The following is an 86,638-nucleotide window of genomic DNA, read 5'->3' on the forward strand; positions in this document are numbered from 1 at the left end:
CCGGACCCCAGCACCGGCCCGTGCCGGGCGACCACGACACCAGCCCCCGCCCGGACCCCAGCACCGGCCCGTGCCGGGCGACCACGACACCAGCCCGTGCCCCAGCACCAGCACCGGCCCGTGCCGGGCGACCACGACACCAGCCCGTGCCCCAGCACCAGCACCGGCCCGGACCCAGCACCCAGCCCGTCCCCCGACCGCCGGGAAGATCCGCGCCCTCGCCGCTGTTGGGGAGGGCGTGGACACCGCACGTGAGGTCGAGGTTGTCGTCATAGGCGCCGGGCAGGCCGGGTTGGCCGGTGCCTTTCACCTGCGTCGGACCGGGTTCGAGCCGGGCCGTGACTTCGTGGTGCTGGACCACTCCCCCGGCCCGGGCGGCGCCTGGCAGTTCCGGTGGCCGTCGCTGACGTACGGCAAGGTGCACGGGATGCACGCGCTGCCGGGCATGGAGCTGACGGGGGCGGATCCGGCGCGGCCGTCGTCGGAGGTCATCGGCGAGTACTTCGCGCGCTACGAGGAGACGTTCGACCTGCGGGTGCGGCGTCCCGTCGATGTGCGGGCCGTCCGCGAGGGCCCGGACGGGCGGCTGCTGGTGGAGACCTCGGCGGGCACGTGGGCGACGCGGGCGCTGATCAACGCGACCGGCACCTGGGACCGCCCGTTCTGGCCGCGCTATCCCGGCCAGGAGGGTTTCCGCGGGCGGCAGTTGCACACCGCGCAGTACCCGGGGCCCGAGGAGTTCGCCGGGCTGCGGGTGATCGTGGTGGGCGGCGGTGCCTCCGGGACGCAGCATCTGCTGGAGATCGCGCCGTACGCGGCGGCCACCACCTGGGTGACCCGCCGGCCGCCGGTCTTTCGGGAGGGCCCGTTCGACGAGGGCGCGGGCCGCGCGGCGGTGGCGCTGGTCGAGGAGCGGGTGCGGCAAGGGCTGCCGCCGAGGAGTGTGGTGTCGGTCACCGGGCTGCCGCTGAACGACGCGATCCGGCGCGGCCTGGCGGACGGGGTGCTGGACCGGCAGCCGATGTTCGACCGGATCACCCCGGACGGGGTGGCGTGGCAGGACGGCAGGCGGGTGGCGGCCGATGTGATCCTGTGGGCGACCGGGTTCCGGGCCGCCCTCGACCATCTGACACCGCTCAGGCTGCGCGAGCCGGGCGGCGGTGTCCGGATCGACGGGACGCGCGCGGTCGCCGATCCGCGGATCCACCTCGTGGGCTACGGCCCGTCGGCGAGCACCATCGGCGCCAACCGGGCGGGGCGCTCGGCCGTGCGGGACATCAGGCGTCTGCTGGCCGGGGAGCCGGTCGCGGCGTGATGTCCCGTCGGCTCACGGCTGAGGGCTCCGGCTCTTCTGCTCGGCGTTGAACTCGGCCACGTTGCGCTCGTGCTCGGCGTAGTCGGCGGTGAAGCGGGTCTCCCCCGGTCTGACCGTGACGAAGTACAGCCAGTCGCCGGGCGTGGGGCTGATGGCGGCGCGCACCGCTTCCTCGCCGGGGTTGTCGATCGGCGTGGGAGGCAGACCCATGCGCTGGTACGAGTTGTAAGGGCTCTCGATGCGGGTGTCGTCCAGCGTGGTCTTCAGCGTGGCCCGGTTCAGCGCGTAGTTGATGGTGGAGTCCATCTGGAGGGGCATGCCGCGCTCCAGCCGGTTGAAGATCACCCGGGCCACCTTGCCCATGTCCTCCTTGGTGGCGGCCTCGGCCTGGACGATGCTGGCGATGGTGACGGCCTGGTAGACGTTCATGGCGTTGCGCTGTGCGCCGGCGGCGATCGGGGCGCCGTTGAACTTCTTGTTCGCGGTGTCGACCATCGAGGTGAGCAGCGCTTCGGGGGTGGTCTGCTCGGTGAGGGGATAGGTCGCCGGGAAGAGGTAGCCCTCAGGGTTGCCCTCGGCGTCGATCGGCAGCTTCAGATCGGCCTTGGTCAACGATTTCTTGGTGGTCCCCGGCGGCAGTTCGAGGATGTCGTCGACGGCTTCGTAGACCTGTCCGGCGCGCCAGCCCTCGGGAATGGTCAGGGACGTGGGCTTCTTCTCCTCCTCGTCCTGCAGGGTCAGCAGCGGCACCGCCACGGCGGTGCCGGCCACGACGGCTCCGGCCGCGATGAGGGCCAGGCGGCCCCGGCGCGTCAGTCGAATCGTGCTCCGTGACGGAGTGTTCATCTGCATGCGGGCACGGTAACCCGCATATCGTCACAATCCCGGCATATCTTCAGCTTGTCGGCTCGAGTTGGGCGTCCTGGCGGACCAGTGCCGCATAGCTGCCCTCCCGCGCCAACAGCTCCTCGTGCGTACCCCGTTCGACCGCGTGGCCGGAGTCGAGGACCACGATCTGGTCGGCGCCGCGGATGGTGGACAGGCGGTGCGCGATGGTGAGCGTGGTGCGGCCCGCCGAGAGCGCGTCGATCGCCTGCTGCACGGCGTGCTCGGTGCCGGTGTCGAGGGCGCTGGTCGCCTCGTCGAGGATCAGCACCGGCGGGTCGCGCAGGATGGTGCGGGCGATGGCCAGGCGCTGCTTCTCACCGCCGGAGAAACGGTGGCCGCGCTCGCCGACCACGGTGTCGTAGCCGTCGGGCAGGCCGGCGATGTGGTCGTGGATCTGTGCCGCGCGGGCCGCCGCGTGCAGCTCCTCGTCGGTGGCGTCCGGCTTGGCGAAGCGCAGGTTGTCGGCGACGCTCGCGTGGAAGAGGTACGTCTCCTGGGAGACGACGCCGACCGCGCGCGCGAGGGTATCGAAGTCCAGGTCGCGTACGTCGACCCCGTCGAGGGTGACCCGGCCGCCGGTCACGTCGTACAGCCGCGGCACCAGATAGCCGAGCGTGGACTTCCCGGCGCCGGTCGGGCCGACGATCGCGAGACTGCCGCCGGCCGGGACGGTCAGGTCGATGCCGTCGAGGACGGGGGCGCCCTTGCCGTCGTAGCGGAACTCCACGTTCTCGAAGCGGACCTCGCCGCGGACCTTGTCGAGGCGGACCGGGCGTTCCCGCTCGGTGATGTCGATCGGCAGGTCCAGATACTCGAAGATCCGCTGGAAGAGCGCGAGCGAGGTCTGGATCTGCACGCCGGTGCCGAGGAGGCTGACGGTCGGGCGGAACAGGCCCTGCTGGAGGGAGACGAACGCGACGATCGTGCCGAGCGAGACGTCCGGGCCGCCCATGGTCAGGGCGAGGCCGGCGGTCCAGTAGATGACCGCGGGCAGGGCGGCCATGACGATGGTGATGACCGCCATCCGCCAGCGGCCCGCCATGTTGGCCCGGACCTCCAGGTCGACCAGGCGCTCCGACTCGTCCCCGAAGGACTTCGTCAGCGACTCGGCGCGACCCATGGTGCGGCCGAGCAGGATCCCGCTGACGGACAGCGACTCGGTGACCGTGGCCGCCATCGTGGCCATCTGCTTCTGGCGCTGGGTGGTGATCTTCCGGCGTTCGTTGCCCACGCGGCGGCTGATCCACACGAAGACCGGCAGCAGGAGCAGCGAGACCACGGTCAGCCGCCAGTCCAGGGCGATCATCGCGACGATCGTGGCGATCACGCCGGTGAGGTTGGAGACCAGCGAGGTCGCGGTGGAGGTGACGGTCGCCTGCATGCCGCCGATGTCGTTGGCGATGCGGGACTGGACCTCGCCGGTGCGGGTGCGGGTGAAGAAGGCGAGCGACATGCGCTGGAGGCGGCCGTAGACCGCGGTGCGCAGGTCGTGCATGACGCGCTGGCCGACGGTGGTGGAGATCAGGGTCTGCAGCACGCCGAAGACGCTCGTCAGGACGGCGCTGAGGATCATGCCGAGGGCGAGCAGGGTGAGCAGGCCGGTGCGCTGCTGGGGCAGTGCGACGTCGAGGATCGCCTTCAGCAGGAACGGGGTGGCGACCGAGACCACCGAGGAGGCGCCGACCAGCAGGCCGACGATGGCGAGGCGGCCGCGGTAGGGGCGGAAGAGCGCGAGGATGCGGCGCACCTGCCGGGGCTGTTCCTTGGCGTCGGCGGGCGGGCTCCAGGCGGGTTCGTTGTCGGGGTGCATGGGCTCCTACGGAGGTGGGCGGCGAGCCGGACGGGGGCGGCCCGCCGGGACGATTGAGGATCGTAGCTCATTGTTACCTATACTCACAATGAACGGCATCCTGATATTGTTCCCGTATGACCACCCCCGATCCGGACGCTCTGCTCGCCGAGCAGCTGCTGCGGCTGACCCGCCGGGTGCACCGCATCCAGAAGCGTCATCTGGAGCAGCGCGGCCTGGGCATCACCCCGGCCCAGTCCCGGCTGCTGCGCACCCTCGCGCACTACGGCTCGCCGCCCCGCATGGCGGATCTGGCCGAGCGCCTGGAGGTCGTGCCGCGGGCCGTGACCACACTGGTCGACGGGCTGGAGGCGCACGGAAAGGTGCGCCGGGTGCCGGATCCGGCGAACCGCCGGGTGATCCGCATAGAGCTGACGGACGACGGCCTCAAGGCGCTGGGCGAACTGCGCGGAGCGCGACTGTCGGCGGCGGACGAGATCCTGGCGCCGCTGACGGGGGATCAACGGGAGGTGCTCGCGAGTCTGCTGGACACCTTGGTGGACGGCGGCGCCGAGCGGACCTGCTGAGAGGCCCGCCGGCCCGCCCATCGCCCATCGCCCATCGCCCATCGCCCATCGCCCATGGGGCCGAGCGGATCTGCTGAGTGGTCCGCCCGCCCGGTGGGCCGCGCCGGGCCCACCGGGTGGGGGCTGTGGCTGTCCGTGCGCCGCCGCCTCTGCCTGCCGCTGCTGCGCTTCAGCAGGCCAGGCGGTCCTCCGTGAGCACACCCTGCTCCGTCCTCAGCGTGCGGTCGTGACAGCCCGCCGAGCCGTACAGCCGGTAGCGCTCGCTCGTGATGCCGACGGCGTGCCGCTGGTCGCGCGGCACGTTCACGGTGTAGGTGGCGTCGCCGGTGTAGGTGTCGTCGAGCCGTGACCACGCGGTGCGCCGGCCGTCCCGCGTGACTACGGCCGTCGCCCGGTCGCCCAGCGTCAGCACCGTGCGCAGCCGGTCCGCCGCGCCGAGGGTGGTGGTGCCGTCCATGGTGTACGTCCGCTGGATGCGCGTCGTCCGGGCCGGTCCGCGTCCGTCGACGGTCACCGTCTCGCCGTCCGTCCACTCGGCGTCGAGCGCGTCCACGCTCTCGCCGTCGGTCCAGCGATGCGCGGAGGTGTGCCCGAGCGCGCGGCGGACGGTGGTGGCGACCCGGCCGTGCGAGGTGTCGACGTACCCGGCGACGGTCAGCCGGTGCGCACCGCGGGTGTCCACCCGGTGCTCCGGCCCCGGGCCCGGTGTGTACGCCGAGGAGTTCGTCCGCTCGCCCGCCTCGTGCACGGTGAGCGCTCCCGGCACATGGGCGCGCCTCTCGTCCTGCCAGACCAGGACGTTGACGGGCGTGCTCCAGCCGGGGCGGCCCTCGGGCACCCCGGCGACGGAGACGTCGACCCGGTGCGGGCGGCCGTCGTTGAGGAGTCCGGCGAAGGGAGTCAGGTCGTAGGTGATCGGCTTGATGTCGAAGGCGCGCGGGCCCGGGACGACGTACCAGAGGAACGGGTTGGACCAGCCGCCGGTCCACACGGTCGGGAACGGCGCGGCAATTCCGGCCAGTTGTCCGTCGACCCGGATCTCCACCTCCCGGTAGGGGCCGCCGTCGGCCTGGCAGGAGTACGGCGCGGCGGGCGGCACCGTCAGATACCAGTACTCCTCGCAGCCGCCTCCGGAGCCGGTGGCGTACACCTCGGCGACCACGCGTTCGCTGTTGCGGGGAGTGGTGAGGGTGGAGGCGCCGGTGAGGGTGAGGACGCGGTCCGGTGTGCCCTGGTCGACGGGTGCGCTGGCGGAGGGGTCGAGCTGTGCGGCGGGTGGGACGGGCCCGGCGGCGTAGAAGGTCAGGGTCACCGTGACGTCGATGACGCCCGTGTAGGTGTCGTCGACGACGTTGCCGATCAGCATCTCGACGTCCTGGGCGCGGCGGAGGGTGTCGCTGTAGCGGGTGACGTCCTTCTCCACCGACCACGCGATGCCGTCGGGCGACGGCTGCGGGGTCGAGGTGCGCAGGATCTCCACGCCGCCGACGCTCAGATGCCCCAGACGGTCGTACTGCCGCCCCTTGACCGTGCCGTCGAGGCGCAGCACGACCTTGCTCCAGCGGTCGCCGCACCCTTTGGGCGGGGTGTAGGTGCCGCGGTACGGCGTGAAGTCGCGGAACCGCGCCTCGGCGAGGGTGATGTCGCAGGACTTCGTGTCCGGCCTGGCGACGGGCGGGGCGGCGGTGACGGGGTCGTGCCAGTCGGTGCCGAACTCGGCCGGGACGTCCGCCGCTTCGGCGGGTGCGGTGCCCAGCAGGGTGCCCGCCAGGAGGGTCGCCCCTGTGAGCATGGACATGATAAAGCGTGGTCTCATGGCGGGAGTTCTACGGCGGTTCGGCCGCGGCGGCAATGAGGCACCCGGCCGCGGGTTGCCGATTCTGTGCGGTCGCGTGGAAAACCGTTTGCTATCGGCCAGGCGGTGACGCGAACCTTTCACGGTTTGCTCTCGCAGTTCACCCCCTGACACGAGCCACTGGGACGTCATGCAGATCCAAGACCTTCCGTATCCCGACCCGGGTGTGCCGGACGCGCGCTCGGGGCCCCGATTCCTCTGGTGGCTCGGCCGGAACCAACTGGGCGGCCAGCTGAAGTCGCTGGCCTGGGGCCTGTTGCACTTCCTCTCCGTCTCCGCGCTGCCCTTCTGCGTCGGCTTCGCCGTCCAGGCCGTCGTCGACCGCTCCGGCTCCCGGCTCGCCCTCGCGGGCGGGCTGCTCGCGCTGTGCGGCATCGGCGTCGCCGTCGGCGACACCTTCCTGCACCGCGCCGCCGTCACCAACTGGATCACCGCCGCCGCCCGCGTCCAGCAACTGCTCGCCCGCAAGGCCGCACAGCTCGGCTCGGCGCTGACCCGGCGGGTCGCGGCCGGCGAGGTCGTGGCCGTCTCCACCGGCGACGTGGAGAAGATCGGCTGGTTCGTGGAGGCCGTGTCCCGGTTCACCGCGGCCGCCGTCACCGTCGTCCTGGTCGCCGTCGGCCTCGTCGTCTACCAGCCCACGCTCGGCGTGGTGGTGGCGGTGGGCCTGCCTGTGCTGGCACTCGCGGTGCTGCCGCTGCTGCCCCGCGCCACCCGCCGGGCCGACGTCCAGCGCGAGAAGGCCGGACGGGCCACCGAGCTGGCCTCCGACACCGTGGCCGGGTTGCGGGTGCTGCGCGGCATCGGCGGCGAGGAACTGTTCCTCGACCGCTACCGCCGCGCCTCCCAGGAGGTCCGCCACGCGGCCGTGCGCAGCGCCCGGATGTGGTCGCTGATCTCGGCGATCCAGGTCCTGCTGCCCGGACTGCTGCTCATCTCGGTGGTCGTGTACGGCGTCCATCTCGCCCGCGACGGCCGGATCACCGTGGGCCGGACGGCTCACCGCCGTGGTGTGCGGCGACCCGGACGCGGCGGGACGGCTGGCCGAGCGGCTGGGCGGGCACGCCTCCGAGGCCGGCACGTCCGTGCTGCTCGGCGACGTACCGCTGGACGAACTGCCGCTGGACACCGCGCGGACGGCCGTCCTCGTCCAGGACAAGGACCCGGTGCTGCTCTCGGGCACCCTGCGCGAACTCCTCGACGTACCCGCCTCGGGTGCGGTCGGCGCCGCCCAGGCGCTGTCGGCCGCGCAGTGCGAGGACGTGCTGGCGGCGCTCGCGCAGGGCTCACTGGCCGCCGAGGACCCGATGGACGCGCGGATCACCGAACGCGGCCGGTCCCTCTCGGGCGGCCAGCGCCAGCGGCTCGCGCTGGCCCGGTCACTCGTCACCGACCCGCAGGTGCTCGTCCTGGACGAGCCGACCTCCGCCGTCGACTCGCACACCGAGGCACGGATCGCGGAGGGCCTGCGAAGCCTGCGCGACGGCCGCACGACCGTCGTGTTCACCTCCTCGCCCCTGTTGCTGGACCGCGCTGACCAGGTGGTCCTGGTGCACGAGGGCCGGGTCGCGGCGGTCGGACCGCACCGCGTGCTGGTGCACGAGGACCCGCGGTACCGCGCGGTGGTGACCCGCGAGACGGACGAGGAGCAGGCCGCCACCGCCGAGCAGCAGGCCGCCACCGCCGACGCCCGGCTGAACCAGCTCGACGACATCAACGACCTGAGCCGGCTGAACCAGCTGAACAAACTGGATGAACTGGACGAACTGGACCGACTCGAAGAGATCGAGGAGACCGCATGATCGGCGTGGCGCCACCGGCGTACGACCCGGCGGCCCCGACGACGGCGGAGACCCTGCCCGTCGGCGCCCCCGCGACCGTCCGCGCCTACGTGACCGAGCTGTTCCGCCGGCACCGGCGTGCCTTCCTGCTCCTCATCGGCGTCAACACCGTCGCCGTGGTGGCCTCCATGGCCGGCCCCTACCTGCTGGGCGGGCTCGTCGAGCGCGTGTCCGACCAGGCCCGCGAGCTGCACCTGGGCCTCACCGCGTCGCTGTTCGTCGCGGCACTGGTCGTCCAGGCCGCGTTCGTACGCGAGGTACGGCTGCGCGGCGCGACGCTCGGTGAACGAATGCTGGCCGATCTGCGCGAGGACTTCCTCGTCCGCTCGGTCGGGCTGCCGCCGGGCGTGCTGGAGCGGGCCGGCACCGGCGATCTGCTCTCCCGCATCACCACCGACATCGACCGGCTCGCCAACGCCATGCGCGAGGCCGTGCCCCAGCTGGCGATCGGCGTGGTCTGGGCCGCGCTGCTGCTCGGCGGACTGGTCGTCACCGCACCGCCGCTGGCCGCCGCGGTGCTGCTCGCCCTGCCGCTGCTGGTGGTCGGCTGCCGCTGGTACTTCCGCCGGGCACCCTCCGCCTACCGGTCCGAAGCCGCCGGGTACGCCGCCGTCGCCGCCGCGCTCGCCGAGACCGTCGACGCCGGACACACCGTCGAGGCGCACCGGCTCGGCCGGCGCCGCGTCGCGCTCTCGGAGCAGCGGATCCGCGAGTGGACGGCCTGGGAGCGCTACACGCTGTGGCTGCGGTCGGTGCTCTTCCCGGTCATCAACCTCACCCATGTGACGGTCCTCGGCTCGGTGCTCATGGTCGGCGGAGTGTTCGTCCTGGAGGGCTGGATCGGGGTGGGGCAGCTGACCACCGGCGCACTGATCGCCCAGATGCTGGTCGACCCGGTCGGACTGATCCTGCGCTGGTACGACGAGCTCCAGGTGGCCCAGGTGTCGCTGGCCCGGCTGGTCGGCGTCCGCGACATCGAGCAGGCCACCGGGGACGACTCCGTGCGACCCGACGGGCGGGACGTCCACGCCGACCGCGTGCACTTCGGCTACCGCGAGGGCGTGGACGTCCTGCGCAAGGTGTCCCTGGAGGTCGCCCCCGGCACCCGGCTGGCCCTGGTGGGCCCCTCGGGCGCGGGCAAGTCCACCCTGGGCCGGCTGCTCGCCGGGATCTACGCGCCCCGGGACGGCCGGATCACCCTGGGCGGCGCCGAGCTTTCCCGGATGCCCGCCGAGCGGGTCCGCTCCCATGTGGCCCTGGTCAACCAGGAACACCACGTCTTCGTGGGCTCCCTGCGCGACAACCTCCTGCTCGCCCGCACCGACGCCGAGGACGCGGAGCTGTGGGCGGCGCTCGGCGCGGTGGACGCGGACGGGTGGGCACGCGCCCTGGACGAGGGCCTGGACACCGAGGTCGGCTCGGGCGGGCTCGCGCTCACCCCGGCGCAGGCCCAGCAGATCGCGCTGGCCCGGCTGGTGCTGGCCGACCCGCACACGCTGGTGCTGGACGAGGCGACCTCCCTGCTCGATCCACGCGCCGCCCGCCATCTGGAACGGTCCCTGGCCCGGGTCCTGGACGGCCGCACCGTCGTCGCCATCGCCCACCGCCTGCACACCGCCCACGACGCCGACGTCATCGCCGTCGTCGAGGACGGCAGGATCAGCGAGATGGGCAGCCACGCGGAGCTGGTCGCCGCGGACGGCGCGTACGCGGCGCTGTGGAGGTCCTGGCACGGCTGAGACACGGGTGCGTGACGACGGCCGGTGTCCGCCGGGCAGCCCTCGGACGGACGTCGGCCTCGGCACGGCACGGCGGCGGATTCGCACTGTGGGGCAGGCCGGTACCGCGAGCGGACACCTGCCTCTGCCGGGGGCAGCGGCGGATCCGGGGTGTGGGGCTGGTGCCGCGTGTAAACACCGGCGAGCCTCGGCCCGACGCAGCGGCGGAATCGCGGTGTGAGGCTGGTGCCGCGAGCGGACACCGGCGAGCCCCGGCCCGACGCAACGACGGAATAGCGGTGTGAGGCTGGTGCCGCGTGTGGACACCGGCGCGCCTCGGCCCTCCGCAGCGGCGGAGCCACCGTGTCGCCTCCGCTAAACGCAAGCTGACACCGGCCCCGCGGCCAGGCCCGGCGCGACTTCACGGCGTCGGGCCGGCGCCGCGAACGGACAGCGGCCTCGGCCCGACGCAGCAGCGGATCCACGGTGCAGGGCCGACACCGCGACGGACACCGGCGAGCCCCGGCCCTCCGCAGCGGCGGAACGACGGAACCGCCGTGTCAGGCCCGCGCCGCAAGCTGACACCGGCCTCTCGGACCGGCACAGCGGCGACTCCACGGTGTCGGGCCGGCCCCGCGAGCGGACGGCCGTGACGGTCACGCCGGCGCCGGCGCGGACGCCTTGGGGCGGCGGTTCCGGCGCCGTCCTCACAGCCGCAGGCGCTCGCCGGCTTCGGCGCGGACGCGTCGGAGTGGCGGTTCCCGCGCCGTCCCCACAGCCGCAGGCACTCGCCGGCTCCGGCGCCGACATCGGCGTTCGGTCCCAGCGCGACCGCAACCTCAAGCGCAGCCACGACCAGAGCCTCATCCGCCACCACCGAGCCGCGACCGGCGCCCGGTGCACCCACCCCGGCCCGTTGCCGTTGCGCGGTGCCGAACAGGGATGGAAGGCTGGATATCGGAGGTACCGGCTCGGGGGCGCGCCCGCAGTCCGTGGCGGGCGGGGCCTGTGCCCCCGGCACGGACGGTCGCGGTCCACCGCCCACCATGGTGGGGCCGACCCCGTCCCCACTCCCTGGAGGTACCTGTGAACAGCGCCGACGGATGGGGAGACGACGTCTATCAGCCCGACGCGTCCGACCAGCGCGAGGACACCGGGCTGCTCGACTCGGAGGACACCCTCGAACGCGACGGTGTCGACGATCCCCTCGACCGGGGCTGGTCCCCTCCTGAGCGGCCGTGGGCCGTGGAGCACACCGGTGTGACGGCGGCCGAGCGCCACGCCGGCGAGACCCTGGACCAGCGGCTGGCCGAGGAGCAGCCCGAGCTGGCCGTGCCGGACGGCGACGACCTCGGCGACTGCTCGGGCACCGACGGCGAACTGCTGGACAACGAGGTCGGCGCCGCCCGCTCGGGCCGTCTCGTCGCCCCCGACGAAGGCGTGCACGAGGACGAGGAGAGCGCGCTCGTCGCCACGGACGTCGGTATCGACGGCGCCGCCGCCTCCGCCGAGGAGGCCGCGATGCACATCGTCGACGAGGACGCCCTGTCCGGCTGACCCGGCCCCCACCGGACCCACTTCCCTGCCCCCGCCCCCGCCCCCTCCCTCGCCCCACCTGGAGCATCCATGCAGCAGGACAAGCACCCCGAGTACCACCCCGTCGTCTTCCGCGACCGGGCCGCCGGTTACGCCTTCCTGACCCGGTCCACCGCGAGCAGCGAGCAGACCATCGAGTGGGACGACGGCGAGACCTACCCAGTCGTGGATGTGGAGATCTCCTCGGAGAGCCACCCCTTCTACACCGGAAAGGCCCGCACCGTGGACACGGAGGGCCGCGTCGCCCGCTTCGAGCGGCGCTACGGCGAGGGGACGCGGGAGAGCTGAACCGGCCGGGCCGGCGCGGCCCACGGAACCGGTCCGCCTCAGATGACGTTGAGCGCGGCCGCGCCGCCCACTCCCCCGAGCAGCATGAACGCCGGCATCAGCACCTTGAGCTCGACCCAGCTGCCCGCGCGGAACCGCATGGCCTTCGGCGGGCCCACCGGGTACCAGCGCTTGCGGCCCACCGGGATCGGCCACAGGATCGGGCAGCCGGACACGGTCAGCGCGTCCCCGATGTCGTGCACCAGTGCGCCGAGCACCACCGGCAGCCCCAGCCACAGGTACTCCTGGCCCGGTGCCGTGAACAGCCAGTCCGAGCCGTTGCCCGGCTTGTCCAGCACTCCGGCGATGATCCACGCGCTGGTCGCGGCGAGCAGCCAGACCAGGACGTCGCTGCTGGAACCACGGGTCGCCCGCCACAGCAGGCCTTCGATCGCCAGCACCATGTGCACGAAGAGGATCGCCAGCACCGCCCAGCGCTCGCCGGTGATCGCCAGCGCCGAGGTGCCGCCGCCGATCAGCGCCGCCCACAGCCAGGTGTGCGTGAGCGTGCGGTGCCCGCCGGAGCGACGCGGGTCGCCCTGCTTCTTGGTGGCCTTGTAGACGGCGTACGACAGCTTGTCGACGATCTCGCACACGCCGCGCGAGACCGGGCCGAAGGCTCGGGAGATGGTCGCGGCCTTGTGGTCGAGGTCCGGGGCGAGTGCGGCGCCGGCGCAGATCAGCGCTCCGGCCAGCAGGACCGGCCAGGGCATGGGGTGGCCGGCGGCGGTGGTGGCCGCTCCGACGCCGAGCCAGGCCGCGGCACCGGAGAGTGAGTGTGCTGGTCCCATCATCGCCGTTGCCCGCCCCGTTCCTCGTGTGCCGCTGTCCAGTTGACCCCGCGCGGCGACGCCGCGTCGGCGACACAGCGTAGCGTTCGTGATCTTCGGGTCGGCATCCGATTCCCGCATCGGGTCGCGGGGCAGGCAAGATGGGGGCGTGACCCTCATCGATCGTCTCCCGCCGACCGCCGACCCCGACGCCCTGTACGAAGCCTTCGAGTCGTGGGCTCAGGAGCGCGGTCTCACGCTCTACCCCCATCAGGAGGAGGCGCTGATCGAGGTGGTCTCGGGGGCGAACGTGATCGTGTCGACGCCCACCGGGTCCGGCAAGAGCATGATCGCCGCCGGTGCCCACTTCGCCGCGCTGGCCCGGGACGAGGTCACCTTCTACACCGCCCCGATCAAGGCGCTGGTCTCGGAGAAGTTCTTCGAGCTGTGCAAGCTCTTCGGCACCGAGAACGTCGGCATGCTGACCGGCGACGCGTCCGTCAACGCCGACGCCCCCGTCATCTGCTGCACGGCCGAGGTGCTGGCCTCCATCGCGCTGCGCGACGGCAAGCACGCGGACGTCGGCCAGGTCGTCATGGACGAGTTCCACTTCTACGCGGAGCAGGACCGCGGTTGGGCCTGGCAGATCCCGCTGCTGGAGCTGCCGCAGGCGCAGTTCGTGCTGATGTCGGCCACGCTCGGCGACGTATCGATGTTCGAGAAGGACCTCGCGCGGCGCACCGGCCGCCCGACCTCGGTGGTCCGCTCGGCGACCCGCCCGGTTCCGCTCTCCTACGAGTACCGCCGCACGCCGCTCACCGAGACGCTGACCGAACTGCTGCAGACCCAGCAGGCGCCCGTGTACATCGTGCACTTCACCCAGGCGCAGGCGGTGGAGCGGGCTCAGGCGTTGATGAGCATCAACATGTGCTCGCGCGAGGAGAAGGAGCGGATCGCCGAGCTGATCGGCAACTTCCGCTTCACCACCAAGTTCGGCCGCAACCTCTCCCGTTACGTGCGGCACGGCATCGGTGTGCACCACGCCGGCATGCTGCCCAAGTACCGGCGTCTGGTGGAGAAGCTGGCGCAGGCCGGTCTGCTGAAGGTCATCTGCGGCACCGACACGCTCGGCGTCGGCGTCAACGTGCCCATCCGCACGGTGATGTTCACGGCGCTCACCAAGTACGACGGCAGCCGGGTGCGCACGCTGCGCGCTCGCGAGTTCCACCAGATCGCGGGCCGCGCCGGTCGGGCCGGCTTCGACACGGCGGGCTTCGTCGTCGCCCAGGCGCCGGAGCACGTCATCGAGAACGAGAAGGCGCTCGCGAAGGCGGGCGACGACCCGAAGAAGCGCCGCAAGGTGGTCCGCAAGAAGGCGCCCGAGGGTTTCGTGGCGTGGTCGGAGGACACCTTCGAAAGGCTGATCGGCTCCGAGCCGGAGCCGCTGACGTCCCGTTTCCGGGTGACGCACACCATGCTGCTGTCGGTGATCGCGCGGCCCGGCAACGCCTTCGAGGCGATGCGGCACCTGCTGGAGGACAACCACGAGCCGCGCAAGCAGCAGCTGCGGCACATCCGGCGCGCGATCGCGATCTACCGCTCGCTGCTGGACGGCGGCATCGTCGAGAAGCTGGACCAGCCGGACGCCGAGGGCCGGATCGTGCGGCTCACCGTGGACCTCCAGCAGGACTTCGCGCTGAACCAGCCGCTGTCCACGTTCGCGCTCGCGGCGTTCGAGCTGCTGGACCCGGAGTCGCCGTCGTACGCACTGGACATGGTGTCCGTGGTGGAGTCCACCTTGGACGACCCGCGGCAGATCCTCGCCGCCCAGCAGAACAAGGCGCGCGGCGAGGCGGTGGCCGCGATGAAGGCGGACGGCGTCGAGTACGAGGAGCGCATGGAGCGGCTCCAGGACGTCACCTACCCCAAGCCGCTGGAGGAGCTGCTCTCCCACGCGTACGACACCTACCGCAAGAGCCACCCCTGGGTCGGTGACCATCCGCTGTCGCCGAAGTCGGTCATCCGGGACATGTACGAGCGGGCGCTGTCCTTCACGGAGCTGGTGTCCCACTACGAGCTGGCCCGCACCGAGGGCATCGTGCTGCGGTACCTGGCGAGCGCCTACAAGGCCCTCGACCACACCGTCCCGGACGATCTGAAGTCCGAGGACCTTCAGGACCTGATCGAATGGCTCGGCGAGATGGTCCGCCAGGTCGACTCCAGCCTGCTCGACGAGTGGGAGCAGCTGGCCAACCCGGAGGAGATGACCGCCGAGGAGGCCCAGGAGAAGGCCGACCAGGTCAAGCCGGTCACCGCCAACGCGCGTGCCTTCCGCGTCCTGGTGCGCAACGCGATGTTCCGGCGGGTCGAGCTGGCCGCGCTCGACCAGGTCGTGGAGCTGGGCGAGTTGGACGCCGAGGCCGGCTGGGACGCCGATGCCTGGGGCGAGGCGATGGACAAGTACTGGGACGAGTACGAGGAGCTGGGCACCGGCCCGGACGCCCGTGGTCCCAAGCTGCTGCTGATCGAGGAGGAGCCGCAGAACGCCCTGTGGCGCGTGCGGCAGATCTTCGACGACCCGAACGGCGACCACGACTGGGGCATCAGCGCGGAGGTCGATCTCACGGCCTCCGACGCGGAGGGCCGTGCCGTGGTCCGTGTCACCGACGTCGGCCAGCTGTGAGCACAGGAGAAAGGCACCCATGACGAACCCGGCCGAGAGACTGGTCGACCTGCTCGACCTGGAGCAGATCGAGGTCAACATCTTCCGTGGCCGCAGCCCCGACGAGTCGCTGCAGCGGGTCTTCGGCGGCCAGGTCGCCGGCCAGGCGCTGGTCGCCGCCGGGCGCACCACGGAGGGCGACCGCCCGGTGCACTCGCTGCACGCGTACTTCCTGCGCCCGGGCCGGCCGGGCGTGCCGATCGTGTACCAGGTGGAACGGGTCCGCGACGGGCGGTCGTTCACGACCCGCCGGGTCACGGCCGTGCAGCAGGGCCGCACGATCTTCAATCTCACCGCCTCCTTTCACCAGCCTGAGGTAGGGAGCTTCGAGCATCAGCTGCCGCCGGCCCGGAAGGTTCCGGACCCGGAGTCCCTGCCGACGGTCACCGACGAGATCCGTGAGCATCTGGGCGCGCTGCCCGAGCAGTGGGAGCGGATGGCGCGTCGCCAGCCCTTCGACATCCGCTATGTGGACCGGTTGCGCTGGACGCCTGAGGAGGTCCAGGGCGCCGAGCCGCGCAGCGCGGTGTGGATGCGGGCGGTCGGGCCGCTGGGCGACGATCCGCTGGTGCACACCTGCGCGCTGACCTACGCCAGCGACATGACCCTGCTGGACGCCGTCCGTATCCCCGTGGAACCGCTGTGGGGGCCGCGGGGCTTCGACATGGCCTCTTTGGACCACGCGATGTGGTTCCACCGGCCGTTCCGCGCCGACGAGTGGTTCCTGTACGACCAGGAGTCGCCGATCGCGACGGGCGGCCGGGGACTGGCGCGCGGGCGGATCTACGACCTGGAGGGGCGCCTGCTGGTGTCCGTCGTCCAGGAAGGGCTGTTCCGAGCGCTGTAGCTGCGCAGCGCGCCCCCTCAGGTGCTTGTGCGGCGCAGCCACGCCATCAGGCCGCGCCGCCGCTCCGTCCGCGACGCCGGTGGCGCCTCCGGCCGACGAGCATCCGGTCGACGTGCATCGGGCCGGCGGCCATCCGGGCGCCGGTGCGGACGCGGCGCGGTGCCTGGTGCCGTCTGCCGGGGTGCCGGGCGCGGGGCGGGTCGCGCGGTGCGGGCTTCTTCGAGGGCGCGGGTGAGGTCGGCCCGCAGCCAGCCGATCTCGTCGGGGTCTTCCGCCGTCGTGATCCGCTCGGCGAGCTGGGCGGCCGGTGAGTCCGGCAGGCCCTGGGCCGGAGGATCGGGTCGGAACCGGTGCAGGTGGGCGCGTTCGTAGGGGTCCTTGACGAGTTCGGCGATCCGCACCGGGTCGAGCAGGGCCGCGACGGCCCCGGCGCGCTCCCAGGGGTCGTCGGCCATGCGGAGCAGGAATCCGAGATGGCGGCCCCGCCAGTTCCGGGGCCGCAGGTCCAGGCCGGCGGTCAGCCGGTCCCGCAGGTTCTCCGGTGTGCGCCCCTTCATCAGCGGGGCGTTCCTCTCGTCCGCGGCGAACTGACGGAGCTCTTCGGCCAGATAGAGCCAGACCACGGTCCGGTAGCGGTTCACGTAGAAGCGCACCGGCACCACCAGCCCCAGGCGGGCGAGGCGGGTGAACCTGGGCTCCGTCACTCCCATGACGGCCGCCGCCTCCCGGGTGCCCACGGTCCGCAGGCCGTCCAGGAACGCTTCGGGGAAGCCTTCCGTCGCACGCAGCCGGTCGATCTCGGCGCGGGTCACCCGGCGGCCTCCACCGCCTTCGTCGGGCACCGTCCGGATGCGGCCCAGGTGGACCGCCAGATCGAACTCGCTGCGCTTCAGGCCGAGTTCGCGGGCGGCCCGGCCCGGCGCCCAGGTGAGGTGGCTCGATGGCGCGCTGGTCTTCCCTGACATGGTCGTCTCCCCCGTGGAGTGCCGAGCTCACGCTGTGTGCGTTCGCGGTCACACCAACGTAGCCGCTCCGGCCGACATCCTGGCGAGCCTGTGGACAACTCCGTGGGAGATGACGAACGTGCAGGTCAGAGGTCGACGGCGGGCGATCGCTCCGGGTGGCGGGCGTCCACGCCGAGGTGCTCGCCGACCCGGTTGACGAGCAGTGTCATCTCGTAGCCGATCTGGCCGATGTCGGCCTCAGCGCCGCTGAGCACGCACAGACAGCTGCCGTTGCCCGCCGCGGTGACGAACAACACCGCGTCGTCGAACTCCACCATCGTCTGGCGGACGCCCCCCGCGCCGAAGTGCCGTCCCGATCCCTTGGCCAGGCTGTGCAGTCCGGACGCGACGGCGGCCAGATGCTCGGCGTCCTCCCGCCGCAGTCCCGTGCTCGCGCCCGTCACCAGTCCGTCGTTGGACAGGACGAGCGCGTGCCGCACATGCTCGACGCGCTGCGTCAGGTCGTCCAGCAGCCAGCCAAGTCCCCGGTTCTGCGCCATGATCCGGTCTCCCCGTGTGATGTCCCTCCCCCCTGGCCGGGGGAGATCTCCCCGTCAGCCTTCCCCAGGACCGCCGTGCGGGCAAGGAGGATGGGAGGCATGGCACAGAAGATGACCGACACGGAATGGCGGGAGTTCGTCACGCACGGCACCCGCACCGGCAAGCTCGCGACCGTGCGGGACGACGGGAGTCCGCATCTGGCGCCCGTCTGGTTCCTGCTGGACGGGGACGAGGTGGTGTTCAACACCGGCAAGGGCACCGTGAAGGGCCGCAACCTGGCCCGCGACGGCCGGGTCGCCCTCTGCGTGGACGACGACCGGGCGCCCTTCGGCTACGTGGTGCTGCGGGGCCGCGCCCGGCTGTCGGAGGACCTGGAGGAGGTGCGCCGCTGGGCGACCCGGATCGCGGCGCGGTACATGGGCGAGGAACACGCCGAGGAGTACGGGGCGCGCAACGGTGTGCCCGGTGAGCTGCTGGTTCGGGTCACGATCGACAAGGTCCTCGCGGAGAAGGGCGTCGCCGACTGACTCCGGCCGCCGTCTCCTCGGCGGGCGGGTCGGCCGCCATCTCATTGGCTGGCGGCCGGCCACCGTCTCCGCGGCCGGCGGGCCGGTCGCCGTCTCCTCGGCGGGCGGCCCGTCCGCCGAGGAGGGCCGGTCAGCCGACTGAGTCCAGCAACCGCGCGGTGTGCATCCGCCCGGCGTACTCGACGAGCCGGATCAGCACCTCCTTGCCCGAGTCGCGGTCGCGGGCGTCGCAGAGGACGACCGGGGTGCCCTGGTCGAGGTCGAGGGCGCGCGAGACGTCGTGGGCGCTGTAGGAGCGGGCGCCCGCGAAGCAGTTGACGGCCACCACGAACGGGATGTGCCGGTGCTCGAAGTAGTCGACCGCGGGAAAGCAGTCCTCCAGGCGGCGGGTGTCGGCGAGGACCACGGCGCCGAGGGCGCCCTGCGACAGTTCGTCCCACAGGAACCAGAAGCGGTCCTGGCCGGGGGTGCCGAACAGGTACAGGGACAGCCCCGAGCGGATGGTGATGCGGCCGAAGTCCATGGCGACGGTCGTCGTGACCTTCTGGTCCACGCCGTCGGTGTCGTCGACCAACTGGCCTGCCTGGCTGAGCAGTTCCTCGGTGCGCAGCGGACGGATCTCGCTGACCGCGCCCACCAGGGTCGTCTTGCCCACGCCGAACCCTCCGGCGACCAGTATCTTCAACGCCAGGGCGGTGCTGTCGTCGCCTTGGGCGTCCCAGTTCTCGGAGACCATCGATCACTTCTCTCGGGTGTGACGGCACCGGTCGACGTTCGCGACCGACCTTCTACAGCGCTCGCAGTCCATCGATCACCTCGCGCAGGATCCGTTCGTCGGGCAATTGCGCGGGCGGTACCGGCCGGCTGACGGTGACGCAGCCGAGTTCCAGCAGATCGCCGAGGAGCACCCGGACCACGCCGACGGGCAGGTCGGCGCCGGCGGCGAGTTCGGCCACCGACTGGGTCTCGGGGCGGCACAGCGCGATCAAGGCCTGGTGTTCAGGTCCGAGCGCGCTGTCGTCGTCGAGTCCGGGCGCGCCCGGGTCGAGGGTGACGAGGGCGATCAGGTCGAAGTGGACCCCGTGGGGTCCGGGTTCGGTGCGTCCGCCCGTCATGGCGTAGGGACGCACCAGGGGCCCGGCCTCGTGGTCGTACCACTGGCTGCCCGGCTCGCGCGGGGCTCCCGTAGTGTCCTCGGTCATCGCGGCGGTCCGCCCTTCCGCGTCAGCCCGCGGCGGGCGGCCGGGCGGCGACGCGCGGTGGCGTGTAGAGGTGCTCACCGACGCGTTTGACCAGTCGCGCCATCTCGTACGCCACCAGGCCGATGTCGGCGGTCACGGCGGTGAGGACGGCGAGGCAGGAGCCGTCGCCGGCGGCGGCGACGAACAGGAAGCCGTCGTCCATCTCCACCATGGTCTGGCGGACCCCGCCGGCGCCGAAGTGCCGGCCGGCGCCCTTGGCGAGGCTGTGGAAACCGGAGGCGACGGCGGCGAGGTGTTCGGCGTCCTCGCGGCCGAGTTCGCTGGAAGCGCCGACGGCGAGTCCGTCGTTGGAGAGCACCACGGCGTGCCGTACCTCGCGCACCCGCAGGACCAGGTCGTCCAGCAGCCAGTCGAGTTCGCCGGATCGCTGCGGGGCTCTCATGCTCGGGTCCTGGATCATGCGGGGTCTCCTTCGCTGCTGTCGCGGCCGGGCGCCGCGGCGGGGGCGGCGCCGCGGCCGGGTCGCCGGCCGCCACCGCGGGCCCATCCGTCGCGGTAGGCCGTCATACGGTCCCGGACGAGTTCGGGGGTGCGCCGGTCGTCGCCGGGCGGCGCGGGTGACCGCGCCGGTTCCTCGGGGCGCCGGTCGCGCAGTTGGGGCGCGAGATGGGTCTGCCGTACGCGGCGTGGGAGGTCGCCGTCGGGCGGGTCGGAGGGGCGGTGCAGGCGCAAGGCGGTGACTCCCGGGGGCGGGGGTTCGGGGGCGGGCTCCGTCGCGGTCGGGGCGGGGCCGCCGGGAGCGGGGGCCACGAGTGCGGGCCGGTCGGCCGGGAAGGGGACGGCGTGCACGGGCGCCTCCTGCGGTCGGGGGCCTCCCTGGAGGGGCGCGTACGCACGTTCCGCGGTCTGCTCGGCGGCGGCGGGCTCGCCGGGGGACCGTTCCGGCGGGGCGCTGTGCAGCAGCGCGGTCGGCAGCAGGACGACGGCCGTGGTGCCGCCGTAGGGGGAGGTGCGCAGGTGCACCTTGATGCCGTGCCGGGCGGCGAGCCTGCTGACCACGAAGAGGCCGAGCCGGTCGCTGTCGAACAGGTCCAGCGCCTCGGACTGCTCGATCCGCCGGTTGGCCTCGGCCAGCGTCTCTGGGCCCATGCCCAGGCCGCGGTCCTCGACCTCCACGGCGTAGCCGTTGCCCACGGGTTCGCCGGTGACCCGCACGCGCGTGTGCGGGGGCGAGAACTGGGCGGCGTTCTCGATGATCTCGGCGAGGAGGTGGGTGAGGTCGGCGACTGCGGCGCCGGCGACGGACGCCGCGGGGAGCTGGCGTACCTCCACGCGCGCGTAGTCCTCGACCTCGGAGACGGCGGCGCGGACCACGTTGGTCAGGGACACCGGCATGCGCCAGGCCCGGCCGGGGGCCGCGCCGGAGAGGATGATCAGGCTCTCGGCGTGCCGCCGCATCCGGGTGGTGAGGTGGTCCAGCCGGAACAGGTCGCTGAGTTCGCCCGGGTCCTCCGAGCGGCGTTCCATGCTGTCCAGGAGGCTCAGCTGGCGGTGGACCAGGACCTGGCTGCGGCGGGCGAGGTTGACGAAGACGCCGGAGATGCCGCTGGCGAGTTCGGCGCGTTCCACGGCGGCCCGCAGTGCCGCGCGGTGCACGGTGTCCAGGGCCTCGGCGACCTGTCCGGTCTCGTCGTCGGCGGCCGGTCCGGGCGGTGCCTCCGCGCGGATGTCGATCTCCTCGCTGGCCCGCAGTCTCCGCATCGCCTCGGGCAGTTTGCGGCGGGCGATCTCCAGGGCGCTGTTGCGCAGGCTGACCAGTTCGACGACGAGTCCGCGGCCGATCCGGACGGAGATGACGAGGGAGGCGGCGACGGCCGCGAGGCCGAAGAGGACCGCGGCTCCGGCAGGGGTGAGCAGACCTCGGGTGAACGGGTCGGCGCGGTCCGCGACACCGCGGGCCGCGTCCCGCTCGATGGCGCGCATACCGTCCCGCACGCGCGCGTGGGCCTGTTGCCAGGTGGTCTCCGGCGCCGCGGCGACGGCCCTGGCGCCCGCGCTGCTGGACAGCACCCGGTCCTCGGCGCCGGCAACGGCCGTGTAGTCGGCGTCCTCGGCGAGGCGCAGCCATGCGGCGCGTTCGGCGCCGCTGAGGTCGGCGACGGCGGTCTCGGTGAGGGTACGACGGGTGTCGACGGCGCCGGTGAACAGCCGCAGCCGCTCGCCCGTGAGGCCACCGGCGAGTCGCGCGGACGTGAGTAGCACGTCCTCCTGGGCCAGTGCCTCACCGGCGCGGGAGAACTCCAGCAGCACGCGCGCGTCGGAGCCCAGTTGGGCGTCCTGGACACCGGTGAGCGCTCCGCCGACGCCGAAGGCGGTGGCGATGGTGGCGGTGTAGCGGCGGTACGTCTCGTTCCAGCCGGTGCGGCGGTCGAGTACGGCGGTGCGCAGCGGCCGCAGTTCCTCGGCGCTGTGGATCAGGGCGACGAGGCGCTGGGCGACCTGGTGGGGCAGTTCCTGGCCGTCGGCGACGGTGCCGTCCTCGCCGAGGCGCAGTTTCGCCACCGCGCGGTCGGTGTGCGCCGCGAGGCGTTCCAGTTCGCCGCTGCCGGCGGCCGACGGTTCGGTCGCGTGGCGCACGGCGGCGACGCGCTCTGCCTGGAGGGCGGCGACGGCGTTCGCGACGGGCGTCCGGACCTCGGCGTCGACGCGCTGCAACTGGCGCAGCCGGGAGACGTCCTGGGCGGTGGTGACGGTGGCGTACGCCCACAGGGCCAGCAGGGACACGACGGGCACCATCAGCAGGCAGACGATCTTGGCGCGGACGGTGCGCGGCCGGATCCGCCAGCGTTCCCGGGGTGCGGGGGCGCGGTCGGCGGGGGTGCCCGGGTCGTCGTCGGGGCGCTCGTCGGCCGGGGGCCCGGCGTGCGCGCGGCGTCCGCGGACGGTGGGCGCCGGCGGCCGCTCGCCGCCTGCTGTCGGGGTCCTACGGGGTGTACGCATGGCCTCCTCGCTCGTCAGGGTGTGGGGCGGGCCGGTTCGGGGGCGGGCCGGGAGGTCAGCGGACGGCGGCGCCGACCGGCCGCTGGGCGGAGGCGGACGCCTCGCGCTCCCCCGCCGTCGGCGACAGGGCGACGAAGGCCGAGGTGAGGAAGAGATAGGACCCGAGGCCGACGGCGAGGGGGAAGACGAACTGCATCGCCGTGGCCCCGGGCAGGAGCTCGCCGGAGGGCGTGACGCGCACGCGCACCGCGAGCATGCCGGTGTAGTGCATGCTGCTCACCGCGGCACCCATGACGAGCGAGGCGACGGTGACCGCGACGGGTGCCTGGATGTTGAGCGCCGCCCACAGGGCCGCCGTCGCCGCGACGACGGCGATCAGCACGGAGAGGGCGACGAGCAACGGGTCGTAGGTGACGTCGCCGTGCAGCCGTACGGCGGCCATGCCCAGGTAGTGCATGCTCGCGACGCCCAGTCCGGTGGTGAGCCCGCCGAGCAGGAGCGCGCCGACGCGGTCACGGCCGTAGCCGACGGCGAAGACGCCGGCGCAGACGACGACCATGGCGACCAGCAGGCTGAGCACGGTCAGCGGCACGTCGTAGCGGATCTCGGTGCCGCTGACGCTGAAGCCGAGCATGGCCACGAAGTGCATGGTCCAGATGCCGGTGCCGATGGCGGAGGCCGCGGTGATCAGCCAGTTGCGGCGCGAGCGGCCGGTGGCGGCGAGGGCCCGCACGGTGCAGCGCAGTCCCAGCGCGGCACCTATGCAGGCCATGGCGTACGACAGCACGGGGGTCAGCCAGCCGAAGGCGGCGTGGTCCAGGTGTCCCATGGCCCCGGGACGCTAGTCGGGGCAGGGGCGCACAAAGGGGGCGCATTTCGAAAGGTGCTGGAATATGACGCACAGATGTTCCTGAACGATCGCGTCCCGCTCGAACATGTGCGGAGAGACGTCATCCGTGTCGGTGAGGGATCATGTGGAACATGAGCGACGACCGCACGCACGTCCAGGAGTTCTTCGGCGCCCGCGCCGCCGACTGGGACCGCCGGTTCCCCGACGACGGCCCCGCCTACTCGGCCGCGGTCGCCGAACTCGGTCTGCGCGCGGGTGACCGTGTCCTGGACGCGGGCTGTGGCACCGGCCGCGCCCTGCCACCGCTGCGGGCGGCCGTCGGGGCCTCGGGAGTGGTGCTCGGTGCCGATCTGACTCCGGCGATGCTGGAGGCCGCCGTGCGGGCCGGCCGGGACCGGGACGGGCGGCTGCTGCTCGCCGACGTGGCCGCGCTGCCGCTGCGGACGGGGTCGCTGGACGCGGTCTTCGCGGCGGGCCTGGTCTCGCACCTGTCCGAGCCGGAGACCGATCTGCGGGAGCTGGCCCGGGTGGTGCGCCCCGGCGGCCTGCTCGCCCTGTTCCATCCGATCGGCCGTGCGGCGCTCGCGGCGCGGCAGGGACGGCAGATCACCCCGGACGACCTCCGCGCGGAGCCCCGCCTGCGCCCGCTGCTGGCCGGTGCGGGGTGGCGGATGACGTCATACGTCGACGAGGACGCCCGCTTCCTGGCCCTGGCCGTGCGGGAGGGCTGAGCCGTCACGGCCGCCCGGCGACCGCGGCCGCGAAGGCGTCGGGACGGTCGAACATCACGTTGTGACCGGCGCCCGGCACGGTCACCACGCGCACTCCGGCGGCCTCCAGGTCGCGCCTGCCGTCGAGTTCTCCGCTGAGCTCGCCCTGCAGATACACGCGCTCGACGGGCAGCTCCGTCAGGAGGGCGCGCATCATCGGTCGTGAGCCCCGGCGCAGGCCCACGGCAGTGCGGTGCAGGGCGCGCGGGTCCGTCAGCCGCATGGTCGCCGCCCACGTGGGCCCCGCCTTCTCCAGCACGCGCGCGAAGCCTCGGGCGACGAAATCGTCCTCCTCGTAGGCGGCGATGCCGCTGCTGCCCGCGGTGGGCGGCGGGAAGGCGTCGAGGTTGGCCTCCGTGAGCACCAGCCGGGAGACGAGATCGGGCCGCCGGTGGGCCAGCACCAGGGCGACGGCTCCGCCCATACTGTGCGCGATCAGCTCCGCACCGGCCACGGCCGCGGCGTCGAGCGCGGCCGCCAGGGCGTCGGCGTGGTCCTCCAGGCGGTACCCGAAGCCGGCGGGCCGGTCGCTGAGGCCGTGCCCCGGAAGATCGACGAAGAGACTGCGCCGGCCCGCGAGTTCCGGCCGGGCGGCGACATGGGCGTGGTAGGCGGCCGAGGCGGCTCCCAGGCCGTGGACGTACACCCGCGCGGGTTCCGCACCGGGCGTCTCCGTCCACCGGATACGACTGCCCTCGCTGTCGAACTCGGCTTCCCGCATGGTGCCCCCTCCGTTTGATCTCTCGCACGCAGCCGTCGTCATCGGCACGCTCCAGGAAGATACATCGAAACCGAGGTATAGAGAAGCAGATGTATTACTGGGCGCGGGTACAGAGATTCGGATGTACAGCGAACGTGCGCGAGAATGCGGGCATGCTGGAGCTCGCCATCCTCGGATTTCTCTACGAAGCGCCGCTGCACGGCTATGAGCTGCGCAAACGCATCGCGGCACTGGCCGGGCACGTGCGGCCGGTCGCGGAGAGCACGCTCTACCCGGCGATCAAGCGCCTGGAGCAGGCGGGCCTGCTGGAGCGCACCACGGAGCCCGGCGCGGTGGCCGCTCCCCGGCACGTGCTGTCCCTGACCGACGCGGGCGGACGGGAGCTGCGCCGTCGGCTCGCCGAACCCACGCAGCGCGACATCACCGACGAGAACCGCTGGTTCACGGTGCTCGCCTTCCTGCGCCACCTGGACGACGCCGACGCCCAGGCGGCCGTCCTGCGACGCCGGCTGGCCTTCCTGGAGGAGCCGGCGAGCTTCTTCTACGACGGTGACCGGCCGCTGTCCGCCGAGGAGTTGGACGACCCGTTCCGGCGCGGCGTGCTGACCATCGCGCGGGCCACGTCCCGCGCGGAACTCAGCTGGCTGCACACCACCTTGGCGTCACTCGGCGGTTGACCCGCCCAGGTGCCGCACGGGGCAGCCGCGGACACCAGGAGTGGGCCAGGTGCCGAGGTCGGCCACCTGATAGCCGTCCGGGTAGCCCTTGATCTCCCAGTTCTGCCGGGCGAAGTGCGGGGCGCGGCGCGGCGGCAGCAGCCGGACGGCGCGCCCACGCAGCCGTACCGCGCGGCGCACCAGCGCGCGGGCGGCGGGACTCGGCGCGGGGTAGCGGAAGGCGCGCAGCAGCGAGTCGTCGAGCAGGGCGAGGGTGGTGGTGCGCAGGAGCGGGGCGAGCGGGCCCGGATACCAGGAGGCCATCAGGTCGAGCGTGGCGTCCGAGACGCGCCGCGCGTCCCGGTCCCAGGCGAAGTGGGCGGCCTCGTAGTCGTCGAGGCAGCTCTCGAACTCCTCGTAGGTCCCGGGGATGTCCTTGATGCCCATGTACCGGCCCAGGGTGCCGTAATGCACGGTGGAGGCGACGATCTCGTGCCGGGAGAGCCGGCGCCACCCGTAGGCGTCGATCCACCGCCGGGGCATCACGACGAAGGTGCACAGCACGTAGCGCATGTCGTCGTCGCTGATGTCGTACGAGCGGTGCATCTGGTTGATGCGGCGGATCGCCGTGCGGCCCGGAGTGCTGTCGAAGCCGTGCTCCACGACCGCGTCGAGCAGCAGTGAGGTGTCGTCGTAACGCTTCTGCGTGCGGTCGGTCAGTTCGGCGGTCTCGGCGAGCAGCCGGCCGATGCTCGGCACGGCGTAGGTGCGGTAGAGGGCCAGTTCCAGGGCCCGGGTGAAGTCCCAGGGGAACTCGTAGGCCGAACTGAGCCGGTAGATGGCCGTCGCTTCCTTGTACGGGTCCATGCGCCGGATCTGCTCCAGCCGGTCGAAGCGCTTCACCGCGCCCTCCCCCTTCTGTCGCCGGAGCTCCAACTCTACGTTGAACGAGAGCGGTTGAACGATCGGCGGCACATACCGAGCAGGGGAAGGTGGTCGGCGTGTTCGGCAAGGTACGCGAGGTGTGGGGCAATGTCCGCGGGGCCGTCCGGGAGGAGTCGAAGACCGGCCGTGAGACACGGACGCACAACCTGTTCGAGGCGGCCGCCGTCTATGTGTCCGCCTGCGCCGAGGACGATCAGGAGCGGATCGACGAGGCGGCGGGCTGGGTGTCGCCGGAGGCGTTGTCCTTCGGGGTGAACGAACTCGCGTGCCGGGCGGTCATCGCTCTCGCGCGGCAGCGCGACGAGTCTCCGCAGACCGTGGCCCGCGACCTCCTGGGGCTGCCGGCGGCCTGACGCCCGCGGTCCCCCACGGGGGCGGTTTCACCCGGTCCCGCCGGATCGCCGCAGCTAGGCGTGGCGGAGGGAGTGGTGGAGGGAGTCGTGACAAGCGGCTCCCGGTCGCACTAGGGTGCGCGCCGTTGGACAAACCCCTGGGGAGGCTGGGATGGCCGGGACGAGCGAGGACGCCGTCGCCGCCGAGGACGATGCGCTGTATGTGCTGACGGCGGTGCTGCTGACACCGGCGAAGTTCCCGAGCGTGCTGGGCGACGACTATCCGGAGGCGTGCGCGGCGCTCGGCCTGGCGCCGCTCGCCGACGGGTACGGCCTGGTCCTGGGCCAGGACGGCGACGGTGCGCGGTGGACGGTGGTCACCGACGACGTGTCGCTGGTCGCCGTCGCGATCGCCTCCTGGGACTGCGGCATGGAGTACGAGCTGTCGCCGGACGACCGCAGCGTCGTCGCGGCCCTGCCCGGGTGGCCTCTCGCGGTGGCCGTGGCGGCGCCCGGCGTGCCCGCGCCGCACGACCCCGCTCCCGAGCCGGGCGACGGCCCTCCGCTGACCCCTCCGGACACCAGCGTCTGGGGGCCCGCCCAGCGCCGGCTCGGGGCCGACGAGATCGCGCTGCAGTGGGCCCAGTGGCGGGAGCAGATCGACGACTCCGAGTTCGCGACGCCCGACGGTGGCGCCGAGGCGGGGAAGGCGGCCGAGCCCGCGCCGGGACGTGGCGGGGTGCGCCGGGTCCTCGCCGAAGCGCGCGCCTATGTGGACACCCCGCCGCCGCTCGGCCGCGTCCGGTCGTCCTTCGCACCGGGTGACGCGCGGACGCTGCGCGCCGACGGGCCGGGCTGGTCGCTGGTGGCCAGGACCGACGACATCGCCTTCGTCCTGCTGGACGAGGCACCCGGGGAGGTCCTGCCGGTGGGGCGGGGTCCGGAGCTGCCCGGCCTGCTGGAGGCGCTGGACAAGATGGCCGTACGGCCGAGCTGAGCGGGCCGGACCGCGCCGTCGCGCTCCGACGGCACGGCCGACGCCGGACGACCGGCCCGGATGCGGCGGACCCGGACACGGCAGACCCGAACGCGGCGGACCCGTACACAGCGGACCCCGGCGCGGCGGACCCGAACGCGGCAGACCCGAACGCGGCGGACCCGGACACGGCGGACCCCGGCGCGGCGGGCCCCGGCGCGGCGGGCCCGGACAGGGCGGACCCCGGCGCGGCGGGCCCCGGCGCGGCCGGCGCGGTCAGCGACCGAGCTCCTTGCGGCTGACCCGGCGCAGTCGGCGCCGCTGGGAGGGGTCGAGCGTGAGGTACGCGGCGGCCGGGACGCCCAGCACGATCAGCAGCACGGCCCACAGGGGCAGCCAGATCCACAGGAACAGCCCGACCGCCACACCTCCCAGGGCGATCTTCGCTTTCATCGACATGTCTGTCGCCTCCTTCGCGGCCACTGCCGCTCTCTGCTGTCAAAAACGGCTTCGCGCTCGCGGCGGTTCCGGACCGCGGCCCTGAGACATCCCTGATGCGCGTCCCCTAGGGCTTCCTTCGGCGCTTCCCACCACCCTTCACCCAGTGAGCCAGGTCACTCTCTCAGCATGCCGGGTCGAGCCTCGCGGTGCTGTACCCTCGGCCGCTCCGAGCTCCAGTAGTCAAATTTGAGGAATGCGACGTCACTGTGCAGAGGACTCCCTCGGCAAATCCCCTGGCAACCTCCTCCGAGATCTTCGAACTGGCCCGCTGTCCCGCGGTGTTCGTCCCCGGTGACCCGGCCCGGACCGGCGGCGTCGCCTTCTGGCGGCCCGACGGCGAGACCCCTCCGACCGTCGCCTCGGGACACCTGCGGGAACTGACGGTCGTGGTCCCCAGTGAGCACGGTGTCGGCAGGGTCGGCGGTGGTGGCGGTGGTGGCGGTGTCGAGGCGATCGTCGCGTCCGCCGTCGTGCTGCCGGTGCGCGCGGCTCTGCCCGTCCTCGCGCAGGCCCGTGCCGCCACACACGGACACCGCGCGGCCGTGTTCTGGGGCGCGGCCACCCTGCTGGCCCTGGAGTTCGCGGCGCGCGGCCTCCTGCTGCCCGGCCTGTCGGAGCGGGACCACGAGGCCTGGCGGATGGGGCCGCTCCGCGCGGAGGAGACCGAGCGGATCCGCCGGCTGGCCGCCGCGATGCCGCCCGAGGCGCACGCCGTCCCGGTGGATCCGGCCGAGCCGCTGCGGCTGCCCGACCCGGAAGCGTCGCTGCGGGCCTTCCTGGACGCCGTGGCCGACGCGCTGCCGCGCTCCCCCGCCGCGCCCCTGGTCACCGGCGGGCCTGCCTACGCGGCGTCGGAGCCGCAGCGACTGCCCGCGCAGCGGGCCTGGGCCGCCGATGTCGCCGCGGGCCACGACGCGGGCGTACGGCTCTCGCTGCGGATCGAGGTGACCGGTCTGACGGACGCGCCCGAGGCGGCCGCCCCCGTCTTCCGGGCCGTACCGCAGCTGCACCTGCTGAGCGACCCCGTGCTGGTCGCGGACGCCGCCGACGTGTGGGCCGCGACGGACGCGGCCGCCCAGGCGTTCGGCCCGCGCGCGCGGATGGACGCCCTGGTGGCCCTGCGCCGGGCGGCACGGGCCTGGCCCGCGCTCACCCCGCTGCTGTCGGCCGCCGTGCCGGACGCCGTGGAGCTCGTCGACGAGGAGGTCACCGATCTGCTGGGCGGCGGCGCGGACGCCCTCGTGGCTGCCGGGGTCGAGGTGCACTGGCCCAGGGAACTGGCCCGCGACCTGACCACCCGCGCGGTCGTCGGACCGCCGGACGACGAGACGGCCACGGGCCGGCTCGCCTCCGACACGCCGTCGTTCCTGTCCGCCGACGCGCTGCTCGCCTTCAGCTGGTGGTTCGCGCTGGGCGACCAGCGGCTGACCCGGGAGGAGCTGGACCGGCTCGCCGAGGCGAACCGCCCCCTGGTCCGGCTGCGCGACCAGTGGGTGCTGCTCGACCCGCGCGAGGTGCGACGGGCCCGCGACCGGCAGGACCGCAAGGTCACGCCCATCGACGCGCTCGGTGCGGCCCTGACGGGCTCGACCGAGGTCGACGGGTACCGCGTGGAGGTGCGGCCCACGGGCTGGCTGGCCGCGCTGCGCGAGCGGCTCGCCGACCCCGAGGGCCAGGAGCCGGTCGCACAGCCCGCCGCACTCGCGGCCGACCTGCGCGACTACCAGCGGCGCGGCCTGAGCTGGCTGGCCCGTACGACGTCCCTGGGGCTGGGCTGCTGCCTGGCCGACGACATGGGCCTCGGCAAGACGATCACGCTGATCGCCCTGCACCTGCACCGGCAGACCGACCCCTCGGCCGCCGGTCCGACCCTGGTCGTGTGTCCCACCTCCCTGATGGGCAACTGGCAGCGCGAGATCGAGAAGTTCGCACCCGGCACGCCTGTGCGCCGCTTCCACGGCGCCCGGCGTGACCTCGACGCCCTGGCCGACGGGGAGTTCGTGCTCACCACCTACGGGACCATGCGCCTCGACGCGCGCCGGCTGGGCGAGGTGCCGTGGGGCATGGTCGTGGCCGACGAGGCCCAGCATGTGAAGAACCCGTACTCGGAGACCGCGCGGGAGCTGCGTTCCATCGGCGCCCGCGCGCGCGTGGCGCTCACCGGCACACCGGTGGAGAACAACCTCTCGGAGCTGTGGGCGATCCTCGACTGGACGACGCCCGGACTGCTGGGCCGGCTGGGCACCTTCCGCGCGCGGTACGCGCAGGCGGTCGAGGGCGGCCAGGACCCGGACCCGGCCGCCGCGGAACGGCTGGCCCGGCTGGTACGCCCGTTCCTGCTGCGCCGCCGCAAGTCCGATCCCGGAATCGCGCCCGAGCTGCCGCCGAAGACCGAGACGGACCGCGCGGTGTCCCTCACCCCGGAGCAGACCGGCCTGTACGAGGCCGTGGTGCGGGAGACACTCGCGGAGATCGCCGGCGCCGACAGCATGGCCCGGCGCGGCCTGATCGTGAAGCTGCTGACCGGTCTGAAGCAGATCTGCAACCACCCGGCGCAGTACCTCAAGGAGGAGCGGCCCACGATCGCCGGGCGCTCCGGGAAGCTGGAACTGCTGGACGAACTGCTCGACACCATCCTCGCCGAGGGGGCGGGCGTCCTGGTCTTCACGCAGTACGTGCGGATGGCGCGGCTCATCGAGCGGCATCTGTCCGCGCGGGGCGTGGTCTCGCAGTTCCTGCACGGCGGGACGCCCGTCCCCGCGCGGGAGGCGATGGTGCGGCGCTTCCAGGACGGCGAGATCCCCGTGTTCCTGCTCTCGCTGAAGGCGGCGGGCACCGGCCTCAACCTCACCCGCGCGGAGCACGTCGTGCACTACGACCGCTGGTGGAACCCCGCGGTCGAGGCCCAGGCCACCGACCGCGCGTACCGCATCGGGCAGACCCGGCCTGTGCAGGTGCACCGGCTGATCGCCGAGGGGACGATCGAGGACCGCATCGCCGACATGCTCAGCCGCAAGCGGGAACTGGCCGAGGCCGTGCTCGGCTCCGGCGAGGCCGCGCTCACCGAGTTGTCGGACGCCGAGCTGGCCGAACTGGTGGAACTGCGAGGGAGCACCCGATGAACCGCTGCGACGACGACACCGAGCGCACCTTCGCCGCGCTGCCGCCCGCCCAGGGCCGCGGTTTCGCCCGGACCTGGTGGGGCCAGGCCTGGCTGAAGGCGCTGGAGGACGCGGCGCTGGACGGCGCGCAGGTGAAGACGGGCCGCCGGCTCGCGCGCGCGGGGGCCGTGGGCGCGGTGTCGGTGCGCCCGGGGCGCATCACCGCGGTGGTCCAGGACCGCGACCGCACCGCGCACCGTGCCGATGTGCTGCTGGAGCGGTTGTCCGCCGAGCAGTGGGACCGCTTCCTGGAGCTGGCCGTCGAGCGGGCCGGGCATGTCGCCGCGCTGATGGACCGGGACATGCCACCGCACCTGGTCGAGGACGCGGCGGCGGCGGGCATCGAACTGCTGCCGGGGCTCGGCGATCTGGAGCCGGAGTGCGAGTGCGGCGCCTGGGACCACTGCGGGCACACGGCCGCGCTCTGCTACCAGATGGCCCGGCTGCTCGACGAGGATCCGTTTGTCCTCCTGCTGCTGCGGGGACGCGACGAGCGGGCCCTGATCGCCGACCTCCAGGAGCGCGGCACCGCGTCCGCGGCGGAGCCGGCCGCACCGGCCGGTGTGGACGCCGCCGAGGCCTACGCGGCCGGTGACATCCTGCCCCCGCTGCCCGAACCGCCCGTCCTGCCCGACCGCCCCGGACAGCCGCCGTCCCTGGACGTCGAGACCTCCCCCGCGCCCGGCGTCGACCCGGCGGCGCTGGAGTATCTGGCCGAGCGGACCGCCGTGGCGGCGCACGCCATGCTGGCCGCCGCCCTGCGGGCCGACGCCGGTTCGTGGGAGCCGGAGCCGACGGTCGCCCAGGACGCGGTGCGGCTGGCCGCCGGAGCGCCGGAGCGGGCGGTCCTGGACCGGCTGGCCGACGGCTCGGGGCGCAGCCGGGAAGAGCTGGCGGTGGCCGTACGGGCCTGGGAGCAGGGTGGCGCGGCAGCGCTCTCGGTGCTCGAAGAGGAGTGGGCGGTCGAAGGTGATGCCCTCGCACGCGCGCGTGCGGCCCTGGATGCGGCTTGGGACACCGGCGAACGGCCGACGCTGCGGGCGCGGGCCAACCGGTGGACGGTCGTCGGCGCGTCGAGCCAGCTGCGCCTGGACCGGGAGGGGCGCTGGTGGCCGTACCGCAAGGAGCGCGGCCGGTGGACCCCGGTCGGCGGCCCGGCCCGGGATCCGGCGACGGCACTGGCCTCCGCGCTGACCGTGCCGGAGGAGCAGGCTCCCTGATCGAAGGGCTTTCCGGCCGAGCAGGTGCCCTGGCCGAGAGGCTCCCGAGCGAGCCGGCTCCCCGGCCGAAAGCCCTCTGACCGAGAGGGTTCCCGGTCCCTCGCCGTCGTGCCGTCGCGCCGTCGCGCCGTCCCGCCGTCCCGCCGCTCCGGCGACGGGCACGCCATGCGCGGGCGGGCGCTACGGCAGGTCACCCTCCAGGGACGGGATCAGCGACTCCAGCCCGCTCGGCAGATGGCTGGGGAAGTCGCTCGGCAGCCCGCTCGGGAAGTCGCTCGGGAAGTCGCTCGGGAACCCGCTGGGCAGTTCGCTCGGGAACCCGGAAGGCAGTGAGGGCAGCCCGCTGGGCAGCTCGCTCGGGATGCCCAGCGACGGTGACGGGGAGCGGCTTTCGCCGGTGCCGGGGTCGTCGGACGGCCCCTCGCCCGGCGAGTCGTCGCCCCCGGCGGCGACGAACACCACGAGCCCGACCACCACGACGGCCACCAGAGCGGCGAGGGCGACGAGCAGCGGGGTGCGCCGCCTCGGCGGCGGCTCGGGGTGTCCGGGAGACGGCCCGAACCCGCCCGGTGGCGGGGTGTCGGCCGGAGGGCCGGGCGGCTGGGGCGGTGGGGGTGGCGTGGCCATACCCCCGAGGGTCCCGCCGTTCCGGCCCCTGACGCGACCCCCGCGCGGAGCCCGGCACGGACTCATGCCCTGGATGGCATGATTCCGCGACATTCCGCGCGGGGTTCGCCCGAGGGTGTGGCCCTCGGTGGACGGGGAGGGTCAGTCGCGCGCGCCCAGCAGGTGGTCCATGGCGAGCTGGTCCAGGTGCTCGAAGGCCATCCCGCGCTTCGCGGCCGCGTCGACGTCGAACTCCTCGAAGGCCGAACGGTCGCCGAGCAACGCCTGGAGGCCGTCCGCCGCGGTGGGCTGGGCCAGCTCGTCCAGGCGGGCGGCGCGCAGGGCCTCCTGCACCTCCGGGTCCGCGCGGAAGGCGGCCGCGCGCTCCTTGAGGATCAGGTAGTTGCGCATGCAGCCCGCGGCGGAGGCCCACACGCCGTCGATGTCCTCGGTCCGCGGGGGCTTGAAGTCGAAGTGGCGCGGCCCGGTGTAACCGGCGCTCTCCAGGAGGTCGACCAGCCAGAAGGCGGACCGCAGGTCGCCGGCGCCGAAGCGCAGGTCCTGGTCGTACTTGATGCCGGACTGGCCGTTGAGGTCGATGTGGAAGAGCTTGCCCGCCCACAGCGCCTGCGCGATGCCGTGCGGGAAGTTCAGCCCGGCCATCTGCTCGTGGCCGACCTCGGGGTTGACGCCGTACAGCTCCGGGCGCTCCAGGCGCTCGATGAACGCCAGGGCGTGGCCGACGGTCGGCAGCAGGATGTCGCCGCGCGGCTCGTTCGGCTTGGGCTCGATGGCGAAGCGCAGGTCGTAGCCCTGGGAGGTCACGTACTCGCCGAGGAGGTCGAAGGCCTCCTTCATGCGGTCGAGGGCGACCCGGACGTCCTTGGCGGCGCCGGACTCGGCGCCCTCGCGGCCGCCCCAGGCGACGTACGTCTGCGCGCCCAGCTCGACCGCCAGGTCGATGTTGCGGATGGTCTTGCGCAGCGCGTAGCGGCGCACGTCGCGGTCGTTGGCGGTGAACGCGCCGTCCTTGAAGACGGGGTGCTTGAAGAGGTTGGTGGTGGCCATCGGGACGGTCATGCCGGTGGCGTCCAGAGCCTGGCGGAAGCGCTTGATGTGCGACTCGCGCTCGGTGTCGGAGGACCCGAAGGGGATCAGGTCGTCGTCGTGGAAGGTGACGCCGTGGGCGCCGAGGCCGGCCAGGCGCCGCACCGTCTCGACGGGGTCGAGGGCAGGCCGGGTGGCGTCGCCGAACGGGTCCCTTCCCTCCCAGCCGACGGTCCACAGGCCGAAGGTGAACCTGTCCTCGGGGGTGGGCTGGTAGCTCATGCCGCGGCTCCTTGCTCGTGTGTTGCCGACTATTTCGTCATGGCGCTTTACAAATTAGTATGCAGTCGCGTCTCTGGGAAGAGACAAGGTGTCTTCGGATCACAATCCACCACAAATCCCGCCGAGCCGCGGAAGAGGGAGAGCCCCGATGTCAGCAGCCGAAGGTCCGCTCGTCATCGGCGTGGACACGTCCACGCAGTCCACGAAGGCGCTGGTCGTCGACGCGGCGACCGGGCAGGTCGTGGCGAGCGGCCAGGCGCCGCACACCGTCACCACCGGAGCCGGCCGCGAGAGCGACCCCCGGCAGTGGTGGGACGCGCTGTGCGAGGCGTTGCGCCAGTGCGGCGACGCGGCGCACGAGGCCGCCGCCGTGTCGATCGGCGGTCAGCAGCACGGCCTGGTCACCCTGGACGAGCGCGGCGAGCCGGTCCGCCCGGCGCTGCTGTGGAACGACGTCCGCTCGGCTCCGCAGGCCCGCCGGCTCACCGAGGAACTGGGCGGGGCGAAGTCCTGGGCCGAGCGCACCGGCTCCGTCCCGGCCGCCTCGTTCACGGTGACCAAGTGGGCCTGGCTCGCCGAGCACGAGCCGGAAGCGGTCCGCGCCACCAAGGCGGTCCGCCTCCCCCACGACTACCTGACCGAACGGCTCACCGGGCAGGGCACCACCGACCGCGGCGACGCCTCCGGGACCGGCTGGTGGGCGTCCGCGAGCGAGTCGTACGACGCCGAGATCCTCGCCCACGTGGGGCTCGACCCGGCACTACTGCCCCGCGTGGTGCACCCCGGCGAGCTGGCCGGCACCGTGCGCGACAGCCATGACCTGCCGTTCTCCAAGGGCACCCTGGTCGCGGCCGGCACCGGCGACAACGCCGCCGCCGCGCTGGGGCTCGGGGTCCGCCCCGGGACGCCGGTGATGAGTCTCGGCACCTCGGGCACGGTGTACGCGGTGTCGCGGCGCCGGCCCGCCGATCCGACCGGCACCGTCGCGGGTTTCGCGGACGCGCGCGGCGACTGGCTGCCGCTGGCCTGCACCCTGAACTGCACCCTCGCCGTGGACCGAATCGCGGCCCTGCTGGGGCTCGACCGGGAGGCCGTGGAGCCCGGTACGACCGCCACGCTGCTGCCGTACCTGGACGGCGAGCGCACCCCGGACCTGCCGCACTCCTCGGGCCTGCTGCACGGTCTGCGGCACGACACCACCGCCGGACAGCTCCTCCAGGCCGCCTACGACGGTGCCGTCCACTCGCTGCTCGGCGCGCTGGACCTGGTCCTCGACGAGGACGCGGACCGCTCGGCACCGCTGCTGCTGATCGGCGGCGGCGCCCGGGGCAGGGCCTGGCAGGAGACCGTACGACGGCTCTCCGGGCGCCCGGTGCAGGTGCCCGAGGCCAGGGAACTGGTCGCGCTCGGCGCCGCCGCGCAGGCCGCCGGGCTGCTGACCGGCGAGGACGCGGCCGCGGTCGCCCGCCGCTGGGACACCGCCCGCGGTCCTGTGCTGGAGGCCGTGGAACGGGACGAGGAGACGCTGGCGAGGATCGCCGGGGTACTCTCCGACGCGGCCCCGCTGCTGGAGCGGAGCCCGCAGAGCCACTGAGGACGGACGGAGGCATGACCGCACCGCTGCACGAAACCCACCCGGCCGGTCCCGGCCGGGCGCTGCCCGACACCCAGCAGGGCATGCGCCGCCGCAATCTCGCCCGGGTGATGCACACCGTCAGCGCCGAGGGGCCGCTGTCCCGGGCCGCCGTCGCCTCGCGCATCGGGCTGACCCGTGCGGCGGTGTCGACCCTGGTCGACGAGCTGATCCGCTCCGGGCTGCTGGAGGAGCTGGGGCCGGAGCGGCCGGGCCGGGTCGGGCGGCCCGGCTCCGCCCTCGCGGTCAGCGCCCGCGGTCCCGCCGGACTCGGTGCGGAGGTCGGCGTCGACCATCTCGCGGTGTGCGCGGTCGACCTGCGCGGACAGATCAGGGCCCGCGCGGTGCGGCACGGCACGAACCGCGGGCGGGCGCCCGAGCCCGTGCTCGAGGAACTGACCACCCTGGTGCGGCAGGTCGTCGCCGAGGCGGAGGGTGAGGGACTGTGGCCCGCCGGACTCGCCGTGGCCGTGCCGGGCTTGGTGGCGCGGGACGCCCGCACCGTCGTGCGCGCCCCGAACCTCGACTGGCACGACACCGACCTCGGCGCCCTGCTGCCCCTGGGATTCGGGCTGACCGTGGACAACGAGGCCAACTTCGGCGCGCTCGCCGAACTCTGGCTCGGCGAGGACACACCGCCCGACTTCCTGCATGTGTCGGCCGAGATCGGCATCGGCGCGGCGGTGGTCGTCGGCGGCGGCCTGCTGCGCGGAACGCGCGGTTTCGCGGGCGAGTTGGGCCATGTGCCGGTCCGCCCCGACGGGCCGGAGTGCGCCTGCGGCGGACGCGGCTGCCTGGAGCAGTACGCGGGCGAGGAGGCGGTGCTGCGAGCGGCCGGCCTGGAGCCGGGCGAGGACCGGGTGAGACTGCTCGCGGGGCGCGCCGAGGACGGCGACGAGGACGTACGGCGGGCGCTGCGCGACGCCGGAGAGGCACTGGGCATCGCGCTGACGGGCGCGGTCAACCTGCTGGACCCGGAGAGCGTGGTGCTGGGCGGTGCGCTGGCCGGGCTGGCGCCCTGGCTGCTGCCGACGCTGCGATCCGAACTGGCCCGGCGCACGGCGGGCCCGGCCTGCCCGGTCGCCGTCTCCCGGCTCGGACCGGAGGGCCCGTTGCTGGGGGCCGCGCACTCGGTGGTGCGCGCCGTGCTGGACGATCCGGCAGGGGTGGCGAAGCCGGCCTGACGTCGGGACGAGACGCCAATCACCCGTGTGGGTGAGCGAGTTGTCCACAAGGACGCGCCCGTCCACGAAAGATCGCTGGGTCCTTCTGCCCGTCACCGAAGCGCCGTACGGTGATTCACACGAGACGCACCCGTCAGGTGATGGCGGTGCCGGTGGCGCCGGTGGCGACGTTGTGGTCGCCGCGCCGCCGACGCTGTGGTTCGCCGGGCACGCGGATCGCGACGACCGAGGGGCTCAGCTGTCGAACGGGGGAAACGGATCATGGCTGGTGACACGCGCATCCTGACGGTGCGGCCCGAACCGGGCGAGTACGCCTGGACGTTCGGCGGTGTGCTGCCCGTGGCCCGGATCGCGCCGGGCACGGTGCTCGATCTGTACACCGAGGACTGCTTCGCCGGGCGGGTGCGGTCGGAGAAGGACCTGGTGTCCGAGGTCTGCGAGTTCCCGTTCCTCAACCCCCAGACGGGCCCGTTCCACATCGAGGGCGCGGAGCCGGGCGACACGGTCGCCGTGCACTTCGTGTCGATCGAACCGGCCCGGGACTGGGCCGCCTCGACCACGGTTCCGCTCTTCGGCGCGCTCACCTCGACGCACACCACGGCCACCCTCCAGCCGCCGCTGCCGGAGACCGTGTGGATCTGGCAGCTCGACCGGACCCGCCGCACCGCCCTGTTCCGGGCCCACGACAGCGACATCGAGATCGAGCTGCCCCTCGACCCGATGCACGGCACCGTGGGCGTGGCGCCCGCGAATCTGGAGGTCCGCTCGGCGCTGGTGCCCGACGCGCACGGCGGCAACATGGACACGCCCGAGATGCGGGCCGGAGTCACCTGCTATCTGGGGGTGAACGTCGAAGGCGCTCTGCTCAGCCTGGGCGACGGGCACGCCCGCCAGGGTGAGGGCGAGACCTGCGGAGTGGCCGTCGAGTGCGCGATGAACACCGTGGTGATCGTCGAACTCCTCAAAGGCGTGCGGACGCCCTGGCCGCGCATCGAGTCGGACACCCACATCATCTCCACGGGCTCCGCCCGCCCGTTGGAGGACGCGTTCCGGATATCCCAGCTCGACCTGGTGCACTGGCTGGTGCGCGACTACGGCTTCAGCGAGCTGGACGCCTACCAGTTCACGACCCAGGCCGTGGAGTCCCCGCTGGGCAACGTGTGCGACACGAACTACACCTGCGTCGCCAAGCTCCGCAAGGAGTGGCTGCCGGCCCGCGAGACGCACCGCGGTCTGCACGCCCGGCTGCGCGAGACGGCGGCACAGCTCCGCCACTGAGCGTGCGCCTCCCCCGCGCTCCTCTCCTCACCCCAAGTTCCGCAAGTTCCGCAAGTTCCGCAAGATACGCAAGTTCCGCAAGATACGCGAGCCTTGCACGTCCGAAAGGCGATCGTTCATGGACCGGGCAACACCGCTGCCCAGCAGACGACGGCTGCTGAGGGGCGCCGCCCTCGCCGCCGTGCCGTACACCCTCCTGCCGCAGACGCGGGCGGACGCGCGGGCCCAGGCCCCCGACCAGCCGCTCGCCGACTGGTCGCCAGCGCACACCGCCAACTACACCCCGGCGAACCGCCCGACGAGCCACCCCATCGACTTCGTGGTCATCCACGTCACACAGGCCAGCTACTCCACCACCCTGGGGGTCTTCCACAACCGCAGAAAGCAGGTGTCGGCGCACTATCTGGTGCGTTCCTCCGACGGCCGGCTGGCGCAGTGCGTCCGTGAGTCCGACATCGCCTGGCACGCGGGCAACTGGGACTACAACACCCGCAGCATCGGCATCGAACACGAAGGGTGGGTGGATCAGCCCGGATACTTCACCGACGTCATGTACGAGCGGTCGGCCCGGCTCACGGCCTCGATCTGCGCGAAGTACGACATCCCCGGAGACCGCTCGCACATCATCGCGCACTACGAGGTACCGGGTGCCGACCATACGGACCCCGGACCGCACTGGGACTGGAAGCGGTACATGCGGCTGGTGAACTCCGTCTGAATCGGGCCGATCTACAGCCGTTCGAGTGATCACGGTCGAAACGGTTGTCCGGGGGCGGACCCGGAGTCACGATGTTCCGGCCAGCCGTATCGCCTTCCGGGAGGCCGAGGTGACCGATCCCTGGGTGGCTCTGGAGCCGGGAGCCGACCCCGTCGAGCGCGCGCGGATCCTGCGTCGCGCGCACGAGACGTTCACCGCGGCGGGCACCGTGCCACGGCCGGTGCGGTCGGTCGTCGCCGACTCCTGGCGCCGGTCCGCGCGGGCCGGCGTCGGCCCGGACGGCGCCGCGAGCGTGGAACTCATGGACGGCGACCTGGGCGCCTACCGGGCGGAACATCCGCTGGCCCGGGTGATGCCGCTGTGCCGGGAGCTGATGGGCTCGTTCGCCCTGGACGGCGAGCACCTCATCGCGGTCTGCGACGCGCAGGGCAGGCTGCTGTGGGTCGAGGGCCATCCCGCCGCCCGGCGAAGGGCCGGGCGGATGAACTTCGTCGCGGGTGCCCGGTGGGCGGAGAGCGCGATGGGGACCAACGCGCCCGGCACGGCGGTCGCCGTGGACCGCCCGGTGCAGGTCTTCGCGGCGGAGCACTTCGCCCGCCGGGCGCAGTCCTGGACGTGCGCGGCGGCCCCGGTCCACGATCCGCGCACCGGTCGGGTGCTCGGCGCGGTGGACATCACCGGCGGGGACGGGCTCGCGCATCCGCACAGTCTGGCGTTCGTGCAGGCGGTCGCGCGGGCCGCCGAGTCCCAGCTGGCGCTGCTCGACCCCGGACAACCGGAACGCGATCGACTGGAGTTGACGACGCTGGGGCGGGACGAGGCGATCCTGCTCGCAGGTGGCCGCCGGGTCCGGCTGAGCCGTCGGCACAGCGAGATCCTGGTACTGCTGGCCCGGCATCCGCAGGGCCTGACCGGCGACGAGCTGTTGTGCGCGCTGTACGAGGACGAGTCGGTGACACCGGTGACCCTGCGTGCCGAACTGGCCCGGCTGCGCGGGGTGCTGGGCCCAGGCCTGCTGGCCTCTCGGCCGTACCGGCTCACCGTGGGCGTCGAGTCGGATGTCACCGTCGTGGAGCGGCGGTTGGAGTCCGGCGCGGTCACGGCGGCCGCGTCGGCCTACGCCGGGCCGCTGCTGCCCGGGTCCCGGGCCCCGGCGGTGGTCCGGCTCCGGAGCCGGCTGGCCGACGGGCTGCGTACGGCGCTGATCGCCCGCCGCGATCCGGATCTGCTGGCCGACTGGGTGCACGCGGCGTGGGGCGAGGACGATCTCGACGTCTGGCGAGCGCTGGCGGCGGTACGGCCGACGGCACCGGTCCTGGCCCGGCTGGCCGCGCTGGACGCCGAGCTGTCGGCCCCGGCCGAGCGGTCCCGCCGCACGGCACACCTACCGCACCCGGGCAGGGCGCTCACCCGGCCCGCACCCTGAGGCCACCGTGTCATCGCCGCCTCCCAGGGCCGTGCCGTGAGGGCCATGCCGTAGGCCCGCCAGGTCCGGACCGGCCCCCCACCTCGCCCCACCTCGCACCCCGACCCACCCGACCCACCCGACCCACCCGAACCACCCGCTGAACACGCTCCCCCGGCCCCACTCCCCCAACGGCCTTGACAGCCCCCAAACCGACCCCTCGCCCCGACGCACCACCGACCCCGACCCCGACCCGACCCAACTCGCTCCGCCCCCACCACCCACCGGCGGCTACCCCCACCACCACCCCACCCGCCCGGCCTCACCCGCCATGCAACGTCCCCGCAACCTCCGTCTCCCTACTCTCGCGCACCGAGAGCCGCCCAACGGCGGGCGGCGGTGGAGCAGGAGGCTGGACCAGGATGACCCGTTACGCGGCGCCCGGCACGCAGGGCGCGATCGTCTCCTACCAGACGCGCTACGACCACTTCATCGGCGGCGAGTACGTACCGCCCGCCCGCGGGCAGTACTTCGAGAACCCGAGCCCGGTGACAGGGCAGCCGTTCACCGAGGTGGCGCGGGGCACCGCGGAGGATGTGGAGCGGGCGCTGGACGCGGCGCACGCCGTCGCCCCGGCGTGGGGCCGCCGTTCGGCGACCGAGCGGTCGGACATCCTGCTGAAGATCGCCGACCGGATGGAGGCGCATCTGGAGGAGCTGGCGGTCGCCGAGAGCTGGGAGAACGGCAAGCCGGTCCGGGAGACACTGGCGGCCGACATTCCGCTCGCCATCGACCACTTCCGCTATTTCGCGGGCGCGATCCGGGCGCAGGAGGGCTCGCTCTCCGAGGTCGACGACGACACGGTGGCGTACCACTTCCACGAGCCGCTCGGGGTGGTGGCGCAGATCATCCCGTGGAACTTCCCGATCCTGATGGCGGCGTGGAAACTGGCCCCCGCGCTGGCGGCGGGCAACGCGGTGGTGCTCAAGCCGGCCGAGCAGACGCCGGTGTCCATCCACTACTGGATGAGCCTGGTCGCCGACCTGCTCCCGCCGGGCGCGGTGAACATCGTGAACGGCTTCGGCGAGGAGGCGGGCAAGCCGCTGGCGTCCAGCCCGCGGGTGGCCAAGGTGGCCTTCACCGGCGAGACCTCGACGGGGCGGCTGATCATGCAGTACGCCGCGGAGCATCTGAAGCCGGTCACCCTGGAGCTCGGCGGCAAGTCGCCCAACATCTTCTTCGACGACGTATGGGAGAAGGACGACGAGCTGCGGGACAAGGCGCTGGAAGGCTTCACCATGTTCGCGCTGAATCAGGGCGAGGTCTGCACCTGCCCGTCGCGCGGACTGATCCAGCGCGGCAACTACGCCGACTTCCTGGACGCGGCGGTGGCCCGCACCGAGCTGATCAAGGCGGGTCATCCGCTCGACACGGAGACGATGATCGGCGCCCAGGCCTCCGGCGACCAGCTGGCGAAGATCCTGTCCTACCTCGACATCGGCCGGAAGGAGGGCGCGAAGATCCTCACGGGCGGCGAACGCGTCGAGCTGGAGGGCGAGTTGAAGGGCGGCTACTTCGTCCAGCCCACGATCTTCGAGGGCGACAACCGGATGCGGATCTTCCAGGAGGAGATCTTCGGCCCGGTGGTCTCGGTGACGTCGTTCGACGACTTCGACGACGCGATCAAGATCGCCAACGACACGTTGTACGGCCTCGGGGCGGGCGTGTGGACGCGGGACGTCAACACCGCCTACCGGGCGGGCCGGGCCATCCAGGCGGGCCGCGTCTGGACCAACTGCTACCACGCGTACCCCGCGCACGCCGCGTTCGGCGGGTACAAGCAGTCCGGTATCGGCCGCGAGACGCACAAGATGATGCTGGAGCACTACCAGCAGACGAAGAACCTGCTCGTGTCGTACTCGCCGAAGAGGCTCGGCTTCTTCTAGGCGTAGGAAAAGGGCGCCTGACCAGGACTGATGCCTGGCAGGCGCCCTTCTGGGAGCGCATCCAACCGACCTTTTCAGAACGAGGTTGCCATGACCAGGTAGGCAAGCCTCGCCTCGGGAATCGCACGCGACGCGAAGGCGGTGACGGTTAAGCTCCCATTCCCCTCCTCGGGAGACGGTCCACCACGAATGCGTGGATGCCGCACGCCTCGCGGGCTCAGGCCGGCGTCGTCGTGGTCTGCGTGTCCGTGCCGGCCTCCTCGGTCCCGGTGTCCGGCCGGGCCCGGCGGCGGGACAACACCAGGGCCAGGGCCACCAGCAGTAGGGCCACGAACAGCAGACCGAGCGGGCCGCCGATGCCCAGCAGCCACAGCAACCGCCCGGTCGTGGTCGCGTCGTCGGCCTGCTGTCGCACCGAGGCGTCGGTGCCCCGGACGTCGACATCGGTCACGGGGAAGAGCGCGACCGGCCCGTCGGCGCCTTGCGTCCGGGCGAGGACCGTCTGGCGCAGCGTGCCGTTCAGGGACAGGCCGGTGTCGGCGTCGACCCAGCCGCGCCGCTCGGTGGTGGAGGTGTAGGACAGTGGTACCACCTTCGGCAGACTGGCCAACGCCTCCTGGTTCGGGCGCTGTTCCGCGGGAAGTGCGGAGACCAGGCCCAGCACGGCTTCCCGGGGCAGGGTGCGGGGCAGCGAGCTCGCGACGGCGGGGTCGGCGAGGGGACCGCTGGACTCGATGTCGTAGACGTAGGCCTCACGGCCGCGGACGGACTCCGTTCCCTTGAACCGTGCGGGGGACACGGTCCGGGTGCCGGTGTCCCAGAAACGGTAGTCGCGCTTGGCGGGCTCCAGGGGCCAGGAGATGACCAGTCCCTCGTGCCTCTCGGCCCCGGAACCCGCTGGAGCGGCCCGCTCGGTGAGGTCGCGCCGGTCCACCGCCCAGGTGTGCTCGGAGGTACTCATCTCCGTGCCGTCGCGTCCACGCAGCGCCACGTCGTCGGAGACGACAGCCGTCCGGCCGTCGACGTCCCGTACTTCGATGCGCCGGTCCAGAACGACCGGCACGTCTCTCAGGAATGCCTTGTCCATGTCGCCGGCTCCCAGGGCGGTGGCGTCGAGCAGTGTGGCGGTGCCCTCGTACCGGAACGTGCTCCTGGTGTCGGCCGGTACCTGGTGCAGAGCGGGATAGACGGTGAACCGCGTGACGGCCGAGGCCGCCACCAGAACCACCGCGGTTCCGGTCAGCACCCAACTGGTCCTGCGCATGGTCTCTCCTCTGAGCGGTCTCTGCGAGCATCTGCAGGCATCTGTAGGCATCTGTAGGCAAGGGAAACGATCGACGGGCCACCGCGTGCGGTGGCGGACGGTCACTCGACATGCCGGGCGTCCGGCGCGAGTCCGCGTCGCCGGACCGCGCGTTGCGCGTCCCAGCGGGTCAACTCCTTCCCGGTGATCCCGGTGATCCCGGTGATCCCGGTGATCCCGGTGGTCCCGGTGGTCCCGGTGATCCCGGTGATCCCGGTGATCCCGGTAATCCGCTGTTCACGCGTACATCGACTCGATGGTGGCGGCGTGCAGTTCGCGGATGGCACGTCTGCGCAGCGTCAGCTCCGGCGTCAGTTCGCCCGTCTCCGCCGTCCACGGCCCGGGGAGGACGCGGTAGCGCCGTACCTGCTCCGGGGGCGGAAGAACCGCGTTCGCCTCGGCGACCGCGGCGTCCACGGCGGCGAGCACCGCCGGGTGCCGGGACAGGCCGGCGAGGTCGCGGGTGTCGAGGCCCTCCTTGTCGGCCCAGAGCGGGGCCTCCTGCGCGTCCAGGACGAGCAGGGCGGTGACGTACCTGCGTCGGTCGCCGATCGCCACGGCCTGTCCGAGCAGGGGGTGGGCCCGCAGCAGCGCTTCGATCCGGGCCGGGGCGACGGTCCTGCCGCCGTCGGTGACGAACAGGTCCTTCTTGCGGTCGGTGACCGTGACCAGGCCGCGGGAGTCGACGCCGCCGATGTCGCCGGTGGCCAGCCGGCCCTGTGCGTCCGTCGCGGGTTCGACGCTGCCGTCGGCCCGCAGATATCCGGCGCAGACCACCGGGCCTCGGACCAGAAGCTCGCCGTCCTCGGCCTCCGTGACCTCGATGCCCGGCCCCGGACGTCCGACCGTGCCGGTGCCGAACTCCCCGGCTGAACCGACGGTGGCCGCCCCGGCGGTCTCGGTCAGTCCCCACACCTCGTGAACGGGCAGTCCGACGCTCGCCAGGAGTTCCAGGGTGGCGGTGGACAGTGGTGCCGCCCCGGTGTAGGCCCGCTGGAGCTCGTCGGCTCCGACAGCGGCCCGGACAGGCCGCAGCAGGTGCTCGTCGAGCTGTGCGAGCGACTCGGTGAGGACGGCCGGCGGCTCCTTGCCCGCGGCGCGCAGGCGGAAGGCCTCCAGGGTGGTCCTCCTCGCCTGGGTGACCGCCGTGGCCTGCTCCTCCGCCAGTGTCCCGAGCCGCTCCCGCACAGCGGCGGCGACCCGGTCCCAGACCCGCGGCACGGCGAAGAAGGTGTGCGGTCGCACGGTGATCAGCGTGGGCAGGAGCTGCTCGGGACCGGGACAGAGGGTGACGTGCCCGGCGTGGCAGACCGGCGCGTAGAGGCCGAGCACCCGTCCCGCGACCTGTGCCATGGGCAGGTGGGCCACCGATCGCGGACGCTCCGGGCCCTCGGCGGGCCGGTGGTGCATGAAGGCCTCGTGGATGACGTTGCGGTGGGTGAGCACCACTCCGCGGGGGGCGCCGGTGGTGCCCGGTGTGTACACCAGCGCCAACGGATCATCCGGTGAGACGGAGTCGGTCAGGGCCTCGAACGCGGCGTCGTCGGGTGCCGCCGCGCCGCGCACGGCGGGGTAGCTGACGAAGCGCGGGTCGCCGGCCCGGGCCGCGTTCCAGTCGAGGACGACGACCGCGCGCAGGTCCGGCAGGTCGTCCAGGACCGGCTGCCAGCGCCGTACCTGTTCCTCACCCTCCAGCACGAGTACGGCGGCTCGGCTGTGCCGGGCCACGGCACCCAGCTCCTCGGTGTTCGTCGTGTCGTAGGTGCTCGAGGAGAGGGCTCCGATGTGGACCGCGGCCAGGTCGGCGATCCAGTGCTCCGGCCGTCTCGACATCGAGATCAGCATGCGGTCGCCCCGCCGCAGGCCGAGCGCGGTGAGACCACGGGTGAGGGCGGCGGTCTCCGCGCGCAGCTGCGGCCAGGAGAGGGTCGCCGCCTCGGGACCGGGGCCGGTGGTGAGTGCGGGTCCGTCGGCGAACCGCTGGGCGTTGCGGCGCAGCAGTGTGGGGATGGTCAACGCTGGGTCATGATCGTACGGTTGCTCTTCCGAAGTCACGTCCGACTCCCTCCGTTGCCTGTCACGGGTGTGCTCGTACGGCTCGTCGTATGTGCCTGGGGAACGTCAACCGGTGCTGCCACTGGGCTGGTTGCCTCGACGCCGCTCTGCTGTGCGGCGTGGCGGGTCCAGCATCGGCACCAGGAACTCGCGGGCCACCGCGTCCAATCGCGCCTCGTCGCTCAGATCGATGACATGGCTCGGGATGACCAGCAGGGACGCGGAGACGCGGACCATCATCTCGGCCACGAGGCCGACATCCACGCCCTCGGTGACATGACCGTCCCGCTGTTCCTGCCGGAGCCTTCCGGCGAGGAAACGTTGCACCGTGCTCAGCGTGTGACCGCCGTCGTTGGTCAGGGACAAGACGACCGCCTCCGGCTCCAGGACCAGGAGGCCGCCGATGAGTGGGTTCCCGCGGATGGCCCGCATGGAGCTCACGAAGCCGACGGCGACCCGGTCGGCGAGGGTGCGTGCGCTTCGGATGTCGATGATGAACCGAGCGAAGTAGCGCCGGAACTCGCGTCGCACGACCTGCTCGACCAGGACGTCCTTGGTGGCGAAGCGCCGATACACGGTGACCCGCGAGACGCCCGCCAGCCGCGCCACGTCTCCCATACTGCACCGCCTGATCCCCACGCGGCAGAACTGTTCATGGGCGGCGTCCAGGATGCGCACCGTCGCCTCGTCGCCCTGACAGGTGCCTCTTACGGCATCGGCGAACGCGATGTCGAGCAGGGACGGGGAGCCCGGGCCGGGTTCGCCGGTTGTGTGAGCGGTTTCCACGAGCGCCTCCCTGATTCCGTGATGCCTCTGGCGTTCGCGTTCCGCTTGTGCTCCCCTGGAGATACAGAGATGCGCCACATGTTTCACCGTATCAAAGAGGGCCGGTTAGGCCATAGGTCCGAACGGCAGTCAGAACTCAAGGAGGAGTTCGCACAGATGGACGGACTCAGCAGGCGCAAGATGCTGCTCACAGGCGGAGCGCTGGGAGCGTTCGGGGCGCTGAGCATGGCCTCGCCGGCCCGTGCGCGGTCCCTGTGGACGTGGGCACCGAGCGGTTCGGTGGCCGGTGCCGGCGCCGGCCTGGACCCGGAGTGGGTGTGGGACGAGGAGGCCGACCAGCTCGTCGCCTCCGTCATCGACCGCGGCGACGTGGCCAAAGTCAACGAGGCGCTGCGGACATGGAACCGCAACGACCAGCCGGTGCCCGCGGAACTCCCCGCGGACCTGCGGGAGTTCATGGAGAAGGCGCGTCAGCTGCCTTCCTGGGCCGACCGCGGGAAACTGGAGAGGGCGGCCGAGTTCAACAAGTCCCGAGGCATCTACCTCAACCTGCTCAACGGAGTGGGCGGTGGCATGCTGAGCACCGCCATCCCTCGCGAGGCACGCGCCGTCTACTACTCCAAGGGCGGCGCCGACATGGAGGACCGCGTCGCCAAGACGAGCCTGCTCGGCTTCGCCGTCGGCGACCTCAACGCCTACCGGCCCGACGGCAAGGTCATGGTGGAGGCCGTCAAGACCCGGCTCGTGCACGCGGCCGTACGCCATCTGCTGCCGCAGTCACCGGGCTGGTCCCGCACCAGCGGCGGCCAGACCATCCCGATCAGCCAGCAGGACATGCTGGTCACCTGGCACAGCCTGCCCACCTACGCGATGCGCAAGATGCTCGAGTGGGAGGTGCCGATCACGCCCACCGACTCGGAGGCCTATCTCCACGTCTGGCAGGTGACGGCGCACATGCTCGGCATCCGCGACGAGTACATCCCGGCCACCTGGGCCGCGGCCGACTCCCAGTCGAAGCAGGTCCTCGACCCGGTCCTGGACTCCACGTCCGAGGGCATCGAGCTGACCGACATCCTGCTCGGCCAGCTCGCCGAGCAGACGAGTCCGGGGGGCGTCGACCGTCCGCTCGTCAACGCGCTCGCCCGGTACCTGGTCGGCGACCAGATCGCGGACTGGGACGGCATTCCCTCCGAGCCGTTCTGGGAGAGGGCGATCGCCGCCGCCTGGCCGAAGCTCGTCGCCTTCCGCGAGAAGCTGATCCCCTTTCCGCTCGTGCCGCCCCTCGCCTGGACGATCGACGAGGCGGCCCGGAGGTACATCATGTTCTACCTCACCAAAGGCCGGGGCACGAGCATCGTGATCCCCGACGCCAACCGGCCTGGTTGATCCGCCGGTTCGGCACGCACGCGGCACCTGGTGGTGGAGAGCCGCGCACCGCTCCACCCACGCCGGAGCCGGCACACCGGCGCATCTCATGGAGTACGACACACCGAGGACACACCTGCGGCCGCTTCGCCGTGTCCCGGTGGCCATCAGCAGTGATCGTCGACAAGGAGTTCACCCATGGACGGAGTCAGCAGGCGCAGAATGCTGATCACGGGAGGGGCGCTCGGGGCGCTGGGCGCGCTGAGCGCGGCCACGCCGGCCCAGGCGCGTCCCCCGTGGACCTGGGCACCGAGCGGATCGGTGGCGGGCAAGGGGGCGGGACTGGACCCGGAGTGGGTCTGGGACGAGGAGGCCGACCCGGTGCTCGCCGCCGTGATCGACCGCGGCGAGGTGCCCAAGGTCAACGAACTGCTGCGGACGTGGACCCGCAACGACCAGCCGCTGCCGGCCGGACTGCCGGCGGATCTGCGCGACTTCATGGAGAAGGCACGCCGGCTGCCGTCCTGGGTGGACTCGAGGAAGCTCGCGGCCGCGGTCCAGTTCACCAAGAAGAAGGGCATCTACACCGGTGCCCTGTACGGGCTGGGCAGCGGCCTCATGAGCACCGCCATCCCCCGGGAGGCACGCGCCGTCTACTACTCCAAGGGCGGCGCGGACATGAAGGACCGCATCGCCAAGACCGCGAAACTCGGGTACGACATCGGCGACCTGGACGCCTATCAGCCACAGGGCTCGATGATCGTGACCTGCGTGAAGACCCGCCTGGTGCACGCGGCCGTACGGCACCTGCTGCCGCAGTCCCCCGGCTGGTCCCGGACCAGCGGCGGCCAGACCATCCCGATCAGCCAGGCCGACGTCATGGTCACCTGGCACAGCCTGGCCACCTTCGGGATGCGCAAACTGAAGGACTGGCGGGTCCCGGTCAGCACCGCCGAGTCGGACGGCTTCCTGCACGTGTGGCAGGTGACCGCCCATATGCTCGGCGTCCTCGACGAGTACATCCCCAGTTCCTGGAGCGAGGCCAACTCCCAGTACCAGCAGGTCGTCGACCCGATCCTGGCCTCCACCCCCGAGGGCCAGGCACTGACCGAGGTGCTGCTCGACATCGTCGCCGAGCTCGACGCCGGTCTCACCCGCCCGCTGATCAACGCGTTCTCCCGGTACACGGTGGGCGACAAGGTCGGCGACGCCATCGGACTGGACCGGGAGCCCTTCTGGCAGCCGCTGATCAGCGCCGCCTGGCCTCTCCTGGTGGCCTTCCGCGAGGGCCTCATCCCCTTGCCGCTGGTCCCGGAGGCGGCCTGGACCGTTGAGGAGGCGATCCGTAAATTCGTCCTGCTCTTCCTGTCCGAGGCCGAGCCCATCGACATCGAGATCCCCGACACCAACCGTCCGTCCTGAGCCTCCCCCGGGAGACGACCGGGTCCCGCCTCGCCCGGCGGGACCCGCACACCCGTACCGCTCCGGGGCGGTGGCCGGCCAGCCGCCCCGCACCCCCACGTTCGTGAACGCACGCAGCCGAGTACCGAGATGGGATCATGACGAGATCGCGCAGTGACGGGACGCCGACGGCGTCCTTCGCAGCCACCGCCCCCCACCTGTCGCCGACCGTCCCGCCGCCCGGTGCGGCAGCGCGGAGAGGAGCACCCGATGGCCGACGGTGACCCCGCGTCCCGGCCCGGACCGCACTCGGTCGGCAGGCGCCGGTTCCTCGGCTACCTCGTGGCCGGCCCCACCCTGGTGACGGCGGCCGAACTCGCCCCCGCAGCCCCGGCCCGGGCCGACATCCCCTCCCCCGAGATCACCGAACTGATCGACCTCAACGACGTGATGACCGCGGCGGCCCTGCCCACCTCCGGCCTGATCACGGTCGAGGTGGGCACGGACGGCACCGTTTCCTTTGCGCTGCCGCGCACCGAGGTGGGCCAGGGCATCACCACCTCGACGGCCATGCTCATCGCCGAGGAACTGAACGTCCCCGTCGATCGGGTGCGGGTCACGCTCGCCGACGCACGACCGGAACTGCTGTTCAACCAGCTCACAGGGGGCTCCAACACGACCGTCTCCACCTACACCCCGGTCCGCGTCGCGGCGGCCGTGGCGCGGGAGCGGCTGCTGCTGGCGGCGGCCGGTGAGCTGGACGCGGACATCGCCGCCCTCACGATGCGGGACGGAGTCGTCACCGCGCCGTCGGGCCGGAGCATCGGCATCGGGGCGCTGTCCGAGAAGGCGGCGAGCCTCCACACGCGGCAGGTGGCCGTGGACCTCACCCCGGACGACCGCTTCACCGTCATCGGCCGTCCCCACAACCGCGTCGACGCCCTGGCCGCCGTCACCGGCCGCAAGACGTTCACCATGGACCTGGCCGTCCCGGACGCCCTGCCGACCATGGTGTGCCGCCCGCCCACCATCAACGGCAAGGTCGGTTCGGTGGCCAACGCCGCCGAGGTCCTTGCCATGCCGGGCGTCACCGATGTCGCCGTGATCTCCACCGGGGTGGCGGTGCGTGCGCGGACCTTCGGCCGGTGCATCGACGCCGTACGCGCACTGCGCGTGTCGTGGCAGCCCGGCAGCGCGCAGGGCAAGTCGGACTCGTCCGTGCTCAAGGAGCTGAAGGCGGCCGAACTCCCCATCGGCCTGCCCTCGCTCACGCCGAGTGTGGAAGCCGCGTTCACCTTCCATTTCCGCAGCAACAGCGCGCTGGAACCCAACTGTGCGATCGCCGACGTGCGCTCCGACCGCGCCGAGGTCTGGGCGAGCCTCAAAGCGCCGATCGTCGCCAAGGAGGCGATCGCCGCCAAGCTCAAGCTGCCGCTCAGCGCCGTCACCGTGCATGTCACCGAGGGCGGCGGATCCTTCGGGCGCAAACTCTTCTTCGACGCCGCGCTGGAAGCCGTCGAGGTCTCCCAGAAGATCGGCAAACCGGTCCGGCTCATGTGGCACCGCGCCGACGACTCGCGTCAGGGCCGCACCCATCCCATGGCCACGTCCCGCGTACGCATCGACTACCTCGGCGACACCGTCCTCGCCTACCGGCAGCGGCACACCAGCGTGGCCACCGATCTCAGCCACGGGCTGGGCGAGATCTTCACCGCCCTGGCAGCCAGGCTGCCGGTGGGTGACATCGGCTTCTCCGAGACGTTCTTCCAGCTCTCGCAGTCCATGCCCTACAACTTCGGCGCCAACAGCAGGCTGCTGAGCGAGACCGACAAGAGCTTCAACACCGGGAGCATGCGCAACGTCTACTCCCCCGACGTCACCTGCGCGCGGGAACTGCTCGTGGACCGGCTCGCCGGGAAGATGGGCAAGGACCCCTACCGGTTCCGGCGGGACTTCCTCCGCGACGACCGAGCCAGGGCGGTGCTGGAGAAGGCCGCCGAAGCGGGAGAGTGGGGGCGGCAGATGCCCGCCGGCATGGCGCAGGGGATCGCCTTCCACTCCGAGTACCACTCCGTCAGCGCGGTCCTGGTGGAGATCGACTGCCGCCCCGAGACGGTGAACCGGGCCGTCCGCGACGGGGTCGCCGGCCCCCGCGTGACCAAGGCCGTCATCGCGGTGGACGTCGGTCTCGCCGTCAACCCCCGCGGGCTGGAGGCCCAGATGATGGGCTGCCTCATGGACGGCATCGCCCTGACCCTGACGTCCAGCCTGCACCTGCGCGACGGCTACTTCCTCGAGGCCAGCTGGGACAACTACTTCTACACCCGGCAGTGGAACACCCCGCCCGAGCTGAGGATCATCGTCATGCCGCCCACCACCGGGGAGCCCGGCGGGGCGGGAGAACTGGGCGTGGCCGCGTCGATGGCCGCCGTCGCCTGCGCATACGGGCGGGCCACCGGCACCATGCCGACCAGCTTTCCCATCAACCACGGAACACTGTCCTTCACACCGAAGCCGACCGTCCCGCCCGTCCCCGCGTCGCCGACCGACGGCCTGGACCACGTCCGCTGAACAGCGAGGAGCCCTTCTTGCCCGAGCACACCTTCCGCCTCAACGGCGAGCAGGTCACCGTGGACGTGGCCGACGACGAACGTCTCCTGTGGGTCATGCGCGACGTCCTGGGCGTCACGGGACCGAAGTACGGCTGCGGCATCAACGTCTGCAAGGCGTGCACCAGTCACCTCAACGGCAGGGCCGTCAACCCCTGCGCCGTACCCGTCGGTGACCTCCGCCCCACCGACGAGATCACGACGATCGAGGGGCTCCCGGCCACCGTCGGGGCTGATCTGCACCCCATGCAGCAGGCCTGGATCGACCAGGACGTGGCCCAGTGCGGCTACTGCCAGCCCGGGCAGATCATGGCCGCGGTCGCCCTGGTCCACCGGGTGAGGGAAGAGGGCCGCACGGTCACCGAGGCCGACCTCGACGGCATCCGCAACATCTGCCGCTGCGGCACCTACGTCCGGATCCGCGAGGCCATCAAGGCCGCGGCCGAGAACATGTGACCCACCCTGACCGCCTCGGCGGCCGGGCCGCCCGGGTTCCCGGTCCCCGGTCTCAGCCGCCGCGCCGCACCCGGGCCGCCTTGCGGGCCTCCGCGAGCGTGCGGGCCTCGCTGCTCTTGCGGGACGGCCTGCCGCCGGAGCCGCCCTTCGGGTCCTTGGTGCTGCCGAGGCCGCGGAACGGGGCGTTGTGGTTCTTGGGGCTCGGTACGGCCGGGCCGCCGTCGAGCGGCTGTCCGGACGGGGCCTTGGCGCCGGTGATCCGGCTGAGTTCCGCCTCGCCGGAGCGCACCTTGGTGACCCTGGGGGTGACATCGGCGTCCGCCATGACCTGGCCGGTCTCGCGGCGCTGTGCCGACAGGACGAGGGTCACGACGGTGCCGGAGCGGCCGGCCCGGGCCGTGCGGCCCGCGCGGTGGAGGTAGTCCTTCGAGTCGGTGGCCGGGTCGACGTTGACCACGAGATCGAGGTCGTCGACGTGCAGGCCGCGTGCCGCCACGTTCGTCGCCACCAGCGCGGTGACCTGGCCGTTCTTGAACTGGGCCAGGGTCCGGGTGCGCTGCGGCTGGGACTTGCCGCTGTGCAGGGCCGCGGCGGCGACACCGCTGGACCTCAGATGCCGGGTGAGCTGGTCGACGCCGTGCTTGGTGTCCAGGAACAGCAGGACGCGGCCGTCCCGGGCGGCGATCTCGGTGGTGACGGCGTACCGGTCCGGGCCGTGCACGACGAAGACGTGGTGCTCGATCGCGGCGACAGCGCTGGACGAGGGGTCCACGGAGTGGACGGCGGGGTCGCGCAGGTAGCGCTGGACCAGGTGGTCGACGTCGCGGTCGAGGGTGGCGGAGAACAGCATCCGCTGCCCGTCGGGACGGACCTGTTCCAGGATCTCGGTGACCTGCGGAAGGAATCCCATGTCGCACATCTGGTCGGCCTCGTCCAGGACCACGATGCGCACGCGTCCCAGTCGGCAGTCCTTGCGCTCGATGAGGTCGTGCAGGCGGCCGGGGGTGGCGACGACGATCTCGGCGCCCTCCCGCAGCGCGGCGGCCTGGCGTCCGATGGACACTCCGCCCACCACGGTCGCGAGCCGCAGCCGCAGCGCCTCGACGTACGGGGTGAGGGCCTCGCCGACCTGCTGCGCCAGCTCCCTGGTGGGCACCAGGACGAGCGCCAGCGGCTCCTTCGGCTGGGCGCGCCGCCCGGCCGTCCGGGCGAGCATCCCCAGGCCGAAGGCGAGCGTCTTGCCGGATCCCGTGCGGCCCCGGCCCAGGACGTCCCGTCCCGCGAGCGCGTCGGGCAGCGCCGCCGCCTGGATGGGGAAGGGCACGGTCACACCGCGCTCGTCGAGGGCCCGCAGGATCTCGGCCGGCAGCCCCAGCTGCGCGAAGGTCGCCCCCGTGACCGTGTCGTCCTGGGGCGCGTCGTCCTGCTGCCGGGCATCGGCACGTACTGATTCGCTCATCGAGAGCCTTCCTCCGAAGGGACCGTACCGAGGAAGGCGCGGCGGGGACGCGGCCACCAGCCGGAGGCAGCGAACGGCGCACCGGCGAGGCGGCACAGCAAACCCGCAACGCTAGCACAACGGGGCACGCAGCCCGACGGGGCCGCGTTCGGGCTCGGGAGCCGGGCGCTGGTCGGCTGGCGCTGGGCGGCCGACGGCGGCCGTGTGGTGACGGCGAGCGTGGCCGGGCGAGACTCCTGAGACGCCTGTGAGAGAATCTGTCACGATAAGCGATCGATGTCATACGCCGAGTGGAGAAGTCATGACCAACGTCCGCCTTTCGACGACGACGGGCGACATCGTCCTCGCTCTTGACGATGCCAATGCGCCGAAGACCGTCGCGAACTTCCTGGAGTACGTCAACAGCGGACACTACGCGGGAACGGTGTTCCACCGCGTCATCAGCGGATTCATGATCCAGGGCGGCGGCCTCGACACGAACATGCGCACCAAGCCCGCTCCCCGCACCGTGGAGAACGAGGCGCGCAACGGGCTGAAGAACGACAAGTACACCCTGGCCATGGCCCGGACGTCCGATCCGCACTCGGCCAGCGCGCAGTTCTTCATCAACGTGAGCGACAACGACTTCCTGAACTACCCCGGGCAGGACGGCTGGGGCTACACCGTCTTCGGCAAGGTCGTGGAGGGGCACGGCGTCGTGGACCAGATCGCCGCGGTCCAGACGGGTGCTCAGGACGTGCCCCGCCAGCAGATCGTGATCAACTCCGCCGAGGTGGTCCCCGCATCGGCGTGACCTGCCGCCGCACCACCGCACCACCACAGCACCGCACCCCACCGGCCCGTGAGGGACGCTCAGCGCGTCCGCCACGGGCCGGTGGTGTTCAACGGGTAGCCACGGCCGGCTCCGACGACCTCGTCCAGCGGGATCTCGAAACAGGCAGCCGTCCAGCGGCCGTCCAGCGGCCGTCCTCGTCGTGGCTCTCAGAGCACCGCCCGCGCCAGGCCGTCCAGCGCGGCCTTCAGCCGTTCCGTCGTGAGGCCCTGTTTGCGCTGGTGCAGGAAGACCTCCGGGGCCAAGGGGGCCAGCAGCGTGTCCGCCAGGGCCTCGGGGTCGGGCGTGCCCGCTTCCCTGAGCAGTGCCAGGACATGGGCGCGCCAGAAGCCGTAGGCGCCGACGGCGAAGCGTTTGCTCCCGGCCTCGGCTCCGAGGACGAGATGACTGTGCCGCTCCAGCAGATCGATCATGGCCGCGAAGAAGGCCGCCAGGCGCTCGCGCGGCGGCGCGCCCGGGCCCAGCGGCGGGGAGCCGCGCAGCAACTCGCCCTGGAGCAGCCGTTCGTGTTCGTCGAGGAGGGCCGCCGCGACGGAGGCGACGTTCGGATAGCGCCGGTAGAGCGTCCCGCGGCCGACGCCGGCGGCTCGGGCGATGTCCTCCATCGTGACCGCACCAGGGTCCCCGGCTTCGAACAGCCCGGCCGCCGCGGCCAGCACCTTCGCCCGGTTCCGCGCCGCGTCCGCGCGCTCCTTCGCCTCTTTCGGCTCCTTCGTCACCACGAGGGCCCAGCCTACGGCACCGCCGGAATAACCGGACACGGCGTCCGGTTGCTAAGGTCGTCCGCCTAACCGGACATGCCGTCCGGATAGCTCTCCCTGAGGCAGGAGCCCTTGTCATGCCGCGTACCGCGCAGACCTTGCTGCACCTCGATGCCAGTGCCCGCCGGCGCTCCTTCAGCCGCGAGGTCGGTGACGCCGTCGCCGCCGCCTGGCGCACGTCCCACCCGGACGGCAGGTACGTCCACCGCGATCTGGCCCGCACCCCGGTCCCGCAGATAGACGAGGCGTGGACGGAGCTGTGCGACCACGTCCTGGAGCACGGGATCACCGATCCGCACCGGTACCGGGAGGCGGTGCGCACGCCGGCGCAGGCCGCCACCTGGGCGGTGGTCGAGCCGCTGCTCGGCGAACTCCTCGCGGCCGACGTGGTGCTGATCGCCACGCCGATGTACAACTACTCCGTCCCCGCCTCGCTCAAGGCGTGGATCGACCAGGTCACCTTCCCGAAGATGTCCCTGGCCGGGCGGCGCTTCGTCGTGGCCTGCGCACGGGGCGGGGCGTACGGGCCCGGCACTCCGCGCCATCCGTACGACCACCAGGAGCGCTACCTCCGGGACTTCCTCGCCGGGCACTTCGCCCTGCCGCCGGAGGCGATGACCTTCCTCAGCACCGAACTGGTCAACTCCCGTGTCGACCCGGCGCTCGCCGGTCGCCGCGCGGCCCATGACGCGTCCCACACGGACACACTGGCGGCGGCCCGGACGATCGGAGGGGCGCTGTGAGCTGGCTGCTGCTGGTGGCCGCCGGGCTGATCGAGATCGCCTGGTCGCAGAGCATCAAGCCCACGGCCGGATTCACCCGGCTGGTGCCCACGCTCGTCTGCGTGGCGCTGGCGGCCGTCTCGGTCTATCTGCTGTCCCTGGCGATGAAGGGGCTGCCCGTGGGCACGGCCTACGCGGTGTTCACCGGGATCGGCGCGGTCGGCGCGATCGCCCTGGGCATCGCCGTCCACAAGGACCCGGTGACCGTGGGCCGCCTGGTCGCGCTCGGTCTGATCGTCGGCGGGGTGGCCCTGGCCCGCGCGACCACGCCGGACGGCTGACCCGGACGGCTGACCTGGACGGCTGACCCGGACGGCCGACCCGGACGGACCGGGGCGCCCCGCCCGGCGGCCGGCGACGGGCGGGCCAGTGCACTGAAGCGGCGCCCGGCCGGTGAAGGCGAGGTCGGGCGCCGCTTCGTCGGCTCACGCACAGCGGGGGCTCAGGTGCGCAGCCAGACCGCCGTGTCCTGCGGCAGCAGGCCGGCGGCGTCGAGGGGGCCGCTGGCCAGCAGCAGCCGTCGGTGGGCGGGCAGGGCGGCAGGACGGGCGGCGAGGTTGACGACGCAGACCAGACCGTCGGCGCGGGCGAAGGAGAGGACGCCGTCCTCGGCCGGCAGCCAGTTCAGCGGGCCGTCGCCGAAGCCCTGGTGGGAGCGGCGCAGCAGCAGGGCCTCACGGTAGAGCGCGAGCATCGAGTCCGGGTCGGTGCTCTGCCGGTCGACGGCGTACGCGGCCCAGTCGGCGGGCTGCGGCAGCCAGGGCTCGGACGTCGAACCGAAGCCGTACCAGGGGGCGTCCGCGCTCCAGGGCAGCGGGACGCGGCAGCCGTCCCGGCCGGGATCGGTGCCCCCGGAGCGGAAGTGCATGGGGTCCTGGATGCGGTCCAGCGGGACGTCGGCCTCGGGCAGCCCGAGTTCCTCGCCCTGGTAGAGGTAGACGGAGCCGGGCAGGGCGAGGGTGAGCAGGGCGGCGGCGCGGGCCCGCCGGGTGCCGAGCGCCAGGTCGGTGGGGGTGCCGAAGGCCTTGGTGGCGAAGTCGAAGGCGGTGTCGGTCCGGCCGTAGCGGGTGACGGTGCGGGTGACGTCGTGGTTGCAGAGCACCCAGGTGGCGGGTGCGCCGACGGGGGCGTGTTCGGCGAGGGTGTCGTCGATGGCGCGGCGCAGCCGGTCCGCCTCCCAGGGGCAGGTGAGGAAGTTGAAGTTGAAGGCGGTGTGCAGTTCGTCGGGGCGCAGGTAGCGGGCGAAGCGTTCGGCGTCCGGCAGCCAGACCTCGCCGACGAAGACGGCTCCGTACTCGTCGGCGATCGACCGCCAGGAGCGGTAGATGTCGTGCAGTTCGTCCTGATCGATGTACGGGTGCGGGTCGACGCCCTCCTCGAAGTCGGCGAGCGCGGGGTCCTTGACGAGCAGGGCGGCGGAGTCGATCCGTACGCCCGCCACGCCGCGGGTGAACCAGAAGCGCAGGATGTCCTCGTGTTCCTGGCGGACGGCCGGGTGCGCCCAGTTGAGGTCGGGCTGTTCCGGGGTGAACAGGTGCAGGTACCACTCGCCGTCGGGGACGCGGGTCCAGGTGGTGCCGGAGAACTGCGAGGGCCAGTCGTTGGGCGGGAGTTCGCCGTGCTCGCCGCGGCCGGGCCGGAAGTGGAACAGCTCCCGTTCCGGGCTGCCGGGGCCGGCGTCCAGGGCTGCGCGGAACCACGGGTGCCGGTCGGAGACGTGGTTGGGGACGATGTCGACGATGACGCGGATGCCGAGTTCGGCGGCCTCCGCGATGAGCTTCTCGGCCTCGGCGAGGGTGCCGAAGGCGGGGTCGATGGTGCGGTAGTCGGCGACGTCGTAGCCGCCGTCGACCATCGGGGAGGCGTACCAAGGGGTGAACCAGATGGCGTCGACGCCGAGTTCCGCGAGATAGGGCAGTCTCGCCCGGGCTCCCGCGAGGTCCCCGGTGCCGTCTCCGTCGCCGTCGGCGAAGCTGCGGGGATACACCTGGTAGATGACGGCGTCACGCCACCAGGTGTCGGTGCGGGGAGAGTTGGGGGCTGCCACGTGACGGTCCTTTCGGGCAGGGCGAAGGGGCACGAAGGGTGCGAAGAGATGCGGTGAGGCGCGCAGAGGCGTGAGGGAGACGGGGAGGGGAGCGCGGGCCGGTGCGGCCGCTCAGCCCTTCAGTCCGCCGGCGGTGAGGCCGCTCATGATGTTCCGCTGGAAGATCAGGAAGATCAGCAGTGTCGGCACCGAGGCGATGGTCAGCGCGGCGATCAGCACATTGACCGGCACGCCGTTGGAGAGCGAGTAGATGCCGACGTTGAGGGTCTGCTTGGCGGGGTCGGGGAGGGTGAGCATCGGCCAGAGGAAGTCCTTCCAGATTCCGACGACCGCGAAGATCGACACCACGCCGAGGATCGGCCGGGAGACCGGCAGCACGATCGACCACAGGACGCGCAGCGGGGAGGCGCCGTCCATGGCGGCGGCGTCGAGGAGTTCCTTCGGGATGGAGTCGAAGAACCGCTTCAGCAGGAAGATGTTGAAGGCGTTGGTGACGGACGGCAGCCAGATCGCCCAGGGCGTGTTCAGCAGGTTGCGCTCCACGATCGGCACGTCCAGCACGGTCAGGTACTGGGGTACGACGAGGACGGTCGCCGGGATCATGAGCGTGGCGAGCATCATGCCGAGGATCGCCTTGCCGAGCACCGGGCGGAGCTTGGAGAGCGAGTAGGCGGCCGCGACGTCCAGCACCAGCTGGAAGGCGAGTGCGCCGAGCGCGTAGTAGAGGGTGTTGAACAGCAGGGTGGCGAGGTCCATCACCTCCCAGGCGCGCGAGTAGTTGTCCGGGGTGAATGATCCGGGTACCAGGGTCGGCGGGGTCTGGATCACTTCCTGGGCGTCCTTGAAGCCGCTGGACACCATCCAGTAGAGCGGTCCGAGGAAGACCAGGGTGAATCCGCCGACGACCACGGCGAAGACGATCCAGTACAGGATCTTCCCGCGGGGCCGGGCGAGCTGGGCCGGTGAGATGAGTGTGCGTGTGGACATGCCGGTCTCCCCCGGGGCTACTCGTCGTCGGCGCGGCTGAGCTTGACGTACGCCGCCGAGAATCCGGCGAGGAGTACGAGCAGGAGCAGGCCGAGCGCCGCCGCGGCACCGTAGTTGTTGAAGTTGAAGGCGTACTGGTAGATGAGGTAGACGACGGTGGTCGTGGAGCCCTCCGGGCCGGCGCCGCCGGTGAGCAGGAACGGCTCGACGAAGACCTGCATGGTGGCGATGATCTGCATGAGCAGCATCAGCGACAGGATCAGCCGGGTCTGCGGGATGGTGACGTGCCAGATCTTGCGGAACAGGCCGGCGCCGTCGAGTTCGGCCGCCTCGTACAGCTCGCCGGGGATGCCCTGGAGGGCGGCGAGGTAGATGAGGGCGGCGCCGCCCATGTTCATCCAGGTCGAGGCGACGACGATGGACAGCATCGACAGGTCGGGGTCCTGGAGCCACTGCTGCGCGGGCAGGTGGAGGAACTCGAACAGCTCGTTGAGCAGGCCGTAGCCGGGGTCGTAGAGGTACTTCCAGAGCAGGACCGAGGCGACGGGCGGCAGCATCACCGGCAGGTAGACGAGGAGCCGCAGATAGCCCTGGCCGTGCTGGAACTCGTTGATGACGATGGCGACGGCGAACGGGACGGCGAAGCCGAGGAGCAGCGCCAGTACGGTGAACAGCGCGGTGTTGCGCCAGGCCTGCCAGAACGCCGGGTCGTTGTAGACGGTGGTGAGGTTGTCCAGGCCGACCCAGCTGATCTCGCCGCCCTCGGTCTTCTGGAAGGCGAGCAGGAACTCCCTGATCATCGGGTACCAGGAGAACAGCGCGAAGCAGACGACCGCGCCGATGAGGAAGCCGTGGGCGGTGAGGTTGCGGCGCAGGCTCTTGGCGAACCGGCGGCCGGGCGGTACCGGGCCGGTGTCGCGCGGCGGGGCGGGCCGGGCGGGGGCCGCCGTGCTCGGGGTCAGGCTGGGGGCCGACATCGTCGCTCCTTGGTGCTGGTCTGCCGGGGTTGCTTGCCGCGGGGGCCGTGGTGGGCGCGGGCCCTGGGGCGGGCAGGGCCCGCGGCGCCGTTCGGGACGGGCGGCGCACCCGGCGGGGGCGGGTCGGCGCCTCGGCCCCCGCCGGGGGCCGGTCACTGGTTGGCGAGGACCTGGTTGACCTGTGCCTCGGCGGTGTCGAGCAGCTTGTCGATGTCGGCGTCCTCGTTGGTGAGGATGCCGGACATGACGTTGTCGAGGATCTTGTAGACCTCCTGGGCCTTCGGCGGCTCGGCCTTGCCCGGGACGGGGTTGTCCATGAACGTCTTGAAGTTGGCGACCGGCATCGTGGCGTGTTCCTGGCGGGCCGCGTCGTCCTTCTTCTTCGACTCGCCCAGCCAGAAGTTGGGCTGCGGGACGCCGACCGGGAGCTTGTCGGCCTTGGTGCGGGCCCAGTCGAACTGGCCCTTGCCGACGGTGAGGTTCTTGAAGTTCAGCCAGGCGACGGCGGCCTTGATCTTGTCGGAGGAGATCCCCTTCTTGATCATGTAGTTGTTGCCGCCGGCCAGGGTGGCCTTCTCGCCGGGTATCGGGCCCATGCCGAAGTTCTCGTACTCGGCTCCGAGTTGCTGGACCATGTACGCGATGTCGTCGGGGGCGGCGAGGAACATGCCGAGCTTGTCGGTGGCGATCTGCTTCTGGAGGTCGCCCCACTTCAGCAGCTGGGTCTTGCCCATGCTGTCGTCCTCCCAGCGCATGGCGTGGAGGTTCTCGGCGACCTGCCGGCCCAGGTCGTTGTTGAACGCGGCCTTCTTGCCGCTCGCGTCCACGACCTCGCCGCCGATGCTGTACATCTGCGCGGTGAAGTGCCAGCCGCCGGTGTTGCCCGCGCTGTACTCGCCGAAGCCGGCGACGCCGTCGCCGAGGCCGGCGATCTTCTTGGCGGCGGTGCGGACCTCGGCCCAGGTGCGCGGCGGGGCGTCGGGGTCGAGTCCGGCCTGCTCGAAGAGCCCCCGGTTGATGAGCAGGCCCATCGAGTAGTTGCTGGTGGGCAGGCCGTAGAGCTTGCCCTCGTGCTTGAGCGAGGCGAGGACGCCTGGGTCGATGTCCTTCAGCAGCGGGACGGTCTTGTCGTTGACGTAGGCCGTGATGTCCTCGGCGCCGTCGTTGTCGAGCACCTGCGGCAGGTCGGTGAAGTAGGTGTAGAAGACGTCCGGCTGGGACTTGGCCTTCAGCATCGCGGTGAAGCGCGGCGGTTCCAGGCACTGGCCGGGTGTGGAGCGGCCCTCGATGGTGACGTTCGGGTAGGTCTTGTTGAACTCGGCGACGTCCTGCTTCCACTCCTTGAGTTCGGCCGCCTTGGCCGCGGGCGGCATGCAGTCGATGGTGAGCGTCACCTTGGCCTTGGGGTCGAGCGGCGCGGTCGGGTCGGCGGAGCCACCCCCTTCGGAACCACCGGAGCCGTTGTCGCTGCTGCTCGTGCCGCAGGCGGCCAGTGCGGTCAGGGTGAGCGCGGACAGGAGGGCGACCGCGCTTGCGCGGCGGGTACGGCGGAACCGGGCAGCACTTCTCATGGGTGGTCCCCTTCGGGCATGAACGTGGAGGTCGCCCCACCGCCGGTGCGTTTGTGGGGCGCCGCACACTCAACCACCCCCAACAAGTGAACGCAAGATATCGCGCTGACTCTGTAAGAGATTGACAGCGGGAAGAGAAAAGGTCGGTGCAAGCCGTCGCAAACGGCTTGCACCGACCTCGCTCGGACGACGGTGGTTACGGGTTGATGTTGATCTTGAATGTCGACGTGGTGTTGCGGATGTCGACGGCGTTGTTGCTCAGTTCCAGCCCGTTGAACGTCACCTCACCGACGGCGGGCCCTTGCCCGCTCTCCGGCTGCTCGTTCGCCCACAGGCCGAAGCCCGACTTGGCGTCGTAGGCGTCCCCGCTCCTGCGGGCGCCGGTGATGGAGACGTCGGTGAAGACGGTGTCCTTGATCGGGTACTGCGGCTGCCCGCCCACGTAGTTGGTCTGGAACATCACCCCGCTGTAGGTGGGGTCGACGATGTCCACGTGGTTCACCCGGATCCCCTGGAACACCTTGGAGGCGGAGAACACCCAGATGCCGGGGAAGGTCTGCGAGCCCCAGAAGTGCCCGCCGGCCCGGACGATCGAAACGTTCTCGAAGGTCGTCGGCTCGGTCCCGAAGCCGTTCATCGGGTAGCCGAAGTCCAGGGACGAGATGGTGATCCCTGAGTAGACGAGGGTGTCCGCGATGTGGATGTTGCGGAAGGTGTTGTTGTAGCCGCCGTAGACGGCCACACCCGCGGCCCGCCAGGTCAGGGTGCTGGTCAGGTTCTCGTAGACGTTGTTCTTCATGTCCGCGCCGCCCGCGTCGATCGCCGAGAACAGCGCGAAGCTGTCGTCACCGGTGGCGCGCGCGTCGTTGTTGGCGACCAGGTTGTCCGTGGAGCCGTTGGTCATGTTGATGCCGTCGGCGAACATGTTGCGGATACGGGAGTTCCTGATGGTGATCCGGTCGGTGTTGGCGCCCCAGTACAGGCACACCATGTGCTCGTTCCAGATGTCCTCGATGACGATGTCCGAGACGTTGGCGAAGTCGAACACCTTGCCCGGTCCGTCGATGCGCGAGGTGTAGTTGCCGAAGTAGGCGAAGCCCTTGAAGAGCGACCCCTTGGCCGTCCCCTCGGCGCGGAAGCCGACGTCCGTGTTGTCCTGCGTCGACGGCGCGTGGAACTTGGTGTACCAGGGGCCCGCGCCGACCACCTTCACGGCCTTGCCGTACACCTGGAACTTGCTCGACGTCTGGTAGTCGCCGGGCGGCAGGTAGACGCCCACCAGCTTGCCCGTGGTGTCCATGCGCACCCGGTCCAGCGCGTCCTGGACGGCCTGGTGGGTGAAGCCGGCGGGCACGGTGTACGTCGCCGGGTCGGGGTTGGCGACCGGGGCGACCTGCTCCAGGTTGATGAAGTCGATCGCGTAGGCCGAGGTGTTCGCGGCGTCCTTCTGGAGCCGGATCCTGCTGCCCTCGGGCACCGTCTCGCCCAGCATGATGTGGGCCTCGTCGTAGATGTGCCGCGGGGCCCCGGCGCCCGGGGAGTTGCCGGGCGCGGTCTCCGCGCCGTACAGCCAGGCGTACTTGGAGGTCAGCGGCAGCGCCTTCTTGAAGACGCCGTCGACGTAGACGTTGATGGTCGAGTCGATGCCGCCGCCGCCCGGCGCGTCCGGGATGGAGAAGCGGGTGACCAGGGTGTTGGTGGCGGCGCGGGTGGTGAACTCGACGTACTCGCCCGTCGCGTCCAGGCTGACGGCCTTGCGGCCGGAGGCCTCGCCCGCGACGTCCCCGACGGTGCGGTTGGGTCCGACGACGCCGGCGCCGCCGCCGACGGTGCCGTCCTCGGCCTCGTACATCGTGTACGGCATGTTCGCGCCGCGGCCGACGAACAGCGGCTGGGTGGAGGTGTTGTTCTCCCGCTTGACCGGCAGTTCGTTGGCGTCGTCGGCGATGACGGTGCGCACGGTGTACGAGCCGTTGACCGCGGTCCAGGTCCCGAGGCCGACGTCGGCGGAGGCACCCGCGGCGAGGGCCCCGCTGTGGGCGCCGGTCAGGGTCTTGACCGTGGCCCCTTTGGAGTCGGTCAGGGTGAGGGTGACGCCGTGGCTGCCCGCGGCGCTCGCCTCGGTGCCCTGGTTCCTCAGCCGCACCTTGAAGGTGACGGTGTCACCGGCGGCCGGGCTGGACGGCGAGGTGGTCACCGAGGCGGCGACCAGGTCGGAGCTCGCGACCGGCTTGACGACCAGCGACGTGGGACTGGTGAAGGTGTTGTTGGACTCGTTCTGCTCGACGACCGCGTTCGTGTCGTCGGCGACGGCGCTGAGCTGGTAGGTGCCGGCCTCGCGTTCGCCGATCGAGGCGGTGACGGTGGTCTGCGCGCCGGCCGCCAGGGCGCCGACCTGCGCGGTGGCGACCTTGGTGCCGCCCAGGCGCACGGCCACGGCGCTGGCCGGGGCGGCGGCCGGACCGCTGTTGCGGACGGTGGCCGCCACGCTGATCCGGTCCGACTCGACCGGGGCGGCGGGCGTCACGGTGAGCCCGGTGACCTCCAGGTCGGGGTTGGGTGCGGGCACACCGATCACCTGGAACTCGGCGAGCTGCCCGGCCGCGGAGCCGGAGTTGGCCGTGAACCTCAGCTGTACGTCGGCCACGCGGGCGGAGACCGGGACGGTGACGGTGTTGCCGGCCGCCGGGTCGAACCGGTAGCTCCTGGCCGCGACCAGCGAGGTGAAGCCGTCGGCGCTCTGCTCCCGGCCCAGCACCTCGACGGTCTGGTCGCGGGCCGACCATGCGGAGTCGGGGTTCAGCTTCAGCACCAGCCGGTCCAGGTCGGCGTTGGCGCCGAGCCTGACGGTGAGGGTGTTCGGATAGCTGCCGCCCGCTCCCTCCCAGTACGTCGTGACGCTGTTGTCGTTGGCGTTGGCGGCGACGAAGGTGTGCACCACCGAGGAGGCGCTGATCGGCTTGCCGACGGCGAGGTTCGAGCCGCCGCCGCCACTGCCGTTGCGGGTCACGCTGTTGCTGGCGGGCGACTGGTTCCCGGCCGCGTCCTTGGCGCGCACCTGATAGGTGACGGTGCTGGTCGCGGGCTGGGTGTCGGTGTACGTGGTGACACCGCCGTCGACACTGGCGCGCAGGGTGTTGTTGGCGTAGACGTCGTACTTGGTGACGCCGACGTTGTCCGAGGAGGCGGTCCAGGTCAGCTTGATCCTGCCGTCGCCGGAGTCGGTGAGGGCCAGGCCGGCCGGGGCGGTCGGGGCCTGGGTGTCGCCGCTGTCGCCGGTGCGGGTGACGGTGTTGCTGTTCCCGGACTGGTTGCCGGCGGCGTCCCGTGCCCGCACGTGGTACGAGACGGTCTGGCCGGCCGGGCGGGTGTCGATGAACGTGGTGACGTCACCCGCGACGCTGGTGAGCAGCGACCCGTTGGCGTAGATGTCGTACGCCGTCACCGCGACGTTGTCGGTGGCCGCGTTCCAGGTGAGCCGGATCTGGCCGGTGGCGGGCTCGGTGTAGGCGAGGCCCGCGGGGGCGCTGGGGGCCTGGGTGTCGCCGGTGGCCGGGCCGTAGACCTCCAGTTCGGAGATCTGGGCGGCGGGCTGGACCGAGTTGGCGCTGACCAGGACGCGCACATAGCGGGTGGTGGTCGCGTCGAAGGCGATGCTCGCCGCGTGTCCGCTCGCGGAGTCGAAGGTGTGGGCGCGGGCTGCCGTCAGGTCGGTGAACTCCGTGCCGTCGGTGCTGCCCTGGATCTTCAGCGTCTGGCTGCGCGCCTCCCAGCCGTCCGGCAGCCGCAGCACCACGCGGTCCACCCGGACCGAGGAGCCGAGGTCGGCGCGGAGCCACTGCGGGAGGGCGTTGTTGGCGCTCTCCCAGTAGGAGGCGCGGTTGCCGTCATTGGCGTTCTGGGCCGTGTAGACCTGGGTGTGGCTGCTGGCGGTGAGCGTGCGGCCGGCCGCGAGGTTCACCGACGAGCCGTCGGCCGCGTGCACCTCCAGCTCGGACAGCTGCGCCGCCTGCCAGCCGGTGTTGGCGGTGACGGCGATCCGCACGAACCGGGTCCGGGTGGCCGGGAAGGCGACCGTGACGGTGTTCCCGGCGCCGGGGCTGAAGGTGTACGAGGCGGAGTTCTTCAGCGTGCTGAAGCTGGTGCCGTCGGCGCTGCCCTGGACGGACAGGGTCTGGCTGCGGCTCTCCCAGCCGGCCGGCAGCTTGAGGACCACCTCGTCCACGCGCTCGGTGGTGCCGAGGTCGGCCTGGACCCACTGCGGGAAGCTGGAGCCGGCGCTCTGCCAGTAGGTGCCCTGGTTGCCGTCGGTGATGTTCGGTGCGGCGTACTCGGCGTGGGAACTGCTCGCCGAGGCGGTGTCGCCCAGGGCGATGTTGGGCCCTCCGGCGGCCTGCGCGGTCAGCGCGGGACCGCCCAGTGCCAGCAGGCTGGTCACGATCACGGCGCTCAGGATCCGTGATCTCGCTCTACGGATTCTCATCAGTCCTCTCACTTCTGTCAGTTCTTTGCGTCAAACGCTGAGAGAGTTACAGAGGACTGTCGAGTCGTCTACCGGTCGGACCTGACGACTTGTAAGACGCCGAAGACCGCGCCGAGCCGCTTTCGGACACGCCTGCGCGGCGACCCGCCGTGACGGGCCGCCGCAGGTCAGGCGGGTCTCACCCCGCCCTGTCGATGACGAACTGCGAGCCCGGCTCGATCACCACGTCACCCTCGGCGGAGCCCGAGACGGTCACGTCGGTGAGCGTGGCGCTGCCGCGCGCGCCGCCCTGGGCGAGGATGCCGGAGCCGTTGACCGACTTGTCGATCGTCACGTCCTTGATCTGGACGCCCGGCATCGCGCCGCCGCCTCCCTTGAACTGGATGCCGTCGAAGGTCGAGTCGTGGATGTCGGTGTCCCTGATCGTGACGCCGGGGATGTCCGGTCCGGCGGCGAACAGGGTGATGGCGCCGAACTCCTGGGCCTCGCCCCAGAACGCCCCGCCGGTGCGGTGGAGCGCGTTGTTGGCGATCAGGGTCTGCCCGGAGAACGGCAGCGGGTCGTGGTCGGTGGCCAGCATGATCCCCGGGTAGTTCATGGTGTCGGCGACGATGTTGTTCTCGATGGTGTTGCCGTAGCCGCCGTAGACCGCGATCCCGTTGGCCCGCCAGGGCAGCTGGATCGTGTTGTTGCGGAAGTGGTTGTCGTGGCCGACGTCGACCGACGGGTCCTTGACGTACTTGCTGGCCCAGACGGCCAGGGCGTCGTCGCCGGTGTTGCGGAAGGACGAGTTGTAGACGGTCGAGTTGCGGGTGCCGTTGGCGAAGTTGATGCCGTCGGCGTAGGTGTTGCGGATCCGCATCCCGGTGAACTCCAGGCCGTCGCCGGGACCCCACAGCTCGGGGATGTTGGAGTAGTCGCGCCCGGCCCAGACGCCGACGTTCGCGTGCTCGATCCAGACGTTGCTGATCTTCGTGCCCTTGCCGAACCGCCCGTTGAGGCCGACGCCGCCCTCGGCGTTGCCGTCGCCGCCCCGGATGGTGCCGGAACCGAAGATCGCGATGTCGGAGATCTGGGTGTTGTGGTCGATGTCGAAGCCGAAGTTGCCCTCGTGCGGGTGGTTGATGCCGCCCGCCTGGTGCGGCGGGGTCAGCGTGTACAGCTGGGAGTGCCACATTCCGGCGCCCCGGATGGTGACGTCCCGGATGCCCACCTGGTTGAACTCGCCACGGTTCTGCGGGTCGTCGGTCAGGATCTTCTGCTCCTGGCGCCACTGCCCGGCCGGGATCCACACACAGCCGATCTCGCCCTTCTGGTCGGCCGTGACCGCGCGCTGGAGGGCGTCGGTGTCGTCGATGCCGTCGTTGGGCACGGCGCCGTACTCGGTGATCGAGGTGCAGCCGGCCGGCTTGGCCGCGGGCGGCGCCACCTGCTCCAGGTCGATCAGGTCGACGATGTAGAAGGCGGCCCGGTCGTCGGCGTCGCGCTGGAGGCGGAACCTGGTGCCCGCCGGGTAGGTCTCGGTGAGCAGGGCGTGCGACTCGTCGAACAGGCGGCGCGCGTCGGCCTGCGGGGTGTTGGTCAGGCCCTCCGGGCTGTCGGTGTTGCCGTACAGCCAGCTGTGCTTGGAGGACAGGGTCAGCTTCCGCTTGAAGGTGCCGTCGATGTAGAGGCTGATGGTGGCCTCGGCGCCGCCGCCGTTCGCGGCGTCCGGGATCGAGTTGCGCACGACGAGGGAGTTGGCGGCACCGGTCGAGGTGAACTCCACGTACTCGCCGGTGGAGTTCAGGCGCACCGACCGGCGGCCGGAGGACTCGGTGGCGAAGTTGGTGTGCCCGAAGGTGCGCTTGCGGTCGGCGGTGAGCAGGGTGCCCTGGTAGCGGGCGTCCTCGGCCTCGTACTCGGTGTAGGGCACGGCGGCGCCGCGGCCCACGACGAGGGAGCGGGCGAAGACGTTGTTGTTCTCGTCGGTCTCGGCGAGCGTGCCGGTGGCGTCGGCCGTGGCGGTGAGGGTGGCGCCGCCGCTGGTGGCCGTCCAGGTGCCGGAGACGGCGACGGTGACGCTCTCGCCGGCGGCGATCGCGCCGGTGGTGCCGTTGAGGGTGGTGGAGCCGACGGTGAGGCGGGTGACCGTGCCCGCCGGGGCGCCGGTGGTGCCGCGGTTGTGCACGGTGACGGTGAAGGAGACCGGCGCGCCGACCGCGGGCGCGGACGGGTTGCTGGTGATGCCGGTGACCCGCAGATCCGGACCTGGGCTCTGCGCCACGACCAGCTTGCTCGCCGCGGTCCGGCTGTTGTTGCTGTCGTCCTGCTCGCGGACGGTGTCGGTGGGGTCGACGACGGCCGAGACCGTGTACGAGCCCATCGGACGCTTGCCGACCGGCACCCGTACGGTCGCCGAGGCGCCGGCGTCGAGCGCGGCGACCGGCGCGGAACCGGCGACGGTGCCCTCCAGGCTGACGTTCACGGTGGTGGCCGCGGCGGACGCGGTCCCGGAGTTGCGGACGGTGACGTCGACCGACACCGCGTCGGTCTCGGACGGCGACGCCGGTGTCCAGGTGAGGCCGGTGACGGTGAGGTCCGGGTTCGGCGCCGCCGCGCCCACGACCTGGAACTCGGCGACCTGGGCGCCGGGGGCGCCGGTGTTGGAGAAGAAGGTGAGGCGGATGTCGGCGTAGCGGCCGGTCACGGGGATGGTGACGGTGTTCTGGCCGGAGGACGGGTTGAAGGCGTAGTCGGCGCGCGCCTTCAGCGAGGTGAAGCCCGCCGCGGACTGCTCACGGCCGAGCACCTGGAGGGACTGGGTGCGCGCCGCCCACACCTGGTCCGGGTTGAGCTTCACGACGACGGCCCGGATGTCGGCGTTGGCGCCGAGCTTCACCGTCAGGCTCGACGGGAATCCGGCGGACTCCCAGTAGGTGCCGGTGCTGTCGTCGTTGGCGTTGGCCGCGACATAGTTCTGGGTCGTCGAGGTGGCCTCGATCGGCTTGCCCCGGGCCAGGTTGGCGCCCTCGACGGGCGGGTCGACCGGGCCGCTCTCGCCGTAGACCTCCAGCTCGGACAACTGGGCCGCGTTCCAGCCGGAGTTGGCGGCGATCTGGACGCGCACGTAGCGCGTGGTGACGCCGGTCAGGGAGATGCTCACGGTGTTCGCCCGGTCGGGGCTGAAGGCCCGGTCGGCCGCGGCGGCGAGCGTGCGGAAGTCGCCGCCGTCGGCGCTGCCGAGCACGGCGAGGGCCTGGGTGCGCGCCTCCCAGGTGGTGGGCAGCTTCAGCACGACGCGGTCGACGCGGACGTCGGCGCCGAGGTCGACCTGGACCCACTGGGGGAACGCGCCCGCGGGGCCTTCCCAGTACGACTGCTGGCTGCCGTCGCTGACGTTGCCGGCCGGGTAGGCGCCGTGCGCGCCGCCCGCCTTGGCCGGTCTGCCCAGTGCGACGTTGGTGTCGGCCGCCGCGGCGTGCGCGGCGGGCGCGCTCAAGGGCAGCAGGCCCAGAGCGATCAGCATGGAGGTCAGCAGGGCGACGGCCAGCCGCCCGCTCGGATGTTTCCCACTCATATCGGCCTCTCCGGAAACCAAGGACGATCCGGCCACGAACGGCGACAAGTGAATGACTGGACTTTGAGTAAATCAGTCAATCTTTTGCATCACCAGGGGCACAGGTTTCTACCGGCCCATAGATTTGTCAACGGGCGTGACGCGCGGGGCACAAAGAAGCCGGCCCCGGTACCGGGGCCGCCGGTGTGGCGGTCCCGGTGCCGGTGCCGGCTGGGAGAGAGTGCGCGGAGAGCGGGTCGGGGTCGGTTCCCCGGGTCAGTCGACCGGCGGCGCGGTCGAGCCGCGGACCACCAGCTCGGGCTCGAACAGCAGCTCGCCGGGGTGCGAGCGCGCCCCCTGCAACTGGGCGCACAGCAGCTCGACAGCCGCGCGGCCCATCGCCTCGATCGGCTGCCGGATGGTGGTCAGCGGCGGCTCGGTGCAGTTCATGAAGGCGGAGTCGTCGAAGCCGACGACCGACACGTCCGCGGGCACCGACAGTCCGCGCCGGCGCACCGCCCGGATGGCGCCGAGCGCCAGCGGGTCGCTCGCGCACACGATGCCGGTGACGCCGCGCTCCAGCAGCCGCGCGGCCGCGGCCTGGCCGCCTTCGAGGGAGAACATCGACCGCACGACGAACTCGTCCGGCAGCTTGCGGCCCACGGACTCCGCCACCACCCGCGCGGCCTCCAGCTTGCGCCGCGACGGAACGTGGTCGCTCGGGCCGAGGACCAGCCCGATCCGCTCATGGCCCAGCGAGGTGAGGTGCCGCCACGCCTGCTCGACGGCGACGGCGTCGTCGCAGGCCACGCAGGGGAAGTCCAGGCCCTCGATGGAGGCGTTGATGAGGACGACCGGGATGTTCCGCTCCGCCAGCTGGCGGTAGTGGTCGTGCGGCGCGTCGGCCTGCGCGAACAGACCACCGGCGAAGACGACGCCGGAGACCTGCTGCTGGAGCAGCAGATCCACGTAGTCGGCCTCGGAGACGCCGCCCTTGGTCTGGGTGCACAGCACCGGCGTCAGCCCCTGTTGGGCGAGCGCGCCCCCGATGACCTCGGCGAACGCCGGGAAGATGGGGTTCTGGAGCTCCGGCAGCACCAGGCCGACGAGCCGGGCGCGCTCTCCGCGCAGCTGGGTGGGCCGCTCGTACCCCAGGACGTCCAGCGCCGTGAGAACGGACTGGCGGGTGGCCTCGGAGACCCCGGGCTTGCCGTTGAGGACACGGCTGACCGTCGCCTCGCTGACCCCCACTTTCTTCGCCACCTGAGCAAGTCGTCGCGTCATACACGCAAGACTAGCGCAATTTTCGCAAGCGGCTTACGGCTCTTGCTCTTCGCCGCAGTCCGGCGGTCCCGTTCGGCCCGCCCAAGACCCGACGGCCGGAACCACACCCTCCGGAACCGCACTCTCCGGAACCGCGCCCGTCCTCCGGCGCACCGGGATTGGACGGCGCCGCTCGCTGGTACCCGGTGCGGGTCCACTATCGGAGGCCGGGAGTGCGTATGTCCATGTCCGTGTCGTTGCCCCTGACCCTCGACGCCCGCGAGCACGGGCTGGCCGGTGACGGAACCACGAACGACCAGCCCGCGTTCGCGCGGCTGGTGGACGAGGCGGGCGCGGCCTGCGCCGCCGACGGGCGGCCGCGGACCATCCGGGTGCCCGCCGGGCGGTATCTGATGCTGGACCGGCCGACGCGCTGGCACAGCGGGGTCTCGCTGATCGGCGCCGGACGCGGCGCCACCTGCTTCGTACTGGCCAACCCGGGCAGCCCGCGGACCCCGGTACCGCTGGCCTGGTTCACGACCGCCCAGCACGGCGCCGGCCGTGACCGGCACCTCGCCGACGTCACCTTCGCGCACTTCGAGATCGACGGGTCGGGCGTGCGGACGGCGGAGTACGACCCGCTGGCCAAGGGACTCGGCCTCCAGTACGTGCTGCGGGGGCGCTTCCACGATCTGTACATCCACGACACGGCGGCGACCGGGTTCGGCTGCGACTTCCTCCAGGACACCGTCGTCGAGGGCGTGCTGGCCGAGCGGTGCGGGCGTCAGGACCCCGGCGAGAAGATGGGCGGCGCGGGCATCGGCATCGGGGTCGGCGGCTGGGGCATGTCCGAGCGGCTGACGATCACCGCCTGCATCGCGCGGGGCAACGGCACCAACGGCATCTTCCTGGAGCTGCAGCAGGAGTACTGGCCGCCGCCGCGCGGCATCCGCATCACCGCCTGCCACTGCGAGGACAACCGGTTCGGCATCTCCGACTGGGGCGCCGACGGGCTGATCGTCACCGGCTCCACGATGATCGGCAACCACGAGGCCGGGTTCGACGTGTCCTCGCAGGGCACCTCGGGCGTCGGCGGGCGCGGCGGCATCGTCACCGGCTGTGTCATCGACGGCAACGTGCGCGACGGCATCGGCTTCGGCAACACTCCCGGCCCGTACGCGTTCCGCTCCAACCGCGTCAGCGACAACGGCCGCTACGGCTACTGGGGGCACAACCTGGACGGCGGCGACCAGGAACCGGCCACGGACATCGTCCTGGAGTCCAACGACATCCGGGACAACGCGCTCGACGGCATCCGCGTCGACGCCCGCCTGCGGGACCCGGCCGTCCTGAACAACCGGATCCGCAACAACGGCCGCCGCTGCGCGCCGGGCACGTCGGGCGGCGGCGACGGGGTGCGCTGCTCACCGCTCGCCCTGGTCGACGAGGGCGCGCAGTGGCCGCCCGACGGGCACCGGGGCAAGCGGGTCACGGTGGGCGGACAGAGCGCGCTGGTCACCTACAACACCGAGACGGAGCTGGGGCTGGCCCCGTGGCGGCCCGGCGCGATGAGCGCCTGGCGCGACGGCACTCCGGCGCCCGGCACCGCGTACCGGCTGCCGGACGCGCCCGCCGTCCGGGCCGGGATCACCTTCGCGGCGCCGGTGGAGCGGCCCCAGCTGGACGGCAACCGCGTCGGGGACGACCAGCGGGACCGCACCCAGACGCACGCCCTCCGGATCACGTCCGACGGCGGTATGACGGGCGGACGCGTGTCCGGCAACGACTTCTCCCGCAACGCCTCGACGCCGACCCGCTTCGACACCCGTCCGGTGGGCGGTCGTTGGAGGGACAACGACGAGGACAACGACGAGGACGACGACGACGGCGAGGACAGCGGCGAGGGCGGTGGCGGGGAAGGCGGCGTGACGGCGGCGGGTGACCAGGGACCGGTGACCGGGGGCCGGTGCCCGGCCCCCGGTGCCTGGGGGCCGGTGCCTGGGGGCCGGTGACTGGGGGCCGGTGCGCGCTCAGCCGGGCTGCGGCGCCGCCTCCTCGGCGGCGGACCTCTCGGACCCCAGACGCAACCGGGCGCCCTGGCGCAGCAGTTCCTCCTGGACGAACTCGGCCGGCACCTCGCGCGGGGTGCGGCCGGAGCGGGTGGCCAGCGCGGCGCACACCCCCGCGGCCTGACCGGTCGCCATGGCGATGGGCATCACGCGGTACGAGGAGTGCGCCACGTGCGAGCCGGAGATGCAGCGGCCCGCGACGAGCAGCCGGTCGGTGTCGCGGGGCAGCAGACTGCGCAGCGGGATGTCGTAGAAGCGCCCCGGCGGGACGCGCATGAGGATGGTGCCGGCGCCCTTCGGGTTGTGGATGTCGACGGGGTACGCGCCGTGCGCGACGACGTCCGGGAAGGAGCGGGCCTCCATGATGTCGTGGCCGGTCAGGTGGTAGTCGCCGAGGATGCGCCGGGTCTCGCGGACGCCGATCTGGGTGCCGCTCTGCACGACGTACGACTCCTCGAAGCCCGGCACGTGCTGCCGCAGGAAGCGGGAGATCTGCTCCAGCTGGCGGCGGGCGGTGTACTCGGCGCGGGTCAGGTCCCACACGTCGATGCCCAGGGCCCCGGTGACACGGGTACTGTTGACGCTCAGTTCACCGGGGTGCGGGGTGCCGAAGAAGAGGATGTCCTCGCGGGGCAGGGTCAGTTCGCCCGCCTCGGTGGCCTGCTCCACGAGGTCCCACAGGCCGTGCACGCCCTTCCACTGGTCGGGGTGCTCGCGGACGTACTCGGAGAACCGCGGCCGCATGAAGTCGACCATCCGGAACATCAGTGTCATGGGCTGCACCAGCCCGTCCTGCGGGCGGCCGATCTCGAACGGCGCGTCGCAGGCCGCGGCCACGTCACCGTCGCCGGTGCCGTCCACGACGACTCCCGCGTCGATCGCCACCGGGCCCGACTTGGTCTCGAACACCACGCGCCAGCCGTCGTCGAGGGGCAGCGCGGTGGAGGCGAAGGCGTGGAACAGCAGGCGCACGCCCGCCTCGTCCAGCAGGTCGAGCAGCACGAGCTTGTAGATCTCGGGGTCGAACGGCACGGTGTAGCCGGTCTTCAGCGACGGCGGGACGCAGCCGCCGCGCGTGTTGAGCCGGTCGAGGAGCTGCCACAGGAAGCCGGCGACGACCGCCTCGCCCTCGCCGTGGTCGGTGGGCAGCAGATGGTCGCCGTGCTCGCCGGGCTCGGTGAAGACGGCCTGCTTGCGCTCGTTGTGGAAGGACATCAGCGGCATGACGAGCGCGGCGGTGGCGTTGCCGCCGAGGAAGCCGTAGCGCTCCACGAGCACGACGTCCGCGCCGGCCTCGGCGGCCGCGCAGGCGGCGGCGGTGCCGGCCGGTCCCCCGCCGACGACCAGGACGTCCGTCCGACCGCCGTGGCGGGCCGGGCGCGGCGGCAGGGTGATGGTCCGGGACTGGGCGGGTGGTTCCAGGATCGGCATCGCTTCTTCCCGTCGGCAGGTGGATCCGGTACGGCGCGGGCCCGGCGTCCGGCGCGGCGGGCAGGCCTCGGGCCGCCGTCAGGGCGCCGCGGTCCCGGTACCCGGCGTCAGCAGGTGCAGACCCGGCTCGCCGGCCTCCTTGGCCACCGGGAAGCCGGTGTCCAGACCGTCCAGGACGGCCCCGACCCGGGCGCAGGTCTCGCCCGCGCGGCCGCGCAGTTCCCGGACGCGGGCCTCGAAGCCGGCGCGGCGCTGCGGGAACTCGTCCCAGAGCCGGTCCACCTCCGCCAGCAGCAGCCCCGCCTGCTCCCGGGCGACACCGACCAGGGCAGGGGCGCCGAGGCGGCGGGCGAAGTCGAAGACCTTCCCGGAGTAGGGCAGCGGCAGCACGGGCAGCCCGGAGAGCGCCGCGAAGATCAGGAAGTGCAGCCGCATCCCGACCACCAGGTCGAGGTGGCTCATGAAGCCGAGGACCTGGCCGGGGCTGTAGACGCTGTGCAGGATCCGGCCGCGGTCCGGTGCGGTCATCCGGGACAGCACACCGTGGGCGTGGTGCACGTCCTGGCGTTCCATCGGCACGAAGACCACGTGCGCGTCGAGCCGGCGGACGAGGAAGTCCGCCACGTCGGCGAGGAGCGCGTGGTAGTCGCCCTCGTCGAGCTTCTCGGCGGCCCGGCCGGGTTCGCGGACGGACATGCCGACCAGGCGGCGGGCGTCGGCGGGGATGCCCTCCTGCCGCATCATCTGGTCGGTGAACGGCTCCGGCGGCAGCAGCAGCGCCGGGTCCGCGGTGACGGTGATGTCGCGGTCGACGCCGGCCTCCTCCAGGACGAGGTGGGACTCCTCGTCGCGGACCACGACCTCCTCCATGGCCGACAGCACCGTGCGCACCGCCTCGCGGTCCTCCGCCTCGCGCAGCGGGCCCGCGCCGATGGCGTAGGCGAGGGTGCGGACGCCGCGCGCCTGGGCCGCGGCGACCACCTTCAGATAGCGGCGGGCCTCACCGTCGTAGAGGATCCCGCCGCCGCCGAGCACCAGCAGGTCGAGCCGGGACAGCACGTCCAGCACCTGCTTCTGCGGGACGCCCTCCCAGGCGACCACCTCGTCGAGGGTGGGGTGGTGGGCGCGGGTGTGCTCGGCATCCCGGCTCAGGGCGACGAGCCGGGCCTGCGGACGGTGGGTGCGCAGGCAGCTGAGCATGCAGGTGAGGATGGCCTCGTCGCCTAGGTTGTAGCCGCCGTAGGAGCCGAGCAGGCCGATGCGCGGGCTCGTTCCCGTGGAGCGGGGAGGCTGTGCGGTGGTGGTCATCCGGAACTCCTCTTCCGTGGCGGGTCGCTGCCGCGGGTTCGGGCCCGGGTTGCCGTCGCAGCTCGGGAGAAACCCACTGCTGAGGCACTTTCCGGCGGACGGGCGTCCGGGCAGTTCGGAGCGGGGGCGGACGGCCTGCACGCCGTCGCTGTCGTAGACGCGTGAGCCGCGAGGTCGCGTCGCGGCCGGAGCCCGGGACCGCGAGGCCGGTCCCCGGGCCACGCCCCTCGCCGGGACAGCCCCGGTCACCGGCCGACGGCCGACTCCCGCGCCCATCCTTCCACGGGACCCACAGGCCCACCATCGCAGCAGGGGACGCGCCGGAGGCGGGGTGCCTGCGGCCTCGGTGCGCCGGAGCCGGCCGGGGGCAGGGGCCGGCGGGGGCGGGCCAGGGGGCAGGAGGCCTGCGGGAGCGGGCGGCTGGGGGTCGGCGGGAGCGGGCGGCTGGGGTGGTACGGGGTGTCCGGGGCCGCCGGGGCGTCTGGCGGGGTTGGTCCGGCGGGCGGTCTGGCGGGGCGGTCCAGGGCGCTGGCTCAGCGAGGCGGTCCCTCAGGCGGCCCGGCGAGTTGGCCCGGCGGAGTCGCCCGGCGAGGCGGTCCAGCCGGCGGGCCCGACGAGGCGGCCCGGCGGAGTCGCCCGGCGGGGCGGTCCAGGGTGCCGGCCCAGCGAGGCGGTCCAGCCGGCGAGCCCGGCGAGGCGGTCCAGCGGAGTCACCCGGCGAGGCGGTCCAAGGCGCCGGCCCAGCGAGGCGGTCCCTCAGGCGCGCCCGGCGAGTTGGCCCGGCGAAGTCGCCCCGCGAGGCGGTCCAAGGCACCGGCCCAGCGAGGCGGTCCCGCAGGACGGGCCCAGCGAGGCGGTCCGGCAGGCGGGCCCCGCGAGGCAATCCCGCACAGCCGCCCGGCGACGCGGTCCCCCAGGGCGTCACTCTCCGTGCGTCACTCCGATGCCGTACATCACCGAGCCCCTGGCGGCCGGGCGGCGGAGGCTGGGCGGTGTCCGGTGGTCCGCCACGACACCCTCGGCGGTCCGTAGGGCCCCGGCGGGCACGCCTGTCCGCACACGCGGTCGGCACCGGCGCGCAACCCGGCCGCGGAACCGCCACCGGGAACCGGCCGCGGAACCGGGCGGCGTGCGGCGCGTGCCGTCGCCGCACGTTCGTCGTCGCCCCCACGGAGGAGGCCTGCATGAGCACCCGTTCTCCCTCTACCTGGCAGCACGCCGTCGTCACCGGCGGAGCCGGGTTCGTCGGCTCGCATCTGTGCGCCGCCCTGCTGGACTCGGGCGCGGCGGTCACCTGCGTGGACGACTTCAGCACCGGGCGGCCGGAGAACGTGACGCCGCTGCTCGACCGCCCCGGCTTCACGCTGGTGCAGGCCGACGTCCGCGAGCACCTTCCCGTCGACCGGCCGCCGGACCTGGTGCTGCACTTCGCCTCGCCCGCCTCCCCCGCCGACTACCTGCGGCTGCCCCTGCACACCCTGGAGACCGGCAGCACGGGCACCCGGCACGCGCTGGAGCTGGCGCACCGCGCGGGCGCCCGGTTCGTGCTCGCCTCGACGTCCGAGGTGTACGGCGATCCGCAGCAGAACCCGCAGGACGAGCGGTACTGGGGCCATGTGAACCCGGTCGGCCCGCGCAGCGTCTACGACGAGGCCAAGCGCTACGCCGAGGCGCTGACCACCGCGCACGCCGACGCCGAGGGCACCGACACCTGCATCGTGCGGCTGTTCAACACCTACGGCCCGCGGATGCGCGGCCACGACGGCCGCGCGGTGCCGACCTTCGTCCGGCAGGCGCTGGACGGCGAACCGCTCACCGTCACCGGCGACGGGCGCCAGACCCGGTCCCTGTGCTACGTCGACGACACCGTGCGCGGCATCCTCGCCGCCGCGGCGCACGGCCTGCGCGGCCCGGTCAACATCGGCAACCCGCGCGAGATCACCATGCTCGACCTGGCCCGGCTGGTGATCGAGCTGACCGGCTCCGGCTCGGAGATCCGGTTCATCGAACGGCCCACCGACGACCCGGCGCTGCGCTGCCCGGACATCACGCTGGCCCGCGACAAGCTCGGCTGGGAGCCCGGGGTGGACGCCGAGGAGGGTCTGCGCCGCACCATCGCCTGGTTCCGGGCCGAGGCGGACCACTGACCCGCCCGACCGCCCGAACGCCGAAGACCGCCCCCTCGCCGAAAGGCCCGGCCCGTCATGCGCATCCTCGGAATCAACGCCCTCTTCCACGACCCCGCCGCCGCCCTGGTGATCGACGGGCGGACCGTCGCCGCCGCCGAGGAGGAGCGGTTCTCGCGCCGCAAGCACGGCAAGCGGCCGCTGCCGTTCTCCGCCTGGGAGCTGCCGGAGAAGGCGGCCGCGTGGTGTCTGCGGCGGGCCGGACTGCGCCCGCAGGACCTGGACGCCGTCGCCTACTCCTACGACCCGGCGCTCGCCCGGCCCGCCGAGGCGATGGACCTGGACGACCCCTGGGACCATCTGCGGCAGACCTACGCCCGTGAGGCACCGGGGTTCCTCGCGGCCGCGCTGCCGGGGCTGGACCCGGGCATCGTGCGCTTCGTCCCGCACCACATGGCGCACGCCGCGTCCGGCGCGTTCTGCGCGGACGGCGCCGAGGACTCCTCGGTGCTGGTGCTCGACGGCCGCGGCGAGCGCGCCTCGCATCTGGCCGCGCGCCGCACCGGGGACAGGCTGGAGCCGCTGTACGCCCAGGAGCTGCCGCACTCGCTCGGCCTCGTGTACGAGGAGCTGACGGACCATCTGGGCTTCCTGCGCTCCTCCGACGAGTTCAAGGTGATGGCGCTCGCCTCGCACGGCACCCCGCGCATGCTCGCCGAGCTGCGCCGGTACGTCCATCCGACCGGGGACGGCGGGTTCCGGGCCACCGGCGTCCCGTGGCACGAGTTCTGCCCGCCTCGGGGCGCGGACGAGCCGTGGACGCAGGACCACGCCGACGTGGCGGCGAGCGCCCAGGCGGTGCTGGAGGAGACCCTGCTGGACCTGGCGCGCTGGCTGCACGGCCGGACCCACCACAGCGTCCTCACCCTCGCCGGCGGCGTCGCCCTCAACTGTGTCGCCAACTCGCGCATCGCCCGAGAGGGCCCGTTCTCGCGGGTGTGGGTGCAGCCGGCGGCCGGTGACGCGGGCACCGCGCTGGGCGGCGCGCTGCTGCTGGCCGCCGGCGCGGGCGACGAGCCGGAGCCGATGACCGGCGCCGACCTGGGCCGGGACTGGTCGGACGCGGAGCTGGGCGCATGGCTGAAGACGGCGGCCGTGCCGTTCGAGCGGCCGCCGGACATCGCCGCGGCGGTGGCGCGCACGCTCGCGGACAACGGCATCGTCGCCTGGTTCCAGGGCCGCTCCGAGTACGGGCCGCGGGCACTGGGCCACCGCTCGCTGCTGGCCCATCCGGGGCACGCGGGCAATCTGGAGCGGCTCAACGACGTGAAGGGCCGCGAGCAGTTCCGGCCGGTGGCGCCGATGGTGCTCGCCGACCGCGCCGCGGAGATCTTCGACGGGCCGCTGCCCAGCCCGTACATGCTGTTCGTGCACGAGGTGGCGCCCGCCTGGCGGGAGCGGATCCCGGCGGTCGTCCACGTGGACGGCACGGCCCGCATCCAGACCGTCGACCCGGCGCGCGAGCCCCTGGTGGCGCGGATGCTGGGCGAGTTCGAGAAGCTGACCGGGCTGCCCGTGGTGGTCAACACCAGCCTCAACACGGCGGGCCGGCCCATGGTCGACGATCCGCGCGACGCCCTGGAGTGCTTCGGCTCCTCGCCGGTCGACCTGCTGGCCATCGGCCCGTACGCGATCCGGCGCGGCGACCTCTTCCGCGTCCTCGGCGACGGGAGGGTCTGATGAGCGGGCCCGTGAACGAGCCCGGAGCGCGGCCGGCGGACGCCGACCGCGCGGACGCCGACCGCGCGTACGCCGTCGTCGTGCCCACGCTCGGCCGGCCCAGCCTCGGCACCTGCCTGCGCGCGCTGGCCGACGCCGACGGCCCGCCGCCGGTGCGGGTGGTGCTCGTCGACGACCGGGCGCGGGCCGCGGGCGCGCCGCTCACCGCCGACGTGCCGCCGTCGCTGCGGTCGCGTACGACGGTCGTGCCGGGCGGTGCCCGGGGCCCCGCCGCCGCGCGCAACACCGGGTGGCGGGCGGCGGGCGCGGTGCCGTGGATCGTCTTCCTCGACGACGACGTGGTGCCCGGCCGGGCCTGGGCCGCCGAACTGGCCCGCGACCTGGCCGCCGCGACCGCCCGGACGGCGGCGGTCACCGCGCGGATCGACGTCCCGCTGCCCGACGACCGGCGTCCCACCGACTGGGAGCGCAACACCGCCGGGCTGGCCGAGGCGCGCTGGATCACCGCCGACATGGCGTACCGGCGTACGGCGCTGGAGGCGGTCGGCGGCTTCGACGAGCGGTTCCGGCGGGCGTTCCGGGAGGACGCGGACCTGGCGCTGCGGGTGATCGCCGCCGGGTGGGAGGTGGCCGAGGGGGCGCGGCGGACGACGCATCCGGTGCGGCCGGCCGGCCGGTGGGTCTCGGTGCGGCTCCAGGCGGGCAACGCGGACGACGTGCTGATGACCCGGCGGCACGGCCGCACCTGGTGGCGCCGGGCGGACGCGCCCCGAGGGCGGCTGCCCGGGCATCTGGCGGTGACCGGGGCGGCGGTGGCCGCGCTGTCCTGCGCGGCGCTGCGCAGGCACCGGGCGGCCACGGTGTGCGGCGCGCTGTGGCTGACCGGGACGGCCGAGTTCGCGCTGGCCCGGATCCGGCCGGGACCGCGCTCCCGCGAGGAGGTCGTCACCATGGCGCTGACCAGCGTGGCCATTCCGCCCGCCGCCGTCTGGCACTGGCTGCGGGGCCAGATCGCGCACCGCGCCGCACCGCCGCTGGAGGCGTCGGCCGCGTCGGACAGCTCGCAGGCTCGTGGAGCCTCGCCGGCCGGGCGGGCGGCCGAGCGGGAACGGGTGGGCTCATGAGCGGCCGCCCCTGGATCCTCACGGGGCCCGCGGTCCCCGACCGGGTCCTGGCCGCCGCCCAGGACCCGGACGACGGCCTGCCGGCCGCCGTCCTGTTCGACCGTGACGGCACGCTCGTGGCCGACGTCCCCTACAACGGCGACCCCTCGCGGGTGCGGCCGATGCCGACGGCGTGCGAGGCGGTGGCCGAGGTGCGGGCGCGGGGCGTCGCGGTCGGCGTGGTGAGCAACCAGTCGGGTGTGGCGCGCGGGCTGCTGACCCGCCCGCAGGTCGAGGCGGTGCGGCGCCGGGTGGAGGAGCTGCTCGGCCCGTTCGCGGTGTGGGCGGTGTGCCCGCACGGCCCGGACGACGGCTGCGGGTGCCGCAAACCCGCGCCGGGGCTGGTGCTCGCCGCCTGCGCCCGTCTCGGGGCCGCCCCGGACCGCACCGTCGTGATCGGCGACATCGGCGCCGACCTGGCGGCGGCCCGCGCCGCCGGCGCCCACGGCATCCTCGTCCCGACCCCCGCCACCCGCCCCGAGGAGACGGCCCACGCCGAACGCTCGGCACCGGATCTGCTGACGGCGGTGCGGCTGGCGCTGGGACGGGCGGACGGAGGGTCGCGGGCTCACGGGGCGGCGGGCCGGGGCCGGCCGGTTCCCCGGCGGGCGGAGGTCCGGTCGTGAGCGGCGCTTCGCGGAGTCTCGTGGTGCGGCTGGACAGTGCCGGGGATGTGCTGCTCGCCGGGCCCGCCGTGCGGGCGGTGGCCGCCGGGTCGGCGTACACCGCGTTGTTGTGCGGTCCGCAGGGCGAGCAGGCCGGGCGGTTGCTGCCGGGGGTGGACGAGGTGCTGGTGCACGACGCCCCGTGGGTGGGTCTGGAGCCGGCGGCGATCTCGCGGGCGGCGACCCGGCGATTGCTCCAGGCGCTGGCCGACCGGCGGTTCGACCGGGCCCTGATCCTGGTGTCGTACCACCAGAGCCCGCTGCCGGCGGCCCTGCTGCTGAAGCTGGCGGGGGTCGGCTGGACGGCCGCGGACTGCGAGGACTATCCGGGCGCGCTGCTCGATCTGCGCCATCACCGGCGCCCGCACCGGCACGAGGCGCTGGCCGCGCTGGATCTGGCGGAGGACGCGGGGTTCGCGCTGCCGCCGGGCGACGACGGGGCGTTGCGGGTGGTGGCCCCGCCGGACACCACGCGTCTGACGGGCGCGGAGCCGTATGTGGTGCTGCATCCGGGTGCGACGGTGCCGGCCCGGGCGTGGAGTCCGGGGCGGGCCGCGCGGGCGGCGGCGGCGCTGGCGGCGGAGGGCCACCGGGTGGTGGTGACCGGGGGGCGCGGGGAGCGGGAGCTGACCGCGCGGGTCGCCGGGCGGCACGGTCTGGACCTGGGCGGGGCGACGGATCTGCGGCAGTTGGCGGGGGTCCTCGCCCGGGCTCGGGTGACGGTGACCGGGAACACCGGTCCGGCGCATCTGGCCGCGGCGGTCGGCACCCCGGTGGTGTCGTTGTTCGCGCCGGTGGTGCCGGCCGAGCGCTGGCGGCCGTACGGCGTGCCGTCGGTGGTGCTGGGCGACCAGGGGGCGGCCTGCGCGGGGACCAGGGCCCGCACGTGTCCCACGCCGGGTCATCCGTGTCTCGACGGGGTGGGCGACGCCGAGGTGCTGGCCGCGGTGGCCGCGCTGAGCGGCGCCCGGACGGCGGCGGCCGACCGACCGGTCGGGATGAATGACTTGACGGAGACAAGGAAGACGACAAACCGGACAACTGAGACACAAGGGGCGGATGAGCAAGGAGTGGTGCGGTGAACGTTCTCCTGTGGCATGTGCACGGCTCCTGGACGACGGCGTTCGTCCAGGGACCGCACACCTACCTGGTCCCGCTGCTCCCCGACCGCGGCCCCGACGGCCGGGGCCGGGCCCGCACCTTCTCCTGGCCCGCCTCCGTGCGCGAGGTGACCCCGGAGGCGCTGCGCGAGGCGGAGGTCGACCTCGTCGTCCTCCAGCGGCCGCACGAGATCGAGCTGGCCGAGCGCTGGCTCGGCGGACGCCGCCCCGGCCGGGACGTGCCGGCGGTCTACCTGGAGCACAACGCCCCCGACGGCGACGTGCCCGGCACCCGGCACCCGTTCGCCGACCGCGACGATCTGACCCTCGTCCACGTCACCCACTTCAACCGCCTCTTCTGGGACAACGGCGGCACCCGCACCGAGGTCGTCGAGCACGGCATCGTCGACCCGGGCCACCGCTGGACCGGCCGGCTGCCCCGCGCGGCCGTCGTCGTCAACGAACCCGTGCGGCGCGGCCGGTACACCGGTACGGACCTGCTGCCCGCGCTGGCCGAGGCGGCGCCCCTGGACGTCTTCGGCATGCGCACCGAGGGCCTGGCCGCCCACCTGGGGCTGCCCGAGGAGCGCTGCCGGGGCACGGACCTGCCGCAGAGCGAGCTGCATACGGCGATGGCCGAGCGGCGGCTTTATCTGCACCCGGTGCGCTGGACCTCGCTCGGGCTGTCGCTGCTGGAGGCCATGCACCTGGGCATGCCGGTGGTGGCGCTGGCCACCACCGAGGCGGTGGAGGCCGTCCCGCCCGGCGCGGGCGTGCTGTCCACCCGGCCGGAGGAGCTGGCCCGGGCCGCCCGCCACTACCTCGCGGAGCCCGAGGCGGCGGCCGAGGACGGGGCGCGGGCCCGCCAGGCGGCCCTCGGACGGTACGGGCTCAAGCGCTTCCTGGACGACTGGGAGCGCGTGATGACGGAGGTGCGCTCATGACCGCGTCGGTCGGTTCCCTGACCACCGCCCCGGACGCCGGCGGCCCCGGCTCCCTCGACATCGCGCTGGTCTCCGAACACGCCAGTCCGCTCGCCGCGCTCGGCGGGGTGGACGCGGGCGGGCAGAACGTGCACGTCGCCGCTCTCGCGGGCGCGCTCGCGGACCGCGGGCACCGGGTGACGGTGCACACCCGCCGCGACGACCCCGGGCTGCCCGACCGGGTGGCGCTGCGCGACGGTGTCGAGGTGCACCATGTGACCGCCGGGCCGGCCGAGCCGCTGCCCAAGGACGCGCTCCTCCCCCACATGGACGCCTTCGGGCGCGAGCTGGTCCGGGTATGGCGGGCCCGGCCGCCCGACCTGGTGCACTCGCACTTCTGGATGTCGGGCCTCGCCTCGCTGTGGGCGGTGCGCGAGCTGGATCTGCCGCTGCTGCACACGTATCACGCGCTCGGCACGGTCAAGCGCCGCCACCAGCAGCTCGCGGACACCAGCCCGCCCCAGCGCATCGCGCGCGAGACCGAGGTCGGCCGCGGCTGCGACCGGGTGATCGCCACCTGCCGCGACGAGGTCGCCGAGCTGACCCGGATGGGCGTGCGGGCCGACAAGGTCTCCGTAGTGCCGTGCGGTGTCGACACCGAGCTGTTCACCCCGCAGGGACCGGCCGCGCCGCGCGGACCGCACCCGCACCGGCTGCTCCAGCTGGGCCGCCTGGTGCCGCGCAAGGGCGCCGCGGTGTCGGTGGCCGCGCTGGCGCTGCTGCCCGACACCGAACTCGTCGTGGCCGGCGGCCCGCCCGCGCACCGGCTCGACGACGACCCCGAGGTGCGCAGGCTGCGCCGGATCGCCGAGCGGGCCGGCGTCGCCGACCGGGTCCGCTTCACCGGCGGGGTGCCCAGCCGTCAGGTACCGGCGCTGCTGCGCGGCTCCGACGTGGTGCTGTGCCCGGCGGACTACGAGCCCTTCGGCATCGTGCCGCTGGAGGCGATGGCCTGTGGCGTCCCGGTCGTGGCCAGCGCGGTCGGCGGCCAGCTGGACACGGTCGCCGACCCCGGCACCGGACGCCTGGTGCCGGCGCGCGACCCGCGGGCGCTGGCCCGCGCGGTCGCCGGACTGCTCGCCCGTCCCGAGGCCCGCCGGGCGTGCGGCGCGGCCGGCCGCCGCCGGGTGCTGCGCCGCTACACCTGGGCGCGGGTCGCGGCCGAGACCGAGGCGGCGTACTGCGCCGTGCTGGAGGCCGCGCCGGCCGTCACGGGGGTGGTCTGAGGCAGCCGTCCGCTCCCCGTCACCAGCCGCCACCGCCACCAGCCCCCATCGACCGCCCGTCCCCGTCACCGTCCGCCCCCCGTCACCGCTGCGAGCCCCGACGTTCGAAGGAGGTGCGGGTCCCGCCGCCGTCACCGCGAGGCGGTACACCCGACCAGCATGAGCGAATCCCCTGCACTCGCCGCCGCCCAGCTGCACTGCCGGTCCCTGGAGCAGGCACTCGTCCGACTCCGGCACGACGGCCTCGGCCGGATCGCGGAATGGAGCGGCCGGCTGGCCGACGTCCTCCCGGCCGGCGGACGGCTGCTCGCCGCGGGCAACGGCGGCAGCGCCGCCCAGGCCCAGCATCTGACCGCCGAACTCGTCGGCCGCTACCAGCAGGAACGTCCCGCGTTCTCGGCGGTGTCGCTGCACGCGGAGACCTCCAGCCTCACCGCCATCGGCAACGACTACGGCTTCGACCAGGTGTACGCCCGTCAGGTCGCCGCGCACGGCCGGCCCGGGGACGTGCTGGTGCTGCTGTCCACGTCGGGCCGCAGCGCCAACCTGATCAGCGCGGCCGTCGCCGGTGACCGGGCGGGGCTGACCGTCTGGGCGCTGACCGGGCCGGGCCCGAACCCCCTGGCCGAGGCCGCGCACGAGGCGCTGTGCGTGACCGCCGACACCACGGCGACCGTGCAGGAGGCGCATCTCGTGGCCGTGCATCTGCTCTGCGAGGGCTTCGACGCGGCGCTGGCCGCCCCGGGCGCCGCGGTCACGGCGCGGGCCGCCGTCGCCGGGAGGGTGTCATGACCGGGCCGCGCCCGCTGGTGGTCGTCGGGGACGTACTGCTCGACGAGGACGTCGAGGGCGTCGCCACCCGGCTGGCCCCGGACGCGCCCGCCCCGGTCGTGGACGTCACCGACGACCGGCGCCATCCCGGTGGGGCCGGACTCGCCGCCGCGCTGGCCGCCCGCGGCGGCCGGGAGGTGATCCTGGTGACCGCGCTCGGCGACGACGCCGCCAGCGAGGCCGTACGGCGGCAGCTGAGCGGCCGGGTCCGGCTGGTGGAGATCCCGCTGCGGGGCAGCCTGCCCGTGAAGACGCGGGTGCTGGCGAGCGGGCGGCCGCTGGTCCGCATCGACCGCGGCGGCGGCGAACCCGGCGAGCCCGACGAGGCGGTGCGCGACGCGCTCACCCAGGCGCACGCCGTGCTCGTCGCCGACTACGGGCGGCACACCGCCGGGGCGGTGCGCGAACACCTCGCCGCCGTCGTGCCGCGCACCCCGCTGGTCTGGGACCCGCACCCCAAGGGCGAGGCCCCGGTGCCCGGCGCCCGGCTCGTCACCCCGAACGCGGCCGAGGCCCGCAGCCTCTGCCCCGGCGCCGGCGAGTCGCTGCGCGCCTACGCCGAACGCGGGGCGCGGCTCGCCGACCGCTGGCAGGCCGCCGG

67 protein-coding genes and 1 pseudogene are annotated in these 86,638 nt (G+C 72.9%); 38 read left to right on the forward strand and 30 right to left on the reverse strand.

Going from position 1 to position 86,638, the window contains the following annotated elements:
- Positions 1-238 precede the first annotated feature (238 nt).
- Positions 239-1,315 carry an NAD(P)-binding domain-containing protein gene (locus tag ABT232_RS26190; protein ID WP_351844107.1) on the forward strand — a complete coding sequence of 359 codons (1,077 nt, stop codon included), beginning with the start codon at positions 239-241 and terminating at the stop codon, positions 1,313-1,315.
- 12 nt (positions 1,316-1,327) lie between these two features.
- On the opposite strand, the gene mltG is transcribed toward ABT232_RS26190, so the two are convergent.
- Together mltG and ABT232_RS26200 are read right to left on the reverse strand one after the other, a co-directional pair.
- Positions 1,328-2,167: an endolytic transglycosylase MltG gene (gene mltG / locus ABT232_RS26195; RefSeq protein WP_351844109.1), complete on the reverse strand. Its 840-nt coding sequence runs from the start codon at positions 2,165-2,167 to the stop codon at positions 1,328-1,330.
- Positions 2,168-2,210: 43 nt separating this feature from the next.
- The gene (locus ABT232_RS26200) at positions 2,211-4,013 is read right to left on the reverse strand and encodes an ABC transporter ATP-binding protein (RefSeq protein ID WP_351844111.1); all 1,803 of its coding nucleotides are present in this window, start codon (positions 4,011-4,013) and stop codon (positions 2,211-2,213) included.
- Positions 4,014-4,129: 116 nt separating this feature from the next.
- Between ABT232_RS26200 and ABT232_RS26205 the strand changes: the two genes are divergently transcribed.
- Positions 4,130-4,579, forward strand: coding sequence for a MarR family winged helix-turn-helix transcriptional regulator (locus ABT232_RS26205; protein ID WP_351844113.1), 450 nt, complete (start codon positions 4,130-4,132; stop codon positions 4,577-4,579).
- A 169-nt stretch (positions 4,580-4,748) separates the two neighbouring features.
- On the opposite strand, the gene ABT232_RS26210 is transcribed toward ABT232_RS26205, so the two are convergent.
- Entirely contained in the window at positions 4,749-6,395 is a 1,647-nt protein-coding gene (locus ABT232_RS26210; protein WP_351844115.1) for a peptide-N4-asparagine amidase, read from the reverse strand.
- A gap of 169 nt (positions 6,396-6,564) precedes the next feature.
- On the opposite strand from ABT232_RS26210, the pseudogene ABT232_RS26215 reads away from it, so the two are divergent.
- The 4 genes and pseudogenes from ABT232_RS26215 (at position 6,565) to ABT232_RS26230 (ending at position 11,877) form a co-directional block, all read left to right on the forward strand.
- Positions 6,565-8,236 (forward strand): annotated as a pseudogene (locus tag ABT232_RS26215) (ABC transporter transmembrane domain-containing protein).
- A complete protein-coding gene (locus ABT232_RS26220) occupies positions 8,233-10,014 on the forward strand; it encodes an ABC transporter ATP-binding protein (RefSeq protein ID WP_351844117.1) in 1,782 nt (593 codons plus the stop codon). The pseudogene ABT232_RS26215 and the gene ABT232_RS26220 overlap by 4 nt, the downstream one beginning before the upstream one ends.
- A gap of 1,065 nt (positions 10,015-11,079) precedes the next feature.
- Positions 11,080-11,550 carry a DUF5709 domain-containing protein gene (locus tag ABT232_RS26225; RefSeq protein WP_351844119.1) on the forward strand — a complete coding sequence of 157 codons (471 nt, stop codon included), beginning with the start codon at positions 11,080-11,082 and terminating at the stop codon, positions 11,548-11,550.
- 69 nt (positions 11,551-11,619) lie between these two features.
- Positions 11,620-11,877, forward strand: coding sequence for a type B 50S ribosomal protein L31 (locus ABT232_RS26230; RefSeq protein ID WP_351844121.1), 258 nt, complete (start codon positions 11,620-11,622; stop codon positions 11,875-11,877).
- 38 nt (positions 11,878-11,915) lie between these two features.
- Here the strand turns inward: ABT232_RS26230 and ABT232_RS26235 are convergent, their stop codons facing one another.
- Positions 11,916-12,710 carry a metal-dependent hydrolase gene (locus tag ABT232_RS26235; RefSeq protein ID WP_351844123.1) on the reverse strand — a complete coding sequence of 265 codons (795 nt, stop codon included), beginning with the start codon at positions 12,708-12,710 and terminating at the stop codon, positions 11,916-11,918.
- Positions 12,711-12,855: 145 nt separating this feature from the next.
- On the opposite strand from ABT232_RS26235, the gene ABT232_RS26240 reads away from it, so the two are divergent.
- Positions 12,856-15,369, forward strand: coding sequence for a DEAD/DEAH box helicase (locus tag ABT232_RS26240; RefSeq protein WP_351844125.1), 2,514 nt, complete (start codon positions 12,856-12,858; stop codon positions 15,367-15,369).
- 19 nt (positions 15,370-15,388) lie between these two features.
- The gene (locus ABT232_RS26245) at positions 15,389-16,255 is read left to right on the forward strand and encodes an acyl-CoA thioesterase (protein WP_351844127.1); all 867 of its coding nucleotides are present in this window, start codon (positions 15,389-15,391) and stop codon (positions 16,253-16,255) included.
- A 17-nt stretch (positions 16,256-16,272) separates the two neighbouring features.
- On the opposite strand, the gene ABT232_RS26250 is transcribed toward ABT232_RS26245, so the two are convergent.
- Both ABT232_RS26250 and ABT232_RS26255 read right to left on the reverse strand, forming a co-directional pair.
- A complete protein-coding gene (locus tag ABT232_RS26250) occupies positions 16,273-17,220 on the reverse strand; it encodes a DUF6397 family protein (RefSeq protein WP_351844129.1) in 948 nt (315 codons plus the stop codon).
- A gap of 125 nt (positions 17,221-17,345) precedes the next feature.
- Positions 17,346-17,759, reverse strand: a complete 414-nt coding sequence (locus ABT232_RS26255) for a roadblock/LC7 domain-containing protein (RefSeq protein WP_351844131.1) — start codon at positions 17,757-17,759, stop codon at positions 17,346-17,348.
- Between the two features lie 99 nt (positions 17,760-17,858).
- Here ABT232_RS26255 and ABT232_RS26260 point away from each other — a divergent pair, with 99 nt between their 5' ends.
- Positions 17,859-18,287 carry a PPOX class F420-dependent oxidoreductase gene (locus ABT232_RS26260; protein WP_351844133.1) on the forward strand — a complete coding sequence of 143 codons (429 nt, stop codon included), beginning with the start codon at positions 17,859-17,861 and terminating at the stop codon, positions 18,285-18,287.
- A gap of 130 nt (positions 18,288-18,417) precedes the next feature.
- Here the strand turns inward: ABT232_RS26260 and ABT232_RS26265 are convergent, their stop codons facing one another.
- Genes ABT232_RS26265 through ABT232_RS26285 form a run of 5 tightly spaced genes read right to left on the reverse strand, consistent with a single transcriptional unit; the run spans position 18,418 to position 23,318 of the window.
- Positions 18,418-19,023 (reverse strand): GTP-binding protein, encoded by a 606-nt coding sequence (locus tag ABT232_RS26265; protein WP_351844135.1) that lies wholly within the window; start codon positions 19,021-19,023, stop codon positions 18,418-18,420.
- 52 nt (positions 19,024-19,075) lie between these two features.
- Positions 19,076-19,489: a DUF742 domain-containing protein gene (locus tag ABT232_RS26270; protein WP_351844137.1), complete on the reverse strand. Its 414-nt coding sequence runs from the start codon at positions 19,487-19,489 to the stop codon at positions 19,076-19,078.
- A 22-nt stretch (positions 19,490-19,511) separates the two neighbouring features.
- Positions 19,512-19,949, reverse strand: a complete 438-nt coding sequence (locus tag ABT232_RS26275; RefSeq protein WP_351844139.1) for a roadblock/LC7 domain-containing protein — start codon at positions 19,947-19,949, stop codon at positions 19,512-19,514.
- Positions 19,946-22,489 carry a sensor histidine kinase gene (locus ABT232_RS26280; protein WP_351844141.1) on the reverse strand — a complete coding sequence of 848 codons (2,544 nt, stop codon included), beginning with the start codon at positions 22,487-22,489 and terminating at the stop codon, positions 19,946-19,948. The genes ABT232_RS26275 and ABT232_RS26280 overlap by 4 nt, the downstream gene beginning before the upstream one ends.
- Positions 22,490-22,544: 55 nt before the next feature.
- Entirely contained in the window at positions 22,545-23,318 is a 774-nt protein-coding gene (locus tag ABT232_RS26285) for an MHYT domain-containing protein (protein ID WP_351844143.1), read from the reverse strand.
- 152 nt (positions 23,319-23,470) lie between these two features.
- On the opposite strand from ABT232_RS26285, the gene ABT232_RS26290 reads away from it, so the two are divergent.
- Entirely contained in the window at positions 23,471-24,070 is a 600-nt protein-coding gene (locus ABT232_RS26290) for a class I SAM-dependent methyltransferase (protein ID WP_351844145.1), read from the forward strand.
- Between the two features lie 4 nt (positions 24,071-24,074).
- Here the strand turns inward: ABT232_RS26290 and ABT232_RS26295 are convergent, their stop codons facing one another.
- On the reverse strand, positions 24,075-24,830 hold the full coding sequence (locus tag ABT232_RS26295) for an alpha/beta fold hydrolase (protein ID WP_351844146.1): 756 nt from the start codon (positions 24,828-24,830) through the stop codon (positions 24,075-24,077).
- Positions 24,831-24,982: 152 nt separating this feature from the next.
- Here ABT232_RS26295 and ABT232_RS26300 point away from each other — a divergent pair, with 152 nt between their 5' ends.
- Positions 24,983-25,507, forward strand: a complete 525-nt coding sequence (locus ABT232_RS26300) for a PadR family transcriptional regulator (protein WP_351844148.1) — start codon at positions 24,983-24,985, stop codon at positions 25,505-25,507.
- On the opposite strand, the gene ABT232_RS26305 is transcribed toward ABT232_RS26300, so the two are convergent.
- Entirely contained in the window at positions 25,493-26,389 is an 897-nt protein-coding gene (locus tag ABT232_RS26305; protein WP_351844150.1) for an oxygenase MpaB family protein, read from the reverse strand. The genes ABT232_RS26300 and ABT232_RS26305 overlap by 15 nt on opposite strands.
- Before the next feature lie 98 nt (positions 26,390-26,487).
- Here ABT232_RS26305 and ABT232_RS26310 point away from each other — a divergent pair, with 98 nt between their 5' ends.
- Both ABT232_RS26310 and ABT232_RS26315 read left to right on the forward strand, forming a co-directional pair.
- Positions 26,488-26,784, forward strand: a complete 297-nt coding sequence (locus ABT232_RS26310) for a hypothetical protein (protein WP_351844152.1) — start codon at positions 26,488-26,490, stop codon at positions 26,782-26,784.
- Between the two features lie 151 nt (positions 26,785-26,935).
- Entirely contained in the window at positions 26,936-27,760 is an 825-nt protein-coding gene (locus ABT232_RS26315; protein WP_351844154.1) for a hypothetical protein, read from the forward strand.
- Between the two features lie 255 nt (positions 27,761-28,015).
- Here the strand turns inward: ABT232_RS26315 and ABT232_RS26320 are convergent, their stop codons facing one another.
- Complete coding sequence (locus ABT232_RS26320) at positions 28,016-28,198, reverse strand: tail-anchor membrane protein (RefSeq protein WP_351844156.1); 183 nt, start codon at positions 28,196-28,198, stop codon at positions 28,016-28,018.
- Positions 28,199-28,446: 248 nt separating this feature from the next.
- On the opposite strand from ABT232_RS26320, the gene ABT232_RS26325 reads away from it, so the two are divergent.
- Both ABT232_RS26325 and ABT232_RS26330 read left to right on the forward strand, forming a co-directional pair.
- The gene (locus ABT232_RS26325; protein WP_351844158.1) at positions 28,447-31,362 is read left to right on the forward strand and encodes an SCO1167/SCO6262 family helicase; all 2,916 of its coding nucleotides are present in this window, start codon (positions 28,447-28,449) and stop codon (positions 31,360-31,362) included.
- Positions 31,359-32,621, forward strand: a complete 1,263-nt coding sequence (locus ABT232_RS26330; RefSeq protein WP_351844160.1) for an SWIM zinc finger family protein — start codon at positions 31,359-31,361, stop codon at positions 32,619-32,621. The genes ABT232_RS26325 and ABT232_RS26330 overlap by 4 nt, the downstream gene beginning before the upstream one ends.
- A gap of 180 nt (positions 32,622-32,801) precedes the next feature.
- On the opposite strand, the gene ABT232_RS26335 is transcribed toward ABT232_RS26330, so the two are convergent.
- A complete protein-coding gene (locus ABT232_RS26335; protein ID WP_351844162.1) occupies positions 32,802-33,248 on the reverse strand; it encodes a hypothetical protein in 447 nt (148 codons plus the stop codon).
- 141 nt (positions 33,249-33,389) lie between these two features.
- Entirely contained in the window at positions 33,390-34,556 is a 1,167-nt protein-coding gene (gene xylA, locus ABT232_RS26340) for a xylose isomerase (RefSeq protein WP_351844164.1), read from the reverse strand.
- Positions 34,557-34,704: 148 nt separating this feature from the next.
- On the opposite strand from xylA, the gene xylB reads away from it, so the two are divergent.
- The 6 genes from xylB (at position 34,705) to exaC (ending at position 42,720) form a co-directional block, all read left to right on the forward strand.
- The gene (xylB, locus tag ABT232_RS26345; RefSeq protein WP_351844166.1) at positions 34,705-36,150 is read left to right on the forward strand and encodes a xylulokinase; all 1,446 of its coding nucleotides are present in this window, start codon (positions 34,705-34,707) and stop codon (positions 36,148-36,150) included.
- A 14-nt stretch (positions 36,151-36,164) separates the two neighbouring features.
- Positions 36,165-37,373 carry an ROK family protein gene (locus ABT232_RS26350; protein ID WP_351844168.1) on the forward strand — a complete coding sequence of 403 codons (1,209 nt, stop codon included), beginning with the start codon at positions 36,165-36,167 and terminating at the stop codon, positions 37,371-37,373.
- 261 nt (positions 37,374-37,634) lie between these two features.
- On the forward strand, positions 37,635-38,651 hold the full coding sequence (locus ABT232_RS26355) for an acetamidase/formamidase family protein (RefSeq protein ID WP_351844170.1): 1,017 nt from the start codon (positions 37,635-37,637) through the stop codon (positions 38,649-38,651).
- A gap of 118 nt (positions 38,652-38,769) precedes the next feature.
- Entirely contained in the window at positions 38,770-39,369 is a 600-nt protein-coding gene (locus ABT232_RS26360) for an N-acetylmuramoyl-L-alanine amidase (RefSeq protein ID WP_351844172.1), read from the forward strand.
- Between the two features lie 109 nt (positions 39,370-39,478).
- Positions 39,479-40,795, forward strand: a complete 1,317-nt coding sequence (locus ABT232_RS26365) for a GAF domain-containing protein (protein WP_351844174.1) — start codon at positions 39,479-39,481, stop codon at positions 40,793-40,795.
- 401 nt (positions 40,796-41,196) lie between these two features.
- Complete coding sequence (gene exaC / locus ABT232_RS26370) at positions 41,197-42,720, forward strand: acetaldehyde dehydrogenase ExaC (protein WP_351844176.1); 1,524 nt, start codon at positions 41,197-41,199, stop codon at positions 42,718-42,720.
- A 217-nt stretch (positions 42,721-42,937) separates the two neighbouring features.
- Here the strand turns inward: exaC and ABT232_RS26375 are convergent, their stop codons facing one another.
- The 3 genes from ABT232_RS26375 to ABT232_RS26385 all read right to left on the reverse strand — a co-directional run bounded on the left by ABT232_RS26375 (position 42,938) and on the right by ABT232_RS26385 (position 46,864).
- Positions 42,938-43,984: a porin PorA family protein gene (locus ABT232_RS26375; RefSeq protein WP_351844178.1), complete on the reverse strand. Its 1,047-nt coding sequence runs from the start codon at positions 43,982-43,984 to the stop codon at positions 42,938-42,940.
- Positions 43,985-44,260: 276 nt separating this feature from the next.
- Entirely contained in the window at positions 44,261-46,039 is a 1,779-nt protein-coding gene (locus ABT232_RS26380; protein ID WP_351844180.1) for an AMP-dependent synthetase/ligase, read from the reverse strand.
- A gap of 105 nt (positions 46,040-46,144) precedes the next feature.
- Positions 46,145-46,864, reverse strand: coding sequence for a TetR/AcrR family transcriptional regulator (locus tag ABT232_RS26385; protein ID WP_351844182.1), 720 nt, complete (start codon positions 46,862-46,864; stop codon positions 46,145-46,147).
- A gap of 156 nt (positions 46,865-47,020) precedes the next feature.
- Here ABT232_RS26385 and ABT232_RS26390 point away from each other — a divergent pair, with 156 nt between their 5' ends.
- The 4 genes from ABT232_RS26390 (at position 47,021) to ABT232_RS26405 (ending at position 52,695) form a co-directional block, all read left to right on the forward strand.
- Positions 47,021-48,250 carry an oxygenase MpaB family protein gene (locus ABT232_RS26390; protein WP_351844184.1) on the forward strand — a complete coding sequence of 410 codons (1,230 nt, stop codon included), beginning with the start codon at positions 47,021-47,023 and terminating at the stop codon, positions 48,248-48,250.
- Positions 48,251-48,427: 177 nt separating this feature from the next.
- The gene (locus ABT232_RS26395; protein WP_351844186.1) at positions 48,428-49,651 is read left to right on the forward strand and encodes an oxygenase MpaB family protein; all 1,224 of its coding nucleotides are present in this window, start codon (positions 48,428-48,430) and stop codon (positions 49,649-49,651) included.
- 249 nt (positions 49,652-49,900) lie between these two features.
- Positions 49,901-52,201, forward strand: a complete 2,301-nt coding sequence (locus ABT232_RS26400) for a molybdopterin cofactor-binding domain-containing protein (protein ID WP_351844188.1) — start codon at positions 49,901-49,903, stop codon at positions 52,199-52,201.
- A 17-nt stretch (positions 52,202-52,218) separates the two neighbouring features.
- A complete protein-coding gene (locus ABT232_RS26405; RefSeq protein ID WP_351844190.1) occupies positions 52,219-52,695 on the forward strand; it encodes a (2Fe-2S)-binding protein in 477 nt (158 codons plus the stop codon).
- A gap of 52 nt (positions 52,696-52,747) precedes the next feature.
- Here the strand turns inward: ABT232_RS26405 and ABT232_RS26410 are convergent, their stop codons facing one another.
- Positions 52,748-54,154 (reverse strand): DEAD/DEAH box helicase, encoded by a 1,407-nt coding sequence (locus ABT232_RS26410; RefSeq protein WP_351844192.1) that lies wholly within the window; start codon positions 54,152-54,154, stop codon positions 52,748-52,750.
- Between the two features lie 301 nt (positions 54,155-54,455).
- Between ABT232_RS26410 and ABT232_RS26415 the strand changes: the two genes are divergently transcribed.
- Positions 54,456-54,947: a peptidylprolyl isomerase gene (locus ABT232_RS26415; RefSeq protein ID WP_351844193.1), complete on the forward strand. Its 492-nt coding sequence runs from the start codon at positions 54,456-54,458 to the stop codon at positions 54,945-54,947.
- Positions 54,948-55,135: 188 nt separating this feature from the next.
- On the opposite strand, the gene ABT232_RS26420 is transcribed toward ABT232_RS26415, so the two are convergent.
- Positions 55,136-55,708, reverse strand: coding sequence for a TetR/AcrR family transcriptional regulator (locus ABT232_RS26420; protein WP_351844195.1), 573 nt, complete (start codon positions 55,706-55,708; stop codon positions 55,136-55,138).
- Between the two features lie 116 nt (positions 55,709-55,824).
- Here ABT232_RS26420 and ABT232_RS26425 point away from each other — a divergent pair, with 116 nt between their 5' ends.
- Positions 55,825-56,490: an FMN-dependent NADH-azoreductase gene (locus tag ABT232_RS26425; RefSeq protein WP_351844197.1), complete on the forward strand. Its 666-nt coding sequence runs from the start codon at positions 55,825-55,827 to the stop codon at positions 56,488-56,490.
- Positions 56,487-56,810, forward strand: a complete 324-nt coding sequence (locus ABT232_RS26430; RefSeq protein WP_351844199.1) for a DMT family transporter — start codon at positions 56,487-56,489, stop codon at positions 56,808-56,810. Before ABT232_RS26425 ends, ABT232_RS26430 begins: the two co-directional genes overlap by 4 nt.
- A 161-nt stretch (positions 56,811-56,971) precedes the next feature.
- Here ABT232_RS26430 and ABT232_RS26435 read toward each other — a convergent pair whose 3' ends face one another.
- The 7 genes from ABT232_RS26435 to ABT232_RS26465 all read right to left on the reverse strand — a co-directional run bounded on the left by ABT232_RS26435 (position 56,972) and on the right by ABT232_RS26465 (position 71,416).
- On the reverse strand, positions 56,972-58,576 hold the full coding sequence (locus tag ABT232_RS26435) for a glycoside hydrolase family 13 protein (protein ID WP_351844201.1): 1,605 nt from the start codon (positions 58,574-58,576) through the stop codon (positions 56,972-56,974).
- Positions 58,577-58,687: 111 nt separating this feature from the next.
- Complete coding sequence (locus tag ABT232_RS26440; RefSeq protein ID WP_351844203.1) at positions 58,688-59,563, reverse strand: carbohydrate ABC transporter permease; 876 nt, start codon at positions 59,561-59,563, stop codon at positions 58,688-58,690.
- Positions 59,564-59,580: 17 nt separating this feature from the next.
- Positions 59,581-60,540, reverse strand: a complete 960-nt coding sequence (locus tag ABT232_RS26445; protein WP_351844205.1) for a carbohydrate ABC transporter permease — start codon at positions 60,538-60,540, stop codon at positions 59,581-59,583.
- Between the two features lie 152 nt (positions 60,541-60,692).
- Entirely contained in the window at positions 60,693-62,111 is a 1,419-nt protein-coding gene (locus tag ABT232_RS26450) for an extracellular solute-binding protein (RefSeq protein ID WP_351844207.1), read from the reverse strand.
- Positions 62,112-62,307: 196 nt separating this feature from the next.
- On the reverse strand, positions 62,308-66,594 hold the full coding sequence (locus ABT232_RS26455; RefSeq protein WP_351844209.1) for a discoidin domain-containing protein: 4,287 nt from the start codon (positions 66,592-66,594) through the stop codon (positions 62,308-62,310).
- A 178-nt stretch (positions 66,595-66,772) separates the two neighbouring features.
- Positions 66,773-70,153, reverse strand: a complete 3,381-nt coding sequence (locus ABT232_RS26460; RefSeq protein WP_351844211.1) for a CARDB domain-containing protein — start codon at positions 70,151-70,153, stop codon at positions 66,773-66,775.
- 255 nt (positions 70,154-70,408) lie between these two features.
- Positions 70,409-71,416 carry a LacI family DNA-binding transcriptional regulator gene (locus tag ABT232_RS26465; protein ID WP_351844213.1) on the reverse strand — a complete coding sequence of 336 codons (1,008 nt, stop codon included), beginning with the start codon at positions 71,414-71,416 and terminating at the stop codon, positions 70,409-70,411.
- A gap of 218 nt (positions 71,417-71,634) precedes the next feature.
- Between ABT232_RS26465 and ABT232_RS26470 the strand changes: the two genes are divergently transcribed.
- On the forward strand, positions 71,635-73,407 hold the full coding sequence (locus ABT232_RS26470) for a right-handed parallel beta-helix repeat-containing protein (protein WP_351844215.1): 1,773 nt from the start codon (positions 71,635-71,637) through the stop codon (positions 73,405-73,407).
- An 18-nt stretch (positions 73,408-73,425) separates the two neighbouring features.
- Here ABT232_RS26470 and ABT232_RS26475 read toward each other — a convergent pair whose 3' ends face one another.
- On the reverse strand, positions 73,426-74,895 hold the full coding sequence (locus ABT232_RS26475; protein WP_351844217.1) for an FAD-dependent oxidoreductase: 1,470 nt from the start codon (positions 74,893-74,895) through the stop codon (positions 73,426-73,428).
- 78 nt (positions 74,896-74,973) lie between these two features.
- Complete coding sequence (locus ABT232_RS26480; protein ID WP_351844219.1) at positions 74,974-76,203, reverse strand: polysaccharide pyruvyl transferase family protein; 1,230 nt, start codon at positions 76,201-76,203, stop codon at positions 74,974-74,976.
- Between the two features lie 1,184 nt (positions 76,204-77,387).
- On the opposite strand from ABT232_RS26480, the gene ABT232_RS26485 reads away from it, so the two are divergent.
- The 9 genes from ABT232_RS26485 to ABT232_RS26525 form a co-directional block, all read left to right on the forward strand.
- Positions 77,388-78,350: an NAD-dependent epimerase/dehydratase family protein gene (locus ABT232_RS26485; protein ID WP_351844221.1), complete on the forward strand. Its 963-nt coding sequence runs from the start codon at positions 77,388-77,390 to the stop codon at positions 78,348-78,350.
- 57 nt (positions 78,351-78,407) lie between these two features.
- Positions 78,408-80,069, forward strand: coding sequence for a carbamoyltransferase family protein (locus ABT232_RS26490; RefSeq protein WP_351844223.1), 1,662 nt, complete (start codon positions 78,408-78,410; stop codon positions 80,067-80,069).
- Complete coding sequence (locus tag ABT232_RS26495; protein ID WP_351844225.1) at positions 80,069-81,193, forward strand: glycosyltransferase family 2 protein; 1,125 nt, start codon at positions 80,069-80,071, stop codon at positions 81,191-81,193. Before ABT232_RS26490 ends, ABT232_RS26495 begins: the two co-directional genes overlap by 1 nt.
- Positions 81,190-81,858: a D-glycero-alpha-D-manno-heptose-1,7-bisphosphate 7-phosphatase gene (locus ABT232_RS26500; protein ID WP_351844227.1), complete on the forward strand. Its 669-nt coding sequence runs from the start codon at positions 81,190-81,192 to the stop codon at positions 81,856-81,858. The genes ABT232_RS26495 and ABT232_RS26500 overlap by 4 nt, the downstream gene beginning before the upstream one ends.
- The gene (locus ABT232_RS26505) at positions 81,855-82,979 is read left to right on the forward strand and encodes a glycosyltransferase family 9 protein (protein WP_351844229.1); all 1,125 of its coding nucleotides are present in this window, start codon (positions 81,855-81,857) and stop codon (positions 82,977-82,979) included. Before ABT232_RS26500 ends, ABT232_RS26505 begins: the two co-directional genes overlap by 4 nt.
- Positions 82,976-83,941, forward strand: a complete 966-nt coding sequence (locus ABT232_RS26510; RefSeq protein ID WP_351844231.1) for a glycosyltransferase — start codon at positions 82,976-82,978, stop codon at positions 83,939-83,941. The genes ABT232_RS26505 and ABT232_RS26510 overlap by 4 nt, the downstream gene beginning before the upstream one ends.
- On the forward strand, positions 83,938-85,206 hold the full coding sequence (locus ABT232_RS26515) for a glycosyltransferase (protein WP_351844233.1): 1,269 nt from the start codon (positions 83,938-83,940) through the stop codon (positions 85,204-85,206). The genes ABT232_RS26510 and ABT232_RS26515 overlap by 4 nt, the downstream gene beginning before the upstream one ends.
- A 159-nt stretch (positions 85,207-85,365) precedes the next feature.
- Positions 85,366-85,998, forward strand: a complete 633-nt coding sequence (locus ABT232_RS26520; RefSeq protein WP_351844235.1) for a D-sedoheptulose-7-phosphate isomerase — start codon at positions 85,366-85,368, stop codon at positions 85,996-85,998.
- The coding region (locus tag ABT232_RS26525; RefSeq protein WP_351844236.1) for a PfkB family carbohydrate kinase at positions 85,995-86,638 on the forward strand (644 nt) is incomplete at its 3' end. The genes ABT232_RS26520 and ABT232_RS26525, both read left to right, overlap by 4 nt.

This window comes from Streptomyces sp. NPDC001532 (genome assembly GCF_040298625.1).
Lineage (GTDB): Bacteria > Actinomycetota > Actinomycetes > Streptomycetales > Streptomycetaceae > Streptomyces.

Coding starts and splice junctions, on each gene's coding strand:
- mltG (WP_351844109.1), bottom strand. CDS start 2,167: ATGCAGATGAACACTCCGTCACGGAGCACGATTCGACTGACGCGCCGG.
- ABT232_RS26200 (WP_351844111.1), bottom strand. CDS start 4,013: ATGCACCCCGACAACGAACCCGCCTGGAGCCCGCCCGCCGACGCCAAG.
- ABT232_RS26205 (WP_351844113.1), top strand. CDS start 4,130: ATGACCACCCCCGATCCGGACGCTCTGCTCGCCGAGCAGCTGCTGCGG.
- ABT232_RS26210 (WP_351844115.1), bottom strand. CDS start 6,395: ATGAGACCACGCTTTATCATGTCCATGCTCACAGGGGCGACCCTCCTG.
- ABT232_RS26220 (WP_351844117.1), top strand. CDS start 8,233: ATGATCGGCGTGGCGCCACCGGCGTACGACCCGGCGGCCCCGACGACG.
- ABT232_RS26230 (WP_351844121.1), top strand. CDS start 11,620: ATGCAGCAGGACAAGCACCCCGAGTACCACCCCGTCGTCTTCCGCGAC.
- ABT232_RS26235 (WP_351844123.1), bottom strand. CDS start 12,710: ATGATGGGACCAGCACACTCACTCTCCGGTGCCGCGGCCTGGCTCGGC.
- ABT232_RS26245 (WP_351844127.1), top strand. CDS start 15,389: ATGACGAACCCGGCCGAGAGACTGGTCGACCTGCTCGACCTGGAGCAG.
- ABT232_RS26250 (WP_351844129.1), bottom strand. CDS start 17,220: ATGTCAGGGAAGACCAGCGCGCCATCGAGCCACCTCACCTGGGCGCCG.
- ABT232_RS26255 (WP_351844131.1), bottom strand. CDS start 17,759: ATGGCGCAGAACCGGGGACTTGGCTGGCTGCTGGACGACCTGACGCAG.
- ABT232_RS26260 (WP_351844133.1), top strand. CDS start 17,859: ATGGCACAGAAGATGACCGACACGGAATGGCGGGAGTTCGTCACGCAC.
- ABT232_RS26265 (WP_351844135.1), bottom strand. CDS start 19,023: ATGGTCTCCGAGAACTGGGACGCCCAAGGCGACGACAGCACCGCCCTG.
- ABT232_RS26270 (WP_351844137.1), bottom strand. CDS start 19,489: ATGACCGAGGACACTACGGGAGCCCCGCGCGAGCCGGGCAGCCAGTGG.
- ABT232_RS26275 (WP_351844139.1), bottom strand. CDS start 19,949: ATGATCCAGGACCCGAGCATGAGAGCCCCGCAGCGATCCGGCGAACTC.
- ABT232_RS26280 (WP_351844141.1), bottom strand. CDS start 22,489: ATGCGTACACCCCGTAGGACCCCGACAGCAGGCGGCGAGCGGCCGCCG.
- ABT232_RS26285 (WP_351844143.1), bottom strand. CDS start 23,318: ATGGGACACCTGGACCACGCCGCCTTCGGCTGGCTGACCCCCGTGCTG.
- ABT232_RS26290 (WP_351844145.1), top strand. CDS start 23,471: ATGAGCGACGACCGCACGCACGTCCAGGAGTTCTTCGGCGCCCGCGCC.
- ABT232_RS26295 (WP_351844146.1), bottom strand. CDS start 24,830: ATGCGGGAAGCCGAGTTCGACAGCGAGGGCAGTCGTATCCGGTGGACG.
- ABT232_RS26300 (WP_351844148.1), top strand. CDS start 24,983: ATGCTGGAGCTCGCCATCCTCGGATTTCTCTACGAAGCGCCGCTGCAC.
- ABT232_RS26315 (WP_351844154.1), top strand. CDS start 26,936: ATGGCCGGGACGAGCGAGGACGCCGTCGCCGCCGAGGACGATGCGCTG.
- ABT232_RS26320 (WP_351844156.1), bottom strand. CDS start 28,198: ATGTCGATGAAAGCGAAGATCGCCCTGGGAGGTGTGGCGGTCGGGCTG.
- ABT232_RS26330 (WP_351844160.1), top strand. CDS start 31,359: ATGAACCGCTGCGACGACGACACCGAGCGCACCTTCGCCGCGCTGCCG.
- ABT232_RS26335 (WP_351844162.1), bottom strand. CDS start 33,248: ATGGCCACGCCACCCCCACCGCCCCAGCCGCCCGGCCCTCCGGCCGAC.
- xylA (WP_351844164.1), bottom strand. CDS start 34,556: ATGAGCTACCAGCCCACCCCCGAGGACAGGTTCACCTTCGGCCTGTGG.
- xylB (WP_351844166.1), top strand. CDS start 34,705: ATGTCAGCAGCCGAAGGTCCGCTCGTCATCGGCGTGGACACGTCCACG.
- ABT232_RS26350 (WP_351844168.1), top strand. CDS start 36,165: ATGACCGCACCGCTGCACGAAACCCACCCGGCCGGTCCCGGCCGGGCG.
- ABT232_RS26355 (WP_351844170.1), top strand. CDS start 37,635: ATGGCTGGTGACACGCGCATCCTGACGGTGCGGCCCGAACCGGGCGAG.
- ABT232_RS26360 (WP_351844172.1), top strand. CDS start 38,770: ATGGACCGGGCAACACCGCTGCCCAGCAGACGACGGCTGCTGAGGGGC.
- exaC (WP_351844176.1), top strand. CDS start 41,197: ATGACCCGTTACGCGGCGCCCGGCACGCAGGGCGCGATCGTCTCCTAC.
- ABT232_RS26375 (WP_351844178.1), bottom strand. CDS start 43,984: ATGCGCAGGACCAGTTGGGTGCTGACCGGAACCGCGGTGGTTCTGGTG.
- ABT232_RS26390 (WP_351844184.1), top strand. CDS start 47,021: ATGGACGGACTCAGCAGGCGCAAGATGCTGCTCACAGGCGGAGCGCTG.
- ABT232_RS26395 (WP_351844186.1), top strand. CDS start 48,428: ATGGACGGAGTCAGCAGGCGCAGAATGCTGATCACGGGAGGGGCGCTC.
- ABT232_RS26400 (WP_351844188.1), top strand. CDS start 49,901: ATGGCCGACGGTGACCCCGCGTCCCGGCCCGGACCGCACTCGGTCGGC.
- ABT232_RS26410 (WP_351844192.1), bottom strand. CDS start 54,154: ATGAGCGAATCAGTACGTGCCGATGCCCGGCAGCAGGACGACGCGCCC.
- ABT232_RS26415 (WP_351844193.1), top strand. CDS start 54,456: ATGACCAACGTCCGCCTTTCGACGACGACGGGCGACATCGTCCTCGCT.
- ABT232_RS26425 (WP_351844197.1), top strand. CDS start 55,825: ATGCCGCGTACCGCGCAGACCTTGCTGCACCTCGATGCCAGTGCCCGC.
- ABT232_RS26440 (WP_351844203.1), bottom strand. CDS start 59,563: ATGTCCACACGCACACTCATCTCACCGGCCCAGCTCGCCCGGCCCCGC.
- ABT232_RS26445 (WP_351844205.1), bottom strand. CDS start 60,540: ATGTCGGCCCCCAGCCTGACCCCGAGCACGGCGGCCCCCGCCCGGCCC.
- ABT232_RS26450 (WP_351844207.1), bottom strand. CDS start 62,111: ATGAGAAGTGCTGCCCGGTTCCGCCGTACCCGCCGCGCAAGCGCGGTC.
- ABT232_RS26455 (WP_351844209.1), bottom strand. CDS start 66,594: ATGAGAATCCGTAGAGCGAGATCACGGATCCTGAGCGCCGTGATCGTG.
- ABT232_RS26460 (WP_351844211.1), bottom strand. CDS start 70,153: ATGAGTGGGAAACATCCGAGCGGGCGGCTGGCCGTCGCCCTGCTGACC.
- ABT232_RS26465 (WP_351844213.1), bottom strand. CDS start 71,416: ATGACGCGACGACTTGCTCAGGTGGCGAAGAAAGTGGGGGTCAGCGAG.
- ABT232_RS26470 (WP_351844215.1), top strand. CDS start 71,635: ATGTCCATGTCCGTGTCGTTGCCCCTGACCCTCGACGCCCGCGAGCAC.
- ABT232_RS26475 (WP_351844217.1), bottom strand. CDS start 74,895: ATGCCGATCCTGGAACCACCCGCCCAGTCCCGGACCATCACCCTGCCG.
- ABT232_RS26480 (WP_351844219.1), bottom strand. CDS start 76,203: ATGACCACCACCGCACAGCCTCCCCGCTCCACGGGAACGAGCCCGCGC.
- ABT232_RS26485 (WP_351844221.1), top strand. CDS start 77,388: ATGAGCACCCGTTCTCCCTCTACCTGGCAGCACGCCGTCGTCACCGGC.
- ABT232_RS26490 (WP_351844223.1), top strand. CDS start 78,408: ATGCGCATCCTCGGAATCAACGCCCTCTTCCACGACCCCGCCGCCGCC.
- ABT232_RS26495 (WP_351844225.1), top strand. CDS start 80,069: ATGAGCGGGCCCGTGAACGAGCCCGGAGCGCGGCCGGCGGACGCCGAC.
- ABT232_RS26500 (WP_351844227.1), top strand. CDS start 81,190: ATGAGCGGCCGCCCCTGGATCCTCACGGGGCCCGCGGTCCCCGACCGG.
- ABT232_RS26515 (WP_351844233.1), top strand. CDS start 83,938: ATGACCGCGTCGGTCGGTTCCCTGACCACCGCCCCGGACGCCGGCGGC.
- ABT232_RS26520 (WP_351844235.1), top strand. CDS start 85,366: ATGAGCGAATCCCCTGCACTCGCCGCCGCCCAGCTGCACTGCCGGTCC.